This window comes from Mycobacterium pinniadriaticum (assembly GCF_026242045.1).
GTDB classification, from domain to species: Bacteria; Actinomycetota; Actinomycetes; order Mycobacteriales; family Mycobacteriaceae; genus Mycobacterium; species Mycobacterium pinniadriaticum.
In genome coordinates, this window is the sequence record NZ_JAPJDO010000008.1 from 115,060 (window position 1) to 228,302 (window position 113,243).

General features: G+C 67.5%; 108 protein-coding genes, 1 tRNA gene and 2 pseudogenes (1 of these 111 running past the window's edge). 44 read left to right on the forward strand and 67 right to left on the reverse strand.

Annotation, left to right across the window (positions count from 1 at the left end):
- A protein-coding gene (locus ORI27_RS11820) for an APC family permease (RefSeq protein WP_265997032.1) crosses the window boundary here: on the forward strand, positions 1 to 928 show its 3' portion. Its footprint begins 293 nt before the window's first position; only the last 928 of its 1,221 coding nucleotides appear in the window; the start codon falls outside the window, past its left edge; its stop codon occupies positions 926 to 928.
- 29 nt (positions 929 to 957) lie between these two features.
- On the opposite strand, the gene ORI27_RS11825 is transcribed toward ORI27_RS11820, so the two are convergent.
- Positions 958 to 1,033 (reverse strand) — tRNA-Asn (locus ORI27_RS11825).
- Between the two features lie 152 nt (positions 1,034 to 1,185).
- Between ORI27_RS11825 and ORI27_RS11830 the strand changes: the two genes are divergently transcribed.
- Positions 1,186 to 1,434, forward strand: a complete 249-nt coding sequence (locus ORI27_RS11830) for a hypothetical protein (protein ID WP_265997033.1) — start codon at positions 1,186 to 1,188, stop codon at positions 1,432 to 1,434.
- Positions 1,435 to 1,442: 8 nt separating this feature from the next.
- On the opposite strand, the gene ORI27_RS11835 is transcribed toward ORI27_RS11830, so the two are convergent.
- From ORI27_RS11835 to ORI27_RS11845, 3 genes are read right to left on the reverse strand one after another with little or no spacing between them, the layout of a single operon-like run.
- A complete protein-coding gene (locus tag ORI27_RS11835) occupies positions 1,443 to 1,757 on the reverse strand; it encodes a DUF7155 family protein (RefSeq protein WP_265997034.1) in 315 nt (104 codons plus the stop codon).
- A 55-nt stretch (positions 1,758 to 1,812) separates the two neighbouring features.
- Positions 1,813 to 3,747 (reverse strand): DNA primase, encoded by a 1,935-nt coding sequence (gene dnaG / locus ORI27_RS11840; protein WP_265997035.1) that lies wholly within the window; start codon positions 3,745 to 3,747, stop codon positions 1,813 to 1,815.
- Positions 3,748 to 3,756: 9 nt separating this feature from the next.
- Complete coding sequence (locus ORI27_RS11845) at positions 3,757 to 5,052, reverse strand: deoxyguanosinetriphosphate triphosphohydrolase (protein WP_407666286.1); 1,296 nt, start codon at positions 5,050 to 5,052, stop codon at positions 3,757 to 3,759.
- Between the two features lie 22 nt (positions 5,053 to 5,074).
- Between ORI27_RS11845 and ORI27_RS11850 the strand changes: the two genes are divergently transcribed.
- Entirely contained in the window at positions 5,075 to 7,081 is a 2,007-nt protein-coding gene (locus ORI27_RS11850) for a TPM domain-containing protein (protein WP_265997037.1), read from the forward strand.
- Between the two features lie 85 nt (positions 7,082 to 7,166).
- Here ORI27_RS11850 and ORI27_RS11855 read toward each other — a convergent pair whose 3' ends face one another.
- On the reverse strand, positions 7,167 to 8,591 hold the full coding sequence (locus ORI27_RS11855; protein ID WP_407666287.1) for a glycine--tRNA ligase: 1,425 nt from the start codon (positions 8,589 to 8,591) through the stop codon (positions 7,167 to 7,169).
- A 102-nt stretch (positions 8,592 to 8,693) separates the two neighbouring features.
- On the opposite strand from ORI27_RS11855, the gene ORI27_RS11860 reads away from it, so the two are divergent.
- Together ORI27_RS11860 and ORI27_RS11865 are read left to right on the forward strand one after the other, a co-directional pair.
- Positions 8,694 to 9,026, forward strand: coding sequence for an ArsR/SmtB family transcription factor (locus ORI27_RS11860; protein WP_265997039.1), 333 nt, complete (start codon positions 8,694 to 8,696; stop codon positions 9,024 to 9,026).
- An 11-nt stretch (positions 9,027 to 9,037) separates the two neighbouring features.
- A complete protein-coding gene (locus ORI27_RS11865; RefSeq protein WP_265997145.1) occupies positions 9,038 to 9,451 on the forward strand; it encodes a Fur family transcriptional regulator in 414 nt (137 codons plus the stop codon).
- Between the two features lie 86 nt (positions 9,452 to 9,537).
- On the opposite strand, the gene ORI27_RS11870 is transcribed toward ORI27_RS11865, so the two are convergent.
- Genes ORI27_RS11870 through recO form a run of 3 tightly spaced genes read right to left on the reverse strand, consistent with a single transcriptional unit; the run spans position 9,538 to position 11,625 of the window.
- Positions 9,538 to 9,924, reverse strand: coding sequence for a hypothetical protein (locus ORI27_RS11870; protein ID WP_265997146.1), 387 nt, complete (start codon positions 9,922 to 9,924; stop codon positions 9,538 to 9,540).
- A gap of 5 nt (positions 9,925 to 9,929) precedes the next feature.
- Positions 9,930 to 10,844: a decaprenyl diphosphate synthase gene (locus tag ORI27_RS11875; RefSeq protein ID WP_323055599.1), complete on the reverse strand. Its 915-nt coding sequence runs from the start codon at positions 10,842 to 10,844 to the stop codon at positions 9,930 to 9,932.
- Entirely contained in the window at positions 10,804 to 11,625 is an 822-nt protein-coding gene (recO, locus tag ORI27_RS11880; protein ID WP_265997040.1) for a DNA repair protein RecO, read from the reverse strand. The genes ORI27_RS11875 and recO overlap by 41 nt, the downstream gene beginning before the upstream one ends.
- A 64-nt stretch (positions 11,626 to 11,689) precedes the next feature.
- On the opposite strand from recO, the gene ORI27_RS11885 reads away from it, so the two are divergent.
- Positions 11,690 to 13,144 carry an amidase gene (locus ORI27_RS11885; RefSeq protein ID WP_265997041.1) on the forward strand — a complete coding sequence of 485 codons (1,455 nt, stop codon included), beginning with the start codon at positions 11,690 to 11,692 and terminating at the stop codon, positions 13,142 to 13,144.
- Here ORI27_RS11885 and era read toward each other — a convergent pair.
- The 7 genes from era to ORI27_RS11920 all read right to left on the reverse strand — a co-directional run bounded on the left by era (position 13,141) and on the right by ORI27_RS11920 (position 18,949).
- Entirely contained in the window at positions 13,141 to 14,052 is a 912-nt protein-coding gene (gene era, locus ORI27_RS11890; RefSeq protein ID WP_265997042.1) for a GTPase Era, read from the reverse strand. The genes ORI27_RS11885 and era overlap by 4 nt on opposite strands.
- Positions 14,049 to 14,369: a cytidine deaminase gene (locus ORI27_RS11895; protein ID WP_265997043.1), complete on the reverse strand. Its 321-nt coding sequence runs from the start codon at positions 14,367 to 14,369 to the stop codon at positions 14,049 to 14,051. The genes era and ORI27_RS11895 overlap by 4 nt, the downstream gene beginning before the upstream one ends.
- Positions 14,362 to 15,654, reverse strand: coding sequence for a hemolysin family protein (locus tag ORI27_RS11900; RefSeq protein WP_265997044.1), 1,293 nt, complete (start codon positions 15,652 to 15,654; stop codon positions 14,362 to 14,364). The genes ORI27_RS11895 and ORI27_RS11900 overlap by 8 nt, the downstream gene beginning before the upstream one ends.
- Entirely contained in the window at positions 15,651 to 16,187 is a 537-nt protein-coding gene (gene ybeY / locus ORI27_RS11905; protein ID WP_265997045.1) for an rRNA maturation RNase YbeY, read from the reverse strand. Before ybeY ends, ORI27_RS11900 begins: the two co-directional genes overlap by 4 nt.
- A 12-nt stretch (positions 16,188 to 16,199) precedes the next feature.
- A complete protein-coding gene (locus ORI27_RS11910) occupies positions 16,200 to 17,216 on the reverse strand; it encodes a PhoH family protein (RefSeq protein ID WP_407666288.1) in 1,017 nt (338 codons plus the stop codon).
- Positions 17,217 to 17,297: 81 nt separating this feature from the next.
- Positions 17,298 to 17,714 (reverse strand): nuclear transport factor 2 family protein, encoded by a 417-nt coding sequence (locus ORI27_RS11915; RefSeq protein ID WP_265997047.1) that lies wholly within the window; start codon positions 17,712 to 17,714, stop codon positions 17,298 to 17,300.
- On the reverse strand, positions 17,711 to 18,949 hold the full coding sequence (locus ORI27_RS11920) for a cytochrome P450 (protein WP_265997048.1): 1,239 nt from the start codon (positions 18,947 to 18,949) through the stop codon (positions 17,711 to 17,713). The genes ORI27_RS11915 and ORI27_RS11920 overlap by 4 nt, the downstream gene beginning before the upstream one ends.
- A gap of 114 nt (positions 18,950 to 19,063) precedes the next feature.
- On the opposite strand from ORI27_RS11920, the gene ORI27_RS11925 reads away from it, so the two are divergent.
- Complete coding sequence (locus ORI27_RS11925) at positions 19,064 to 20,251, forward strand: LuxR C-terminal-related transcriptional regulator (RefSeq protein ID WP_265997049.1); 1,188 nt, start codon at positions 19,064 to 19,066, stop codon at positions 20,249 to 20,251.
- Between the two features lie 9 nt (positions 20,252 to 20,260).
- On the opposite strand, the gene ORI27_RS11930 is transcribed toward ORI27_RS11925, so the two are convergent.
- The 3 genes from ORI27_RS11930 to hrcA are packed head-to-tail and all read right to left on the reverse strand — an operon-like array spanning position 20,261 to position 23,213.
- Complete coding sequence (locus ORI27_RS11930; protein WP_265997050.1) at positions 20,261 to 21,013, reverse strand: 16S rRNA (uracil(1498)-N(3))-methyltransferase; 753 nt, start codon at positions 21,011 to 21,013, stop codon at positions 20,261 to 20,263.
- 3 nt (positions 21,014 to 21,016) lie between these two features.
- On the reverse strand, positions 21,017 to 22,150 hold the full coding sequence (gene dnaJ, locus ORI27_RS11935) for a molecular chaperone DnaJ (RefSeq protein WP_265997052.1): 1,134 nt from the start codon (positions 22,148 to 22,150) through the stop codon (positions 21,017 to 21,019).
- Between the two features lie 25 nt (positions 22,151 to 22,175).
- Positions 22,176 to 23,213 (reverse strand): heat-inducible transcriptional repressor HrcA, encoded by a 1,038-nt coding sequence (gene hrcA / locus ORI27_RS11940; RefSeq protein ID WP_265997053.1) that lies wholly within the window; start codon positions 23,211 to 23,213, stop codon positions 22,176 to 22,178.
- 189 nt (positions 23,214 to 23,402) lie between these two features.
- Here hrcA and ORI27_RS11945 point away from each other — a divergent pair, with 189 nt between their 5' ends.
- From ORI27_RS11945 to ORI27_RS11965, 5 genes are all read left to right on the forward strand, one after another.
- The gene (locus tag ORI27_RS11945) at positions 23,403 to 23,702 is read left to right on the forward strand and encodes a type II toxin-antitoxin system VapB family antitoxin (protein WP_265997054.1); all 300 of its coding nucleotides are present in this window, start codon (positions 23,403 to 23,405) and stop codon (positions 23,700 to 23,702) included.
- A gap of 157 nt (positions 23,703 to 23,859) precedes the next feature.
- Complete coding sequence (locus ORI27_RS11950; RefSeq protein ID WP_265997055.1) at positions 23,860 to 24,588, forward strand: flavodoxin family protein; 729 nt, start codon at positions 23,860 to 23,862, stop codon at positions 24,586 to 24,588.
- A gap of 23 nt (positions 24,589 to 24,611) precedes the next feature.
- Entirely contained in the window at positions 24,612 to 25,466 is an 855-nt protein-coding gene (locus ORI27_RS11955) for a hypothetical protein (RefSeq protein ID WP_265997056.1), read from the forward strand.
- A gap of 17 nt (positions 25,467 to 25,483) precedes the next feature.
- Entirely contained in the window at positions 25,484 to 26,143 is a 660-nt protein-coding gene (locus ORI27_RS11960; RefSeq protein ID WP_265997057.1) for an RraA family protein, read from the forward strand.
- Positions 26,140 to 27,798 carry an acetolactate synthase large subunit gene (locus ORI27_RS11965; RefSeq protein WP_265997058.1) on the forward strand — a complete coding sequence of 553 codons (1,659 nt, stop codon included), beginning with the start codon at positions 26,140 to 26,142 and terminating at the stop codon, positions 27,796 to 27,798. Before ORI27_RS11960 ends, ORI27_RS11965 begins: the two co-directional genes overlap by 4 nt.
- On the opposite strand, the gene hemW is transcribed toward ORI27_RS11965, so the two are convergent.
- The gene (hemW, locus tag ORI27_RS11970) at positions 27,795 to 28,967 is read right to left on the reverse strand and encodes a radical SAM family heme chaperone HemW (protein ID WP_265997059.1); all 1,173 of its coding nucleotides are present in this window, start codon (positions 28,965 to 28,967) and stop codon (positions 27,795 to 27,797) included. The genes ORI27_RS11965 and hemW overlap by 4 nt on opposite strands.
- A 92-nt stretch (positions 28,968 to 29,059) precedes the next feature.
- On the opposite strand from hemW, the gene ORI27_RS33110 reads away from it, so the two are divergent.
- The 4 genes from ORI27_RS33110 to ORI27_RS11985 all read left to right on the forward strand — a co-directional run bounded on the left by ORI27_RS33110 (position 29,060) and on the right by ORI27_RS11985 (position 32,357).
- Positions 29,060 to 29,152 carry an Ms4527A family Cys-rich leader peptide gene (locus tag ORI27_RS33110; RefSeq protein WP_407666289.1) on the forward strand — a complete coding sequence of 31 codons (93 nt, stop codon included), beginning with the start codon at positions 29,060 to 29,062 and terminating at the stop codon, positions 29,150 to 29,152.
- Positions 29,153 to 29,269: 117 nt separating this feature from the next.
- Positions 29,270 to 30,943 (forward strand): nitrite/sulfite reductase, encoded by a 1,674-nt coding sequence (locus ORI27_RS11975; RefSeq protein WP_265997060.1) that lies wholly within the window; start codon positions 29,270 to 29,272, stop codon positions 30,941 to 30,943.
- Positions 30,940 to 31,653 carry a phosphoadenylyl-sulfate reductase gene (locus tag ORI27_RS11980; RefSeq protein WP_265997061.1) on the forward strand — a complete coding sequence of 238 codons (714 nt, stop codon included), beginning with the start codon at positions 30,940 to 30,942 and terminating at the stop codon, positions 31,651 to 31,653. Before ORI27_RS11975 ends, ORI27_RS11980 begins: the two co-directional genes overlap by 4 nt.
- A complete protein-coding gene (locus tag ORI27_RS11985; RefSeq protein WP_265997062.1) occupies positions 31,650 to 32,357 on the forward strand; it encodes a sirohydrochlorin chelatase in 708 nt (235 codons plus the stop codon). Before ORI27_RS11980 ends, ORI27_RS11985 begins: the two co-directional genes overlap by 4 nt.
- Positions 32,358 to 32,437: 80 nt before the next feature.
- Here ORI27_RS11985 and ORI27_RS11990 read toward each other — a convergent pair whose 3' ends face one another.
- The 6 genes from ORI27_RS11990 to ORI27_RS12010 all read right to left on the reverse strand — a co-directional run bounded on the left by ORI27_RS11990 (position 32,438) and on the right by ORI27_RS12010 (position 36,738).
- Positions 32,438 to 33,460: a sulfate/molybdate ABC transporter ATP-binding protein gene (locus ORI27_RS11990; protein ID WP_265997063.1), complete on the reverse strand. Its 1,023-nt coding sequence runs from the start codon at positions 33,458 to 33,460 to the stop codon at positions 32,438 to 32,440.
- Positions 33,461 to 33,478: 18 nt separating this feature from the next.
- On the reverse strand, positions 33,479 to 34,294 hold the full coding sequence (gene cysW, locus ORI27_RS11995) for a sulfate ABC transporter permease subunit CysW (RefSeq protein ID WP_265997064.1): 816 nt from the start codon (positions 34,292 to 34,294) through the stop codon (positions 33,479 to 33,481).
- On the reverse strand, positions 34,291 to 35,172 hold the full coding sequence (gene cysT, locus ORI27_RS12000) for a sulfate ABC transporter permease subunit CysT (protein ID WP_265997065.1): 882 nt from the start codon (positions 35,170 to 35,172) through the stop codon (positions 34,291 to 34,293). Before cysT ends, cysW begins: the two co-directional genes overlap by 4 nt.
- Complete coding sequence (locus tag ORI27_RS12005; RefSeq protein WP_265997066.1) at positions 35,169 to 36,206, reverse strand: sulfate ABC transporter substrate-binding protein; 1,038 nt, start codon at positions 36,204 to 36,206, stop codon at positions 35,169 to 35,171. The genes cysT and ORI27_RS12005 overlap by 4 nt, the downstream gene beginning before the upstream one ends.
- Positions 36,207 to 36,323: 117 nt before the next feature.
- Positions 36,324 to 36,416, reverse strand: coding sequence for an Ms4533A family Cys-rich leader peptide (locus tag ORI27_RS33115; RefSeq protein WP_407666292.1), 93 nt, complete (start codon positions 36,414 to 36,416; stop codon positions 36,324 to 36,326).
- Between the two features lie 127 nt (positions 36,417 to 36,543).
- On the reverse strand, positions 36,544 to 36,738 hold the full coding sequence (locus ORI27_RS12010) for a hypothetical protein (RefSeq protein ID WP_265997067.1): 195 nt from the start codon (positions 36,736 to 36,738) through the stop codon (positions 36,544 to 36,546).
- Positions 36,739 to 36,848: 110 nt separating this feature from the next.
- Here ORI27_RS12010 and ORI27_RS12015 point away from each other — a divergent pair, with 110 nt between their 5' ends.
- Positions 36,849 to 38,864 (forward strand): glycoside hydrolase family 15 protein, encoded by a 2,016-nt coding sequence (locus ORI27_RS12015; protein ID WP_265997068.1) that lies wholly within the window; start codon positions 36,849 to 36,851, stop codon positions 38,862 to 38,864.
- A gap of 10 nt (positions 38,865 to 38,874) precedes the next feature.
- Here the strand turns inward: ORI27_RS12015 and ORI27_RS12020 are convergent, their stop codons facing one another.
- Positions 38,875 to 39,303 (reverse strand): MarR family winged helix-turn-helix transcriptional regulator, encoded by a 429-nt coding sequence (locus ORI27_RS12020; protein ID WP_265997069.1) that lies wholly within the window; start codon positions 39,301 to 39,303, stop codon positions 38,875 to 38,877.
- Positions 39,304 to 39,371: 68 nt separating this feature from the next.
- Here ORI27_RS12020 and ORI27_RS12025 point away from each other — a divergent pair, with 68 nt between their 5' ends.
- On the forward strand, positions 39,372 to 40,601 hold the full coding sequence (locus ORI27_RS12025; protein WP_265997070.1) for a multidrug effflux MFS transporter: 1,230 nt from the start codon (positions 39,372 to 39,374) through the stop codon (positions 40,599 to 40,601).
- 10 nt (positions 40,602 to 40,611) lie between these two features.
- Here ORI27_RS12025 and ORI27_RS12030 read toward each other — a convergent pair whose 3' ends face one another.
- From ORI27_RS12030 to lepA, 3 genes and pseudogenes are all read right to left on the reverse strand, one after another.
- Positions 40,612 to 41,316 (reverse strand): sensor domain-containing protein, encoded by a 705-nt coding sequence (locus ORI27_RS12030; RefSeq protein WP_265997071.1) that lies wholly within the window; start codon positions 41,314 to 41,316, stop codon positions 40,612 to 40,614.
- A 45-nt stretch (positions 41,317 to 41,361) separates the two neighbouring features.
- Positions 41,362 to 42,072 (reverse strand): sensor domain-containing protein, encoded by a 711-nt coding sequence (locus ORI27_RS12035; protein ID WP_265997073.1) that lies wholly within the window; start codon positions 42,070 to 42,072, stop codon positions 41,362 to 41,364.
- Positions 42,073 to 42,128: 56 nt separating this feature from the next.
- Positions 42,129 to 44,130 (reverse strand): annotated as a pseudogene (gene lepA / locus ORI27_RS12040) (translation elongation factor 4).
- Between lepA and ORI27_RS12045 the strand changes: the two are divergent.
- Positions 44,119 to 44,715 carry a type II toxin-antitoxin system PemK/MazF family toxin gene (locus ORI27_RS12045; protein ID WP_265997075.1) on the forward strand — a complete coding sequence of 199 codons (597 nt, stop codon included), beginning with the start codon at positions 44,119 to 44,121 and terminating at the stop codon, positions 44,713 to 44,715. The pseudogene lepA and the gene ORI27_RS12045 sit on opposite strands and share 12 nt — an antisense overlap.
- Before the next feature lie 77 nt (positions 44,716 to 44,792).
- Here ORI27_RS12045 and ORI27_RS12050 read toward each other — a convergent pair whose 3' ends face one another.
- A complete protein-coding gene (locus ORI27_RS12050; protein WP_265997076.1) occupies positions 44,793 to 45,224 on the reverse strand; it encodes a CBS domain-containing protein in 432 nt (143 codons plus the stop codon).
- A gap of 112 nt (positions 45,225 to 45,336) precedes the next feature.
- On the opposite strand from ORI27_RS12050, the gene ORI27_RS12055 reads away from it, so the two are divergent.
- The 3 genes from ORI27_RS12055 to ORI27_RS12065 are packed head-to-tail and all read left to right on the forward strand — an operon-like array spanning position 45,337 to position 48,801.
- Positions 45,337 to 46,341: an aldo/keto reductase gene (locus tag ORI27_RS12055; protein WP_265997077.1), complete on the forward strand. Its 1,005-nt coding sequence runs from the start codon at positions 45,337 to 45,339 to the stop codon at positions 46,339 to 46,341.
- 33 nt (positions 46,342 to 46,374) lie between these two features.
- Positions 46,375 to 47,205, forward strand: a complete 831-nt coding sequence (locus ORI27_RS12060) for a ribonuclease Z (RefSeq protein WP_265997078.1) — start codon at positions 46,375 to 46,377, stop codon at positions 47,203 to 47,205.
- A 27-nt stretch (positions 47,206 to 47,232) separates the two neighbouring features.
- On the forward strand, positions 47,233 to 48,801 hold the full coding sequence (locus tag ORI27_RS12065) for a PepSY-associated TM helix domain-containing protein (protein WP_265997079.1): 1,569 nt from the start codon (positions 47,233 to 47,235) through the stop codon (positions 48,799 to 48,801).
- Here the strand turns inward: ORI27_RS12065 and ORI27_RS12070 are convergent.
- From ORI27_RS12070 to ORI27_RS12080, 3 genes are read right to left on the reverse strand one after another with little or no spacing between them, the layout of a single operon-like run.
- Positions 48,785 to 49,624, reverse strand: a complete 840-nt coding sequence (locus ORI27_RS12070; protein WP_265997080.1) for a transglutaminase family protein — start codon at positions 49,622 to 49,624, stop codon at positions 48,785 to 48,787. The genes ORI27_RS12065 and ORI27_RS12070 overlap by 17 nt on opposite strands.
- A gap of 31 nt (positions 49,625 to 49,655) precedes the next feature.
- Positions 49,656 to 50,633 carry an alpha-E domain-containing protein gene (locus ORI27_RS12075; RefSeq protein WP_265997081.1) on the reverse strand — a complete coding sequence of 326 codons (978 nt, stop codon included), beginning with the start codon at positions 50,631 to 50,633 and terminating at the stop codon, positions 49,656 to 49,658.
- The gene (locus tag ORI27_RS12080) at positions 50,633 to 52,180 is read right to left on the reverse strand and encodes a circularly permuted type 2 ATP-grasp protein (RefSeq protein ID WP_265997149.1); all 1,548 of its coding nucleotides are present in this window, start codon (positions 52,178 to 52,180) and stop codon (positions 50,633 to 50,635) included. The genes ORI27_RS12075 and ORI27_RS12080 overlap by 1 nt, the downstream gene beginning before the upstream one ends.
- A gap of 287 nt (positions 52,181 to 52,467) precedes the next feature.
- Between ORI27_RS12080 and rpsT the strand changes: the two genes are divergently transcribed.
- A complete protein-coding gene (rpsT, locus tag ORI27_RS12085; RefSeq protein WP_265997082.1) occupies positions 52,468 to 52,728 on the forward strand; it encodes a 30S ribosomal protein S20 in 261 nt (86 codons plus the stop codon).
- Here rpsT and holA read toward each other — a convergent pair whose 3' ends face one another.
- From holA to ORI27_RS12100, 3 genes are read right to left on the reverse strand one after another with little or no spacing between them, the layout of a single operon-like run.
- The gene (holA, locus tag ORI27_RS12090; RefSeq protein WP_265997150.1) at positions 52,729 to 53,682 is read right to left on the reverse strand and encodes a DNA polymerase III subunit delta; all 954 of its coding nucleotides are present in this window, start codon (positions 53,680 to 53,682) and stop codon (positions 52,729 to 52,731) included.
- Positions 53,663 to 55,198 carry a ComEC/Rec2 family competence protein gene (locus tag ORI27_RS12095; RefSeq protein WP_265997083.1) on the reverse strand — a complete coding sequence of 512 codons (1,536 nt, stop codon included), beginning with the start codon at positions 55,196 to 55,198 and terminating at the stop codon, positions 53,663 to 53,665. Before ORI27_RS12095 ends, holA begins: the two co-directional genes overlap by 20 nt.
- The gene (locus ORI27_RS12100) at positions 55,195 to 55,992 is read right to left on the reverse strand and encodes a ComEA family DNA-binding protein (protein ID WP_265997084.1); all 798 of its coding nucleotides are present in this window, start codon (positions 55,990 to 55,992) and stop codon (positions 55,195 to 55,197) included. Before ORI27_RS12100 ends, ORI27_RS12095 begins: the two co-directional genes overlap by 4 nt.
- A 158-nt stretch (positions 55,993 to 56,150) precedes the next feature.
- On the opposite strand from ORI27_RS12100, the gene ORI27_RS12105 reads away from it, so the two are divergent.
- A complete protein-coding gene (locus ORI27_RS12105) occupies positions 56,151 to 57,218 on the forward strand; it encodes an NAD(P)H-dependent amine dehydrogenase family protein (protein ID WP_265997085.1) in 1,068 nt (355 codons plus the stop codon).
- A 162-nt stretch (positions 57,219 to 57,380) separates the two neighbouring features.
- Entirely contained in the window at positions 57,381 to 57,932 is a 552-nt protein-coding gene (locus ORI27_RS12110; RefSeq protein WP_265997086.1) for a YceI family protein, read from the forward strand.
- 121 nt (positions 57,933 to 58,053) lie between these two features.
- Here ORI27_RS12110 and ORI27_RS12115 read toward each other — a convergent pair whose 3' ends face one another.
- The 3 genes from ORI27_RS12115 to ORI27_RS12125 all read right to left on the reverse strand — a co-directional run bounded on the left by ORI27_RS12115 (position 58,054) and on the right by ORI27_RS12125 (position 61,128).
- Positions 58,054 to 58,779, reverse strand: coding sequence for an MIP/aquaporin family protein (locus ORI27_RS12115; protein WP_265997087.1), 726 nt, complete (start codon positions 58,777 to 58,779; stop codon positions 58,054 to 58,056).
- Positions 58,780 to 58,969: 190 nt separating this feature from the next.
- Positions 58,970 to 60,433 carry a sensor histidine kinase gene (locus tag ORI27_RS12120; protein ID WP_265997088.1) on the reverse strand — a complete coding sequence of 488 codons (1,464 nt, stop codon included), beginning with the start codon at positions 60,431 to 60,433 and terminating at the stop codon, positions 58,970 to 58,972.
- Entirely contained in the window at positions 60,430 to 61,128 is a 699-nt protein-coding gene (locus ORI27_RS12125) for a response regulator transcription factor (protein ID WP_265997089.1), read from the reverse strand. The genes ORI27_RS12120 and ORI27_RS12125 overlap by 4 nt, the downstream gene beginning before the upstream one ends.
- A gap of 181 nt (positions 61,129 to 61,309) precedes the next feature.
- On the opposite strand from ORI27_RS12125, the gene ORI27_RS12130 reads away from it, so the two are divergent.
- Positions 61,310 to 61,546, forward strand: coding sequence for a hypothetical protein (locus ORI27_RS12130; protein WP_265997090.1), 237 nt, complete (start codon positions 61,310 to 61,312; stop codon positions 61,544 to 61,546).
- 91 nt (positions 61,547 to 61,637) lie between these two features.
- On the opposite strand, the gene ORI27_RS12135 is transcribed toward ORI27_RS12130, so the two are convergent.
- Positions 61,638 to 63,128, reverse strand: coding sequence for a DUF3500 domain-containing protein (locus ORI27_RS12135; protein WP_265997091.1), 1,491 nt, complete (start codon positions 63,126 to 63,128; stop codon positions 61,638 to 61,640).
- 188 nt (positions 63,129 to 63,316) lie between these two features.
- On the opposite strand from ORI27_RS12135, the gene ORI27_RS12140 reads away from it, so the two are divergent.
- The gene (locus ORI27_RS12140) at positions 63,317 to 64,147 is read left to right on the forward strand and encodes a class I SAM-dependent methyltransferase (protein WP_265997092.1); all 831 of its coding nucleotides are present in this window, start codon (positions 63,317 to 63,319) and stop codon (positions 64,145 to 64,147) included.
- 168 nt (positions 64,148 to 64,315) lie between these two features.
- Positions 64,316 to 64,582, forward strand: a complete 267-nt coding sequence (locus ORI27_RS12145) for a hypothetical protein (protein ID WP_265997093.1) — start codon at positions 64,316 to 64,318, stop codon at positions 64,580 to 64,582.
- 64 nt (positions 64,583 to 64,646) lie between these two features.
- Here the strand turns inward: ORI27_RS12145 and ORI27_RS12150 are convergent, their stop codons facing one another.
- From ORI27_RS12150 to nadD, 5 genes are read right to left on the reverse strand one after another with little or no spacing between them, the layout of a single operon-like run.
- Positions 64,647 to 65,501, reverse strand: coding sequence for a DegV family protein (locus tag ORI27_RS12150; protein ID WP_265997094.1), 855 nt, complete (start codon positions 65,499 to 65,501; stop codon positions 64,647 to 64,649).
- A 3-nt stretch (positions 65,502 to 65,504) separates the two neighbouring features.
- Entirely contained in the window at positions 65,505 to 66,245 is a 741-nt protein-coding gene (octT, locus tag ORI27_RS12155) for a diglucosylglycerate octanoyltransferase (protein ID WP_265997095.1), read from the reverse strand.
- Positions 66,235 to 66,903 carry a glucosyl-3-phosphoglycerate phosphatase gene (gene gpgP, locus ORI27_RS12160; protein WP_265997096.1) on the reverse strand — a complete coding sequence of 223 codons (669 nt, stop codon included), beginning with the start codon at positions 66,901 to 66,903 and terminating at the stop codon, positions 66,235 to 66,237. The genes octT and gpgP overlap by 11 nt, the downstream gene beginning before the upstream one ends.
- Complete coding sequence (rsfS, locus tag ORI27_RS12165; protein ID WP_265997097.1) at positions 66,900 to 67,277, reverse strand: ribosome silencing factor; 378 nt, start codon at positions 67,275 to 67,277, stop codon at positions 66,900 to 66,902. The genes gpgP and rsfS overlap by 4 nt, the downstream gene beginning before the upstream one ends.
- Positions 67,274 to 67,939: a nicotinate-nucleotide adenylyltransferase gene (gene nadD, locus ORI27_RS12170; RefSeq protein ID WP_265997098.1), complete on the reverse strand. Its 666-nt coding sequence runs from the start codon at positions 67,937 to 67,939 to the stop codon at positions 67,274 to 67,276. The genes rsfS and nadD overlap by 4 nt, the downstream gene beginning before the upstream one ends.
- 150 nt (positions 67,940 to 68,089) lie before the next feature.
- On the opposite strand from nadD, the gene ORI27_RS12175 reads away from it, so the two are divergent.
- A complete protein-coding gene (locus ORI27_RS12175) occupies positions 68,090 to 69,271 on the forward strand; it encodes a PE-PPE domain-containing protein (protein ID WP_266073947.1) in 1,182 nt (393 codons plus the stop codon).
- An 86-nt stretch (positions 69,272 to 69,357) separates the two neighbouring features.
- Here ORI27_RS12175 and ORI27_RS12180 read toward each other — a convergent pair whose 3' ends face one another.
- The 3 genes from ORI27_RS12180 to ORI27_RS12190 are packed head-to-tail and all read right to left on the reverse strand — an operon-like array spanning position 69,358 to position 72,965.
- The gene (locus ORI27_RS12180) at positions 69,358 to 70,803 is read right to left on the reverse strand and encodes a vWA domain-containing protein (RefSeq protein ID WP_265997100.1); all 1,446 of its coding nucleotides are present in this window, start codon (positions 70,801 to 70,803) and stop codon (positions 69,358 to 69,360) included.
- Between the two features lie 10 nt (positions 70,804 to 70,813).
- Positions 70,814 to 71,692 (reverse strand): AAA family ATPase, encoded by an 879-nt coding sequence (locus ORI27_RS12185; RefSeq protein WP_265997101.1) that lies wholly within the window; start codon positions 71,690 to 71,692, stop codon positions 70,814 to 70,816.
- 19 nt (positions 71,693 to 71,711) lie between these two features.
- Positions 71,712 to 72,965, reverse strand: coding sequence for a glutamate-5-semialdehyde dehydrogenase (locus tag ORI27_RS12190; RefSeq protein ID WP_265997102.1), 1,254 nt, complete (start codon positions 72,963 to 72,965; stop codon positions 71,712 to 71,714).
- A 67-nt stretch (positions 72,966 to 73,032) separates the two neighbouring features.
- On the opposite strand from ORI27_RS12190, the gene ORI27_RS12195 reads away from it, so the two are divergent.
- From ORI27_RS12195 to ORI27_RS12215, 5 genes are read left to right on the forward strand one after another with little or no spacing between them, the layout of a single operon-like run.
- Positions 73,033 to 73,887, forward strand: coding sequence for a ribokinase (locus ORI27_RS12195; RefSeq protein ID WP_265997103.1), 855 nt, complete (start codon positions 73,033 to 73,035; stop codon positions 73,885 to 73,887).
- Between the two features lie 33 nt (positions 73,888 to 73,920).
- Positions 73,921 to 74,742, forward strand: a complete 822-nt coding sequence (locus tag ORI27_RS12200) for an enoyl-CoA hydratase/isomerase family protein (protein WP_265997104.1) — start codon at positions 73,921 to 73,923, stop codon at positions 74,740 to 74,742.
- 44 nt (positions 74,743 to 74,786) lie between these two features.
- Positions 74,787 to 75,116 carry an ArsR/SmtB family transcription factor gene (locus ORI27_RS12205; RefSeq protein ID WP_265997105.1) on the forward strand — a complete coding sequence of 110 codons (330 nt, stop codon included), beginning with the start codon at positions 74,787 to 74,789 and terminating at the stop codon, positions 75,114 to 75,116.
- Entirely contained in the window at positions 75,116 to 75,781 is a 666-nt protein-coding gene (locus tag ORI27_RS12210; protein WP_265997106.1) for a cation transporter, read from the forward strand. Before ORI27_RS12205 ends, ORI27_RS12210 begins: the two co-directional genes overlap by 1 nt.
- Positions 75,763 to 76,368, forward strand: coding sequence for a methyltransferase family protein (locus ORI27_RS12215; RefSeq protein ID WP_265997107.1), 606 nt, complete (start codon positions 75,763 to 75,765; stop codon positions 76,366 to 76,368). The genes ORI27_RS12210 and ORI27_RS12215 overlap by 19 nt, the downstream gene beginning before the upstream one ends.
- On the opposite strand, the gene ORI27_RS12220 is transcribed toward ORI27_RS12215, so the two are convergent.
- Complete coding sequence (locus ORI27_RS12220) at positions 76,369 to 78,411, reverse strand: NAD(+) synthase (RefSeq protein ID WP_265997108.1); 2,043 nt, start codon at positions 78,409 to 78,411, stop codon at positions 76,369 to 76,371. It abuts the gene before it with no gap.
- 264 nt (positions 78,412 to 78,675) lie between these two features.
- Here ORI27_RS12220 and ORI27_RS12225 point away from each other — a divergent pair, with 264 nt between their 5' ends.
- The 3 genes from ORI27_RS12225 to ORI27_RS12235 all read left to right on the forward strand — a co-directional run bounded on the left by ORI27_RS12225 (position 78,676) and on the right by ORI27_RS12235 (position 80,464).
- Positions 78,676 to 78,942: a hypothetical protein gene (locus ORI27_RS12225; RefSeq protein WP_265997109.1), complete on the forward strand. Its 267-nt coding sequence runs from the start codon at positions 78,676 to 78,678 to the stop codon at positions 78,940 to 78,942.
- 75 nt (positions 78,943 to 79,017) lie between these two features.
- Complete coding sequence (locus ORI27_RS12230) at positions 79,018 to 79,602, forward strand: YdcF family protein (RefSeq protein WP_265997110.1); 585 nt, start codon at positions 79,018 to 79,020, stop codon at positions 79,600 to 79,602.
- 25 nt (positions 79,603 to 79,627) lie between these two features.
- On the forward strand, positions 79,628 to 80,464 hold the full coding sequence (locus ORI27_RS12235) for an NAD-dependent protein deacetylase (protein ID WP_265997111.1): 837 nt from the start codon (positions 79,628 to 79,630) through the stop codon (positions 80,462 to 80,464).
- On the opposite strand, the gene proB is transcribed toward ORI27_RS12235, so the two are convergent.
- The 11 genes from proB to ORI27_RS12290 all read right to left on the reverse strand — a co-directional run bounded on the left by proB (position 80,461) and on the right by ORI27_RS12290 (position 95,638).
- A complete protein-coding gene (proB, locus tag ORI27_RS12240; RefSeq protein WP_265997112.1) occupies positions 80,461 to 81,561 on the reverse strand; it encodes a glutamate 5-kinase in 1,101 nt (366 codons plus the stop codon). The two genes, ORI27_RS12235 and proB, sit on opposite strands and share 4 nt — an antisense overlap.
- 126 nt (positions 81,562 to 81,687) lie before the next feature.
- Positions 81,688 to 83,136 carry a GTPase ObgE gene (gene obgE, locus ORI27_RS12245; protein ID WP_265997113.1) on the reverse strand — a complete coding sequence of 483 codons (1,449 nt, stop codon included), beginning with the start codon at positions 83,134 to 83,136 and terminating at the stop codon, positions 81,688 to 81,690.
- Between the two features lie 86 nt (positions 83,137 to 83,222).
- Positions 83,223 to 83,486 carry a 50S ribosomal protein L27 gene (gene rpmA / locus ORI27_RS12250; protein ID WP_265997115.1) on the reverse strand — a complete coding sequence of 88 codons (264 nt, stop codon included), beginning with the start codon at positions 83,484 to 83,486 and terminating at the stop codon, positions 83,223 to 83,225.
- An 18-nt stretch (positions 83,487 to 83,504) separates the two neighbouring features.
- On the reverse strand, positions 83,505 to 83,816 hold the full coding sequence (gene rplU, locus ORI27_RS12255; RefSeq protein WP_108053820.1) for a 50S ribosomal protein L21: 312 nt from the start codon (positions 83,814 to 83,816) through the stop codon (positions 83,505 to 83,507).
- A gap of 156 nt (positions 83,817 to 83,972) precedes the next feature.
- Positions 83,973 to 86,825: an Rne/Rng family ribonuclease gene (locus ORI27_RS12260; RefSeq protein WP_265997116.1), complete on the reverse strand. Its 2,853-nt coding sequence runs from the start codon at positions 86,823 to 86,825 to the stop codon at positions 83,973 to 83,975.
- A gap of 286 nt (positions 86,826 to 87,111) precedes the next feature.
- A complete protein-coding gene (gene ndk / locus ORI27_RS12265) occupies positions 87,112 to 87,522 on the reverse strand; it encodes a nucleoside-diphosphate kinase (protein WP_265997117.1) in 411 nt (136 codons plus the stop codon).
- 71 nt (positions 87,523 to 87,593) lie between these two features.
- Complete coding sequence (locus ORI27_RS12270; RefSeq protein ID WP_265997118.1) at positions 87,594 to 87,974, reverse strand: DUF4233 domain-containing protein; 381 nt, start codon at positions 87,972 to 87,974, stop codon at positions 87,594 to 87,596.
- The gene (gene folC / locus ORI27_RS12275) at positions 87,971 to 89,380 is read right to left on the reverse strand and encodes a bifunctional tetrahydrofolate synthase/dihydrofolate synthase (RefSeq protein WP_265997119.1); all 1,410 of its coding nucleotides are present in this window, start codon (positions 89,378 to 89,380) and stop codon (positions 87,971 to 87,973) included. Before folC ends, ORI27_RS12270 begins: the two co-directional genes overlap by 4 nt.
- Complete coding sequence (locus ORI27_RS12280; protein WP_265997120.1) at positions 89,377 to 92,058, reverse strand: valine--tRNA ligase; 2,682 nt, start codon at positions 92,056 to 92,058, stop codon at positions 89,377 to 89,379. The genes folC and ORI27_RS12280 overlap by 4 nt, the downstream gene beginning before the upstream one ends.
- Before the next feature lie 311 nt (positions 92,059 to 92,369).
- A complete protein-coding gene (locus ORI27_RS12285; protein ID WP_265997121.1) occupies positions 92,370 to 93,629 on the reverse strand; it encodes a saccharopine dehydrogenase family protein in 1,260 nt (419 codons plus the stop codon).
- A 23-nt stretch (positions 93,630 to 93,652) separates the two neighbouring features.
- On the reverse strand, positions 93,653 to 95,638 hold the full coding sequence (locus tag ORI27_RS12290) for a S9 family peptidase (protein ID WP_265997122.1): 1,986 nt from the start codon (positions 95,636 to 95,638) through the stop codon (positions 93,653 to 93,655).
- Positions 95,639 to 95,660: 22 nt separating this feature from the next.
- On the opposite strand from ORI27_RS12290, the gene ORI27_RS12295 reads away from it, so the two are divergent.
- Positions 95,661 to 96,827: an FAD-dependent oxidoreductase gene (locus tag ORI27_RS12295; protein WP_265997123.1), complete on the forward strand. Its 1,167-nt coding sequence runs from the start codon at positions 95,661 to 95,663 to the stop codon at positions 96,825 to 96,827.
- Between the two features lie 21 nt (positions 96,828 to 96,848).
- Here ORI27_RS12295 and ORI27_RS12300 read toward each other — a convergent pair whose 3' ends face one another.
- The 6 genes and pseudogenes from ORI27_RS12300 to ORI27_RS12325 all read right to left on the reverse strand — a co-directional run bounded on the left by ORI27_RS12300 (position 96,849) and on the right by ORI27_RS12325 (position 103,540).
- Entirely contained in the window at positions 96,849 to 97,337 is a 489-nt protein-coding gene (locus ORI27_RS12300) for a transglycosylase family protein (protein ID WP_265997124.1), read from the reverse strand.
- Between the two features lie 181 nt (positions 97,338 to 97,518).
- A pseudogene (locus tag ORI27_RS12305) lies at positions 97,519 to 97,752 on the reverse strand (transglycosylase family protein); the annotation flags it as partial.
- Positions 97,753 to 98,792: 1,040 nt separating this feature from the next.
- Positions 98,793 to 99,371: a molybdenum cofactor guanylyltransferase gene (gene mobA, locus ORI27_RS12310; protein ID WP_265997125.1), complete on the reverse strand. Its 579-nt coding sequence runs from the start codon at positions 99,369 to 99,371 to the stop codon at positions 98,793 to 98,795.
- Positions 99,372 to 99,389: 18 nt separating this feature from the next.
- Positions 99,390 to 100,466: a 2-oxoacid:ferredoxin oxidoreductase subunit beta gene (locus ORI27_RS12315; RefSeq protein ID WP_265997126.1), complete on the reverse strand. Its 1,077-nt coding sequence runs from the start codon at positions 100,464 to 100,466 to the stop codon at positions 99,390 to 99,392.
- Positions 100,463 to 102,409, reverse strand: a complete 1,947-nt coding sequence (locus tag ORI27_RS12320) for a 2-oxoacid:acceptor oxidoreductase subunit alpha (RefSeq protein WP_265997127.1) — start codon at positions 102,407 to 102,409, stop codon at positions 100,463 to 100,465. Before ORI27_RS12320 ends, ORI27_RS12315 begins: the two co-directional genes overlap by 4 nt.
- A 285-nt stretch (positions 102,410 to 102,694) precedes the next feature.
- A complete protein-coding gene (locus tag ORI27_RS12325) occupies positions 102,695 to 103,540 on the reverse strand; it encodes a carbohydrate kinase family protein (RefSeq protein ID WP_407666294.1) in 846 nt (281 codons plus the stop codon).
- A 150-nt stretch (positions 103,541 to 103,690) separates the two neighbouring features.
- On the opposite strand from ORI27_RS12325, the gene ORI27_RS12330 reads away from it, so the two are divergent.
- Positions 103,691 to 104,389 carry a dienelactone hydrolase family protein gene (locus tag ORI27_RS12330; protein ID WP_265997128.1) on the forward strand — a complete coding sequence of 233 codons (699 nt, stop codon included), beginning with the start codon at positions 103,691 to 103,693 and terminating at the stop codon, positions 104,387 to 104,389.
- Positions 104,390 to 104,434: 45 nt separating this feature from the next.
- On the opposite strand, the gene ORI27_RS12335 is transcribed toward ORI27_RS12330, so the two are convergent.
- Positions 104,435 to 106,609, reverse strand: coding sequence for a glutamine synthetase III family protein (locus ORI27_RS12335; protein WP_265997129.1), 2,175 nt, complete (start codon positions 106,607 to 106,609; stop codon positions 104,435 to 104,437).
- Between the two features lie 441 nt (positions 106,610 to 107,050).
- Here ORI27_RS12335 and ORI27_RS12340 point away from each other — a divergent pair, with 441 nt between their 5' ends.
- The 5 genes from ORI27_RS12340 to ORI27_RS12360 all read left to right on the forward strand — a co-directional run bounded on the left by ORI27_RS12340 (position 107,051) and on the right by ORI27_RS12360 (position 112,953).
- Positions 107,051 to 107,860, forward strand: coding sequence for a hypothetical protein (locus tag ORI27_RS12340; RefSeq protein WP_265997130.1), 810 nt, complete (start codon positions 107,051 to 107,053; stop codon positions 107,858 to 107,860).
- A gap of 36 nt (positions 107,861 to 107,896) precedes the next feature.
- On the forward strand, positions 107,897 to 110,227 hold the full coding sequence (locus ORI27_RS12345) for an FdhF/YdeP family oxidoreductase (RefSeq protein ID WP_265997131.1): 2,331 nt from the start codon (positions 107,897 to 107,899) through the stop codon (positions 110,225 to 110,227).
- Complete coding sequence (gene fdhD / locus ORI27_RS12350; RefSeq protein ID WP_265997132.1) at positions 110,215 to 111,042, forward strand: formate dehydrogenase accessory sulfurtransferase FdhD; 828 nt, start codon at positions 110,215 to 110,217, stop codon at positions 111,040 to 111,042. The genes ORI27_RS12345 and fdhD overlap by 13 nt, the downstream gene beginning before the upstream one ends.
- Positions 111,043 to 111,150: 108 nt before the next feature.
- Complete coding sequence (locus tag ORI27_RS12355; protein WP_265997133.1) at positions 111,151 to 112,488, forward strand: nucleotide disphospho-sugar-binding domain-containing protein; 1,338 nt, start codon at positions 111,151 to 111,153, stop codon at positions 112,486 to 112,488.
- A gap of 93 nt (positions 112,489 to 112,581) precedes the next feature.
- A complete protein-coding gene (locus tag ORI27_RS12360) occupies positions 112,582 to 112,953 on the forward strand; it encodes a SpoIIAA family protein (RefSeq protein ID WP_265997134.1) in 372 nt (123 codons plus the stop codon).
- The last annotated feature ends 290 nt before the right edge of the window (positions 112,954 to 113,243 follow it).

Consider the following 113,243-nt stretch of genomic DNA (forward strand, 5'->3'; position numbering starts at 1 on the left):
GACGATGGTCGGTGGCGGAGTGGCTTCCGCAGCGGCGCTGGCCCAGGGCTTCGCCGGTTATCTGAACTCCTTCATCTCCGTGCCGACCGTTGTGGGCAGCGTGGGCCTTCTGGTGGCGCTCGGGGCAATCGCGGTCAAAGGGATCGGCGAATCGGTGACGATGGCTGCATTACTCACCGGCGTCGAGGTGGCGGGCTTGGTGCTGGTCATCTGGTTTGGACGGAAGGCATTCGTCCATATCGACGCCGGCCGCTTGCTCGCGATCGACCCGGCAGTCGGCCTCGGCGGGGTCGTTGCCGGGGCCTTCCTCGCTTTCTACGCCTTCATCGGGTTCGAAGATATGGTCAACGTCGCCGAGGAAGCCAAGACGCCGAGCAAGACTATCCCCCTGGCCATCCTGTTCGCGCTGCTGGCCTCGACTGTCCTGTATCTACTGGTCGTCTTGGTGTCGACGACCCTGGTGTCCCCGGCCGAACTCGCCGGCAGTGAAGCTCCACTCACGCTGGTTTTCGAGCGAAGCGGAGCCAGCCATGGCATATTCCTCAGCCTCTTCGGTGTGATCGCCGCGATGAACGGTGTCATCGTGCAGATCATCATGGGCTCGCGGATTCTTTACGGGCTGGCCAAGGAGGGCTGGATCTCCAGCAGGTTCGCCCATGTGCACGGTTCATACCAGACGCCGGTGATGGCCACATTGGTCGTTGTGTCAGCCATGATCGCCGCCACCGCGGTGCTGGAACTGGTGTCGCTGGCACGGCTCACGAGCCTGCTGGTGCTCATCATTTTCACCCTGGTGAATGCCTCACTGATCGTCATCAAGCGACGCCACCGCGAGCATCAGGGCTACATCAACGTTCCAGCGGCAATCCCGTATCTCGGCGTTGCGTTGTGTCTGGGAACGCTGGTCTTCCAGGCTTTCAACTGGTGAAGACCACCTGAGAAGAACGTATTCGGACCTGGCTCCCCCGGATGGACTCGAACCATCAACCGTCCGATTAACAGTCGGAAGCTCTGCCAATTGAGCTACAGGGGACTATCTGCTTCCCGCCGTCGTGCGCTTGCGCCGAGGCGGGCCGGAGAGTGACTCTAGCTTACCGAGGACCCTCGACGCCAAACCGGTGGGTAAGCGCCAACTCAGCGGCGTCAGGCAGGATGGAAGGGGCGAGGGCTTACGAAGGGAGCGCCGTGATCCGGTATCTAGCCGTGCTGGGAGTGGGCTATGTGTTGGGCACCAAGGCCGGCCGTAAGCGTTATGAGCAGATCGTCGGCACCTACCGCGCACTGACCGACAATCCCGCCACCAAAACCGTGATCGACGCCAGCCGCCGCAAGATCGCCGACCGGGTGTCACCGGACCCGGATCCCAAGATGGTCACGCTGACCGAAATCGACGCCGAAACCACCGTGGTGGAACCACAGCGGTCGGACCAGTAGAACGGGAGCTACCCCAGCGGAATGCTGATGGTTTGCCCCGGCAGCAGCGGGCCGGTGGTCACACCGATACCGCCGCCGGGCATCGCGCCGGCATCCGGGCCGAAGACGCCGAACTGCGGCGTGCCGACGCTGACGTTGTTGTTGGAATACGACAGGCACTGACCGTCGCCACGGGACCCGAACCAGGCCAGGCAGGTGCCGGTGGCCGTGCTGGTCGAGGTGGAGGAATCGGTCAGCGCAGCCAGGGCCGGCACCGCGGCCGCAGCCACGACAAGGCCGCCGAGGGCGGCGATACGCCGGGCACGAGTGTTCGCGGTAGTCATATCTGACCTTTCGCTCCAGACAGGCGGTGCGTTAACCATAGCGTGCTCACAGCCATCACGCAGTCAGGTCGTCGCCGCTGGCCTGCTCCAGCAGGCTGCGCCGATACGCCTCCAGCGCCACCAGGTCGCCGAACAGGGCGTGATATTCGTCTCCCTGTTCCACCGGGGACATCCGCTGCAGCTTGGACTTGACCTCGGCGACCTGGCGGCCCACCCAGACCTCCTGCAGCCGGGCCAGCACCCCGCCGATGTAGCGCGGCAGTTTCTCCTCGTCGTCGACCCGAATGGTCTCCACCCCGAGCTCGGTGATCAGGCCTTGCGTTGCGGCCGCGCTGGTCTGTTCCCGCACCCTGTCGATCCACTGGGCCCCGGTGACGCCGGACGATGTCCCGCCGGCGGTCTCGATCGCGGTGCGCACCGCGGCGTAGCCGGGATGGGTGAAGCTCTCCACCGTCAGCGAGTCGAACACCGGCCCGGCCAGCGCCGGGTACTGCAGGGCGGCCTTCAGCGCTTCCCGCTGCGGCCACAGGGTCGGATCGCGGGGGTCGGGCCGGCGGGCCCCGGCGTCGGCGGGTGCTTTGGGCCGGGCGGGCGCACCGCGCCGGTTGTCGCCGCGACCCGCTGGCTTGTGGCCGGCTTCCTCGCGCACCCGCCCGACCACCTGCGCGACGTCCTCCCAGCCGACCCAGCCGGCGAGCTGGCGAGCGTATTCGTCGCGCAGTGTCGGGTCCTTGATCTGGGCGACCATCGGCACGCAGCGGCGCAACCCCGCGACCCGGCCCTCGGCCAGATCCAGATCGTGCTCGGCCAGCGCGGTGCGGATGGCGAATTCGAACAGCGGTGTGCGCCGGGCCACCAGATCACGCAGCGCCCCGTCCCCGTGCGCGAGCCGCAGATCGCACGGGTCCATGCCGTCAGCGGCGACGGCCACGAAGCTCTGGCCCGCGAGATTCTGCTCGCCGGCGAATGCCTTCAGGGCGGCCGCCCGCCCGGCTGCATCCCCGTCGAACACGTAGATCAGTTCGCCGCGAAAGAACTTGTCGTCCATCATCAGCCGCCGCAGCATCGACAGGTGTTCGTCGCCGAACGCCGTGCCGCAGGAGGCCACCGCGGTGGTCACGCCGGCCAGGTGCATGGCCATCACGTCGGTGTAGCCCTCGACGACGACGGCTTGGTGTCCCTTGGCGATGTCCCGCTTGGCCAGGTCGATGCCGAACAAGACGTTGGACTTCTTGTACAGCACGGTCTCGGGGGTGTTGACGTACTTGGCTTCCATCTGGTCGTCAGCGAAGATGCGGCGGGCGCCGAATCCGACGGTCTCGCCGCTGGCGCTGCGGATGGGCCACAGCAGCCTGCGGTGGAACCGGTCCATCGGGCCACGCCTGCCCTCCCGGGACAGCCCGGCGGCTTCGAGTTCCTTGAACTCGAAGCCCTTTCGGATCAGATGCTTGGTCAGCGAATCCCAGCCCGACGGCGCGAAGCCGCAGCCGAACCGGCGGGCCGCGCCGGCGTCGAAATTCCGCTCGGTAAGGTACTGCCTGGCCTGCGCGGCCTCCTCGGAATCCAGTGCGGCGGAATAGAACTCCTGCGCGGCGGCGTTGGCGGCGATCAACCGGCTGCGGCTGCCGCGGTCGCGCTGCACGCTGGTGCCGCCGCCGCTGTAGGTGACCGTGTAGCCGATGCGGTCGGCCAACATCTCCACGGCTTCGACGAAGCTGACGTGTTCGATCTTCTGGACGAAGGCGTAGACGTCGCCACCCTCCCCGCAGCCGAAGCAGTGGAAGTGGCCGTGGTTGGGCCGCACGTGGAACGACGGTGACTTCTCGTCGTGGAACGGGCAGAGCCCCTTGAGCGAATCGGCGCCGGCCCGGCGCAGCTGCACGTAGTCGCCGACGACGTCCTCGATGCGGACCTGGTCGCGGATGGCGGCGATGTCGCGCTCGGCGATCCGGCCCTTTCGGTCGCCGCCCCCGCTCACCGCTGTCGCCATCGGCACAGTCTAGGACTCACGAGAACCCACACCACCGGCGTTGATGCGCTCCAGGCGGCCCTCGGTGAACGACGCGATCTGATCGACGACCACCCGCATCCGGGCCGCGTCGTCGTCGGCGGCGTTGAACTCGGGAGCGAACACCGGGTCGAGTGTCGCGGGTGCGCCGTCCAGCAGCCAGTGCGCCACCTGGTGGATACGTTCCCGTTGGCGGGCCTGCAGTTCGAGGTGCCGCGGATCGGACATGATGAACTGCAGCGCCAGCGTCTTGAGCACCGCGACCTCGGCTCGGACCGTCGGCGGCACGTGCAGATCCGCCTGATAGCGCACCAGGGGTTGCGGCCCGGCCAGCTCGTGGGTGAGGCTGACCGCCGCCGAGGCGAACCGGCCCACCAGTTCACTGGTCAGCCGCTTGAGCGCCACCGACGCCGCCAGGGTCCCGTCGTACTTGCCGACGCCGGCCACCACCGGCAGCTGGGACAGCCGCCGGGCCGCGGCCTCCAGATCGTCGGAGCTCAGGCTGCTCGACTCGGACTCCCCCAGCCGGGCCAGCGCTGCCGCGGCGTCGTCGTCGGCCAGGACCCGCAGATCGATCCGGCCCGACACCACCCCGTCCTCGACATCGTGCACCGAATAGGCCACGTCGTCGGCCCAGTCCATCACCTGGGACTCCAGGCAGGGGTGCTGCGACGGCGCCGAGGCGCGTACCCACTCGGCGAGCGCGCGGTCGTCGGAGTAGAACCCGAACTTGCGTCCCCGCGCCCCGCGGAACCACGGGTACTTGGTGACCGCGTCCAGGCCCGCCCGGGTCAGGTTCAATCCGACACTACGGCCTTGTCCGTCAAGCACTTTAGGTTCGATGCGGGTCAGGATCCGGAAGTTCTGGGCGTTGCCCTCGAATCCTCCGCAGGAGGCCGCGAACTCGTCGAGTGCGCGTTCCCCGTTGTGACCGTAGGGCGGATGGCCGATGTCGTGGGCCAGCCCGGCCATGTCCACCAGGTCGGGATCGCAGCCCAACGGCACGGCCATCCCCCGCCCGATCTGCGCGACCTCCAGCGAATGAGTCAACCGGGTGCGCGGGTTCTCACTCTCGCGCGGCCCGACCACCTGGGTCTTGTCTGCCAGCCGACGGAGAGCAGCACAGTGCAGAACCCGGGCACGGTCGCGAGCGAAGTCGGTGCGGTGCTCGGTCGACGTACCGGGCAGCCCGGCGGTCTTCGGAGTTTCCCGCACCACCCGCTCGCGGTCGGCCTGGTCGTAGTGGCCGTGCTCATTCGTCGTCACCGAAGCACAGTCTGCCAGCATTGCGCTACTACATTTGACACTCATGCGCCTCACTCGTGTGGTCAGCCTGCTGGCGGCCATCCTGACCGCCGTCACCCTGATGGCGCCGGTCGCGGCGGCCGAGCCACCGTTCCGGCTGCCGGATTACGTCACCGATAACGCCGGCGTCCTGAGCCAAGGTCAGCTGGCCAAGGTGCAGCACGCGGTCGACACGCTCTACCGCGACCGCCATGTCCGGCTCTGGGTGGTCTACGTCGACTCGTTCGCGCCCGAGACGGCCGTGGAATGGGCCGAGCAGACCCGGGTCGCCAGCGATCTGAGCAGCCAGGACGCGATTCTCGCGGTCGCAACGCAGCAACGCTCGTACGCCTTCCTGGTGCCGTCGGGCGCGACCGGCGTGAGCCCGGCCCGGGTCGACGATCTGCGTCGCGACCAGATCGAACCCGCGCTGCACACCGACGACTGGGCGGACGCGGCCATCGCGGCCGCCAACGGGCTGGCGACGATGGGCGGCGGCGGTTCCGGTGGGCTGTCCCTGGTGCCGGCACTCATCACCGTGGCGATCATCGTGCTCGCGATCGGGCTGCTGGTGCTGTGGAGCCGCCGGCGCCGGCGCAAGAGGCACGAAGCCGAAGTCGCGGCCGCCAAGCGGGTAGACCCGACCGACCCCAATGCCCTGGCCGCAGTCTCCCTCGACGCCCTCGATGAACTGTCCCGATCAATCGTCGTCGACGTCGACAACGCCATGCGTACCAGCTCCAACGAATTGGTACTGGCCACCGAGGAGTTCGGCGAGCAACGGACCGAGCCCTTCACCAAGGCCGTCGAGAACGCCAAGATCACGCTGCAGCAGGCGTTCAACGTCCGCCAGCAACTCGACGATGCGATCCCCGAGACTCCGGCCCAGCGCCGCGACCTGCTCACCCGGGTGGTCGTCGCGGCCGCGCGGGCCAACCGCGAACTGGACACCCAGACCCAGTCGTTTCACCAGCTGCGTGATCTGGTCATCAACGCCCCCGACCGGCTCGACGTGCTCACCCGGAAATTGGTCGACGTCAGCGCGCGGATCGATCCCGCTCAGTCGACGCTGACCCAACTGCACAACGAATTCGCCGAGAGCGCACTGGCTTCGGTGGCCCGCAACGTCAACGCCGCCAGGGAGCGGGTCGACTTCGCCGACCATTCGATCAGCCGCGCCCGCGAACTGGTGGCCAAGCCGATCGCCGGTGAACAGAGCGAACTGGTGGACTGTGTGCGCGCCGCGGAGGCGGCTCTGCAGCAGACCACGTCAATGCTCGACGCGGTGGACAGCGCGGCGAGCGATATCAGGCGCGCGGTCACCGCGCTGCCGTCGGCGATCGCCGACACCCAGCAGGGCATCAACCAGGCCGTGGCGCAACTGAGCCAGGGTGGGCTGTCCAACACCGCCGAGCTGACGGCGGCGCGCGACGCCGCGGTCAAGGCGGTGAGCGCCGCGCAGACCGCCGGGACCGCCGACCCGTTAGGCACCTTCACCCAGTTGACCCAGGCCGACGCCGATCTCGACCGGCTCCTGGCCGGCGCCGCCGAGGAGCGCGAGACCGCCGAGCGCCTCGGCCGGTCCTACGATCAGGCGCTGTTCACCGCGCAGTCACGGGTGCGATCGGTGTCGGACTATATCGACACCCGCCGCGGCAGTGTGGGGCCCGAGGCGCGGACCCGGCTCAACGAGGCCGTCCGCCAACTCGAGGCCGCCCAGGCCAAGCGGAAATCCAACGTCACCGAAGCGATCGCGCACGCCAACGGTGCGTCGATGCTCGCCGCTCAGGCCCAGCAGCTGGCCAACAACGACGTCCAGTCCGCCCAGCGCTCGTACATGAGTCACTACGGCGGAGTCGGCGGCTCGTCGAATATGGGAGCGGTCATCGGCGGCATCATCCTCGGCAACATCCTGTCCGGCGGTATGCGCGGCGGCTTCGGCGGTGGCGGGGGTTGGACGTCGAGCACCTACGGCGGATCGCAGGGATCCTCCGGCGGCGGTGGGATGTTCGGCGGCGGCGGGCGGTTCTAGGCGCGCCGCCCACCGCGACCGTGCGCGAAGTGCCACTTCCGACGGCGTGTCGCTGCGCCGACACGCACGCTCGCGGCAGTGATACCTATCCCTTGAGACGGGTGGCCAGGTAGTCCACCACCGAATCGATGCCGATACGCTCCTGGGTCATCTCGTCACGCTCGCGCACGGTGACCGCCTGATCGTCGAGCGTGTCGAAATCGACCGTCACGCAGTACGGCGTGCCGATCTCGTCCTGGCGCCGATAGCGCCGGCCGATCGCACCGGCGTCGTCGAATTCGATGTTCCAGTACTTGCGCAGCTCCGCGGCCAGATCCTTGGCCTTCGGGCTGAGATCGGCGTGCCGCGACAGCGGCAGCACCGCGGCCTTGACCGGCGCCAACCGGGGATCCAGCCGCAGCACCGTGCGCTTGTCCACCCCACCCTTGGCGTTGGGCGCCTCGTCCTCCGCGTAGGCGTCGACGAGGAAGGCCATGAACGAGCGGGTAAGTCCCGCTGCGGGTTCGATGACGTACGGGATGTAGCGGGTGTCGGCGGCCTGGTCGTAGAACGACAGGTCGGTGCCGGAATGCTCCGAGTGGGTCTTGAGGTCGAAGTCGGTGCGGTTGGCGATACCTTCGAGCTCGCCCCACGGGTTGCCGCCGAAACCGAACTTGTACTCGATGTCGGTGGTGCCGGCCGAGTAGTGCGACAGCTTTTCCTTGGGATGCTCGTAGAGCCTCAGGTTGTCGCGGTTGATGCCGAGGTCGACGTACCACTGCAGCCGGGTGTCGATCCAGTACTGGTGCCACTGCGGCGCGGTGTCGGGTTCGACGAAGAACTCCATCTCCATCTGCTCGAACTCGCGGGTGCGGAAGATGAAGTTGCCCGGCGTGATCTCGTTGCGGAAGCTCTTGCCGATCTGGCCGATACCGAACGGCGGCTTCTTGCGCGACGTCGTCACCACGTTGGCGAAGTTGACGAAGATACCCTGCGCGGTCTCCGGGCGCAGGTAGTGCAGGCCTTCCTCGGACTCGATCGGCCCGAGGTAGGTCTTGAGCATCATGTTGAATTCGCGGGGCTCGGTCCACTGGCCCTTGGTGCCGCAGTCCGGGCAGACGATCTCGGTCATCGGGACCGACTCGGGGTCCGCGATCCCCTTTTTCTCGGCGTACGCCTCTTGCAGATGGTCCTGGCGATGGCGCTTGTGGCAGTTGAGGCATTCGACGAGCGGGTCGTGGAACACCTCGACGTGGCCGGAAGCGACCCACACCTCGCGCGGCAGGATGATCGAGCTGTCCAGCCCGACGACGTCGTCGCGGCCGGTCACCACCGAACGCCACCACTGCCGTTTGATGTTCTCCTTGAGCTCGACGCCCAGCGGCCCGTAATCCCAGGCCGACTTGGTGCCGCCGTAGATCTCGCCGGCTGGGTAGACCAAGCCGCGCCGCTTGGCCAGATTGACGACGGAATCGATCACGGACGCCACGATGGGTGCCACTCCTTGGTTGTGTGTGCGGGCAACAGCCATACAGCCTAACGACCTGCCGAACCGACCTTTGACATGCGTGATCGTGCATGGAAAAGTGGACGTCAAGTGGAAATCGTTTCCAATAGCGCGGGAGGCGCCGACATGACCGCACCCGCCCACGGCCGGGTCGACAACCTGTCGTCGCCGCGGGCCGAAATCCTGGACCGCGCCGGCGAGTTGTTACGCGCCCTGGCGGCTCCGGTACGCATCGCGATCGTGCTGCAACTGCGCGAGTCCCAACGCTGCGTGCACGAGCTCGTCGATGCCCTCGACGTTCCGCAGCCGCTGGTGAGCCAGCATCTGCGGATCCTGAAGGCCACCGGGGTGGTGGCCGGCGAACGCTCGGGACGCGAGGTGTTGTATCGGCTGGTGGACGATCACCTGGCCGAGATCATCGTCGCCGCGATCAGCCACGCCAGCGAGGACCATCCGTGACCGGGGCCGACATCCGTCCCCCGCGCGCCGCGGCGGCAGGCGTGCGCGCCACCCGCCAGCGGGCGGCGATCATCGCGCTGCTCGACACCATCGACGGGTTTCGCTCGGCCCAGGAGTTGCACGACGAATTGCGGCGCCGCGGCGAGAACATCGGGCTCACCACCGTGTACCGGACGCTGCAGTCGCTGTCGGCCGCCGATGTGGTGGACATGGTGCGCACCGACACCGGGGAGTCGGTGTACCGGCGCTGCTCGGAGCCCGAGCATCACCACCACCTGGTGTGCCGCAGTTGCGGTGCGGCCGTGGAGGTCAGCGGTCGCGAAGTCGAGGCCTGGGCCGCCGAAGTGGCTCAGCAGCACGGCTTTTCCGACGTGAGCCACACCATCGAGCTTTTCGGCACGTGCGTCGCCTGTCGGCGCGCATGAGTCCGGGCCACACCGAGATCGACGATTCTGCGCTTCGCACTCGAACTTTGGCTGCGAAATGTCGGTTTCGGCGAAAGGTGCGGCACCTAGTCCACGAGCGCGCGGCGGGCATCGGCCCCGCCGGCCAGCACCATCAGCACCAGGGTCTGCAGGGCCCGATCGGTGAGCCCTTCGCCGGGAAAGTTGTAGCGCAACATCACATCCCCGCGCTTGCCGGCTTGCTCGACGAGCGTCACGGTACCCAACATCGTCGAGGATGCTTGAGCGGCAACACGTTTACGCAGATCGGCGTTCAGCGGCAGATCCCAGGCCAACACCTGCGTCACCGACACCATCTCGATGTCCTCGGCGATGGTGACCGTCCGCAGCGAGGCGAACGTTCCCTCGTAGCGCACCGTCAGCGCACCGTCGGATTCCACCTCGACGGGTACCACCGCGGCAAGCGCCCCGGCCAGCCTGGCCCCCAGCTCCACCTGACTCACGCGCGGCCGAAGCGCCGGTTTCGCTCGGCGTACTCCTCGCACGCCGCCCACAGATCGCGCCGGTCGTAGTCGGGCCAGAGCTTGTCCTGGAACACGTATTCGGCGTACGCGGCCTGCCACAACATGAAGTTGCTCGACCGCTGCTCCCCCGACGTCCGGATGAACAGGTCGACATCGGGAATGTCGGGCCGGTGCAGGTAGTCGCCGAGCATCGCCTCGTTCACCCGTTCCGGATCGACCCGGCCGGCCACCGCGTCGCGGGCGATCTGCCGTGCCGCCTCGGCGATTTCGGCCCGACCACCGTAGTTCACGCAATAGTTGACGGTGATCACGTCGTTGCCCACTGTCATGTTCTCGGCGATCTCGAACTCCTTGATGACACTGCGCCACATCCGCGCCCGCGACCCGACCCAGCGCATGTTGACGCCCATCGCGTCGAGGTTCTCCCGTCGGCGGCGCACCACCTCGCGGTTGAAGCCCATCAGGAAACGCACCTCTTCGGCACTGCGCCGCCAGTTCTCGGTGGAGAACGCATAGACGGTCAGGTGCTGGATGCCGATCTCGATGGCTCCGCAGGTGATGTCGATCAGGACCGCCTCACCCATCTTGTGGCCCTCGGTGCGGCTCAGCCCGCGCTGGGTGGCCCACCGCCCGTTGCCGTCCATCACCACGGCGACGTGCTTGGGCATCTGGTCGGCCGGGATCGCCGGCGGCACGGCCTTGGAGGTGTGCTGGGGTGGGCGGCGCGGCCCCCCGCCGGGCGCCGGGGGCAGTTCGGGGAACACCACGGGCCAGACCGAGGTGTCGGGGAACACCGGGTAGTCGTCGGGCGCCGCGGGCAGCTGCGGAAAGTGATCCCTCCGCTTGCGCTCAGCCCCCCGCCACGAGCTGGTCACCCGATTCATCGCCATGGGCCTCATCCTGCCTGAACATCTCCTTACCGTGGTTAGCGGGCTGCCGGTAGACACGCTCCACCAACGGCAGCGTGCGTAGTTGGCGTTCCAGGTGCCACTGCAGGTGCGCGGCCACCAAACCGCTGGCGTGGCTGCGGTGCGACGGCGATGACGCCTCCGCAGCCGCCCAGTCGCCGTCGTGCAGCGCCGACATCAGGTCGAGCACCGCCTGCGGCGGAGTCGTCGAACCTGACGGACGGCAATGCATGCACACACTGCCACCTGCGGCGATGTGGAAGGCCCGATGCGGGCCCGGCGCCGCGCAGCGGGCACACTCGATCAGCGAGGGCGCCCAGCCGGCGATGCCCATGGCCCGCAGCAAGTAGGCGTCCAGGACCAGTTCACGGGGGCGGGTACCGTCGGCCACCGCGCGCAGCGCCCCGACCGTGAGCCGGTGCAGCGCCGGCGCCGGGGCGCGCTCCTCGCCGGCCAGCCGCTCGGCGGTCTCCAGGACCGCACAGGCGCTGGTGTAGCGGCCGTAGTCGCTGACGATGTCGGTGGCGAAGGCGTCGATGGAGACCACCTGGGTGACGACGTCGAGATTGCGGCCGGGGTGCAGCTGGACATCGATGTGCGCGAACGGCTCCAGCCGGGAGCCGAATTTACTGCGGGTCCGGCGCACCCCCTTGGCGACCGCGCGGACCAAACCGTGGTCGCGGGTCAGCAGGGTGACGATGCGGTCCGCTTCGCCGAGCTTGTGCTGGCGCAGCACAACCGCCCGATCCCGATACAACCGCATCGGACAAGTTTCCCACCGCAATGCGACATAAGTGCGGACCCGCGCCGTTAGTCTCGACGTCGCCATGACAACTCGTGCGGGTTTGGGCGGGTCGCCGCGGTTTCCCACCATCGGCGAGCAGCTCTATCAGTTGGCCAGCGGGACGGTGACCTCCGCCGAACTGGTCCGCCGGTCGCTGCGCGCGATCTCGGCCAGTCAGTCCACCCTCAACGCCTTCCGGGTCGTGCTCACCGAGTCGGCGCTGGCCGAGGCCGCCGAGGCCGATCGCCGCCGCGCCGCCGGTGAACAGGCACCGCTGCTCGGCATCCCCATCGCCGTCAAGGACGACGTCGATGTCGCCGGAGTGCCGACCTCGTTCGGTACCGCCGGGCCCGTCCGGCCGGCCACCGAGGACTCCGAGGTGGTGCGGCGACTGCGCGAGGCCGGGGCGGTGATCGTCGGGAAGACGAACTGCTGCGAACTCGGTCAGTGGCCGTTCACCAGCGGACCGGCGTTCGGCCACACGCGAAATCCCTGGTCGCGCAAGCACACTCCGGGCGGCTCGTCGGGCGGCAGCGCCGCCGCGGTCGCGGCCGGCCTAGTGGCCGCCGCCATCGGATCCGACGGCGCGGGCAGTGTCCGAGTGCCCGCTGCCTGGACCCACCTCGTCGGCATCAAACCGCAACGCGGACGCATCTCGACCTGGCCGCTGACCGACCCATTCCACGGCATCACGGTCAACGGGGTGCTGGCGCGCACGGTGGCCGACGCCGCGCTGGTCCTCGATGCCGCATCGGGCAATGTCGACGACGATGTACACAAGCCGCCGCCGGTCCGGATGTCCGATTCCGTCGGCTCCGGGCCGGGGCCGTTGAAGATCGCGCTGTCGACCCGGTTTCCCTTCACCTTCTTCGGCGCCAAGCTGCATCCGGAGATCCGGGGCGCACTCACCGCGGTCGCCGAACAACTCGGCATGCTGGGCCACACCGTGATGGAGGGAAATCCCAACTACGGGCTGCGGCTGCCGCTGACGTTTCTCCCCCGGTCCACCGCGGGGCTTCTGGAGTGGGCCGACCGGCTCGGCGACGATGTCACGTTCGACGCCAGGACCGAGGCCAACATGCGGATGGGCCGGCTGCTGTCTCGGTCCATGTTGCGCCGGGCCAAGGCCAGCGAGCCGATGCTGCACCACCGCGTCGGGCAGATCTTCCGTTCCGTCGATGTCGTCCTGGCACCGACGACCGCGCAACCGCCACCGCCGGCCCGCACGTTCGACGACCTCGGCCCCACCGCCACCGACCGCGCGATGATCGCGGCCTGCCCGGTCACCTTCCCGTGGAATGTGTTGGGCTGGCCGTCGATCAACATCCCGGCCGGCTTCACCTCCGATGGCCTGCCCATCGGCGTCCAGCTGATGGGACCGGCCAACAGCGAGCCGCTGCTGATCTCGCTGGCGGCCGAGCTGGAGGCGATCAACGGCTGGGCCAACAAGCAGCCCGAGATCTGGTGGAACACCCCGCTGGCTGGCGACTCCGGCTAGAACCCAAGCCGGCCAAGCTGTTTGGGGTCACGCTGCCAGTTCTTGGCGATCTTGACCCGCAGGTCCAGGTACACCTTGGTGCCCAGCAGCTTCTCGATCTGGGTACGGGCCGCCGTCCCGACCTCCTTGAGGCGGGCCCCACCCTTGCCGATGACGATGCCCTTCTGGCTGTCCCGCTCGACGTAGAGCACGGCGTGCACGTCGATCAAGGGATCATCGGACGCGCGCCCCGACCGTTCTTCGATCTCCTCGATCACCACGGCCAGCGAGTGCGGCAGCTCGTCGCGCACCCCTTCCAGCGCGGCCTCCCGGATCAGTTCGGCCATCAACACTTCTTCCGGCTCGTCGGTGAGCTCACCGTCGGGATAGAACGCCGGTCCTTCCGGCAGCTGCCCGGCCAGCACGTCGATGAGGACGTCGACCTGGTCGCCCCGGGTCGCCGAGACCGGCACGATCTCGGCGGCGGTGTCGCCGACCAGCTCGTGGACGGCCATCAGCTGTTCGGCCACCCGGTCCTTGGCCACCTTGTCGATCTTGGTGACGATCACGACGAGCGTGGTCCTCGGGGCCACCTCGCGGATCTGTTCGTAGATCCACCGGTCGCCCGGCCCGATCGCCTCGTCGGCCGGTATGCACAACCCGATGACGTCGACCTCGGAATAGGTGTCGCGCACCAGGTCGTTGAGCCGCTTGCCCAGCAGGGTGCGCGGCCGGTGCAAGCCGGGCGTGTCCACCAGGACGATCTGGAAGTCGGGGCGATGGACGATGCCGCGGATGGTGTGCCGGGTGGTCTGCGGCCGGTTGGAGGTGATCGCCACCTTGGTGCCGACCAGCGCGTTGGTCAGGGTCGACTTGCCGGTGTTGGGCCGCCCGACCAGGCAGACGAAGCCGGAGCGGAACTCGCTCACCGCAGCGCCCCGGACCGGTCGGTCACGATGATCGTCGCCGCCGGTGACAGTTCCCGGACCGCCGCGACACCGTCGTCGTCGACCGAACCGCCGACCAATACCGCGGACTCGAAACCCGTTGCACCACTGGACACCGCGGCGGCGACGGCCGCCTGCAGGCCGGTCAGCCGGAGTGCGGCCAGGCCGACCGGCGCGCCGGAATAGGTACGCCCGTCGAGATCGCGGACCGCGGCGCCCTCGGGGGTCTCGGCGCGCGCCATCGCCCCACGGGCGAGCACCACCAGCTTGGCGTCCTCGTCCTCCAACGGCTCACTCATCCTCGTCGCCTCTCTCCAGCTCGGTCCGGCTGACCAGCACCGTGCCGATGCGCACCCGCCCGCGATGATCCGGCCCGCCCTCGGCGCGCAGCCGCAGCCCGTGGGATACCACCTCGGCACCGGGCAGCGGAACCCGGCCGAGCTCGAGGGCCAGCAATCCACCCACGGTGTCCACGTCCAGGTCCTCCTCGAACTCGACATCGTAGAGCTCGCCGACGTCCTCGATCGGCAGCCGGGCCGACACCCGGAACTTGTTGTCGCCCAACTCCTCCACCGGCGCGACCTCGTCGGTGTCGTACTCGTCGGCGATCTCGCCGACGATTTCCTCCAGGACGTCCTCGATGGTGACCAGCCCCGCGATGGCGCCGTACTCGTCGACCAGCAGGGCCATGTGGTTGCGGTCGCGCTGCATCTCCCGCAGCAGGGCGTCGAGCGGTTTGGAGTCGGGAACGAAGACCGGCGGGCGCATGATGTCTCTCACCGTGGTGCCACGGCCGCTGTCGGACGAGTAGTAGGTGCGTTGCACGAGGTCCTTGAGGTAGACGACGCCGACGACATCGTCGACGTTCTCCCCGATCACCGGGATCCGGGAGTGGCCGCTGCGCACCGCCAGCGACGTGGCCTGGCTCGCGGTCTTGTCGCTTTCGATCCACACCATCTCGGTGCGTGGGACCATCACCTCGCGGGCGGCGGTGTCGCCGAGTTCGAACACCGACTGAATCATCCGCCGCTCGTCATCGGCCACAACGCCGCGCTGCTGGGCCAGATCCACCACCTCGCGCAGCTCGATCTCGGAGGCGAACGGCCCGTTGCGGAAACCGCGGCCGGGGGTCACCGCGTTGCCGAGCACGACGAGCAGCCGGCTGATCGGCGCCAGCAGAACCGAGATCGCCTGCAGCGGAACCGCCGAGGCCAGCGCGATGGTGTAGGCGTTCTGCCTGCCGATGGTCCGCGGCCCGACCCCCATAGCCACGAAGCTGGCGACCGTCATGATCGCGGCCGCCGCGACCAGGCCCCAGGTCAGCCCGAGGTCGTCCCACAGGAAGGCCACCAACAGCACCGTCGCCGCCGCTTCGCAGGCAATACGCAGCAGCACAACAAGATTGATGTAGCGCGGCCGCTCGGCCATGATCCGGGCCAAGCGCAGGGCGCCCGGCCGCTCGTCACGCACCAGTTCCTCGACCCGCGCGACCGACACGGTGCCGATCGCGGCGTCGATCGCGGCGAACAGACCACCCAACGCGACGAGCGCGATCGCTCCGACCAGCGCACCCCAACCTGTCACGGGTGGTCGAAATACCGTGACTTGTCGAGCAGCCGACGGTCCTTCTCGGTCTGCCGATCCTGGTGGTAGGCCTCGACCTGCTCGCCGACCCACTCCTCGAGCAGCCGGCGCTGCAGGTCGAACATCTCTTTTTCCTCGTCGGGTTCGGCGTGGTCGTAGCCCAAAAGGTGCAGCACCCCGTGCACGGTGAGCAGGGCCAGCTCCTGGCCGAGACTGTGTCCCGCCGCGGTGGCCTGGTCGGCGGCGAATTGCGGGCACAGCACGATGTCGCCGAGCATCGAGGGCCCCGGCTCGGGAGCATCCGGGCGACCGCCGGGCTCGAGCTCGTCCATCGGGAAGCTCATCACATCGGTGGGACCGGGCAGGTCCATCCAGCGCATGTGCAGGTCCGCCATGGCGTTGGCGTCCAGCAGGACCATGGACAACTCGGCGGCGGGGTTGACGTCCATCCGGCGGATCACGAAGCGCGCGACGCTGATCAGTTCGTCTTCGGAAACGTCGAGGCCGGATTCGTTGGATACCTCGATAGTCATGTCGGTGCGCTCCTATCGCCGCGTCGAGCGGCGTTGGGAGCGGTTCATCAGAGCGGGCTGCTCGGCCTTGGCGTAGGCGTCGACGATCTCCGAGACCAGCCGGTGGCGCACCACGTCGGCGCTGGTGAGCTCGGCGAAGTGGATGTCGTCGATACCGTCGAGGATGTCCATCGCCGCGCGCAGACCGGATTTGGCGCCGCCGGGCAGGTCGACCTGGGTGGCGTCGCCGGTGACGACGATCTTGGAGCCGAAACCCAGCCGGGTGAGGAACATCTTCATCTGCTCGGCGGTGGTGTTCTGGGCTTCGTCGAGGATGATGAACGCGTCGTTGAGCGAGCGGCCGCGCATGAAGGCCAGTGGCGCAACCTCGATCACGCCGGAGCTCAGCAGGTTCGGGATCGCGGCGGGATCCATCATGTCGTGCAGGGCGTCGTACAGCGGACGCAGATACGGGTCGATCTTCTCGGTCAGCGTCCCGGGCAGAAACCCAAGGCGCTCACCGGCTTCCACCGCGGGGCGGGTCAGGATGATCCGGGTGACCTGTTTGGTCTGCAGTGCGTTGACGGCCTTGGCCATGGCCAGGTACGTCTTGCCGGTGCCCGCCGGGCCGATACCGAACACGATGGTGTGGGCATCGATGGCGTCGACATAGCGCTTCTGGTTGAGCGTCTTGGGCCGGATCGTCTTGCCGCGCCGGGACAGGATGTCCAGGGTCAGCACCTCGGCCGGCGACTCGTTGTCGGCGCCGGCGATCATCCCGATGCTGTGCCGCACCGCGTCCGGGGACAGCGTCTGACCGCCGGCCACGATCGCGATCAACTCGGAGATCACCCGCTCGGCCATCGCGACGTCGGCCGCGTCACCGGACAGGGTGACGGTGTTTCCTCGAACGTGCAGATCGGCCGACAGGCTGCGCTCGAGCGCGCGCAAGTTCTCGTCGGCGGAACCCAGCAGGCCCACGACGAGGTCGGGCGGAACAGTCATGCTGCTGCGCACTTGCGAGGCAGCGGTCGTCTCGCGGGGCGTCACGTGGTCTTCGAAGCCTGCTTCCTGGGTTTTCGGTCTATGCGAGCTCCCAGTTTACCGCCAGAAAGGGACACCTCCCACCGGTTAATCCACACTCCGGGTGAATGCGTCGTGCGTCAACGCCGAGTTCATGAAGTCCCGGAAGTACAGCCACTTGCCATCCCGCAACGTGATGATGTGGGCGAATTCCGACTCCCAGGTGTGCCCGGTGGCCAGCCGCAGGAACTTCTGGTGGCCCCACACCGCCAGGTTGTCGCCGTCGCCGATGAACAGCCACGGCTCCATCGCCACGATCTGGATGTGGCTGCCCACGGTGGAAAAGAACTCGACCGCCTCGGCGATGCCATGGTAGTCCCCGGCGTACGGGATGGCGTCACTGCCGTAATAGGTGATCCGGACCTCCGGATCCATGTGGCTCAGCGCGGTTTCGAGGTCTCCGGCCGGTACGGCGGCATAGATCGCCCTGGTCGCCGCGATATTGGCACTCTCGACCGCGGTCATCGGGCCAGCTGCATCGGCAGGCGGACGAAGCCGTTGGTGAGCAGGCTCGCGGTCTGCCGCACGCCCGGTTCCTCGGACAGCCCGATCACCGAATAGCGATCCAGGACCGCGTTGACGACCGCGACCACCTCGAGGCGGGCCAGCGGAGCACCGAGGCAGAAATGCAGGCCATGACCGAAGGCCAGATGCTGGCGGATGTTGGGCCGGTCGAGGTCCAGGCGCTCGGGATCTTCGAAGACCGCCGGATCATGGTTGGCCGAGCCGAAGAACAGCGCCACCCAATCGCCCTTCTGAATCTTGGCCCCGTCGATCTCGACGTCGCGGGTCGCGATCCGGAACAGCCGTTGCGGACCGGTGAGCCGGGCGACCTCCTCGATGAACGTGCTCACCAGCGACCGGTCAGCCCGTAGCCGGGCGGTCACCGCAGGTTCGCGCGCCATGGCGTGCAGCACGCTACCGATCAGATAGGTCGTCGTCTCGCTACCGGCCACCACCAGCGTCACGCAGAATCGGACCACCTGCTCCGGGGTGAGCCGCTCGCCATCGAGTTCGGCGCGCAGCAGCGCCGAGATCAGATCCTCGGCTTCCTCGACATCCTGCGAATTGTCCACCTGCGCCAGCTTTTCGGTGACCCGCTCGGTGAACGCGGTGACCATCTCGAAGTTACTGGCCATCCGTTCCTCGGGAGTCATCGACGACGAGAGCATGAACGCGTTGGCCCAGTTCTTGAACCGGACATGATCACCCTCGGGCAGGCCCAGCAGCCGCACCATCGCCCGGGTGGGCACTTCGGCCGCGAACTCCATGACATCGGGATCGCCGTCGCCGGCCGCAGCGTCGAACTCGGCGAGCAGCCTCGGCACCAGTTCGGCAAGCCAGTCCTCGAGCCTGCGGATGCGCCGCGGCGAGAACGCCTGGCTGACCAGTTTGCGTTCACCGGTGTGTGCGGGCGGGTCGGTGTTGACCAGCATCAGACTCGGGGCCGACGACGCCTCCTGGATCGGGTCGCGCGAGGAGAACGTCTCGCTGTCGCGGGCCGCCGCGAACACCTGGTCATAGCGGAACAGCGCCCAGGCCGTGACCGGCTCGTCGGCGCCGGGCACGGTGCCCGGAGGCCAGTCCCGATAGCCCGCCACCGGCGAGGAGTCCCGCAGTTGCTCGAAGAGCGGATACGGGTTGGCGATCCCCTCCGCGGTGGTCAGAGTTTGGAGCGCAGAAGCGATAGTCGAGGTCATGTGAACAGCCTCATTGCTGGTGGGGGACCCGGTCGATATCCCGTTGGAGGTCAGTTACGCCCCCGACCGGGCGGTTTTGCCACTACCACCCCCGTTGCGGTGGGACGATCGGGTGTGACCAGCGCCACTGAATCTCTCGACGCCCTGCCCGTGACCGCGCTCATCGACGGCAACCATCCCGGCTGGGCGTCCAAGCAGCCACCAACCAGCGCGGTGAGCCGCCGCTACGACGAGGCCTGCCGGCTGGGCATCGTCGAACACGCCGACGACCCGATCCGGGCCGTCGCCGACACCGTCGACGCCCATGCGTCCCGGGTGCGCGAGGCACTGGAGACGCTCGGCGACGAGGCGGCGTTGGCTGCGCTGGAATCGGTGCTCGACCTGTCCCTGCTGGAGCGCCAGCTGATCGAGGACAGCGCACGGCGCCGGACGCTGGCGTTGTTGCGAGTGCAGGAAGGGCTGTCCAAACTGCGCGGCATCGACGAGGTCGCCAAGATCGTCGACCGCGCCCCGCGTGAACTCGTCGAGTCGTGCGGCTTCGACCGCGCGGTGCTGTTCCGGGTGCACGAGGGCCGAATGTGGATGGAGGCGGCCTATTTCGGCGACGACGTCGAGGGCGCCGAGAAGATGGTCGCCTTCGCCCAGTCCGTCGCCCCGCCGCTCGACCACATGCTGCTCGAGACGCAGATGATTCGCAGGCACGCGCCGGAAATCGTGCGCGACGCCCAAAACGACCCGCGGGTCAACCGCCCGATCATCGACTTCTCGCTGACCCATTCCTACGTCGCGGCCCCGGTCATGCCGACCGGACGGGTGATCGGGTTCCTGCACGCCGACCGGCTCTATTCCGGACGCACCGTCGACGAGATCGACCGCGACACGGTGTGGGCGTTCGCCGAGGGGTTCGGGTACGCCTTCGAGCGCACCGTGCTGATGGAGCGGATGCGCCGCCAGCACGCCGAGGTGCGCAGTGCCCTGGCCACCGCCGAGCAGGCCGCCCAGGCGCTCCAGGACGCCGACCTCGAGTTACGCAAGGTCGAGCCCGCCGAGCGCAGCCCGGCCAGCCGCCGACTGGCCGAGGTCGAGTCGCGGGTGCACGAGATGCTGACCCGCCGCGAAGCCGAGGTGTTGCGGCTGATGGCCGATGGGCGGACCAACCAGCAGATCGCCGACGAGTTGGTGATCACGCCGGGCACAGTGAAGTCCCATGTGAAGCGGGTGCTGCGGAAACTGCACGCCAGCAACCGCGCCGAGGCGGCGTCGATCTACGCGCGCCTGGCGGCGCGGCCCGATCCGGCCTGACAAGCCCGCTCAGCCGATAGACCAGCGCCCGGTCAGTACCCCCAGGGCGCCCAGGGCGACCGCCGCGGCCGTCGTCGTCCGCAGCACCGTGGGGCCGAGCCGGACCGCGATGGCGCCGGCGGCCACTAGCCCGGCGAGCTCGCCGTCACCGATCCCGCCCTCGGGACCGACGATCAGCATGAGCGAATCCGCCTGCGCCACAGCAAGTTCAGCGAGCGGACGGTCGGCTGACTCATGCAGTGCGAGGACCAGCCCGCCGGCACCCACCCGCTCGGCGGTCAGCGCCGCCAGCGCCGCCGTCGTGACCGGCCCGCCGATCTCCGGGATGTACGCCCGCCGCGACTGCCGGGCCGCCGACCGGGCCACCGCGCGCCAGCGCCGCAGTCCCTTCTCGGCACGCTCACCGTCCCAGCGCGCGACGCACCGGTCGGCCTGCCAGGCGAGGAAATCGTCGGCACCGGCCTCGGTGGCGAGCTCGACCGCCAACTCTGAGCGCTCCGACTTCGGGATACCTTGCGCGACAGTCACCGTCGGGGTGGGACGCGGTACCGTCCAGCGTTCGAGCACGCGGGCGGCGAGCCCCCGCTTGCCGGTCTCCTCGACCTCGCACCGCGCCAGCACCCCGGCCCCGTCGGAGAGCACCAGGGTCTCGCCCGGACGAATCCGTCGCACGGTGGCGGCGTGGAAACCTTCGTCACCCTCCACGACGGCGCGCTGCCCGACCGCCGGAATGGCGTCGGCGTAGAACAGGGTGTCGGCCAACGGCTAGCGGCCGCTGAACGTTTCGCGCAGCCGGTTGAACAGCCCACCGGAGTTGGCGGCCGCGGCGTGCGTGGACTTGACCTCAGGCTCGGCGTGGCTGCGCTCCTTGAGCTCGGTGAGTAGTTCCTTGGCCCGCGCGTCGAGCTTGCCGGGGACCGTCACCTCGATGTGTGCGTGTAGATTCCCGCGAACCCCCGAGCGCAGGTGCGGCATGCCATGCCCGCGCAGCGTGGTCACCGAACCCGGCTGGGTGCCGGGCGCGACGGTGATCTCGGTGAGCCCGTCGAGGATCCCGTCGACGGTCACCGTGGTGCCCAGCGCGGCGTCGACCATCGGCACCGAGACGGTGCAGTGCAGGTCGTCGCCGTCGCGGACGAAGATGTCGTGCTGCTGTTCGTGGACCTCGACGTAGAGATCACCCGCCGGACCACCACCGGGTCCGACCTCGCCCTGAGCTGCCAGCCGGACCCGCATGCCGTCGCCGACACCGGCCGGGATCTTCACGCTGATATCCCGGCGGGAGCGCACCCGGCCGTCGCCGGCGCACCGGTGGCAGGGATCGGGGATGACCTCGCCGACCCCGCGGCACGTCGGGCAGGGGCGGGCGGTCATGACCTGACCGAGCAGGGAGCGCTGAACGCTCTGGACCTCACCGCGTCCCCCGCAGGTGTCGCAGGTGACAGACGTGGAATCGCCGTGGGTTCCCTTGCCCTGGCACACGTCGCACAGCACGGCGGTGTCGACGGTGACCTGCTTGGTCACCCCGGTCGCGCACTCGGACAGATCCAGTCGCATCCGCAGCAGCGAGTCCGAGCCGGGACGCACCCGGCCGATAGGCCCGCGCGCCGCCCCGCCACCACCGAAAAACGCCTCGAACACATCGCCGAGCCCGCCGAACCCGCTGAACCCGTTGGCCGAGGCGGCGTTCTCCAGCGGGTCCCCGCCCAGGTCGACGATGCGGCGCTTCTCCGGATCGGACAGCACCTCGTAGGCGGCGCTGATCTCCTTGAACCGCTCACCCTCGTCGGGGTTGATGTCGGGGTGCAACTCGCGGGCGAGCTTTCGGTAGGCGCGCTTGATCTCCTGATCACTGGCGCCCTTGCTCACTCCGAGCAGCCCGTAATAGTCCCGTGCCACGCTTGACCTTTCGAATCCTCGCCGGCTATCCGGCCCGGTGTCCTAGGACATCGCCGATGTACATCGCAACCGCCGCGACGTTGGCAATAGTTCCCGGATAGTCCATTCTGGTGGGTCCCAAAACACCCATGCCGCCGTAGACGGTGCCCGAGCTGCCATAGGTCGTGGTCACCACCGATGTGCCGACCATCTGCTCGGCCTCGGTCTCATGGCCGATGCGCACCGTGACCTTACCCGTTTCTTGCTGTGCGGCCAGCAGCCGAAGCACCACCACCTGTTCCTCGAGGGCTTCGAGGATCGAGCGCAGCGAGCCACCGAAGTCGGCGGTGTTGCGGGTCAGGTTGGCGGTTCCGCCCATCAGCAGGCGTTCCTCGTTGTGCTCGACCAGTGACTCGAGCAGCACGGTGGCCGATCGGCCGACCGCGTCGCCCAGCCCGCCGGAGCCGTCGAGCCGCGCCGCCAGGTCTGCCACCGCGGCCGAGGCCGCCGCGAGCCGCTTGTCCTCGAGCGCCTGCCCGAGCAGTTCGCGCAACTGGGACAATTGATGGTCGTCGATGGTGTCACCCAGCTCGACGATGCGCTGGTCGACACGGCCGGAGTCGGTGATGACCACCATCAGCAGGCGGGCCGGCGTGATGGCCACAATCTCCAGGTGGCGCACCGTCGAGGTGGACAACGTCGGGTACTGGACGATCGCGACCTGGCGGGTGAGCTGGGCCAGCAGTTTCACCGCCCGGCGCAGCACGTCGTCGAGGTCGACTCCGGACTCCAGAAACTCGAGGATCGCGCGGCGCTCCGGTGCCGACAGCGGCTTGACGTCGTCGATCCGGTCGACGAACTCCCGGTAACCCTTCTCGGTGGGCACCCGCCCGGAGCTGGTGTGAGGCTGTGTGATGTATCCCTCGGCCTCCAGCACGGCCATGTCGTTGCGCACGGTTGCGCTGGATACGCCGAGGTTGTGGCGGTCGACGAGCGCCTTGGAACCGATCGGCTCCTTGGTCGCGACGAAGTCGGCGACGATGGCGCGCAGCACCTGAAAGCGGCGGTCGTCGGCACTTCCCATCTGATACACCTCCAAGTCGCCTCCATTTTACGGACAGCAACTGCACAATTAGCACCCACGCGCACTGAGTGCCACTTTCGTGGCGGATCCGATCCAAGCCCGCCCACCGCTGGCGTTCCGGCCACCAGCGACTAGCCTTGCTGAAATGGTGATGCGGGGTCGGGGGGCTGCGCGCAGGACAACGGTCCGATGATCTTCAAGGGCGTGCGGGACGGCAAGCCGTATCCCGAGCATGGCCTGACCTACCGCGACTGGTCGCAAATCCCCCCGCGACAGATCCGCCTCGACGAATTGGTCACCACGACGACGGTGCTGGCGCTGGATCGGTTGCTGTCCGAGGACTCCACGTTCTACGGCGACTTGTTCCCGCACGCGGTGAGATGGCGCGGCGTGGTCTACCTGGAGGACGGCCTGCACCGCGCGGTGCGCGCCGCACTGCGCAATCGCACCGTATTGCACGCCCGGGTATTCGACATGGACGAATTCTGAGCCGCTCACGCCGCGACGGGCCCGCGCAAAACACCAGGACATTCACCCAGAAGTTGTCCAACTCCCCAATTTGCGCGGGTCCGCGCCGGTAAGGCTCCGCTTCCTCGGACCATTTCGACAAACGCGGGGGCAGAGAATGGTATCGATTTTCCACGAGATGAAAAAAGAAGGACCGCTCTATGCGCTCTTTCTCAATTGCACCCTCAAAGCCGCACCCGAAGTCTCCAACACCGAAGCGCTGTGCAACCTGCTCATCGACCGGCTCAAAGCCCATGAGCCCGATATCGAAACCGAGATCGTCCGCGTGGTCGACTATGACGTCAAGCCCGGTGTCAGCAACGATGAGGGTGACGGCGACGAGTGGCCGGCGATCCTGGAGAAAGTCAAACGCTGCAACATCTTCGTGCCGGCGATGCCGATCTGGATGGGTGTTCGCTCGTCGGTGATGCAGCGCGTGATCGAACGGCTGGACGGCTCGACGAAGACCGTGATGTGCGAGAAGACCGGCCAGTTCCCGCTTTACGGCGCGGTCGCCGGATGCGTGGTGACCGGCAATGAGGACGGGAGCCACGACTGTGTGGCCAACACCTTCGCCAACCTCCTGCATTTCGGCGTGACCGTGCCGCCCAACACCGACGTCTACTGGGTCGGGGACGCCGGGCCGGGCGCGTCCTATATCGAGGCCGGCGGCGAGCTGTCACCGTATGTGCGACGAAACGCCGAGCTGACGGCGATCAACCTGCTTTTTGCCGCAAAGTTGCTGCGCGACAACCCCTATCCGGTGAACATCGCCGAGCACAACGCGACGATGATGCAGCGCAACCAGGTCAAGTCGGAAGCGATGAACCTGGCCATCAACTACATGCGCGAGAACATGCCCGACTGATCGGCACTCGATCGAGGATGCACATGAAGTCTTCTTCAGATCCGGTCCCCAGCGTCGCCGAGGCTGATGCCACCGGCGAGATCGCCGAGTTGTACGACGATATCCGCACCATGCTGGGCATGTCGTTCGTCAACCTGATCTGGCGCAACGTGGCCTCGATACCAGACGGGTTGCGGTGGACGTGGGAGACGATGAAGCCGCTGTACGTCAACGGCGCGGTATACACGCACGCCGAGGCGTTGCGCGATGCGCAGGACCTGCCACCGGTACCCCGGCTTCCCGCGGCAACTTTGCGTGCGGTCGGCATCAGCGCCGACGACGAGACCGCTATCCGCGCAGCGCTTCTCGGCTACGACCGGGGAAACCCACTGAACATCGTCTCGTTCTCCGCCGTGCTGTCCCGGCTCAGCGGGCTGCCGCCGCCGCCCGCCCCGCCACCCCAGGCACCGCCATCCCACCCCGTCGCACACGCGCCCACGATGTTGAATCTGGACCAGATGGCACCGGACATCGCCGAGATGGTGCGCGCCGTGAACCTGATCGGTGCGCGCGGTAAGGCCCGCGAGATCCAAGTCAGCCTGCCGCGAAACCTGGCCCACTGGCCGGGATTTCTCGCCCTGTACTACACCGCGCTGCAGCCCCTGCACGACGACGGCACACTGCTCACCGCGATCGACGCTGTTCTCGCCGACGGCGAACGGCGCGGACGCGCGGTCAGCGGCGCGCTCGGCGCCACCGAACCACCCGCTCCGGAAACCGCCGCCGCCGTCACGGCGTCATTGCAGAACCTCGTCCCCAACGCGATGGGACGAATGATTCCGGTGGTCAGTCTCCTGCTCCGGCTGATGCCCACCACAGACAGCACACGGACCGGCTGACCGAACGGATGAAACTGATGGCATTGCACACACTGATCGAGGATCTCGGTGTCGCCGACGTGGTCGATGCCATGGCGATGACGCATCCGCACCGGGCGCACATCATCGAACTGGCCAGTCCGGATCCGGGCCGGGTACTTCTCGGCCCGGCATTGACGGTGTCGTTCCTGCCGGTGCGCAAGGACCTGATGGATCCGCGCAAGCACAGCCTCGGCCCGGCGATCTACCGCGCGATCGCCGATCGCGACCCGGCCGGGGCGGTGCTGGTGATGGCCGCCAACGGCTACCACCGAACCTCCCTGGGGGGCGGTACCAAACTCAGCCGGGTCGAAAACCTGGGGATGGCAGGCATCCTCGCCGACGGCATGCTGCGCGATTTCGATGAGCTGAACACCTACAACTTCGCCACCTACTGCCACGGCGAGACGGTGCGGCCCGGCGGCGACGAGATCCAGCCGTATCTGGCCGATGTTCCGGTCGCCGTCGGCGGTGTCACGGTAGTGCCGGGCGACGTCATCTTCGCCAAAGGCTCCACCGCCGTGGTGCTTCCCGGCGCCGAGGCCGAGGCGATCCTGAAGAAGGCACACGTGGTCATGGCGAAGATGGACCAGGCCAAGGAAAGCCTCAAGGGTGAGGATCCGAAAACGGTGCTCGCCCAGGGAAGCGGGGAGCTGTGACCGCGCCGGCGACGGTCAGCGACCAGATCGTCGCGGCGCTTGCCGACGAGGGCGTCGAGTACGTCTTCGGCATTCCCGGTGACGAGAACCTGCACTTCATGGAGGCGCTCCGGAAAGACGGGCGGATCACGTTCATCCTGTTCCGCCATGAGCAGGCCGCCGGTTTCGCGGCCGCCGCCTACGGGCGGTTGACCGGCAGGCTCGCGGTGGCCATGTCCACGCTCGGGGCGGGGAACCTCACCACGCCGGTGGCCCACGCGTACCTGGCGGCCATGCCGATGCTCGTCCTCACCGGGCAGAAGGCGGTGCGCGACAACCCGATGGGGCAATACCAACTCGTGGACGTCGTCGACGTGATGCGCCCCATCACCAAATTCGCCGCCACGATTCCCTCGGGACGGATGGCCGGAGCGGTGGTGCGCCAGGCGATGATCTCAGCGCTCGACGGGCGACAGGGACCATCCCACCTGGAGCTGCCCGAGGACGTCGCGCGCGACACCGACCTGAGTCCCTTCGTCCCCTGCAGCTATGGCGACGTACCGCTGGCGACGCAGGACAGCATCGACGAAGCCGCGACGTTGATCCGCAACGCGACCAGGCCGTTGATCATGGTCGGCGGCGGCACTCGCGCCAACCGCCCCGACGTCGCCGTGCGGGCCCTGATCGACAAGACCGGAATCCCGTTCGTCTCGACGATGATGGGCAAGGGCGTGGCCGACGAGGACGACGCGCGCTACCTCGGCTGCTCGATCATGCCGGGCGACTATCCCAACTGCGCGGTCGCGGCCGCCGACGTGATCCTCAACATCGGGCACGACGTGATGGAAAAGCCCACCTTCTTCATGACCCCGCAGGATGGACGCACGGTCATCCATCTCAACCCGTTCGCCGCCCGCGGCGACAGCGCCTACTTCCCCCAGACACAGGTGGTGGGCGAGATGGCCGATTCGCTGCGACGGCTTCACGACCGGCTCGAACCCAACTCCGCCTGGGACCATCGGGGCTTCCTCGACGTGGCTCGAGCGATGCGGGACAGTATCGGACGCGCCTCGACGGACACATCGTTTCCGGCCAAGCAGGGCCACCTGGTCGCCACCCTGCGCGACTTCATGGCCGACGACGACATTCTGTCGCTGGACAACGGAATTCACATGATGTGGGCGACCCGCAATTTCAACGCCCGCAGACCCAACACCATGCTGATCGACCACGCCCTCGGCTCGATGGGCATCAGCCTGCCCGCAGCCATCGCGGCCAAACTCGTCCACCCCGAGCGCCGCGTCGTCGTGCTGACCGGTGACGGTGGATTCGCGATGAACAGCCAGGACATCGAGACGGCGGTGCGGCTCGGCCTCGATCTGATCGTCGTGGTCTTCAACGACAACGGTCTGGGCATGATCGCGATGAAGCAGAAGGCCGACGGCTTCGCCAACTACGGGGTGGCCTTTGGCAATCCCGATTTCGTCGAATTCGCCCGCAGCTACGGCGCCACCGGCCACCGGCTCGACGATCCGGCGCGGTTCCGGCAGCTGCTCGATCAGGCCGCACAGGCTGGCGGGATGCACATCATCGACGCCCCGGTGGATCCGCACCAGAACATGGCCCTCATGCAGGAGATGCGCTCGGTCGACTGCGGTCAACTGCTGGCCACCTAGTCGAGGATGTCGCGGACCACGGCGTCGGCCAGCAGCCGGCCGCCGTCGGTGAGGACCAACCGGTCATCGGAGCACAGCAGCAGGCCTGTTCCCACCGCATCGGCGGCGCGCTGCCGTTCGGACTCGGTCAGCACCGCCAGCGGCAGACCGGTGCGCAACCGGATGCCCAGCAGCACGTTTTCGACGTGCCGGGCGTGGGCGTCGAGGCGTTCGAAGTCGACGACCGGAACCTGACCGTCGGTGAGCCGTTGAGCGTAAGCGTTGGGGTGCTTGACGTTCCACCACCGGATGTCGCCGACAAACCCGTGGGCGCCGGGACCCGCACCCCACCACTGCCCACCGTTCCAGTAACCGACGTTGTGCCGGCACTCTCCGCCGGGACGACTCCAGTTGGACACCTCGTACCAGGTCAGCCCGGCCGATGCGATCCGCTGGTCGAGCACTTCGTAGCGATGGGCGAGAACGTCGTCGTCGGGTGGGTCGATCTCGCCGCGGCGCACCCGCCGCGCCAGCGCGGTGCCGTCCTCGACGACCAGCGCGTAGGCCGACAGGTGGTCGACGCCGGCGGCCAGCGCCGCATCGACCGAGCACAGCAGATCGTCGTCGGACTCTCCCGGTGTGCCGTAGATCAGATCGATGTTGAGGTGCTCGAAGCCGGCCGCGGTCGCCTCGGCGGCGGCCTGCAGCGCGCGCCCCGGCGAATGGGTCCGGTCCAAGACCGCCAGCACGCGCGGCGCCACCGACTGCATGCCCAGCGACACCCTGGTGTAGCCGGCAGCGCGGATCTGAGCGAAAAACGGCGCCGACGTCGACTCCGGATTGGCTTCGGTGGTCACCTCCGCCCCGGCGGCCAGCGCGAAGTTGTCCCGGACGGCATCGAGTACGGCGGCCAGCCCGGCGGCGCCCAGCAGTGACGGCGTCCCGCCCCCGACGAAGACCGTGTCGACTCCCACGGCACCCAGTCGGCCGGCGGCCAGTTCGAGTTCGACGCGCAGTGCGCTCAGCCAGCCCTGCGGGGAGGCGCCGCCCAATTCGGCGGCGGTGTAGGTGTTGAAGTCGCAGTAGCCGCAGCGGGTGGCGCAGAACGGCACATGGATGTAGATGCCGAACGCCGTGCCGGGGGTGAGCACGAGTTCCGGTAGGGCGGCCGGCGCGGGATGGACCGACATCCGTCCAGTGTCCCAGAGCCGATCTCTGCTCATTGCGAGCCAAAATTCGGCCCGGTTAGAGCTATCGGCGGGTTCGTGGCAGAATGACCGGCATGACTGCCCCCCAGACCGCGCGCCGTGTGGCGCTGGTGGCTCGGCGGCATGTCGATTTCAAGCGCGTTTGTACGTGTTGTTGTCTGGCTTGATGCCGTAGACCCGCCCACCTGTACTTCAGCTGGCCGACGGATCTGCGCCGCCGGAACAGCTCGCCGGTGGAATCGCGCGATTCGAACGCCAGCTCCTTGACATGAGGAGCACATTTCATGCCCCAGCCGACAACGGCCGCGCGCAAGGGCCGCAGTGAGGGCCAATGGGCCTTGGGCGAGCACGAGCCGCTCAACCCCAACGAGCAGACCAAGAAGGACGACAACCCGCTCAACGTGCGGGCACGCATCGAGGACGTCTACGCCAAACAGGGCTTCGACAGCATCGATAAAACCGACCTTCGGGGCCGTTTCCGCTGGTGGGGTCTCTACACCCAGCGCAAGCCCGGTTATGACGGCACCTGGACGGGTGACGAGAACACCGACATGCTCGAGGACGAGTACTTCATGCTGCGGGTGCGCAGCGACGGCGGCGTTCTGACCACCGCGGCACTGCGCACGCTCGGCGGAATTTCGACCGAGTTCGCCCGCGACACCGCCGACATCAGCGATCGCGAAAATGTGCAGTACCACTGGATCCGGGTCGAGGACATGCCCGAGATCTGGCGCCGCCTCGACGAGGTCGGCCTGCAGACCACCGAAGCGTGCGGCGACTGCCCGCGTGTGGTGCTGGGCTCCCCGCTGGCGGGCGAGTCGCTGGACGAGGTGATCGACGCCACCCCCGCGATCGACGAGATCGTCCGCCGCTACATCGGCAAGACGGAGTACTCGAACCTGCCGCGCAAGTTCAAGACCGCCATCAGCGGTCTGCAGGACGTGGTGCACGAGGTCAACGACGTCGCGTTCATCGGGGTCAACCATCCCGAGCACGGCCCCGGTTTCGACCTGTGGGTCGGCGGCGGACTGTCCACCAACCCGATGCTCGGCCAGCGAGTCGGCGCCTGGGTGCCACTCGACGAGGTCCCGGACGTGTGGGAGGCCGTCGTCTGTGTGTTCCGTGACTACGGTTACCGGCGGTTGCGCGCGAAGGCCCGGCTGAAGTTCCTGATCAAGGACTGGGGCATCCCGAAGTTCCGTGAGGTGCTCGAGAACGAGTACCTGAAGCGGCCGCTGCTCGACGGTCCGGCACCCGAGCCGGTCATCCGGCCCATCGACCACGTGGGTGTGCAGCGGCTCAAGAACGGCCTCAACGCCGTCGGGGTTGCCCCGATCGCCGGGCGGGTTTCGGGCACGATCCTGACGAAGGTCGCCGAACTGGCCGAGGCCGCCGGGTCCAACCGGGTCCGGTTCACGCCGTATCAGAAGCTGATCATCCTGGACGTCCCCGACGACCGATTGGACGAACTCCGCAGCGGGCTCGACGCCCTCGGCCTGCCGTCGACGCCGTCGCACTGGCGGCGGAACCTGATGGCCTGCACCGGAATCGAGTTCTGCAAGCTGAGTTTCGCCGAGACCCGGGTGCGCGCCCAGACCCTGGTGCCCGACCTCGAGAAGCGCTTGGAAGACCTCAACGCCGAGTTGGACGTACCGGTAACCGTCAATATCAACGGCTGCCCGAACTCGTGCGCCCGCATCCAGATCGCCGACATCGGGTTCAAGGGCCAGATGATCGACAACGGCGACGGCAATTCCGTCGAGGGCTTCCAGGTTCACCTGGGCGGCAGCCTCGGCGTAGACAGTGCCTTCGGCCGGAAACTGCGCCAGCACAAGATCACCAGCGTCGAGCTCGGCGACTACATCGAGCGAATCGTTCGCAACTTCGTGAAACAAAGGGAAGAGGGCGAGCGTTTCGCCCAGTGGGCTGTACGAGCCGAGGAGGACGATCTGCGATGACTGTCGAGGTGGATGGATTGACCGAGGCTGACCTACGAGCGATCGCCGAGCGTGGCGCCGCCGAATTGGACGGTGCGAGTGCGCTCGAGCTGCTGGCGTGGACCGACCACCATTTCGGCTCCGACTACGTGGTGGCCTCCAACATGCAGGACGCGGTGCTGATCGACCTGGCCGCCAAGGTGCGTCCCGGGGTGGATGTGCTGTTCCTGGACACCGGCTACCACTTCGCCGAGACCATCGGCACCCGCGATGCGGTCGAGGCGGTCTATGACATCACTGTGGTGAACGTCACCGCCGAGCAGAGCGTGGCCGAGCAGGATCAGCTGCTGGGCAAGGACCTGTTCGCCAGCAACCCGACCGAGTGCTGCCGGCTGCGCAAGGTGACGCCACTGCGCAAAGCGCTGCAAGGGTATTCGGCATGGGTCACCGGGATACGCCGGGTCGAAGCGCCCACCCGCGCCAACGCTCCGCTGATCAGCTTCGACGAGGCGTTCAAGCTGGTGAAGATCAATCCCCTGGCCGCGTGGACCGACGACGAGGTGGACGCTTACATCCAGGCCAATGGGGTGCTGGTGAATCCGCTTGTCGACGAGGGCTATCCGTCGATCGGCTGCGCCCCGTGCACCGCGAAGCCGCTGGCGGGCGCCGACCCGCGCAGCGGGCGCTGGCAAGGCCTGGCGAAAACCGAATGCGGGCTGCACGCTTCGTGAGGCTGATCCTCACCGCGCATGGCAGCGCCGATCCGCGTTCAGCGGAAACCACGCACGCGGTGGCCGAGCGGGTGCGTGCGCTTAGGCCCGGATTGGATGTGCGAGTAGCGTTCTGCGAGCAGAACTCGCCAAATCTACGTGACGCCCTGCACATGCTGGACGGCCCCGCCGTCGTCACGCCGCTGCTGCTTGCCAGTGCCTACCACGCCCGCATCGACATCCCGGCGATGATCGCCGACGCCGGTGCCGACGTGATCCAGGCCGACACCCTGGGTGAGGATCCGCGCCTGATCGCGGCCATGCGGGAACGCCTGGCCGAGAACCAGATTCACCGGTACGAGCGTGGGCTCGGCGTCCTGGTGGTAGCAGTCGGCTCCTCACACGCCGCCGCCAACGCCCGGACGTCGGCCATCGCCGACACATTGGCGCGCGGGACCAGGTGGTCCGGGGTGCAGGTGGCATACGCGACCGGACCTCACCCGTCGGTGCTGGACGGAATCGACCGTCTGCGTCACCGCGGAGCGCGGCGGATCGTCATGGCGCCGTGGTTCATCGCGCCGGGGCGCATCACCGATCGGGTGGCCGCAATCGCGGACGCCGCCGATATTTCGATGGTCGCGCCACTGGGGGCGCATCCATTGGTGGCCGAGACGGTACTCGACCGGTTCGATGCCGCGACGGCCGACAGTGCCGCAGCGGCCTGATCCGCGAGCAGACACAGACTCGCACGGTTACGACCGAATTCGTGCGAGTCTGTGTCTGCTCGCGGGAAACGGCCTAGCGGCTAGCTCGCGGCGACCTGTACTTCACCGGCGATCGGCGGCACCCGGGTGGCCCGCACGTAGACGGTGTCCCCCTCCTTCAATGCCAGCGCTTCGGCGTCGCCGCGGGTGATCTGAGCGGTGAACGGCGCCCCGTTGGTGGCGCTGGTCAATTCGACGCGCACCTCGAAACCGAGGTGGACGACCCGGTCGATAGTGGCACGGGTGACACCCGTCGACTCGGCGGTGCCGTCGCCGGCGGCGATCGCCATCTCCGGATTGCGTCCGACCCGGATATCGTGCGGGCGCACCAGAATTCCGTTGAGGGCCGACACCGTGCCCAGGAAGGACATCACGAACGCGTTGGCCGGACTGTCGTAGACATCGGTCGGCGAGCCGATCTGCTCGATGCGGCCCTTGTTCAGCACGGCGATCCGATCGGCGACGTCGAGCGCCTCGGCCTGGTCATGGGTGACCAACACCGTGGTGACGTGCACTTCGTCGTGCAACCGGCGTAGCCACGCCCGCAGGTCGTCGCGGACCTTGGCGTCCAGTGCGCCGAACGGCTCGTCGAGCAGCAGCACCTCCGGGTCGACGGCCAGCGCGCGGGCCAGCGCCATCCGTTGCCGCTGACCGCCGGAAAGCTGGTTGGGATAGCGGGTCTGGAATCCGGCCAGGCCGACGACCTCGAGCAGATCGTCGACCTTCGCCTTGATCTCGCCCTTGGACTTCTTCCGAATCCTGAGGCCGAACGCGACGTTCTCCCGCACCGACAGATGTTTGAAAGCCGCATAGTGCTGGAACACGAAGCCGATGCCGCGCCGTTGCGGCGGCACGTTGGTGACGTCGCGTCCGTTGATCGTGATGGTGCCGGTGTCGGGCTGGTCCAGTCCGGCGATGGCGCGCAACAGCGTGGACTTGCCCGATCCGCTGGGCCCCAGCAGGGCGGTCAGCGACCCGGCGGGTACCACGAAGTCGACGTCGTCGAGAGCCGCGAACTCGCCGTAGCGCTTGTTGGCGCCGGTCACGGTGATGGCGTTGGTCATGAATGTCGTTCTCCTGGTCTATTGCTCGCCCGCTTTGGCCCGCCGGGCATCTAGCACCACCTGGACGACCAACACCAGCACCGCGACCGCCATCAACAGCGTCGAGATGGCGTAGGCACCGTACTCGGCGCCGCGGCTGTAGCGGTCGGACACCAGCAGGGTCAACGTCTGAGACCTGCCGGGCAGATTGGACGACACCATGAGCACCGCGCCGTACTCGCCGAGGGTGCGCGCGACGGTGAGCACGATGCCATAGGTCAGACCCCATCGGATGGACGGGAGGGTGATCCGCCAGAACGTCTGCCACCAGCTGGAGCCCAGTGTGGCCGCCGCCTCCTCCTGGTCGATGCCGAGTTCGTGCAGTACCGGCTCGACCTCGCGGATCACGAAGGGCACGGTGACGAAGATGCTGGCCAGCACGATGCCGGGAAACCCGAAGATGATCTTGAGTCCGAGGTTGTGTTCGACGAAGCCGAACACGCCCGCGGTGCCCCACAGCAGGATCAGCGCCACACCCACGATCACCGGTGACACCGCGAACGGCAGGTCGATGACCGCCTGTAGCGCCGCCTTGCCCCGGAACTTGTTGCGGGCCAACACCAGTGCGGTGGGAACCCCGAAGAGGACGTTGAGTGGGACCACGATCGCCACGACCAACAATGACACGTGCAGGGCCGAGATCGCCGCCGGCGTGCTGATCGATGCGAAGAACTCGCCAAGCCCGGGTGCGAAGGTGCGCCAGAGGATCAGCCCGACCGGCACCAGAACGAGCAGCAGGATGTACGCGAGTGCGATGTAGCGGGTGAGATAACGCACCAGCGGTGAGAGGATCACGCCGCCAGTTCCTCCCGCTTGGCCGCGCGCGATCCGATGGTCCGCAGGGCCAGCAGCACGATGAACGAGATCACCAGCAGCACAATGGAAATCGCCGCGGCCCCGGCGGGGTCGTCATTTTCGATCAGCGTCCGGATCCACTGCGAGGACACCTCGGTCTCCCCCGGCACCGCGCCGCCGATCAGGACCACCGAGCCGAACTCGCCGATGGCGCGCGAGAACGCCAGGCCCGCCCCGGACAGCAGCGAAGGCAGCAAGGCGGGCAGCACGACCCGGGTGAAGATAACCAGGTTGGTCGCCCCCAATGAGGCGGCGGCCTCCTCGACCTCCCGGTCGAGTTCGAGCAGCACCGGCTGCACGGAGCGCACCACGAACGGCAGGGTGACGAACAGCAGGGCGACGCCGACACCCCATTTGGTGTGTTGCAGATGCAGGTCGACCGGGCTGTTCGGTCCATAGAGCGCCAGCATGACCAGGCTCGCCACGATGGTGGGCAACGCGAACGGCAGGTCGATCACCGTGTCGACCAACCGCTTGCCCGGGAAGTCGTCTCGGGCCAACACCCAGGCAACCAACAGCCCGAACACGGCGTTCACCACCGTCACGCCGATCGAGATCGACAGCGTCACCCGAAACGACTCCAGCGCGGCGGCGGAGCTGATCGCCAGCCAGAAGGCGGTCCAGCCGCCCTTGGCCGATTGCCAGACGATCGCCGCCAGTGGCAACAGGACGATGACGCTCAACCAGATCGACGCCGCGCCCACCCGCAACGAAGTGGTACCGCGACGGCGAGCCGGCAAACCGGACGGCGCGCCCGGCTCACCACCGGCGACCTCAGGCCGGACCGCCCGCGGATTCGGCCCGATCGCCGTTGTCATCCAGTGGCCTGTTTGTAGATCTTTGTGATCGAACCATTGTCTTTGTCGAACAGCGACGGATCCACCGTGCTCCAGCCACCGAGATCGGCGATCGTCCACAACCTCTGCGGTGTCGGGAAATCGGTGGCGAAGTCGGCTGCCACCGACGGATCGACCGGACGGAATCCGGCCTGGGCCCAGATCTTCTGCCCCTCGGGGGTGTACAGAAAATTCTTCAACGCCGTCGCCTTGTCGAGGTGGGCGCTGGTGGTCACCACGGCCACCGGGTTCTCGATCTTGAAGGTCTGCGGCGGGTTGATGTGCTCGACCGGCTTGCCCTGACGCTCGGTGTTGATGGCCTCGTTCTCGTAGCTGATCAGTACGTCACCGGTGCCCTGCAGGAAGACGTCGGTGGCCTCCCGGCCGGAACTGGGGCGGGTCTTGACGTGCTCGGTGACCAGCTTGGTGAGGTAATCCAGGCCCGCCGCGGGGTCCTGACCACCGTTGCTCTTGACGGCGTAGGGCGCCAGCAGATTCCACTTGGCCGATCCGGAACTCAGCGGGCTCGGGGTCACGACCTCGATGCCGGGCGCCAGCAGGTCGTCCCAGTCCTTGATGTTCTTCGGGTTGCCGTCGCGGACGACCAGGGTCACCACCGAGCCGAACGGGATTCCCCCGGTGACGTCCTTGTCCCAGTCGGCGGCAACCTTGTTCGCTTTGACCAGGCGGGCGATGTCCGGCTCCACCGAGAAGTTCACGATGTCGGCGGGCTTGCCGTCGACCACCGCGCGGGACTGGTCCCCGGAGGCTCCGTAGGAAGCCGTCACCCCAACCCCCTTGCCTTCCGGGGTGGCCGCGAACGCGGGGATGATCTTGCTCCAGCCGGGCTCGGGCACCGCGTAAGCGACCAGGGTCAGGGTGGTGTCGGCCTTCGGCTGGTCACCGCCGCCGACGACATCGCTGGAGCCGCCGCCGCACGCGGCGAGCACCGTTGCAGTCGTTACCAGAGCAACCGCGCTGCTCCACCGGCGAACGGGGATGTGAATCTTGGACATGGGGGCCTTTCTCGTTGCGGTTATGGACGGATCGAGCCCCGTCGCAACGGAATGGCGATGTTGGACAATCGAATGCCACGACAAACACCGACACCAGGCCGCGGAGGGGCGGGGGCGTCAGCAACAACAAGCAACATCAGCAACGGCCAATGCACCGACGGCAATGAGCGCCAAAATGTGGCCCTCGCCGTAACCGGTCGCCGATTGCATGGCGCGAAGCTTAACAGACACGCGACCGGCCAACGGCGCAGTTGTCAGCGGTTGATCAGCCACACCACGATGACGAGGATCAGCAGCAACACCAGGGCCAGCGTCACCCGTGATCGCGGCATCCCGCTCATTTCAGCCGCCGATCAGCACGGCGCAGTCGGCGCAACACTCGGATGCCGTACCCCAGCATCGCGTCGATGACCAGCGCGATGAGGTAGGCGATCAACAGGACGACGGGCATCACGATGATCGTCTGGAGGACGAAACCGAGGCCGGACAACCACAGCTCGACGCCGTCCCACCAACTCAGCAGGCCTTGCACGCAACCAGCGTATGCCGCGCCCGTCACCGCGTCGTCGGCGGCGGTAACAGCAAAGCCACGGATCAGCACATAAGTGGACGCCGAGCGGCCCGGCGGTCGATGATGTCTCAATGGTTTTGCAAGCCCAGCCCGCCGGCGGGGACACTGAGGACGTGGCCCTCGATTCCGTCCCGCCGCCGTTGTCGGTTACCGCCCCGGTGCCGTACGCCTCGAGTGCTGCGCTGCGCAACCCGTTCCCGCCGATCGCCGATTACGCGTTCCTGTCCGACTGTGAGAACACCTGCCTGATCTCATCGGCCGGGGCGGTGGAGTGGCTGTGCGTGCCGCGGCCCGACTCGCCCAGCGTTTTCGGAGCGATCCTGGACCGTGGCGCGGGGCACTTCCGGCTCGGCCCCTACGGGGTGTCGGTGCCGGCCGCCCGCCGCTATCTTCCGGGCAGCCTCATCCTGGAGACCACCTGGCAGACCCACACCGGCTGGGTGATCGTGCGGGACGCCCTGGTCATGGGCCCGTGGCACGACATCGAGACGCGGTCGCGGACCCACCGTCGTACCCCGATGGACTGGGACGCCGAGCACATCCTGCTGCGCACGGTGAAATGTGTGAGCGGGACGGTCGAGTTGGTGATGAACTGCGAGCCGTCCTTCGACTACGCCCGGGTCAATGCCGCCTGGGAGTACTCGGCCAATGCCTACGGTGAGGCGATCGCCCGGGCCCGCAAGGATCCCGACGCCCATCCCACGATGCGGCTGACCACGAACCTCCGGATCGGCCTGGAGGGCCGCGAGGCCCGTGCCCGCACCCGGCTCAAGGAGGGCGACAACGTCTTCGTGGCGTTGTCGTGGTCCAAGCATCCGTCGCCGCAGACCTACGAAGAGGCCGCCGACAAGATGTGGCAGACCAGCGAGGCCTGGCGGCAATGGATCAACATCGGCGACTTCCCCGACCATCCGTGGCGCTCCTACCTGCAGCGCAGCGCGTTGACCCTCAAGGGACTCACCTACTCCCCGACCGGCGCGCTGCTGGCCGCCAGCACCACGTCATTGCCGGAGACCCCACAGGGCGAACGCAACTGGGACTACCGCTACGCCTGGGTCCGCGACTCGACATTCGCGTTGTGGGGCCTCTACACCCTCGGCCTGGACCGCGAGGCCGACGACTTCTTCTCGTTCATCGCCGACGTGTCCGGCGCCAACAACGGTGAACGGCATCCGCTTCAGGTGATGTATGCCGTCGGCGGCGAGCGTGAACTGGTCGAGGAAGAGCTCAGCCACCTGTCCGGCTACGACAACGCCCGGCCGGTGCGCATCGGCAACGGTGCCTACAACCAGCGCCAGCACGACATCTGGGGCACCATGCTGGACTCGGTGTACCTGCACGCCAAGTCGCGCGAACAGATCTCCGATCAGCTCTGGCCGGTGCTCAAGGAGCAGGTCGAAGAGGCGATCAAACACTGGAAGGAACCCGACCGCGGCATTTGGGAGGTGCGCGGCGAACCGCAGCATTTCACCTCGTCGAAGGTGATGTGTTGGGTGGCCCTGGACCGTGGTTCCAAGCTGGCCGAGCTCGTCGGTGAAAAGAGCTACGCCCAGCAGTGGCGGGCGATCGCCGAGGAGATCAAGGCCGACATCCTGGCCCACGGGGTGGACAAGCGCGGGGTGCTCACCCAGCGCTATGGCGACGACGCGCTGGATGCGTCGCTGCTGCTGGTCCCGCTGGTGCGGTTCCTGCCGTCGGACGATCCGCGAGTGCGGGCGACGGTACTGGCGATCGCCGACGAGCTCACCGAGGACGGCCTGGTGTTGCGCTATCGGGTCGAGGAGACCGACGACGGCCTGTCCGGCGAGGAGGGCACGTTCACCATCTGCTCGTTCTGGTTGGTGTCGGCGCTGGTTGAGATCGGCGAGGTCAGCCGCGCCCGGCATCTGTGTGAGCGGCTACTGTCCTTCGCCAGCCCGCTGCACCTCTACGCCGAGGAGATCGAAGCGCGCACCGGCCGGCATCTGGGCAACTTCCCCCAGGCGTTCACCCACCTGGCCTTGATCAACGCCGTGGTGCACGTCATCCGCGCCGAAGAGGAAGCCGACAGCACCGGGGTGTTCCAGCCCGCCAACGCGCCGATGTAGGCGGATGTGATCAGCCGAGGCGGTCGGCCGCCAGCCCCGCTTCGATCCGCTTGAGCAGGGCCGTGGCGGCCGCCGCGTCCCGCAGATCCCCGCCCAGCGCCCTCGCCATCTGACTGGCCCACTGCCGCCGCAGGCGGGTGAGATTGTCGGCGGCGCGCTCGGTCGGATACAGGTTGACCCCCCGGGCGTCCCGCGGATCGATGCGGCGCTCGACGAAACCGCGGCGCTCCAGTGCCCGCAACGCGGTCGACAGATTGCTGCGCTGCAGGCCGGTCGCCCGGGCGACGTCGCTCGGCGTTACGCCGGGATGGTGATCGATATGCCGCATGACGTGGGCCTCCTGCGCGGTCAACTGCACGACGTCGGTCGAGATCCGCATCCGAAGTTCTCGCCCCACGCCGAGGATCGCCTCGGCGAGATCGGCCAGCTCACTGTCCATGGACAAATCCTACCCTGGTAGTTATTATTTGATAGTTATTTATTCATAACTACTTGCCGAGGATTCTCATGCCCACCGCCACCCGGGCCGTCGCGCGGCCGCAGACCCACGACGCCGCCATCTCGCCATGGCTGCTCCTGGTGCTCGCCCTGCTCAGCGCGGTGGCACCGGTGTCCACCGATCTCTACTTGCCCGCATTCCCGGAGATGACCGCGGAGCTGCAGGCCAGCGCCACCGCCGTCCAACTGACGCTGACCGCCTTTCTTCTCGGGCTGACGTTCGGACAGTTGATGTTCGGCCCGCTGTCCGACCGGCTCGGCCGGCGTCGCCCACTGATCGTCGGCGCCCTGCTGTGCGTGGTCGCGAGCGTCGTCGCCGCGACGGCGCCGAGCATCGGGATTCTCATCGCGGCGCGATTCGCCCAGGGTTTCACCGGTGCGGCCGGCATGGTCATCGGCCGTGCGGTGATCTCCGACCTGACCGGCGGTGAAGCCGCCGGACGGGCGTTCAGCCTGATGATGATCGTCAGCGGTGTGGCGCCGGTGCTCGCACCGTTCGCCGGCGGACTACTGGTCGATCCGCTTGGCTGGCGGGGCATCCTCTGGGTGGTGTGTGCCATCGCGGTGGTCATGCTGATCTCAACTGTGGCCGTGGTGCGCGAATCACACCCCGAAGAGCGCAGGGCCGAGCTGAAAGCCCATGCTGCGCAGGGTGTCTCGCCACTGTCGGCGCTGCGGTCACGGGCCTACCTGGCCAACACACTGGCGTTCGGCTTCGGCTTCTCGGTGATGATGGCCTACATTTCCGCCTCCCCGTTCGTCTACCAGGTGATGGTGGGCCTCACGCCGATGCAATACGGCATCGCCTTCGGCCTCAACGCCGCGGGCATGATCACCGTCAGTGCGGTGTCCGCTCGGCTCAGCCAGAGAATCGCCGGAGCCACACTGCTCGGAGTCGGCCTGGGACTGACGGTGACGGCGACACTCGTTCTGCTGGCCCTGGTCCTGACCGGCGCGCCGGCGTGGCTGCTCCCCATCCCGATCTTCGTGGCGGTCGCTTCCCAGGGCCTGATTCTGGGCAATGCCACCGCACTGGCACTGGCTGCGGTGCCGCGTGCCGCCGGCTCCGGGTCAGCCGGACTCGGCGCCCTGCAGTTCGGGCTGGGTGCGGCCGTGTCGCCGCTGGTCGGCCTCGGCGGTGAGCACACCGCGTTGCCCCTGGCCGTGGTGATGGTGACGCTGTCGACGCTGGCGCTGGCGGCGTTCGGCGCCGGACGCCGCGAAAGAGTCGCCGGGTGAGCGGCCAGCGCTACTTCTCGGCCGCGTTCTCGAGCATCTGAGCGGCGATGCTCTTGGCTTCGTCGCTGATCGAATTGCTGCACGCCCACGCCTCGACAACCAGGTTGGAGGCCGACGTCAGCGCATGCTGGCAGCCCCATCCGCCGGTGTTGCGCTGGGTGGACTCCTGGGTCAGGATGTCGCCGGCCACGTCGGCCTGGCCGATCTGCCAGGTGGAGTGCACGTCGTAATTGTCGATGTCGATCGACGCGCCACCGCACTTCTCCCACGTCGCCCGGGAACTCTCGACGAACTGCCGGGCCTTTACCGCCGACGGGAAGAGCACCGCGATCTGCTCGACCCAGTGGTCGTTGTCGCTCGTGGGCTCCTGCAGTACCTCGTCGCGCACGGCGGTCCAGTCGCTGCCGTCGTAGACCAGTTCTTCGGCACCGTAGATCGCACCAAGGCAGTCGATGTCGGAAACCCCGTCGGAGTTGTCGCTCATGCTCTGCGAGGACGCGGTCACCCGGATGCCGGTGGCGTCCATGATGCCGTTGACCTCCCCGGCGCTGAGAAACACCTGGTCCAGGTCGGATTCCTCGAGTTTCGGGACGTGCACCGGGGCCGGGTCGCCGCCTTCGGCGCGTAGCGCCGTGCCGGCGACCGTGACAGCGCACCCGGACAGCAGCGCCCCGACCAAGGCGGCGGTGCACACGACGGAAGCCCAGCGGTTCACGAACGATATTGTCCCCCGGCTGGCAGTTTCCTGTGCGCCAACGGCCTAGCGTGCCCCGGCGACCTTGGCCCTCATCGTCGCGACCAGCTTGACCGCGCGGCCCGAGGCGCTTTGCTGCGCCGGTGTTCCGGCGGTGACCGCCACGTCCACGTCGACGACACAGTCGTCCGCCAGGCCGACGGCCCGTTCGGTGGGAAATGTCGCGTCACCCTGGTTGTCTGAGTTGACGACCGTCGCCGACAGCACCGCGCCGTCCACCGTCACGTCGGTGATCTTCTGGTACAGCTCGAGGCCGGCCGAGTTGTGCAACGCCGTGGTGACGGTCGTGCCTTCGCAGGCCTTCCACCGGGTCACGAAAGCACCGAACATGCGTTGGGCCTCGGCGTCGGAATCGAATTCGACGACTCCGGCATCCACGCTCGAGACCGTCTGCCCGCCACCATAATTGGAGAATTCCTGCCAGCCGGCGCCGCGAACATCGCCGCCCTCGTAGACCACACGCATGAACGGCGACACCGGTCCCAGGCATTCGATGGGGGTGGCGCCGGTGTCGTCGCGAATTCCGTCGGGCAGGACGTCGATCCCGCCGATCACCGCGGCTCCACTGTCCGCCAACGGGTTTCCCGCCGCCTGGCTGACCTCCGCGCCGCTCGGCAGGATCGCGGCGAGGTCTCGCGGCGCACCGGAGGGCATTGGGCGCACCGCGGTGCCGCCGACCGTGTCAGAACAACCGGCCAGCACGGCGATGCCGAGCACGGCACCAACTATCGATCGCCCCCGAACGACACGTAGGTCGCGTGTAATCGGGCCCCCTATTTCTTCGCCTTGTCGCCGGCCTTGTCGCCGCCGGCGTCGGTGGACAGAGCGGCGACGAAGGCTTCCTGCGGCACGTCGACGCGCCCGATCGTCTTCATCCGCTTCTTGCCCTCTTTCTGCTTCTCCAGCAGCTTGCGCTTGCGAGTGATGTCACCGCCGTAGCATTTGGCGAGCACGTCCTTGCGGATCGCCCGGATATTCTCGCGGGCAATGATTTTCGACCCGATGGCGGCCTGCACCGGCACCTCGAACTGCTGGCGCGGGATGAGTTCCTTGAGCTTGGTGGTCATCTTGTTGCCATAGGCCTGGGCCGAATCCTTGTGCACGATCGCGCTGAACGCGTCGACGGCCTCGCCCTGCAGCAGGATGTCCACCTTGACAAGCGCGGCCTCCTGCTCGCCGGCCTCTTCGTAGTCCAGGCTGGCGTAGCCGCGGGTGCGTGATTTCAGCGAGTCGAAGAAGTCGAAGATGATCTCCCCTAACGGCATCGTGTAGCGCAGTTCGACCCGCTCCGGCGAGAGGTAGTCCATGCCGCCGAGTTCTCCGCGCCGGGACTGGCAGAGCTCCATGATGGTGCCGATGAAATCACTGGGCGCGATGATCGTGGTTTTGACGACGGGCTCGTAGACCTCGCGGATCTTGCCCTCGGGCCAGTCCGAGGGGTTGGTCACGATGAGCCCGGAATCATCGGGCGCCATCCCCTCAGTGATGACGCGGTAGACGACGTTGGGCGACGTGGAGATCAAGTCCAGGTCGAATTCGCGTTCCAGCCGTTCGCGGGTGATCTCCATGTGCAGCAGGCCGAGGAAGCCGCACCGGAATCCGAATCCCAGCGCCACGGAGGTTTCCGGCTCGTAGGTCAGCGCGGCGTCGTTGAGCTGCAGCTTGTCCAGCGCGTCGCGCAGATTCGGATAGTCGGACCCGTCCACCGGATACAGACCCGAGTACACCATCGGCTTGGGCTCGCGATAGCCGGTCAAGGCTTCGGCGGCCCCGTGCCGTGCGGTGGTCACCGTATCGCCGACCTTCGACTGGCGAACGTCCTTCACGCCGGTGATGAGGTAACCGACCTCCCCCACACCCAGGCCGCCGGTCGGTTTGGGTTCGGGCGAGACGATGCCCACCTCGAGCAGTTCGTGGGTGGCCCCCGTCGACATCATCTTGATCCGCTCGCGCGGCGCGATCTTGCCGTCGACCACGCGGACGTAGGTCACCACGCCGCGGTAGATGTCGTAGACCGAGTCGAAAATCATCGCCCGGGTGGGCGCGTCCGCGTCACCGGTGGGCGCGGGCACCTGGCGCACCACTTCGTCGAGCAGCTCGGCGACCCCCTCACCGGTCTTGCCGGAGACGCGCAGCACGTCGTCGGGTTCACAGCCGATGATGTGCGCGATCTCGGCGGCGTAGCGCTCCGGATCCGCGGCCGGCAGGTCGATCTTGTTGAGCACCGGGATGATCGTCAGGTCCCGGTCCAGCGCGAGGTAGAGATTGGCCAGCGTCTGCGCCTCGATGCCCTGGGCGGCGTCCACCAGCAGCACCGCGCCCTCGCATGCCTCCAGCGCGCGCGACACCTCGTAGGTGAAGTCGACGTGGCCGGGGGTGTCGATCAGGTGCAGGACGTAATCGGTGTCCCCGACTTTCCACGGCAGCCGCACGTTCTGCGCCTTGATCGTGATTCCGCGTTCCCGCTCGATGTCCATCCGGTCCAGGTATTGAGCGCGCATCGACCGCTCATCGACGACGCCGGTGAGCTGCAGCATCCGGTCGGCCAGCGTCGACTTCCCATGATCGATGTGGGCGATGATGCAGAAGTTCCGAATCTGCGCCGGCGCGGTGAAGGTCTGGTCGGCGAAACTGCTGATTGTGTTTCTCCTGGTCGGGTGGTGATTCGAGGGGGCCCTCGGACCTCTCCAGCGTATCGACTACGGCCCGGGGGGACACAATCGCGCGCAACCGAACCCTGCGAAGCCGCCTATGCTGTCGAGAATGGCGTCGCAGTGGAGGACGTTCCAGAAGTTCGCAGAGCACCTCGTGTTCAACGAGGCGCCCAAGTTCATCCGGCAGTTGCCGATTCCAGCCGCCGTGCCGCGGACCATCCAGCAGGGACTCAAGCTGGGCATCGACGTGCTGGTGGCCAGCTCGGTCGCCTCCGAGCAGCCCGCCGCGATCACCGCGGGCCGTCCGGTGACCAGCAGCAGCGTCCCGACCGCGCACCGCGCCCGCCGCCTGGTCTATGCGCCGGATCTGGACGGCCGGGCCGACCCGGGCGAGATCGTCTGGACCTGGGTGGTCTACGAGGACGATCCGACGCAGGGCAAGGACCGGCCGGTGCTGGTGGTGGGGCGGGACCGGCGAACCCTGCTGGGCTTGATGCTGTCCAGCCAGGCTCAGCACGCCGAGGACGACAACTGGATCGGCATCGGCTCGGGCGGGTGGGATTACGACGGCCGGCCGAGCTGGGTGCGGCTGGACCGGGTTCTCGATGTGCCCGAGGAAGGCATCCGCCGCGAAGGCGCGGTCCTGGAGCAGGCGACGTTCGAACTGGTCGCCGCCCGGCTGCGGGCCGAGTACTCCTGGAGCTGACCACCTCTCCGCCCAAACCGACGTTTCGCCGCGAACGCCCGAGAAGACAGCGTCTTTTCGTCGATCTCGGCGCGAGATTAACCGCCTTGGGTGATGTAGGCCTGCAGTTGCTCCTGCTCGGCCTGCAGCTGCTCCATCCGGTTCTTCACGACGTCGCCGATGCTGACGATGCCGACCAACCGACCGTCTTGCATCACCGGGACGTGGCGAACCCGGTTGTTGGTCATCACCGCGCTGAGGTCGTCCACGAGGTCGTCGGGGGTGCAGGTCACCAGGATCTTGCTCATGATGTCGGCGACCGCGCTGCGCAGCAGATCAGGGCCGTGATCGTGCAGTTTGCGCACCACGTCGCGCTCGGAGACGATGCCCACCACACCGTCGGGCCCGACCACGACCATCGCGCCGATGTTGTGAATGACCAGTTCGGCGAGCAGACCGGTCACTGTGGTGGTTTCGGTGACCGTGGCCACCGCCGCGCCCTTGGTGCGCAAGATGTCTGCGATGCGCATCGCCACTCCCTTGTGGTGGATGTCACACCAGGTTAAGGCTTATCGCAGCGTCGGGGAAGCAAACCGCGGCGGTTGCGTTGAGACAGAACGGGCGAACCGAAGGAGATCTGCAATGGGCACACTGCCGACGACGGAGTTGGGTGACGGCCTGACCGTCAGCGCGATCGGTTTCGGCGGGATGGCACTGACCCCGGTCTACGGTGCGGTCGACGATGCCGAGTCGCTGGCGACCCTGCACCATTGCCTCGACGTGGGGATGACATTCATCGACACCGCCAACGTGTACGGCGGGGGCGCCAATGAATGGCTGATCGGCCAGGTCCTGGCCGATCGCCGTGACGAGGTCATCCTGGCGACGAAGTTCGGTATCGACGGCGATCCGACCACCGGCAGGCTCAAGGCCCGCGGTGACGCCGCCTACGTGCGCCAGTGCCTCGATGAGAGCCTGGACCGGCTGGGAACCGACGTCGTCGATCTGTACTACATGCACCGGCGCGACGTGTCGTTGCCGATCGAAGAGACCGTCGGAGCGATGTCCGAGTTGGTCACCGCCGGCAAGGTGCGCCATCTGGGTCTGTCCGAGGTGACCGCCGACGAGTTGCGCGCCGCGGTGGCCGTGCACCCGATCGCGGCGGTGCAGAGCGAATGGTCGATCTGGAGCCGCGACGTCGAACGCAACGTGGTGCCGGCGGCCGCCGAGCTCGGCGTCGGGTTCGTGCCGTACTCGCCGCTGGGCCGCGGCTTCCTGGCCGGCGCGGTCCGCTCCGCCGCCGACCTTTCCTCACCATCGGACTTCCGCAGCCGCATCCCGCGCTTCGCGGCCGATGTGCTCGACGCGAATCTGGCTGTGGTGCAGGTGATCACCTCGATCGCCGAACAGGTCGGCGCGACACCGGCGCAGGTGGCACTGGCCTGGCTGCGACAGCGGGCCGAGGCGCTGGGCGTGGCGTCGGTGCCGATCCCGGGCACCCGCCGGGCAGCGCGGGTCGACGAGAACGCCGCCTCGCTGTCGGTACAGCTGGACCCCGACCAACTCGAGGCGCTCGAGACCGCCGGTGCGGGTGTGTCCGGCCATCGTTCCGTCGACCCGAATTGGGTGTCGTCCGCGCGCGAATAGTCCCCGCGCGCCCACATCGCGCACAATGTGCCAATGATCGACATCACCCTGCTGGGCACTGGAAGCCCGATGATCGACCCGAATCGAGCCGGACCCTCCACCCTGGTGAAAGCCGGAGATGCGGTGTTCCTGGTGGACTGCGGGCGGGGGGTGCTGATGCGCGCGGCCGCCGCCGGTGTGGGCGCGGCCAACATCACCGCGCTGCTGCTGACCCATCTGCACAGCGACCACATCACCGACCTCTCCGATGTGATCACCACCCGCTGGGTCACGACGTTCGTGCCCACCCCGCTGCCGATCATCGGCCCGCCCGGCACCAAGGCCGTCGTGGACGCGACGCTGGCGGCGCTGGCCCCCGACATCTCCTACCGCATCGGCCACCACCCCGACATCACCGAGCCGCCCTCGATTCAGGTGCATGAATACAGCGCGGGTCAGGTGTGGGATGACGCCGGTGTCCGGATCACCGCGGCGCCCACCGACCACCGGCCGGTCGAACCCACACTGGGTTTCCGCGTCGAACACGACGGGGCCGCGGTGGTCCTGGCCGGTGACACCGTGCCGTGCTCGACGCTGGATGAACTCGCCTCGGGGGCCGACGCTCTGGTGCACACGGTGATCCGGGCGGACCTCGTCCAGCAGATGCCGGTTCAGCGGATCCGGGACATTCTCGACTACCACTCGTCGGTCGAGCAGGCCGCGGCCACCGCGGCCCGCGCCGGGGTCGGCACGCTGGTACTCACCCATTACGTACCGCCGCTGGTGCCCGGGCAGGAGGACCAATGGCGCGCCCTGGCCGCCACCGAGTTCAGCGGCCCCGTCGAAATCGGCAACGACCTGCATCAGGTGTCCGTCGGGAACTAACTCACCTGCGCGCGCGACCAATGGGCCGTGACGACGGTGGACATTTCCAAGCGACGTGCCGACTCCGCTGTGCTGCGCCGAATCTGGCGGCTGCACTTCTGGGTGGGGCTGTTCGCGGCCCCGGTTCTGGTGGTCCTGGCCTGCACCGGGTTGGTGATCCTCTACAGCCAGCCGCTGGACGCCGTCCTGAACCGGCATCTCTTCGTCGTCGAGCAGTTGCCGACCACGGTCCCGCTGGACACTCAGGTCACCGTCGCCAAACAGCACGTGGGCGCCGACGACACCCTCGAAGCGGTCACCCCACCCGACAGCCCGGACGGTTCGACCCGGGTGGACTTCCTCGCCCCGGACGCCAAGAGCTACCCGCAGGCCGAGTCCAACATGATCCAGGTGTTCGTCGATCCCTACACCGGCGCATACCTGGGCCAGCGCAGTCAGCTCTCCGGATTGGTGGGATGGGCCAATCAGCTCCACCGCATGTTCGGCAACGACGGGCCGCATGTGCAGTTGCCCTCCCTGGGCCATCTGATCGATCCGTCGGCCTACCCCGATGCCACGATTCCGGTCGGGCTGGGCAACCTCTGGATCGAACTGACCGCAACGTGGATCCTCGTGCTGCTGGCCAGCGGCATCTACCTGTGGTGGCCCCGAGCCGTCGAGGCCGCGAAACCACTGCTGAAAGTCCGGTGGGGCGCAGGCGGCCGGATCCGGTGGCGCGACCTGCACGCGCTCACCGGCGTGGTGATCGCCGTCATCCTCATCGGCTACATCGTCTCGGGGATGACATGGACGCGGTACTGGGGCGAGAACTGGCGCGCGGTCGCCGCCACGGTGACACCGTCGGCGCAGATCGATGCGCCCTCCACGCCGGCGAAGCTGGGCGACTACGACCGGCTCGGCCGTCGTATCGCATGGGCCGCCACCGACGACCCGATCTACGCCTCCCCACCCGGTGATTCCGCCGCACCCCGGATGTCGTACGCCGACGTCGACCACATCGCCAAGGACGAGCACATGGTGCCCGGCTACTCGATCTTCCCGCCGTCCGACAGCACCGCCGAAGACGGCACGCCGGTCTACGGCAGCTACACGGTGGTGAACCGTTGGCCGCAAAGGCTTTCCGAGCAGCGGACGCTCTATCTGAATCAGTTCACCGGCGCCACCATCGCCAACGCCACCGCGGATCAGGACGGCGCGCTCTCCCGGTTGACCAGTTTCGGAATCGCCATGCACATGGGAAATCAGCTCGGATGGCTGACCCGCATCTCCGCCACCGTCGCCTGCCTGGGTGTCCTGGCCAGCGTCGTGACCGGGTTTCTCATGTGGTGGAAGCGCCGCCCCCGGGAAGGTACCGGCCTGCCCGGCCCCACCAGCGAGGCCACCCGCGCGAACACTCCCAAGGGCGCGATGATCACCGTCGCGGTCGTCGCGGTGGCGCTGGGGCTGCTCTACCCGGTCTTCGGGGTATCGCTGCTCGTCGTGTTGGTAGCCGAGGGAATCATCTCGGCCCGGCGGACGGCCGGTCGCCAAACCACGCTTCCCGCAGATGAAGACGGCGACGAGGTCCCTGTCGGCGCGCTCACGCCAGGCGGGTGATCTCCACCACCACGTCGAGGTCGGTGGAGCCCTCGCCGGAGTAGATGCCCTTCAGCGGGGTCACGTCGGCGTAGTCGCGGCCGACGCCCACGCTGATGTACTGCTCGTTGATCTCGGTGTCGTTGGTCGGGTCGTAATTCCACCAGCCGCCGGTCCACGCCTGGACCCAGGCGTGGCTCTGCCCGTCGATGGTGTCACCGACCACGGCGTGCCGCTTAGGATGCAGATACCCCGAAACGTAGCGGGCCGGAATACCCATGCCGCGCAACAGGATCAGTGTCAGGTGGGCGAAGTCCTGGCATACGCCCTTTCCTTCGCGCAGCGCGTCGAGACCCGACGAATGCACACCGGTGGTACCGGGGACGTATTTCAACTCGCTGTGCGCCCACCGCGCGGCGGCCACGACCGCGTCCTGGGGATCGTTTTCCTTGGCGATGCGCCGGCCCACCCGGTGGATCCGCCGGCTGGCAGGCGTGTAGTGCGTGGGGCTGAGCACCTCGTCGAAGCGGTCCCGTACGGTCTCGGAATCCAGTTCCTCCCAGGTGACTTCCTCCGGCGGCCCCTCCGGCCTCTCGGTTTCCACCACCGAGGACGACGTCACCTCCAACTCGGTGTGCGGCGCGTGCAGGTCGAAAGCCGTTACCGCCGTGCCCCAGTAGTCGACATACCGGTAGGACCGGGTCGCCGGGATGGTTTCGACGCGGTTGAGGATGACGTTCTGCCGGGAATCCGAACGCGGCGTGAGCCGGGCTTCGTTGTAGGAGGCGGTGACGGGAGACTTGTAGGCGTACCCCGTCGCGTGCACGACCCGCATGCGCCACATCAGCTGATTCTCTTCGCGCAGGCGCTCATCGTTAGATCTCCCCTTCTTCAATGACCAGCGCACCGTGCTGGCCCGCGTCCGACCAGGCGACCCACGGTGCGGAGTGGAAGTATTGCAGCGCTACCGCTTCCCCGACGTCCCGGCACATCTCCTGCAGCCCGGCCAGCCGCTCTTCGAGCGACTCCAACAGCACGCCTGGCCGGATGAACTCGAGCTCGCTTCTGGCCCGGCCGAGCAGACGCTGCGCCTCGGCGGTGGACCCGACCCGGTTGTGCTGGCGATGCATCAGTTCGTCGAGGCTGTGCTCGGCCAGCTTCAGCGAGTAGTAGACCGACCGCGGAAAAAGCCGGTCCAGCAACATGAATTCGACGACCCGGCTGGCGTCGAGTACGCCGCGGTAGGTCCGCAGATAGGTGTCGTGCCCACCGGCGGAGCGCAACACCGTCACCCAGGCCGGCGAGGACGCGCTGTCTCCTACCCGGGACAGCAGCAGCCGCACCGTCATGTCGACCCGCTCGATTGCTCGGCCCAGCACCAGAAAGCGGTAGCCGTCGTCGCGGGACAGGGTCGAGTCGGCCAGCCCGGCGAACATGGCTGCTCGACCCTCGATGAAGCTGAAGAACTCGTGCGGGCCGAGCCGACGCGCCGCGCGTTCGCGTTCGGCGAGCGCGTTGTAGGTCGTGTTGAGACACTCCCACATGTCCGAGGACGTGACTTCCCTTGCCGAGCGGGCATTTTCGCGCGCGGCAGAGATGGCATCGACGATCGAGCAGCCGCCCTCCAGCTCCCGGCTGAACGCCACCAAGTCGGTCAGTGACCACAGGTCGAGCTGGTGTTTGGGCGGCTCGATGCCCAACACCTGCAGCAGCACCCGGGAGGTCTGGTCGGGGTCGACGCTGGAGTCTTCGAGCAGCTGGTGGACGGTGATGTCGAGAATCCGGGCGGTGTCATCGGCACGCTCGACATAGCGGCCGATCCAGTACAGCGCCTCGGCGTTGCGGGCGAGCATCAGCGCATCACCTGCTGTTGCTGCTGCTGGCTCTGCTGCTGCTGGCCCTGCTGGTGCAGGCTGAAGGACTGCTCGGAGCCCTTCTCGGCGGGCTGCGCCTTGGACGGCTTGGGAATCTTGCGAACGATCTCAGCGGCGCCGAGTTCACGGGCGGCCACCGACGAGCGCGATGCCAGCACCCAGGTGTCCTTGGACCCACCGCCCTGGCTGGAGTTGACCACCAGCGACCCTTCGGTAAGGGCGACCCGGGTCAGCCCGCCGGGCAGCACCCACACCTCTTCCCCGTCATTGACGGCGAACGGGCGCAGATCGACGTGCCGCGGCGCCAGGGCGTCCCCGACCTTGGTGGGCACCGTCGACAGCTGCACCACCGGCTGGGCGATCCAGCCGCGTGGATCGCCGATGACCTTCTTGCGGATGGTGGCCAGTTCCTTCTCGGAGGCGTCTGGACCGAACACGATCCCGTAGCCGCCGGAGCCCTCGACCGGTTTGATCACCAACTCGTCGAGACGGTCGAGCACCTCTTCGCGTTCCTCCTCAAGCCAGCAGCGCAGCGTGTCGACGTTGGCCAGCGACGGCTTCTCACCGAGGTAGTACTCGATGATGGTCGGCACATAGGTGTAGACGAGTTTGTCGTCGCCCACGCCGTTGCCGACCGCACTGGAGATCACGACGTTGCCGGCGCGGGCCGCGTTGAGCAGGCCCGCCACCCCCAGCACCGAGTCGGGACGGAATTGCATCGGGTCCAGGAAGTCGTCGTCGATGCGGCGATAGATCACGTCGACCTGGCGCTCCCCCTCGGTGGTGCGCATGTAGACCACGTTGTCTCGGCAGAACAGGTCGCGGCCCTCGACCAGCTCCACCCCCATCTGCCGGGCCAGCAGGGAGTGCTCGAAATAGGCCGAGTTGAACGGGCCGGGGGTGAGGACGACGACGGTGGGGTCGGCCTCGTTGGTGGCCGCGGCGTTGCGCAGCGCCCGGAGCAGATGAGACGAGTAGTCGCCGACCGCGCGCACCCGATGGGTCGCGAACAGGTTCGGGAAGACCCGGGCCATGGTGCGCCGGTTCTCCATCACGTACGAAACACCCGACGGGGATCGCAGGTTGTCCTCCAGCACGCGGAAGGTGCCCTGCGCGTCACGGATCAGGTCGATACCGGCGACGTGGATGCGCACACCGTTGGGCGGGTTGATCCCGGCGGCCTGCCGGTGGAAGTGCTCGCAGGAGGTGATCAACCGGCGCGGGATCACACCGTCACGCAGGATCTCCTGATCGCCGTAGATGTCGTCGAGATACATCTCCAGCGCCTTGACCCGCTGGGTGATGCCCCGTTCGAGCCGGGACCACTCGGCCGCGGAGATGACCCGCGGCACCAGGTCCAGCGGAAAGGGCCGCTCCTGGCCGGACAGCGAGAACGTGATGCCCTGGTCGATGAAGGCGCGGCCCAGCGCCTCTGCCCTGGCTTCCAGGTCATCGGCGTCCGATGGGGCGAGTTCGGCGTGGATGCCCTTGTAGGGACCGCGGACGTTGCCCTGGTTGTCGAACATCTCGTCGAACGCCTTGGCGTAGGAGCCCAGGTCGTTGTAGCCGCCGAAGATGTGGTCATGACTGCGCGCCTGTTTCGAACCATTGCGCGACGACCGACTGGTTTCCGGGGGCAAGGTACGAAGGCTCACCTGTCACATGCTGCACCACGATCGCCGTTTCGGCAGGCCAGTGAGCTCGACTTTGGGAGATTCACACCCAGACTGGTACCCTGAGCAGTCGCTGCCCGAGGGCCCGACGGCCCCGGCAAGACAGAGACCCCAAAGCAAGAAAATCGAGGAACTAACGCGTGGCCAACATCAAGTCGCAGGAAAAGCGCATCCGCACCAACGAGCGGCGCCGGGTGCGCAACAAGTCGGTGAAGAGTTCGCTTCACACCGCGATCCGCGGATTCCGCGAGGCCGCTGCCGAGGGCGACAAGGATAAGGCCGCCGAGCTGCTCGCGTCGACCAGCCGCAAGCTGGACAAGGCCGCAAGCAAGGGCGTCATTCACAAGAACCAGGCGGCGAACAAGAAGTCCGCGCTGGCTCAGGCCCTCAACAAGCTCTGATCACTCCCGGCCGCCCCCGGCGGCCAATTGCGCCACTTTGCGCACCGCATCCTCCAGGACGTAGTCGGCGTCGGCTGCTGCGCCCTTGACGTCGGCATTCAGCGCCGCCACCAGCCGGATCGCCGTCGCCACCTTCTCCCGCGACCAGCGCCGCGACTGTTTCTGAGCCTTCTGGATGCGCCACGGCGGCATCCCCAGCTCACCGGCCAGCCGGTATGGGTCGCCCGAGATCGGGCCGACCCTCGCGATCGCGTGCACCGCCTCGGCCAGCGCGTCGGCCAGGACGACGTGCGGCACGCCGCGCATCATCGCCCACCGCAGCGCCTCGGCCGACCCGGCGACATCACCGACGACGGCCTTGTCCGCGATATCGAACCCGGACACCTCCGCCTTACCGCTGTGGTAGCGCTGGACCGCGACCGCGTCGATGCGGCCGGCGGTGTCGGCGACCAGCTGCGAGCAGGCCGAGGCGAGCTCCCGGATATCGGAGCCGACGGCATCGAGCAGCGCGGTGACGGTGTCGTCGTCGACCTTGACCTTCAACGTGCGGAACTCGGCGCGGACGAAGTCGGCCCGCTCGGTGGCCTTGGCGATCTTGGCGCAGGCGTGGACCTGGGCGCCGAGTTTCTTGAGCTGGTCGGCCAGTGCCTTGGCCCGCCCGCCGCCGGAGTGCACGACGGCCAGCACGGTGCCGGGCGGGAGGTCGGCGGCCGCCGTGGCGATCAGTTCGACGGCGTCCTTACCGGCTTCGGCGGCCGATTCGAGCACCACCACCCGCTCGTCGGCGAACAGCGACGGGCTGAGCAGTTCGGCGAGCTCGTTGACCGACACCTCGCCGGCGCGCAGGCGATCCACCGGGACATCGGGGCTGCCCGCCGCCGCGCGGGCGACGCGCAGCACCTCGGAGATCGCGCGATCGACGAGTAATTCCTCGTCACCCAGGATCAAATGCAGGCCGGCCACCGTCGCGCTCACGACACGATCGTTTCACGACCGGCTGACACCGGCGGACACCGGCCGAGACCCGTCGACACACCAGCACGGCGGCCAGGGTGACTGTGCCGACCGTCACCACCCCGGCGAGCCCCGACGGCACCGGCACCGCGGCACCGGGAACCTTCGCGGCGGTCGACGCGACATGTAGCAGCCACCAGAGCTCGGGGCCGGTGAAACGGATCAACAGCCCACCGGCGGGCGCCCACACCCAGCACACCGCCGCCGCCGCGGTCCCCAGCACAGTGATCGGTGGAATCACCGCCGCCACAGCCACATTGGCCAACACGCCGACCACGCTCAGGCGACCGGAGATCGCCGCCACCAACGGTGCGGTGACCAGTTGAGCGGCCATCGCGATGCAGACCGCGTCGGCCAACGGCTTGGGCCAGCCACGCGCGACCAACCGCGCTGACCAGCCCGGGGCCAACAGGACAAGCGCAGCGGTCGCCGACACCGACAGCGCGAAGCCGGCGTCGACCGCCAATTGTGGTGCCACGGTGAGCAATCCGAGCACGGTCGCCGCCAATGTCGGAATCGCCTGGCCTCGGCGGGCGGACAGAACCGCGACGAGCGCGATACCGCCCATCACCGCGGCCCGCAGCACGCTCGCGGTCGGTTGCACCAGGACGACGAACGCCACCAGCGCGACGGCGGCCAGGCCGACGGCGATCCGCGGGCCAACGAGGCTCACCGACAGCAGCACCGCTGCGCACACGATCGTGACGTTGGCTCCCGATACCGCGGTCAGATGGGTGAGCCCGGCGATGCGGAACTGCGCTGTGGTGGCCGCAGATACCGCGGAGGTGTCACCAAGCACGAGCCCGGGCAATATCGCGGCCTGGTCCCCTGGCAGCACATCGCGGGCCACGGCGGCGAACCGCGCGCGAACCGCCCGGGCCGCCCGCTGTATCGGGGATGCCCGGCCGAGGGCCGGTTCACCGCTGGCGTTGAGTACCGCCACGGTGAGATCGTGGCGGCTCGGGCGGGTGACTCGGGCCGTGAACCGGGCAGGCTGGCCCGGCATCAACTCGCCGAAGCCAAGCACCGGAGCGAAAACCACTACGGCACCCGATATTTCACCACCGTCCAATTCGACCAGCGCGCCACGGAACATCAACCGCCCGTTACCCAGCGGCCTGGGCTCCTCCCGCGGTTTCACCGTGACCGTGGCTACGGTGCCGAACCGGTGCCCGACCGGATGGTCCCGAACCGCGTCACTGCGCACCGCCGCCGCGAGCGCGAAAGCCGCCCCAAGCATGGCCGGGCCGATCACTGCGACGGCGGCGGCCCTCAGGGCGGGCCGGGTCTCGCCGCACCATCGGGCCAGCGCGGCCCAGCCGAGCCCGATGACCGTGCACACCACGGCCAGCGCCGGGCCGACCGTCCAGGTGATCCCCACAGCCGTGGCCACCCAGGCGGTCGCCGCGGCCGGCACCAAGCGCAGATCCAGGCGGGTAGTGGCGGCATCGGTCACACCCGGACCAATGCCCGCAATTTGTCCAGCCGCGCTGGACCGATGCCGTCGACGTCGCCGAGCTGGTCGACGCTGGTGAACTTCCCGTTGGCGTCGCGCCAGGCCACGATGGCGGCGGCGGTCACCGGCCCGAGGCCGGGCAGTGCGTCGAGCTGCTCGACGGTGGCGGTGTTCAGGTCGACCGGTTCGGCCGATGGTCGGTTGCCCGGCGCCGCAGAAGCGGCGGGCGGCGACCCGCCGCTGACCGAGCTGCCCAATGAGGTGGGCTGGCCCGTCGGTGTTGCGATGCCGACGACGATCTGTTCGCCGTCACTGAGGTGACGGGCGAGGTTGAGTCCGAGCGTGTCGGCCCCGTCGATCGCGCCGCCGGCGGCCGATACCGCGTCGGCGATGCGGGCATCCGGGGCCAGCGTCACCAGGCCTGGTTTGGCGACCAATCCGACGACGCTGACCACGACCGGCTGGTTGGGGTCGGGGCCCGGCGGGCGGGCAGCAGCGGAGGACACCATTTCCACCGGGGGGAGCTTGGCCGACACCACCGGCGGTGGATCGTCACGCATCAGCGTGAACACCGTGACGAGCAGGGCGATGACGGCGATCACCGCCAGCGCGATACCGCCGGTGCGGCCCGGGTCGGCCCGCACCGCGGCCAGCCAGCCCGCACCGCGGTCGGCCTGCCCGGCGGGGATCCAGCTCGCTACCGGAATGTCCTCGCCGGCCTCGTCGTCGGCGTCAGCTGCGTCACCGGGACGCAGCCTACGGTGCAGGCTTGCCAGCGGCTGCTCGGTTCGCATGCCGCGACCGTAAGCCGCGCCGCGAACGCGACTCGGCCGCCAGGGGCGTCCGACGGACTCCCCTGTGGACGAAACCGAGACTGGGGACTGCGCCTGGCACTTCGCCTGAGGTAAAACCCTCAGGAGTGTCACGTGCCGCCAGTCGAGGAGGACTCCCCATGACCGCCACCGCCGGCCGACCCATCCGGGTGATCCAGTGGACCACCGGCAACATCGGCCGCCGGTCGTTGCACGCGATCATCAACAGGCCGGACCTCGAGCTGGTCGGGGTGTACGCCCACGGCGCCGACAAGCTGGGAGTCGATGCCGCCGAACTGTCCGGCTGGCCCGAACCGACCGGCATCACCGCGACCAACGACATCGACGCGCTGCTGGCGGCCAAGCCGGACGCCTGCTGCTACAACCCGTTGTGGCCCAGTGTCGACGAGCTGGTGCGGTTACTGGAGGCCGGGGTCAACGTATGTTCGTCGGCGGCCTGGATCACCGGCGGCAAGCAGACCCCCGACGACCTGACCAGGATCCGAAAGGCCTGTGAAAAAGGCAATTCCACGATCTTCGGCAGCGGCGCGCACCCCGGGATGACGAATATGGTCGGCATGGTGCTATCAGGCGCCTGCGAGAGTGTCGAGGAGATCCGCATCACCGAGTCGGTGGATTGTTCGACGTATGAGTCGGCGGGCACCCAGTCCGCGATGGGCTTCGGTTGCGATCCGAACACCCCCGGACTGGAAGACAGCGTGCGCCGCGAGAGTGAGGTGTTCGCCGAGTCGGCGGCGATGATGGCCGATGCGATCGGCGCGCATCTGGACCGGATGACCTTCGACGTCACGTTCACCACCGCGACCGGTGACAGCGACCTCGGATTCATGATGATCCCGAAGGGCACCGTCGGCGGCGTCTACGGCTACCACCGGGGCTGGGTGGGTGAGCGCAACGTCGTCAGCGTCGGCTTCAACTGGATCATGGGCAGCCACGTGGTCCCACCGAAGCCACTCGAACACGGTCACGTCATCCAGGTGTTCGGTGTGCCCAACATGCGCACGGTGCTGCACTGCCTGCCGCCGAAGAACTGGGCCGAACCCGGCTTCATGGGGCTGGGCATGATCTACACCGCGATGCCGGTGACCAACGCCGTGCCCGCGGTGGTGGCGGCCGAACCGGGCATCGTGACGCTGGCCGACCTGCCGCCGGTCACCGGGCGGTTCAGCGAGGCTGGCCGGAGGTGACGCGGGCGTCGCTGGAGGCCAGGCGAGGCTGGAACCGGCCCCACGCGGTGGGCGGTTCGCGGGCTAAACCTGGGCGGGAATGGATCCGGACCGCGGTCCGTTTACTCCTTGGTGTAGCGCCGGGCACCGGGTCCGGCAGCACCGGATCAAGGAGAAACCCCGATGGCCGCACCGGCTCAGACCACCGAACTCAGCGCAGGAACCTGGGCGATCGACCCCGTCCACTCGTCGATCAGCTTCTCGGCACGTCACCTTGTCGTCAGTAAGGTCCGTGGGACCTTCGGCACCTTCAGCGGTGCGGTGACCGTGGCCGCCGACGGCAGCCCGTCGGTATCCGCCGAAATCGACGTCGCCGCGGTCAACACCGGCAACGAACAGCGCGATGCGCATCTGCGATCGGCCGATTTCTTCGATGTCGAGAAGCACCCGACCGCCACATTCACCTCGACCTCGGTGACCCCCGACGGTGAGGACTACACCCTCGAGGGTGATTTCACCCTCAAGGGGGTGACCCGGCGGATCACCATGCCGCTGCAGTTCAACGGCGTCAATCCAGGCATGGGACATGGCGCGGTCGCCGGATTTGAGGCGTCAGTGGTGTTGAACCGCAAGGACTTCGGCATCGATATCGACATGCCGCTGGAAACCGGCGGAGCCGTCGTCGGTGACAAGGTGACCGTCACGTTGGAGATCGAGGCGCTCCGGCAGGCGTGACGGGTCACCGCGGCGCGGTGATCCTGGCCGGCCTCCCCCGGCTGACCGGACCAAAGCGTTCCCCCTCCCGCCGATGGCCGGTCGGGAGGGGGAACGCTTGAGACGGACGGTGTGCAGATGTCTACTTGTCGTCGGGGTTCAGCGTCCGGAACACCAGCCCCGCGGCGACACCGGCGATGACCTGAACGGTGACGTACACCGGCAACATCGTCGCACTGAACAAGCCGCTCACAACTCCACCGAGGACCACGGCCGGGTTGAACGCGGCACCGGAGACGCCGCCGACGGCGACAGCGCCCGCGACCACGGTGAAGCCGATCGCCAGCCCGTAGAACGAGTTGTCGGGGTGGTCTTTGCTGGTGGCCACGTTCAGCACGACGTAGCACAGGGCGAAGGTGAACAGCAGTTCGGCGACCAACGCCGCTACCATCGCATGTCCCGACACGTCGATCGGTGTACTTTGCCCGGTCTCGACAACCGCGAGCACGGCGCCGGCGCCGAGCAGGCCGCCGACGAGCTGAGCCACCCAGTATCCGGCCGCATCGCGCAGTTTGATGCGTCCGCGCACCAGGGCCGCCACGGTCACTGCCGGGTTGAAGTGGCCACCGGAGATGTGGCCACCGGCGTAGATCATCGCCATCAAAACCCCGCCGATGGCCAGCGGCGCCAAGGCGCTGCCACCCCGGACGCTGGCCCCGACCGTGAAGACCAGGAACAACGTTCCGATCCCTTCGACGAGATACCGCGCCACGGTGCTGGACGGCGACCAAAAGCGGGTGGCGCGTCGCTCGGCGCGGTCCGGAGTCGGCGCGTCGATGGTCAGTGTGGCTGTGTCGGAAGCAGTCATGTTCGAAGAACTCCTTTCTTCGGCGACCGCTCGGGTTGAGATGCAGGCATCGGATCCTCCTGCGGGCGCCCTTGGCTGTGTACCTTCTTCACGCTGGCGGGTCCGACTGAAGCGGACCTGAAGGCGAGCGCATCAGCCCGGTTTTCTTCAGCCTCGCTTCAGGATGGCCACGTCGCCGTGCGGTCGGTGGTCATTGCTGTGCCGGCTCAGGTCGCAGCGCTTGACTGAGCGGCAGCGACAGGCGGAATACGGCACCACCGTCGTTGGGCAGGCAGACCAATGCTGCGCCGTGAGCCTCGGCGAGGCCGCGGGCGATCGCCAACCCGAGCCCGGCACCCCCGGAATCCCGGTCTCGGGCGTCATCGAGGCGGACCAGCCGGTCGAATATCCTCTCTCGATCGTCGTCGGGAACGCCTGGCCCGGTATCGCTCACGGTGACTTGCGCTGTGCCGTCTGCTCTTTCGACGTTCACGGTGATATGCCCGGACGGCGGGGTGTGCCGACGGGCGTTGTCGAGGAGGTTCGACAGGATCTGGGCCAATCTGTTCGGGTCCGCGTCGACGTAGAGCTGTCGTTCGCCGGTGCGCCGCACGCTCAGCCCGGGCGCCAGCATCGCGGCCCGGTCCACTTCATCGTCCACGATGCGCCCGAGGTCGGTGCGCTCGGGACGAAGGCTGACGCCGGCGTCGATGCGGGCGATGTCGAGCAGGTCGTTGAGCAGGCGGGCGGCTCGGCGGGTCTCACTGCACAACAGCTCGGCGTGCCGACGCGTCCGGGTTCCCGGGACGCCGGCGCCGCTCGGTTCATCGGGACGGGTTCCGGTGCTGGCCATGAGCTGGTCGGCGATGACCTGGATCCCGGCAAGCGGAGTTCGCAGCTCGTGAGCCGCATCGGAGAGGAATTGTTTGCTCTGCGCCTCGGCCCGGCGAGCCACTGCGGCGGCGTCCTTGGCCGCCAGTTCGGCTGATTCCATCGCGTCGAGCATGCGGTCGAAGGCCTCCGCGGCCTTGCCGAGTTCTGTCGACCGGCGATCCGGGTGGATACGGCGCCCCCGGGCGCCACGCGTGATGCCGTCGGCCGTGGCGATGAGACGCTGCAGCGGCGACAGCGCTCGGCCCGCCACCCACCGCACCGCCAGCGTCGCCACCGCAAGCGTGCCGAGCGATCCGAACAGCATGTACCACCGCATGGCGTTGCGCGTGCGGGTGATCCCGCTGGTGTCGGCCTGCATGGTCAGCAGCGAGCCATCCGGCAGGTCACCGCTTATCTTGAGGCTGGGCAGGTCCCCCCAGGGCAGCGGGGTCGACGGCCGTATATCGGCCGGAACCGGCTTGGGCAGTGGGTGTGCATGCCGTTCGGCGGGGACTACCTGAGGGTCGCCGTAGACCGTGCCATCCGCACCGACCACCTGCACCCGGAATTCGGGTGACTTGAGGACGTTGACCAGGTCTCGCGAACTCAGTCCCCCCTCGACCAGGGCCGGGGCATCGTAGAACAGGTCGACCATTTCATCGTCGAGATCATCGGTGAGGCGTGCCCCGAATACCAGGTCGAACACGATACCCACGATCACCAACAGCATCGCGATGAGGCCGACGACAGCAAGGGTGACGCGTCGCCGCAGGGAGGGTGTCGGCGTGAGGTTCTGGCTCACGGTGCACTCGCCGCCAATCGATAGCCGATTCCGCGTACGGTGTGCAATATCCGTGGCCCGTGGGCCTCCAGTTTGCGGCGCAACGCGCTGATGTGCACCTCGACAAGATTGGGGTCATAGGCGTCGTATCCCCACACCGCGGCGAGGATCTGATCCTTGCTGACCACGCGACCGCGCTGGTCGGCCAGATAGGACAACAACCGCAATTCCGTTGCGGTCAAGTCCATCACCGCACCGGCGCGGCTGACAGTGCCGGCTTCGACGTCAAGCACGAGGTCGCCGACTTGGATGGCTGACGAGACCCGGCCCCTGCGTCGCAACACCGCTGCCACCCGCGATAGCAACTCGGCGATCTCGAACGGCTTGACCACATAGTCGTCGGCTCCGCTGTCGAGCCCGCGAAGCCTGTCCTCCAAGCCGTCTCGCGCAGTGAGCAACACGACGCCGGCGTCGCCGTAGCCGCGCACCACGTCGATGAGGGCGAACCCGTCGCGACCCGGCAACATGACATCAAGCACCACTACGTCGGGCCGAAACGCTGCCAACACGTCTTCGAGGCCGCCACCGTGCACGCGGCCAGCGCTGACATAGCCGGCGTCGGCGAGCGCCTCGACAACCATCTCCCGAATCGCAACCGAGTCTTCGACGACGAGTACCCGCGGCGGGTTGGGATCAGCGCTCTGTTTGGCGGACATATCAGACATTCTCACCGCTGCGTCAAAACCCTGTCACCGCAATCGCCCTGAAGTGTGCCTGAAGAAATCGGCATGTTGCCACTGACCTCAGGTTCGCTTCAGCCGGTGGCGCGAACGTGTGAATCGCAGGTACCGAACCGAGGCCGCTTGAGCGGTCAGAAACCCAAGGAGATGTCCGATCATGACCATCCGCACCTATATCGCCGCCATCGTGACAGCCGGACTGTGTGCACTGCCGATCGCGGCTGCCCCGATAGCCTCGGCCGCCCAGATCGGACCGACGTGTTCGACTGTGTCGCCTCAGGCGACGCTGTGTCAGACGAACGGCAGCGCCAGCTTGAGTGCCCAGCCGCAAGCCCGCAACTACCAGCTCTGGTATCCGTGGTTCATCGGGCAACCTGGTCGGCATCGCCGATGAACAGCGACCGTATGTCCGTTGTATAAGCCTTGTTGATCCCGGCGCCCTTGACGAGAGCGAGGCGCCGGGATCAATGGCATTGCCATCCATATCACTTCGGCGGCGTCGTGGTGTGATCGTGCTGCTGATGGCGCAGCATCGGGTCGTCCCAGTCGAAGCTCAAATCACGCAGCATCGAATGGAGGTGGTTGCCGGTGAATTCAGGGTCGTGCTGTACCGAATACTGGTTGCTCTGCAGGACTTCGAGCAGGAGATCGTCTACCACCGCGTAGGTGAAGTGGTGCGAGCCGATCTGGTCCAGTGGGCCACCCGCCCAGGAGAGCAGCATGGGCCGATCTTCTTCGACCGCGCGGTCGAACCGTGCCAGGTACCCCACGCCGACACTGGAATTCATGGCGCCGATGTAGAACACGAAGGCCTGCCGGAGGTTCCATCGCGCTTCGCCGCTCAACTCGCCGGGCCGTATTCTGATGTGCGGGTACGCGGTGATCACCTGCTGGTCCACGGTTGGCGCCACAGCGGCGACCAGCGACGACGGCGGCGTGTCGAGGACCAGTGGCGAGGCCTGCTTCAGCAGGTCGGTGCCGATGAACGCATCGCGGCGGGGCCCCTCGGGGACTCCCCGCCAGAACTCACGCAGGTGATGGACAACGCCGAGCATGAGGACTTGACCCTTGGTCCAATGCCATTGTTTGGCAGTGTCTTCGGGCGCGAAGGGGTCCTCGGGAATGACCATCGGGAACGAACCGTAGAAGAGCGGGGTCGAGTGCACCTCGAGGCCCCCGTCCGCTTTCGTGACGAACGTCAGTTGGAACGTGATGTGGTGGCCTTCAAATCGGATGGCCCACGAGTCGTCGCCCGGGTTTCCGAACACCGCGATTGTGTAGTCGCAGAATTGCTTGTAGCGCGCGGCAAGGCCGGGTGGCGGATCCCAGCTCCAGTCCACAGCCGTACCGGTACCGATGAATTCCTTGGCGCCGCCGACTACCGGATACCACGGCTTCGATGGATCCGGATTCGTCGCCACATCGAATATCGATTCCGCACCCTCTGCGGTTGGATTCTCCTGGAGCACCCTGCCGACGACCCCACCATCGCCGACATCCTCCATTTCACCGATAACGCGATTGCGGTTCATGACGGCGAGCAGCGCTTGGTAGCCCCCGGGGGACATGGCGCGGTTGAGGAGCGCGTGCAACGCGGTGCGCTGGGACATATCCATCGAACAGACCGTGATGCCCTGCCCCAGGGCACACCATTGAAGGACCGCGCAGAAGGCTTCGGTCTGGCTGGTATCGCGTCCGCGGGTGCGCGCCGGACTGTCGAAGGGCAACACGAGATCGGCCCGCTGCGCCTCCGGTGTGACGTCGATGAGCTTCTTGGCGGCTTGAGCGACATCGGCGGCGAAATACTCGGCCCCGTCCGCCGATTGCGGGGGCGTGCCATTCTGACGTTGGTCCGCCGGCGAACAGGCGGGCAGAAGCAGAGCCAGGATTGGTGCCGCGAGAATGGCCCTTCTGGGAACCGTGTTACGACCGGCCGGAGTCGGCTGCCGGAATTCGCTGTCTAACTCACTGGCCACGATCGCTCTCACCTCCGTGAGAAATCCCATCCGGGCGATGTCACGGACAAACCTAGCGAGTTCGGAGACGGTTTGTCGGGAATGTCGGCATCCACCATCGTCTGATCGGTGGATACCGGGCGTGCGACGGCTAGCGAAGACTGACTGATTACCGAAAGCCGATCCTCGATCCCACAGGCAGGCGAGCCATGAACCAACCGGACTACGTACTGGGCCACTCGGATCACGAATTGGGTCGCCTCCGGCGCCAAGCCGCGCTCCTGGAGTCGACCACCCGGGAGTATCTGGCGGCCGCGGGCCTGGCACCCGGCATGCGAGTCCTCGACGTCGGAAGCGGGGCTGGAGATGTCGCGATGCTCGCCGCCGAGTTGACCACGCCCGGCGGGCGGGTGATCGGCACCGACACCGCGGCGGCCGCGGTGAGCGCGGCATCAGCTGCCGCGTCGGCCGCAGGCCTTTCCGATATCGTCCATTTCCGCAACGGCGACCCCGCCGCATTGACCTTCGACGAGCCATTCGACGCGATCGTCGGCCGCTACGTGCTCGTTTTCCAGGCGGATCCAGCCGCGATGCTTCGTCGAGTTTCTCGGCACCTGGCACCTGGCGGGATCGTGGTCTTTCACGAACCGGACTGGTGTGCAGTCCGCTCGTCGCCGCCGGCACCCACCTATGACCGGTGCTGCCGATGGATCATCGAGACCGTGGACAGGGCTCGGACTTCCTGGAACATGGCCGATCGTCTGCACCGGACCTTCACCGACGCGGGTTTGCCGGCGCCGACCTTGAGCATGCGAACCTTCATCGGGGTCGGTATCGCCGCGGAGGTCTGGTTGCGAGCCGTTGCCGACATCGTCGAGACGCTTCTCCCGACCATGGAGGCACTGGGATCGGCCACGGCTGCCGAGGTCGGGCTCGAAACCCTGGCAGAACGCCTCATCGACGAGATCCGAGAAACCCCCACCACGCTCATCGGACGCTCAGAGGTCGCAGCGTGGTGCCGCGGCGGGGAGAGCTCGTAGTCCACTGCGCCGCGTAAGCCACACTCTGAAGCGAAGCTGAAGAAAACGCACCACTGCACCGGATTTCAGCTTCGCTTCAGCTCACTGGGCGATGGTCAATGTCAGAAGCCGCCTCAACAGGATGGCCTCAGCTATCAAAACACCACGCACACAGGAGGATTAAGAGCAATGAGCAACAACACCATCGCTTCACGTATCGGCCGCATCGTCGCGCTCCCGATCATCGCCGGCGGGATCGCGCTCGGGTTGGCAGCGACGGCCAACGCCGCCGACGCCGCCGTGGGCCCCGATGTCCGTTCAGGCATGGTCGCCGCTCCCGAGGTCACCTCACAACCGGCCCCCGAGGCAATACCGGGGAGCTGGTACCACCGCCACAAGGTGCACCTGTACCCGCAGTCCAACGCGGCCCAGTTCACCCCTCCGGCCAGCAAGTAGTCGGTGTCTGTTCAGACATCCGCCCAATCCGGCCCTGCCCGATACGTTCGGGCAGGGCCGGTCGCTATGCCCGAATCGAATCGGTGGGGTCGAGGGCGACGACGATCCCCACCGCGCCGGTGCCGACGTGCACGCCGAGCACCGGGCCCAGGTCGGTGACGACGGCGTCGCCGCACCCGGGCAACGCTGCGGCCAGGGTCGCCGAGATCTCAGCCGCCGCGGCCGGATTGTCGATGTGGTGGACCGCGAGCGCGGCCCGCCGCTCGCCCACCAGCTCGAGAACCTGCTCGACCATCGCCGCCTGCGCCTTGGATGCGGTGCGCACCCGCTGGGCCAGCACCAGTCGGCCCTGCTCGTCGATGCGCAGCAGCGGCTTGAGGGCCAGCGCGGTCCCCAGCCACGACGCTGTCGTGCCGATCCGTCCACTGCGACGCAGGTTGTCCAGCCGGTGGACCACGATATAGGCGTGAACCCGGGACACCGCCGATTGCGCCTCGGCGGCAACGGTTTCCAGGTCCGCTCCATTGAATGCCGCTCGGGCAGCCGCCAGGGCGACGAAGCCTGTGCCCATCGCCGTCGATTTCGAGTCGACCACCCGCACGGCTCCGCCGAATTCACGCGCGGCGTATTCGGCGGCGCCCAGCGTGCTGGACAGCTCTGCGGAGATGTGGACGGCCACCACGCCCTCCCCTCCGCTGTCACGCAGCGCGTCCCGGTAGGCCTCAGCCAGTTCGGTCGGGGTGGCACCGGCGGTACTCACGTGCCCCCGCTGGTACAGATCGGCCGGGACAGGGTCCACCCCGTCGCGAAGATCGCGGCCTTCGATCAGAATATGCAGCGGCACAACGCGGATACCGCAGGACCGGACATCATCGGCTGGCAGCCGAGCCGACGAGTCGGTGACCACGACGACGGCCATGGGTTAGTCGAGCGGCTTGTCGTGTGGAACACCCACTTCGGCAAGTGCCTTGAGCATCAGATCGGCGACACTCTGGTGTGCTTCGAAATTCCAATGGATACCGTCCGGATTGCCACGGCCGGCCAGGACCTCATCGGCCACCGCGGCCTTCAGGTCGACCACCGGAATGGCGTGCTCGGCAGCCCATTCGGTGATCGCGGCAACCGTACCCGGTCGCCCGCGATGAGACATGCCGTAGGTGGGCGCAATGTGAACCGATGGTACCGAGGCGACAATCGGAATGCCTGGCCGGTTGAAATCCAGTGCACCACGGGTCATCTCAAGGTATTCCACCGTCAGATTCGGGGGTAGCGCGGGCCGCGCCATCGGCGACAGCTTGGGCTGCGCCCAACCGTACCCATCCCGAATCCAGCGGCGCAGCCATGACGGGCGCACGTAGCGGATGAGCTCGCGCAGCGCCGTCGGCAGCGGCGAGGGCAACGAGTCCATGCCACTGGTCGCGAAGATCACCGCGCCCGCGCGCGGCAACGCGGCCCACGCCCGGGGGTCCTGGGTCGCCGCCCACCACACGTCGCGGCTGGTCCACCCGATCCGGCCGATCAACTCGATATCCCAATCGAGTTGTCGAGCAACGATATTGGGCCAAATCCGTGGATCGTCGGAGGGTAGACCGCCTTGCGGGCCGTAGTACGACAGCGAATCGCAGAAGATCAGCAGGGTCGGGCGGGCAGCCTCAGAGGACATCATTGGCCACCTGGGCGGAGGCGTTCCATACATCGAGACGCCAGCGGATCTCGTCGAAGGGGGCATCGTCGGCGCCGTGCCCGGACAGCTGCGCCCAGCTGGCGTTGCCCATTCCGCCCAGCACGGGCCAGCTGTCGACGGGCAGGGCGAGCAGCGCCGCGCACAGCGCCGCGATCAACCCGCCGTGGGCCACCAGCACCAGCGGCCGGTCGGGCTCCTCGAGGCCCCACTCCGGTTCCCCGGCAACCAATTCGGCGACCAGCGGCACACTACGGTCCGCGACGTCGATGCGACTTTCGCCCCCGTGCGGGGCCCAGGTGGCGTCGTCGCGCCAGGCCAGCCGTGCTCCCGGTGCGGCCGCGTCCACCTGGTGGTGTGTGAGCCCCTGCCAGTCGCCGAGGTGGGTCTCCCGCAGCCGGGTATCCACCTGGACCCGCAACCCGGTGCGCTCCCCCAGCGCCACCCCGGTGTCATACGCGCGGCGTAGGTCCGATGAGACGATCAACAGCGGCTGGCGCTTGGCCAGCACCTCGGCGGCGGCGACGGCCTGCGCCCGGCCCAGATCGGTCAACTCGGTGTCGAGCTGACCCTGCATGCGGCTGCCGGCGTTGTATTCCGTCTGTCCGTGCCGCAGCATGACCAGGCGCCGCACCCTCACGGGACCTCCTCGACATCATCAAGGTCGACGTCCACCAGCGGGCAGTCCCGCCACAACCGGTCCAGGGCGTAGAAGTTGCGCTCCTCCTGATGCTGGATGTGCACCACGATGTCGACGTAGTCCAGCAGCACCCACCGGCCTTCCCGGGTGCCCTCCCGCCGCGCCGGCTTGTGTCCGGCCAGTCGCATCTTCTCTTCGACCTCGTCGACGATCGCATTGACCTGTCGTTCGTTGGATGCCGAGGCGATCACGAAGCAATCGGTGATGACCAGCTGGCCGGACACGTCGATCACGACGACATCCTGCGCGAGTTTGGCCGCGGCGGCACGGGCGGCCACCGTGGCCATCTGGACGGCTTCGTCGGACGCGGTCACGTGGTGGTCTCCTCGATTCTGGTGACGGCTGGCCGGCCTGTCTTGCCCGCCGGACTGTAGAGACGGCGTTTGGACACGTATTGCACGACGCCGTCGGGCACCAGGTACCAGATCGGGCGGTTTCCGGCGGCGCGGGCGCGGCAGTCGGTGGATGAGATCGCCAGCGCGGGGACCTCGACCAGGCTCAGCGCCTCCTCGGGGAGCTGGTCGAAAGCGGCGACGATGTGCTGACCGTTGAGTTCGTAGCCGGGACGGCTGACGCCGACGAACTTGGCGAGCGCGAACAGCTCCTCCCAGTTCTGCCAGGACAGGATCGAGGCCAGCGCGTCTGCTCCGGTGATGAAGAACAGGTCGGCGTCGGGGTTGAGGGCACGCAGATCGCGCAGGGTGTCATTGGTGTAGGTGGGTCCGCCGCGGTCGATGTCGACCCGGCTGACCGAGAACCGCGGGTTGGACGCGGTGGCGATGACCGTCATCAGGTAGCGGTCCTCGGGCGGGGTCACCTCCCGGGACTTCTGCCAGGGCTGGCCGGTGGGTACGAACACCACCTCGTCGAGATCGAAGAGGTCGGCCACCTCGCTGGCGGCGACCAGGTGGCCGTGGTGGATGGGATCGAATGTCCCACCCATCACGCCGAGCCTGCGCCGAGCCGAGGAAACCACGATTGACCAGCTTACGGGAGGCGGCGCGACGGTTCGCGACGCTCACGAGCCGCCGCTCTGACTGTGCGCTGGCAAATATCTTCCCGGGGAATCGTCGCAATTCAGGTAGCATTTCGCCCCGAGTCGAGTTATCCGATCAAGGGGTCATTGATGATGAGTTTCGGTAGCCGACGCCTGGCACTGCCTGTGACGAGTGTGGCCGCTGTGGCCGCTGCACTGGCGGTGGGCCTGACCCCGACGGTGTCCACCGCCCCGGCGCTCACCGCGGCGACGGTGGATTATCTTCGCGGCACGAATATCGGCTGGACACCCACCGATCAGCAGTATCGCGACTTCGTCTCGCGGGTCCTGGACGGCACCGGCACCCCCGCCGATCCGCCCGCCCCGAGCGGTTTCGTCGACTACAACGCCGGCTTCTGGCCGGTCTCGAACAACGGGATCTTCGATCTCACGTGGAATGCGTCCGTCGCGCAGGGCGTAGCGCATCTGGAGGCCAAGGATCCCGAAAGCGACGTCGTGTTCGGACTGTCGCAGGGCGCGGTCGTGGTGTCCCGCTACAAGGCCGCGCACCCCGAGGGAACCGGCAACACCTTCGTCGTCGTGGAGAACCCGAGCCGGCCCAATGGCGGCGTGCTGGAAAGGTTCGCCGGGCTCTACATTCCGATTCTCAACATCACCTTCACCGGCGCCACCCCCGACAACGGAGATCTGACGATCGATGTCGCACGCCAATACGACGGCTGGGCCGACTTCCCCACCTACCCGCTGAACCTGCTGGCGACGGCCAACGCCATCATGGGCATGATCTACGTCCACGGGCAGACGCAGACCGAACTGACCGCCATCGACATCGAAGCCGCCAAGGCGGGCGGCAACGCGTACTACCAAGTGCACGGGGATACCACGTATTACCTCGTTCGCACCCCGTTGGTTCCGCTGTTGATCCCGCTCAAGGGCTACGTGCCCGACCCGGTTCTGAACGCCATCGATCCGGTGTTGCGGAAGTTCATCGAGATGGGTTACGACCGCACGGACTACAGCGCGCCGACCCGCGCGAAGTTGTTCCCCCCGATCAGCTTGCCCAGCCTGCCTTCGCCCACCGCGGCGCAGAACACCGTCACGCCCGCGGAGGCGACGAGCACCGTCACGCCGACCGCGAAAGCGGTCCGTTCAGCGGCGAGCGCGCCGAAGGCCAGCACCCCGAGGGCAAGCACCCCGAGAGCCACCGCAGCCAAGGCCGGTGCGCCGAAGAAGGCCGCGGGCACGGGCACCGGCAACCATCAGAAGGGCACCGGCGGCAGCGCCAGGCCCTCGAAGGCCTCCAGCGACTAGGACAGCCGTGACCTAACTGAGCTCGAGATCGACGAATTGGCGAGATTTACTCACACTTACCCTGCCAAATGTCGGTTTGGGCGAAATCAGACCGGCAGCAGCTGGTCGATCACCGCGGCAAGCTGCTTGGCCGAACGGCATTCGTGCATCGTGATGACGTCCTCGTACCGCGGCACCGCCGAATCGCCACTGCCCCACAGGTGCCGGGGTTCCGGATTCAGCCAGTGCGCATGCCGGCTGGCGCTGACCATGTGGGCCAGGATGTCGGTGGCGGGGTTGCGGTAGTTCGTGCGCGCGTCGCCGAGCACCAGCAGCGAGCTGCGCGGGGAGAGCACATTGTGAAAGTTCTCGGTGAACGAGACGAAAGCGTTGCCGTAGTCGGAGTGCCCGTCGCGGGTGTAGACCCCCGCTTCCCGGGTGATGCGCTGAATGGCGACGGCGAGGTCGGCGTCGGGGCCGAACAGGTGCGTCACTTCGTCGGTGGTGTCGATGAAGGCGAACACCCGCACCCGAGAGAACTGCTGCCGCAGAGCGTGTACCAGCTGCAGGGTGAAGTGGCTGAAGCCGGCCACCGAACCCGAGACATCGCACAGCACAACGAGTTCCGGCCGCGCCGGTCGCGGCTTGCGCAGCACGACATCGATCGGCACTCCGCCGGTCGACATCGACTTGCGCAGCGTCTTGCGCAAATCGATCGCCCCGGCTCGGTGACGCCGCCGTTTGGCCGCCAACCGAGTGGCCAGCATCCGGGCCAGAGGTTGGACCGTTTTGCGCATCTGGCGCAGTTGATCGCCGGAGGCCCGCAGGAATTCCACGTTCTCGGCCAACTGCGGAATGCCGTACATCTGGACGTGGTCGCGGCCGAGCTGTTCGGCGGTGCGCCGTTTGGTCTCGCTTTCCACCATCCGGCGCAACTGCGCGATCTTCTGCGCGGCAACCGCTTTGGCGATCTGCTCCTGGGTGGGGGTCGGCTCGTCGTCGTGCGGTGCCAGCAGGCCGGCCAGCAGCCGGCCTTCCAGTTCATCCAGGCCCATCGCCTTGAGCGCCTGATACGACGAGTACGACGGGCCTCGGCTGGAACTGTACCGGCCGTAGGCTTCGACGATCTGGGCGATCATCGCGACCAGTCGCTCGTCCATGTCGCCGATGTCGGGGTTGTCCTCCAGCAGATCCAGCAGCATTTGCCGCATCGCTTCGATGTCCTCGGGCGGCAGCCCCTGCTGGGGATCCTCATCGGCGTCCTCGTCGACCACGACGGCGCGGCCGCCGAGCGCCGCCGGCCACCACAGGTCGAACAGCGCGTCATAGGTCTGCCGGTGGTCGGCGCGGCGCAACACCGCGCAGGCCAGACCTTCACGCAGCGCCTCGCGCTCACCGAGGCCCAGCACGGTCAGCACCCGGCCCGCGTCGACCGTTTCGGATGGTCCGACCGAAATCCCCTGGGCACGTAAGGCTTCGACGAATCCGACAAGGTGGCCGGGCAGCCCGTGCGGAGCCAGCGGTTGTGGGGGGCGCACCCTGCGGACGGCCATCTGGTGTCTCCTAGTTCAGCCGCAGTTCGCCGGAGGCACGCTGCTGGTCGGACTGGTGTTTGAGCACGACACCGAGGGTCGCGGCGATGGTCGCGTCGTCAATGGTGTCGAGCCCCAGCGCCAGGATGGTTCGGCCCCAGTCGATGGTCTCGGCCACCGAGGGCACCTTCTTGAGCTGCATACCGCGCAGCACGCCGATGATGCGGACCAGTTCGATGGCCAGCGACTCGGGCAGTTCGGGCACCCGGGACAGCAGGATGCGCCGTTCGAGGTCCGGATCGGGGAAATCGATGTGCAGGAACAGGCAACGACGTTTGAGCGCCTCCGAGAGCTCCCGGGTGGCGTTGGAGGTCAGCACCACGAACGGGGTGCGTGACGCGGTGATGGTGCCCAGCTCTGGCACGGTGACCGCGAAATCGCTCAGTACCTCCAGCAGGAGGCCCTCGATCTCGATGTCGGCCTTGTCGGTTTCGTCGATGAGCAGGACGGTGGGCTCGGTGCGGCGGATAGCGGTCAGCAGCGGGCGGGACAGCAGGAATTCCTCGCTGAAGATGTCGGACTTGGCCTGGTCCCAATCGTTCGAGCCGGACTGCATCCGCAGGATCTGCTTGGCGTGGTTCCACTCGTAGAGGGCGCGCGCCTCGTCGACACCCTCGTAGCACTGCAGACGTACCAGCCCCGATCCGGTGGTCTGGGCGACCGCGCGGGCCAGCTCGGTCTTGCCGACACCGGCCGGACCCTCGACCAGGAGCGGCTTGCCCAGCCGGTCGGCGAGGAACACCGCGGTGGCGGTCGCGGTATCGGGCAGATAGCCGGTCTCGGCGAGCCGCTTGGCGACATCATCGATGTCGCTGAACAGCGGTGCCGGCCGGGCTGGGGTTTCCGTCACGGGTTCTCCTGTCGTCGCCTCAGGCAGGTCGAGTATGGCCGTCTCCCCAGACGATCCACTTGGTTGACGTCAATTCGGGCAGACCCATCGGGCCGCGGGCGTGCAGCTTCTGGGTGGAGATGCCGATCTCGGCTCCGAAGCCGAACTGTTCACCGTCGGTGAACGCCGTGGAGGCGTTGACCATGACCGCGGCGGCGTCGACGCGTTCGGTAAAAATCTGTGCTGCAGCGAGATTGGTGGTGACTATGGCCTCGGTGTGCCCGGTGCCGTAGGTGTTGATGTGGTCGATCGCGGCGTCGAGACCGTCGACCGTGGCTACCGCGATGTCCATCGACAAGAACTCTGCCCGCAGCTCGTCCTCGGTCGGGTCGTCGTGGACGGTGACACCGGCTTGTCGCAGTGCGCCCACCAGCCGCGGCAGGGCCGTACCGGCGATGGCCTTGTCGACCAGCAGCGTCTCGGCGGCGTTGCAGACGCTGGGCCGCCGCGTCTTGGCGTTGAGAATGATTCGCTCGGCCATGTCCAGGTCGGCGGCGGAGTGGACGTAGACGTGACAGTTGCCGACGCCGGTTTCGATGGTGGGCACCGTAGCGTCGCGCACGACGGCGTCGATCAGTCCGGCGCCACCGCGTGGGATCACCACGTCGACCAGGCCGCGGGCCTGGATGAGGTGAGTGACGCTCGAACGATCGGTGCTGGGCAGCAGTTGTACGGCGTCCTCGGGCAGCCCTTCGCCGGCCAGTGCGCCGCGCAGTGCGGTGACCAGTTCCGCGTTGGAGTGCGCGGCCGATGAGCTGCCGCGCAGCAGGACGGCGTTGCCGGACTTGAGGGTGAGGCCGAACGCGTCGACGGTCACGTTGGGCCGGCCCTCGTAGACGATCCCGATCACGCCGAGGGGAACCCGTTGTTGGCGCAGCCGCAGCCCGTTGGGCAGCGTGCGACCGCGCAGGACCTCGCCGATCGGGTCGGGCAGCCCGGCGACCTGGCGCAGGCCGGCGGCGATGCCGTCGATGCGCTGGGGATTGAGTGCCAGTCGGTCGAGCATGGCCTCGGCGGTGCCCGCGGCCCGGGCGGCGTCGAGGTCGGCGGCGTTGGCGGCCAGGATCTGGTGGGTGTGGGCCAGCACGGCATCCGCGGCGGCGTGCAGCGCCCGGTCTTTGACGGTGGTGGTCAGCGATGCGAGCGTGCGGGAGGCGACCCGCGACCGGCGGGCGGCCTCCAGCACCTCGTCGCGCAAGTCCACATCGTGGGCGACCGGCGCTTGGACACTCATTACCCCAGGGTATCGGTCTCCCCACCAACCGGCAGGTGGGGGCCGGCCCCGGACTAATCTCAGCCGGGTGGCACGGGTATGCGTAGTGGGCAGCGTAAACGTCGACCAGTTCTTCCGCGTCGCGGCTCTGCCGGGGGCCGGAGAGACGGTCTTGGCATCAGCGGTGACCGTCGCTCCGGGCGGCAAAGGCGGTAATCAAGCCGTCGCCGCCGCCCGCGCCGGTGCCAGGGTGCAGTTCGTCGGCGCGATCGGCGCCGATCCGGCCGGCATCCGGCTGCGGGCACATCTGAGCGCCAACGGCGTCGGCCTCGACGGTCTCGAAGAGCTGTCGGGGGCCAGCGGCAGTGCGGTGATCCTGGTGGACGATCGCGGCGAGAACATGATCGTGGTGGCCCCCGGCGCCAACGGGCATCTGACGTTGGCTTCGGCGGGGGCTCGCGCGGTCATCGCCGAATGCGAGGTGTTGCTGGTCCAGTTGGAGGTGCCGATCTCGACGGCGGTGGCCGCCGCGCGGGAAGCGCGCTCGGTGGGAGCGATCGTCATCGTCAACGCCTCCCCGGTCAGCGCCGATCCCGGCCTGAGCGAGCTGGCCACCGTCACCGACGTCGTGATCGTCAACGAATCCGAGGAACCGCACTGGACATGGCCGACCCCGCATCGGGTGGTCACCCGGGGCGCTCGCGGGGCGACCTACCGGGGCCCCGCCGGCGAGCTCCAGATGTCCAGTCCCGACGTGGAGGCGATCGATACCACCGGTGCGGGAGACGTCTTCGCCGGTGTGCTCGCCGCGGACTGGATGACCGGCCATCGGCGTGCCCTCGAGCGGGCCTGTGCGGCCGGGGCATTGGCGACCCTGGTCGCCGGCGCCGGTGACTGTGCACCGCTGCGCGAGGCGATCGAGGACGCCCTCACCCGGAACTGAACGCCCTACCGTTGTGGCGATAGTCTGCACGCGATGACACACAGCGACACACCGCGGCCACCTGAGGGTGACTGGCTGGGAACCCCGTTTTTGAAGTTCAGCCGGGAAGGCGCGTTCGGGGTGTGCACCCTGGACCGACCCGAAGCCCGCAACGCGATGACCCCGGCGATGTACTTCGGCATCAAGTACGCCGTCAACCACGTTGGATCGGATCCCGACCTGGCCGGCCTGCTCATCACCGGCACCGGCGACGTCTTCGCCCCGGGCGGCGATATGGGCGGCGGCGGGGTGGACAACTGGCTGACCTTCGGCGCGGCGCTGGGCATGGACGCCCTGCCGTTCGACACCCTGCGCCAATCCGCGAAGCCGGTGGTGGCGGCGGTCAACGGACTGTGCCAGGGCGGTGGACTGCAGATCGCGCTGTGCGCCGACATGGCGGTGGTCAGCGACCGCGCGACGTTCCGCGTTCCGGAGCTCTACCGCGGGATCGCCGACACGTACTACAGCCAGATGCTGGCGCGGCTGATCGGCCCGGTCCGCACCCGCGACCTGATGTTCACCGGCCGCACGCTGAACGCCGAGGAAGCCCTGGACTGGGGCATGGTCGCACGGGTGGTTCCGCACGAGGACCTGGCCGATGCGGCCCGCGAGGTGCTCGCTCAGTGTTGCCGCACCGCGCCGGACGCCCGGTCGGTGGTGAAGGCCAGCCTGGACAACTACCTGGGCCTCTACGACCGGATCGGGATGCAGCGCAGCCTCGGCTCACCGGAGTCGATCGAGGGTTTCATGGCGTTCAAGGAACGCCGCTCCCCCGACTGGGTGCATCCAGACTTGCGTATCGACGGCAGGCTATAAGGTTCAGCCTTTTCTGAATACAGACCTGGCTGTACTGTCGTGGGATGCAGACCGTCATCAACCGCGACGCGCTCGCTCGATTCGGCGGCGCTCTTTCCGATCCCACCCGCGCCGAAATCCTGCTCCTGCTGCGCGAAAGCCCGAGCTATCCGTCGGGCCTGGCCGACAAGATCGGTGTATCGCGCCAGATCCTGTCCAATCACCTGGCCTGCCTGCGCGGCTGCGGGCTGGTGGTCGCCGAACCCGAGGGCCGGCGCAGCCGCTATGAACTGGCCGACGCCCGGATCGCCAAGGCACTCGACGATCTGATCGGGCTGGTATTGACGGTCGACCCGGCGTGCTGCCCCGCCGCCGACACCGACGACTGCTGCTGATGGCGACCGTCTCGCCCACGGTTCGCGGCCGGCTGAAGAGACGGATCCGCCTGCTGGTGACGGCCACGATCGCCTACAACATCGTAGAGGCGGCGGTCGCTCTCACCGAGGGCGCACGGGTTTCCTCGGCGGCGCTGATCGGTTTTGGTCTGGACTCGCTGATCGAGGTGTCCTCCGCGGCCGCGATCGCCTGGCAGTTCGCGGCGAAAGACCCGGAGACGCGCGAGAAAGCAGCACTGCGGTTTGTCGCCTTCTCGTTTTTTGCGCTGGCAGTTTACGTAACCGTAGACGCGACCCTGGCGTTGATCGGACTGCAGGAACCTCGACATTCAGCGATTGGCATCGGACTCGCGGCCGTCAGCCTGGTGATCATGCCGATGCTGTCGCTGGCTCAGCGCCGCGCCGGCCGGGAACTCGGTTCAGTGTCGGCGGTGGCCGATTCCAAGCAGACCCTGCTGTGCACATACCTCTCGGCGGTTCTGCTGGCGGGGCTGTTGCTCAACACGCTGGCCGGGTGGTGGTGGGCCGACCCGATCGCCGCGCTGGCGATCGCCGGTGTGGCCGCACGGGAAGGTCTGCAAGCCTGGCGCGGCGACACCTGCTGCGCACCCGCCACCGTTGACGACTGCTGCCCGGGAGAGACACTGTGCCCACCATCGCACTGATACTGTTCGCCGTCTTCGCCGCACTCGGATTCGGCTGGCGCAGTTGGAAACAGCACCGCCGCACGGGGTCGACCGGATTTCGCGGTATCAGCGGGCACCTGGGCTCGGTGGAATGGTTGGCCGGCGTGGGGTTCGTGGTGGCGCTGATCTGCGCAGTGGCCGCACCCGCCCTGCAGCTCGCCGGTGCCATCACTCCCCTTGCCGTCCTGGTCGCGCCGTGGATTCAGTTGACAGGCATCGCATTCGCGGTGTTCGGTACCGTGATGATGGTGTGGGCGCAGCTCGACATGGGCGACTCGTGGCGCATTGGGGTCGACGACAACGAGACGACGACGCTGGTTCGCACCGGTTTGTTCGGCCGGGTGCGCAATCCGATCTTCAGCGCGATGCTGCTGTTTGGACTCGGCCTGGCGCTAACCACCCCGAACATCGTGGCTGTCATTGCCTTTGCACTGCTGGTCGGGTCGATCGAGGTGCAGGTCCGGCTGGTAGAAGAGCCGTACCTGCTGAGGGTGCACGGGCAGGCCTACCGGGACTACGTCGAAACGGTAGGTCGTTTCGTTCCCGGCGTCGGCGAGCGCTGCTGATCAATCCTCGGGGATCTCGCGCTCGATCTCGGCCAGCCAGATCCGCGCCGACATATCCGACGGCGCCCGCCAGTCGCCACGCGGCGACAACGAGCCGCCGTGGGACACCTTGGGTCCGTTCGGCAGTGCCGAACGCTTGAATTGGCTGAACGAGTAGTACCGCTGCGCGAAGACTTGCAGCCAGTGCCGGATCTCCTTGAGCGAGTATGCGGGTCGCTTACCTTCCGGGAATCCCGTTGGCCAGCTTCCGCTGTCGGGATCACTCCAGGCGTGCCAGGCCAGAAACGCGATCTTGGACGGCCGGAAGCCGTGCCGCAATACCTGGAACAGCGAGAAGTCCTGCAGCGAGTACGGACCCACCTTGGCTTCGCTGCTCTGGATCTCTTCGTCCTCGCCGGTGGGCACCAGCTCGGGCGTGATTTCGGTGTCGAGCACCGACTGCAGGATCTCGCCGACCTCATCCTCGAACTGCCCAGAGGAGATGACCCACCGAATCAGGTGCTGGATCAAGGTTTTCGGCACGCCCGCGTTGACATTGTAGTGTGACATCTGATCACCGACCCCGTAGGTGGACCAGCCCAGAGCGAGTTCGGACAGGTCACCCGTGCCGAGCACGATGCCGCCACGCTGATTGGCCAGCCGGAACAGATAGTCGGTGCGCAGACCCGCCTGCACGTTCTCGAACGTGACGTCGTAGACCTGTTCACCTCGGGAGAACGGATGACCGATCTCGGTCAGCATCAGTGCCGCGGTGTCCTTGATATCGATTTCGGCGAATGTGACGCCCAGAGCGCGTGACAGCTTGATCGCATTGTTCTTGGTGCGCTCGCCGGTGGCGAAACCCGGCAGCGTGAACGCGAGAATGTCGCTGCGCGGCCGGCCTTCCCGGTCCATGGCGTGCGCCGCCACGATCAGCGCGTGGGTGGAGTCCAGCCCACCGGAGACGCCGATCACGACCTTGGGGTAGTTCAGCGCGCGCAACCGCTGCTCGAGGCCGGCAACCTGGATGTTGTACCCCTCGTAGCAGTCCTGCTCCAGCCGAAGGGGATCGCTCGGCACGAACGGAAAGCGTTCCACCTCCCGCATCAGGCCGATGTCTCCGCTGGGGGCATCGAGCTGGAAACCGATGCGCCGGAACGACTTCAAACTGTCCCGATGGTGACGCCGGTTGTCGTCGAAGGTGCCCATCCGCAGCCGCTCGGCGCGCAGCAGGTCGAGATCGACGTCGGCGACCGAGCGGCGCTCCCCGATCGGGAAGCGTTCGGATTCGGCCAGCAGCCTGCCATTCTCGTAGATCATCGTCTGACCGTCCCAGGCCAGATCGGTGCTGGATTCGCCTTCCCCGGCGGCCGCGTAAAGATAGGCCGCCAGGCAGCGCGCCGAGGCCGAGCGGGCCAGCAGCTTGCGGTCTTCGGCCCGGCCTATGGTGATCGGGCTGCCGGAGAGGTTGGCCAGCACCGTCGCACCCGCCAGCGCGGCCTGCGCACTCGGCGGCACCGGCACGAACATGTCCTCGCAGATCTCGACGTGCAGCACCAGCCCGGACACGTCGTCGGCGGCGAACAGCAGATCCGGACCGAATGGCACCTCGGCTCCGCCGATGCGAATCATGCCGTGCACATCATCACCGGCGGCGACCTGACGCCGCTCGTAGAACTCGCGGTAGGTGGGCAGGTAGGACTTCGGCGCCACCCCGAGCACCGCGCCGCGGTGAATCACCACCGCGGTGTTGTAGATGCGGTGCAGGTAACGCAGCGGCGCACCCACCACCAGTACGGGGAACAGATCGGCCGACCTGGCGACGATGTCCAGCAGGGCGTCCTCGACGGCGTCGAGCAGCGAATCCTGCAACAGAATGTCCTCGAGGGAGTAACCCGACAGGGTGAGCTCGGGAAACACCGCCACCGCGACGCTGTCGTCGTGGCAGGCGCGCGCGATCCGCAGCACCGACTCGGCGTTGGCGGCGGGGTCCGCCAGCACCGTGCGGTGGGTGCAGGCGGCCAACCGCACGAAGCCGTGCCGGTAGGCGGAGTAGAAATCCATGCCCCATTGTTGCTCGCCGCCCCTGGTGCCGAAACGGGAACCCGCTCTTCAGGCATCTTCCTTGCCTGCGATCGACGTGGCGTGACCTGCATCACATCAGCGGGATCGAGTGGTGCGCGTTACCACTGTGGTTGTGGCTCAAGGCTTTTGCGTGTCGCATGGGCAGCTTCCGAGTAGGCTCTACGCGTTCCTTCACGTGGTCACGGTCGTAGGTTTCTGGCATGAGGCCGAACTTCGTCGGCCGACCAGATCGGGGGATCCACCATGACATCCGTACACGCACCCGTGCATCAATCGCCGTCCCGCGTCGTCGACACCCGTCCGACAGTGCTGATCACCGAGCACGAGGTGAAGCTGTTGACGGCAGCGGCCATCGCGGCACCGGTGCCGGACCAGCCCGGGCTGCTGTCGCGGTGGATCGCGAACCACCGGGCGGCACGCGACGCTCGACGGCGTCGCCAGCGGTACTCGCCGGCGCACTACGACTTCCTGGAGCACTCGGCGATGGCCCGGGCGATGGAGAGGCTGTGAACGCCGTAACGCGGTAACGACCACGCACGTCCGCGCGATTACGTCCACAGCAGTTCACAACGGGTCGGAGGTAACGTGCGACGTCGATGGAAGGCCGCCTGCGGCGCTCTGCTCCTGGCCGTCGCCACCATGTCGGGTGAACTCGTGCCCGCCGCCGCTCAAGCCGCCCCGGTACCAGCACCCGCCACCAAGGACTTCTCCAAACCGGCGATCGTCGTCCTGGGCTATGGCCTGCTGCCCGACGGCTCGATGCGGATGATCTTGCGCCGCCGCGTGCTGACCGGGTTGGCCGTCGCCCAGATGTTCCCGCACTCGCCGATCATCGTCACCGGCGGCAACCCGCGGAACGGCGTGACCGAGGCCGCGCAGATGCGCCGCATGCTGTTGCTCCTCGGCTTTCCCGACAGCCGGATCATCGTGGAGGACAAGGCCAACAGCACGGTGCAGAATGCGCAGTTCTCGGTGCCGCTGGCCCAACAGGCCGGCACCTCGGGCATCATCCTGGTGACGTCGACAACTCATCAGGGGCGCGCCGACGGCGATTTCGTCGATGCCGGCGCCAACCTGCTGGCCACCGTGAGCTACCCGGACGGCAATCCGACGGTCAACGTGACCCAGTTCGCCCACGACATTCTGAGCCCGTTCACCGACTTCGGCTGACGTTCGGCCCACTACTCTGGACGGTGTGGAGAGCCCCGAACTCGTCAGCCTGTTGGCGGGCCGGCGCGTTGTGGTACTCACCGGCGCCGGGATTTCCACCGACTCGGGCATTCCCGACTACCGCGGCCCGGACTCACCGCCGGCCAACCCCATGACAATCCGCCAGTTCACCTCGAGTCGCACATTTCGGCAGCGCTACTGGGCCCGCAACCACCTCGGCTGGCGGCATATGGCCCACACCCTGCCCAACGCCGGACATCGAGCGCTGGCCGACCTGGAACAGGCCGGCGTGGTCACCGGCGTCATCACCCAGAACGTCGATCTACTGCACACCAAGGCCGGCAGCCGACGTGTCATCAATCTGCACGGCACCTATGCGCAAGTGGTGTGCCTGGACTGCGGGTACACGATGTCGCGTGCGGCGCTGGCCGACGAATTCGAAGCGGCCAATCCCGGATTCGCCGAGCGCGCCGAGAGAATCGGCGGCATCGCCGTGGCGCCCGACGCCGACGCCGTCGTCACCGACACCGAATCCTTCCGATTCATCGACTGCCCGTCGTGCGCCGGGATGCTCAAACCCGACATCGTCTACTTTGGCGAGAGTGTCCGCAAAGACATTGTCGCGCAAGCGTATTCATTGGTCGATGAGGCAGACGCCCTGCTGGTGGCGGGCTCGTCGCTGACGGTGTTCTCCGGATATCGGTTCGTGCGGCACGCCTCCGCGACGGGTATGCCGATCGCGATCGTCAACCGCGGACCGACCCGCGGAGACGACCTCGCGACGGTCAAGGTGGACAGCGGGTGTTCACCGATGCTGGCGCTGCTGGCCGACGAACTGTCGGGTCTCACGCCGGCGAGTTAAACGGCCACCAGATCGTCGGCATGCACGGCGGGACGGCGCATCTCGGCAGGTAGCTCCGGGGTCGACCGGCCGATCATGCCCGTCAACTCGGCGGCGTCGTAGGCCACCACCCCGCGGGCGACCATTTCCCCGTCCACGTCGCGCAACTCGACGACGTCGCCGCCGAAGAACCGGCCCGTGACCGCGGTGATGCCGGCAGCCAGCAGCGAGCGCCGCTGCTTGACCACCGCGCGCACCGCGCCAGCGTCCAGTGTCAGGGCACCGGCGGCCTCGGCGGCGTAGCGCACCCAGAACCGGCGCGCCGACATCCGGTCGGGACGTGGCGCGAACACCGTACCCACCGATGCGTCGGTCAGCGCTGCACCGGCGTCGGCCGCCGCGGCCAGCAGCACCGGAACCCCGGCGTCGGCGGCCAGCAGTGCCGACGACAGCTTGGAACGCATCCCGCCGGTGCCCAGCCGGCTGCCCTGCCCGGCCACCACGCCGTCGAGGTCGTCCGGTCCGGCCACCTCTGGGATGAATCGGGCGTCCCCTTTGCGCGGGTCCGCGTCGTAGAGCCCGTCGATGTCGGAAAGCAGAATCAGCGCGTCCGCGCCGACCAGGTGGGCCACCAGCGCCGATAACCGGTCGTTGTCGCCGAACCGGATCTCGTTGGTGGCCACGGTGTCGTTCTCGTTGACGATCGCCACGGCATGCAGCGCGCGCAGTCGGTTCAGGGTGCGCTGGGCGTTGGTGTGCTGCACACGCATGGAGATGTCGTGCGCGGTCAACAGGACCTGACCGACGGTGCGGTCGTAGCGGGCGAACGCCGCGCTCCAGGCGTTGACCAAGGCCACCTGCCCGACGCTGGCCGCGGCCTGCTTGGTCGCCAGATCGGTCGGCCGCCGGTTGAGACCCAGTGGCTCGATGCCCGCCGCGATCGCACCCGAGGACACGATCACGACGTCGGCCCCCGCCTCCATCCGAGCCTCGATCGCGTCGACGAGCTGAGCCAGCCGGCCCGCGTCGAACAGGCCCGACTTCGTGGTGAGCGCGGTGGTGCCGATCTTCACGACGACACTGCGCGCGGTGCGGACGGCGTCGCGGTATTCGCTCACGCGACGCCCTCGCAGGCTCGGTGGTCGCGTGCCACCTGTTGGTTCGCTCCGCAAGCCTCGCTCACGCGACGCCCTCGCAGGCTCGGTGGTCGCGTGCCACCTGTTGGTTCGCTCCGCAAGCCTCACTCACGCGTCGTCCTCGTGCTCGCGGCGCAGGCGACGGGCTTCCTTGCGCTCGGCCGCGCCGATCCGGTCGTTCTGCTCCAACCGGGCATCGGTGCCACGTCCGGTCGGTGTCACGTCGACACCGGCCGGCGTCTGCGGCTCCCAGTCGAAGGTCATATCGCCGATGGTGACCGCGCAGCCGGGCTTGGCGCCCAGCCGCAGCAGTTGGTCCTCCACCCCGAGCCGGGCCAGCCGGTCACCGAGGTAGCCGACAGCCTCGTCGTTGTCGAAATTCGTCTGGGCGATCCAGCGTTCCGGCCGTACACCACGCACGACGAAGCCGCCGGGATGGTCGTGGTCGGGCTCGACGGTGAACCCGGTCTGGTCGACCGGAACAGGCCGGATCACCGGGCGGCGCGGCGCCACCTCCGGCTGGGCTGCCTGATATGCCGCCACCATGTCCCACAGCGCAAACGTCAGCTCCCGCAAGCCTTCCCGGCTCACGGTCGACACCTCGAAAACCGGCCAGCCGCGTGCCTCGATATCGGCACGCACAAAGTCAGCCAGCTCCCTGGCCTCGGGGACGTCGATCTTGTTCAGCACCACTGCACGCGGGCGGTCAGCCAGGTCACCTAACGTCGAATCACCTTGCAGCGTGGGACGATACGCGGCCAGCTCGGCCTCGAGCGCATCGATATCGGACACCGGGTCGCGGCCCGGTTCCAAGGTGGCGCAATCGACCACATGCACCAGCAGCGCGCAGCGTTCGATGTGGCGCAGGAAGTCCAGACCGAGCCCGCGACCTTCTGAGGCACCAGGGATCAACCCGGGCACGTCGGCGACGGTGAAGGTGTGATCCCCCGCCGAGACGACACCGAGATTGGGCACCAGCGTGGTGAACGGGTAGTCCGCGATCTTGGGTTTGGCCGCCGAGATCGTCGACACCAGAGAGGATTTGCCTGCCGACGGGAACCCGATCAGCCCGACATCGGCGACGGTCTTGAGTTCCAGGGTGAGCTCGCGCTCCGCCCCCTTCTCGCCGAGCAGTGCGAAACCAGGGGCCTTGCGGGCCCGGGACGCCAGCGCGGCATTGCCAAGCCCGCCGCGGCCACCCTCGGCGGCCACGAACCGGGTTCCGGCACCGACCAGATCTGCAAGCAGACGACCGTTCCCGTCGAGCACGACGGTGCCGTCGGGCACCTTCACCTCGAGATCGGCGCCGTTGGCCCCTTCGCGGTTGCTGCCCATCCCCTGCTTGCCGGACGGTGCGGCGACATGCGGGTGGAAGTGGAAGTCGAGCAGGGTGTGCACCTGAGGATCGACGACGAGGATGACGCTGCCCCCTCGCCCGCCGTTGCCACCGTCGGGCCCGCCGAGGGGCTTGAACTTCTCCCGGTGGACCGAGGCGCAACCGTTCCCACCGTTGCCCGCGCGGGTGTGAATGACCACGCGGTCGACGAAACGGGGCATCGGAGAGTCCTTTCAACCGCCGAGTGTGAAACTGGTGCGAGAAATCGGCCTCAACCTCGCAGTGGTTTCACACTCGCGAGAGAGACCTACTCCGGTCGCGCGACGCGAACGATGTTGACGGTCTTGCGGCCACGCTTGACACCGAACTCCACGGCGCCGGGCGCCTTGGCGAACAGGGTGTCGTCACCGCCGCGACCAACGTTCACGCCGGGGTGGAAGTGAGTGCCGCGCTGGCGGACGAGGATCTCGCCGGCCTTGACGATCTGGCCGCCGAACCGCTTGACGCCGAGACGCTGGGCGTTGGATTCGCGACCGTTGCGTGAGCTGGAAGCGCCCTTCTTATGTGCCATGTCAGTTCGCTCCCTCGACTACTTGATTCCGGTGACCTTGAGCACCGTCAGCGGCTGACGGTGACCCTGCCGCTTGTGGTAGCCGGTCTTGTTCTTGAACTTGTGGATGCGGATCTTCGGGCCCTTGGTGTGCTCGAGCACCTCACCGGTGACCGCGACCTTCTCCAGGGCCTTGGCGTCGCTGGTGACCTTGGCTCCGTCGACCACCAGGGCGACGGGCAGGGAAACGGAGCCGCCGGCCTCGACCTCGAGCTTCTCGACCTTGACTATGTCTCCAACGGCGACCTTGTACTGCTTGCCGCCGGTCTTGACGATTGCGTACGTCGCCATCGTTTCCTCTGCCTTGCTCTGCGGGCGCGCGCTAACCGAAGCTGCGTGCGCGGGTCTGGGGGTGCGGGATCTTGAGCCCGCTGCCACCGGCGTCGGACGCCTGGCGACAACTGCTCAAGGTTACGTGACCAGCACCGGGAGGGTCAAACCGCCACCCTAGGTGGATGGCGGCCCGGCTGGGCGTGCCGCCGCCCGGCGCCGGTGCCGGCCGGCCGGCACCGGCGGTGCCGGAGTCACGACCGGCTGGTCGACGTCGTATTCGTCGGCTTCGCTGTCATCGTCGTCGCTGTCGTCATCGAGATCGTCCTCATCGTCGGAGTCGACGTCGAGGGAGTCCTCATCATCGAGGTCCTCGTCGTCTTCGTCGAGGTCGACGTCGATCTCGTCGTCCTCGTCCTCGTCGGATTCGTCGTCGTCCTCGTCGTCGGATTCGTCGTCGTCGGACTCGTCGGCTTCGGCGAGATCGTCCTCGGTGACCTGTGCGGCGGTGTCGGCATCATCCTCGGAGAAAGTCTCCCGCTCGAGTTCGTCGGCCAGCTCCTCCTCGGCCTCCTCGTCGTCGTGCTTGCCGTTGGCCGCCGCCATCGCCTTGAACATCGGATGCTCGCCGGTGTGCTGCGGCACCTTGGCCACCGGCGCCTCGTCGGGACGCCCGCGTTTACCCCGCTTGCCACGCCGACCACCGCCACCGCCCGACTCCGACTTGCGCCCGGCAGCCTGCGTGGTGTCGACCGGATCGGCGTGCAGCACGATGCCCCGGCCGCTGCAATGCGTGCACGTGGTGGAGAACGCCTCCACCAGCCCGGTGCCCAGCCGCTTACGCGTCAGCTGCACCAGACCGAGTGACGTCACCTCCGACACCTGATGCCGGGTGCGGTCGCGGGCCAGCGCCTCGGTCAGCCGCCGCAACACCAGGTCGCGGTTGGACTCCAGCACCATGTCGATGAAGTCGATCACCACGATGCCGCCGATATCGCGCAGCCGCAGCTGGCGCACGATCTCCTCGGCCGCCTCGAGGTTGTTCTTGGTGACCGTCTGCTCCAGGTTGCCGCCCGCGCCGGTGAACTTGCCGGTGTTGACGTCGACCACGGTCATCGCCTCGGTGCGGTCGATCACCAGGGTGCCGCCCGACGGCAGCCACACCTTGCGGTCCAGCGCCTTGGCCAGCTGCTCGTCGATGCGATGCACGGCGAACACGTCCGGACCGTCCGCACCACCCGGAGGGTCGTACTTGGTCAGCTTCGAAACAAGTTCGGGCGCAACGGAATTGACGTAGTCAGTGATGGTCTCCCAGGCGTTGTCGCCGGACACGATCAGCCCGGAGAAATCCTCGTTGAACAGGTCGCGGATCACCTTGACCAGCACGTCGGGCTCTTCGTACAGCGCGACGGCGGCACCGGCTTTGTTGCCCTTGACCCGCTCGGCTTCCTCGGCGATCTTGGTCCAACGCGCCTGGAGGCGTTCGACGTCGCCGCGGATGTCTTCTTCCTTCACCCCTTCGGACGCGGTGCGGATGATCACACCGGCGTCGTCGGGAACCACGTCGCGCAGGATTTCCTTGAGCCGCTGGCGTTCGGTGTCGGGCAGCTTGCGGCTGATACCGGTCGACGACGCGCCCGGCACATAGACCAGGTAGCGCCCGGCCAGCGACACCTGGGTGGTCAGCCGCGCGCCCTTGTGGCCGACTGGGTCCTTGCTGACCTGGACGACAACGTAGTCGCCGGGTTTGAGGGCCTGCTCGATCTTGCGCTGCGCCCCGCCAAGTCCGGCGGCCTCCCAGTTGACCTCGCCGGCGTAGAGGACTCCGTTGCGACCGCGGCCGATGTCGACGAACGCGGCCTCCATCGACGGCAGCACGTTCTGGACGATGCCGAGGTAGATGTTGCCCACCAGCGATGCCGACGCCGCCGAGGTCACGAAGTGTTCGACGACGACACCGTCCTCCATGACGGCGATCTGGGTATAGCGGGCACCCTCGTGCGGCGGTTCGGTGCGGATCTTGTCGCGGACCACCATGACCCGGTCGACGGCCTCGCGGCGGGCCAGGAATTCGGCCTCGGACAGGATCGGCGGCCGGCGGCGGCCGGCGTCGCGGCCGTCGCGACGGCGCTGACGCTTGGCTTCCAGCCGGGTCGAGCCGCTGATGCCCTGAATGGCGTCGGGATCGCGATCCTTGTCGTTGCGCGGCGGGCGCTCGTGCACGACGGTGTTCGGCGGGTCGTCTGCCGATCCGTTGTCCGAGTCGTCGCCGGCACCGCTCTTGCGGCGACGCCGCCGCCGACGCCGCCGGGTCGCCCCCTCACCGGTGCTGGACTCGTCGTCACCGCTGTCGTCGTCGCCCTCGGACGCTTCGCCGGTCTCGGCAGTCTCGTCGCCGGCCTCGGCGTCGTCACGGTCCTCGCCATCGGGTCCGCCCTGCTCACCGCGGCCGCGGCCGCGGCCACGCCGGCCGCGGCGGCGCCGCCGGTTGGCGGGGCGTTCGGACTGGTCGCCGTCGGTCTCGGCGGAGGCGTCCTCCTCCTCGTCGTCCCCGTCGTCTTCGTCGTCCTCGTCGCGGGTGGCACGGCGGCGTTCCGCCTCGACCGGTTGGGGGGCGACGAACAGCGGCATATAGGCCGTCTGCTCGAACGTGGTGGTCTCCAGGATCAGCCGCGACTCCGGCTCGTCGGGTTCCTCGGGCGCCTGCGCGACCTCAGGCACCTGCGCCACCTCAGGCGCCGTGGATTCCTCGGCGGCGGGCTCGTCGGCGCCGTCCTCGGGGCTGGTCGCCAGAACGTCGCGGACGCGCACCGCGTCGGTGCGGTCGACGCTGGAGTGCGGGCTGCGCGTCCGCCCGTCGAGCTCGCTCAAGGCGTCGAGCACACGCCGGCTGGTGGTGCCGAGCACGCGTGCCAGCGAATGCACCCTCAGGCGGTCGGGTAGTTCATCACCCGCGGCCACTGCCGGGGGTCCCCACTGCGTCTGGGGTTCGCTTTCGGGTAGGTCCTGATAGAGGTCATCGTCGGCCACGTATTCTCCTCAAGCCCCCGGGCGCGTCATATCGACGCGGCCACGCGAGGGCTTCCGCTATTTGCCCGGGTGATTACCGCCCGGACTTGTTTATGGTCTCGCTCCGAACTGTCCGTAGCGAACGCGCTCGGTGCCTGGCTGAATGACGGCTGTGACGGTCGGCGCCTCACCAAGTGGTGGTCGCGCACGTCGTAAGTCTTCATCCGGACGCGCTTTGCGGGCACATCCGAAGTCAGTATCCCACACCGCGAGCCCCGTTCGGACGACAGTGGCGCGGGAAGTGCCCTCAGACTCCGGGAAACCACAGGCCGATCTCGAGTTCGGCCGACTCCGGGGAGTCCGAGCCGTGCACGAGATTGAACTGTGTCTCCAGGCCGAAATCGCCGCGGATCGTGCCTGGTGTGGCCTTCTCAACCGGGTCGGTTCCGCCCGCGAGCTGGCGAAACGCCGCAATCGCGCGGGGGCCGTCCAGGACCGCCGCGACCACCGGGCCCGAGGTGATGAACTCCAGCAGCGAATCGAAGAACGGCTTGCCCTCGTGCTCGGCGTAATGGGCGCGAGCCAGCTCGTCGCTGACCTGCTTCAGTTCCAGGGCAGCGATCGTCAGGCCTTTGCGTTCGATACGGCTGATGATCTCGCCGACCACCCGGCGTTCGACACCGTCGGGCTTGATCAGAACCAGGGTCCGTTCCGTCATCTGGCGCCGTTCCTCCTCATCGCTTCGCTCTGCATCGTCACCGGCGCAGGTCACGGCGCACAGCGTACCCGTCAGTCGGAAGGTTGCTGCTGGCCGGGCAACAGGCCGCGGCGCTGCCTGCGCAGGACCTCGGCACGTAGGTAGGCGATCACCGCCCACACCACCAGAAACAGCAGCCCGACGAACCCGATGGCGGGATAGACGAAAGCGCCCGCGATGAGGATGAGCTGCACACTCAGGTTCAGCCAGATGGCCCATGGCCTGCCCTGGATGCCGGCCATCAGCACCAGGAACACCGCGAAGCCGACCAGGTAGGCCGTCGACCACGCGGTGAGGCCGCCACCGACCATGCCGACGACCGGCAGCGCCAGCAGGACCACGATCGCCTCGAGGATGAGGGTGCCGGCCATGACACCGCGGAAGCTCTTCCACGGATCGGGCATGTCGCTCATTGCGGGTCCTTCCCGAACAGGGTGCGCGCCGCGCCGGCGGTCACCACGGATCCGGTGATGACGATCCCGGCCCCGGAGAACCCGTCGGACTCGGTCGCGGAATCCTCGACGAGCGCGGTGGCGGTTTCGATGGCGTCGGGCAGCGTATCGGCGCGCAGCACTCGATCCGGCCCGAAGATCTCCTCGGCCCGCAACGCCAGCGCATCGACCTCGAGTGCGCGGGGCGAACCGTTGTGCGTGACGACGATCTGGTCAAGCGCCGGCTCCAGCGCGGTCAGGATGCCGGCGACGTCCTTGTCCCCCATCACCGACAACACACCGACGAGGAAGCGGAAGTCGAATTCGGATTCCAGCGCGGCAGCCAGCGCGGCCGCCCCGGCGGGATTGTGGGCGGCGTCGACGAACACGGTCGGCGCGCTGCGCATCCGTTCCAACCGACCGGGGCTGGCCGCCGCGGCGAATCCGGCCCGCACCGTGTCGACGTCCAGTTGCCGGTCCGCACCCGCCCCGAAGAAGGCTTCCACCGCGGCAAGCGCCACGACGGCATTGTGGGCCTGATGTTCGCCGTGCAGCGGCAAGAAGATGTCGGAGTAGACCCCGCCGAGGCCCTGCAGCTGCACCACCTGGCCGCCGACGGCCACCTGCCGACCGAGCACGGCGAACTCCGAATCCTCACGGGCTACCGCGGCATCGGACTTCACGGCCTGCGCCAGAACGACTTCCATCGCTTCGGGCGACTGCCGGCCGATGATCGCCACGGTGTCGGTCTGGACCAGATCGCCACGCGGCGCACCGATGATGCCCGCCTTCTCCGCGGCGATCTCGGCGATGGTGTCGCCGAGATACTCGGCGTGGTCGACGCCGATCGGGGTGATCACCGCGACGGGCGCGTCGACGACATTGGTGGCATCCCATCGGCCACCCATCCCGACCTCGACCACGGCGATGTCGACGGGCGCGTCGGCGAAGGCGGCGAATGCCATGGCGGTGAGCACTTCGAACTTGCTCATCGCCGGGCCGCCGTTCCTCTCCGACTGGGCATCCACCATCTGCACGAACGGCTCGATCTCCCGGTAAACCTCGACGTAGCGGGCCGGGGTGATCGGCTGGTTGTCGATGGCGATGCGTTCAACCGCGGATTGCAGGTGCGGGCTGGTGGTCCGCCCGGTCCGGCGGCTGAACGCCGTCAGCAGCGCGTCGAGCAAGCGGGCCACCGAGGTCTTGCCGTTTGTGCCGGCGATATGGATGCACGGGTAGCTCAGCTGCGGCGAGCCGAGCATCTCCATCAGCGCCTCGATCCGCGCGGTGCTGGGCTCCAACTTGGTTTCCGGCCAGCGTTGGTCGAGCAGATGCTCCACCTGCAGCAGCGCGGCGATCTCGTCAGGTGTCGGCGATTCGGTCATCATGGCAGCGCAGCCAGCCGGGCGGTGATCCGCTCGACTTCCTCGCTGGCCAGCTGCTGGCGATCGCGGATCTTGGTGACGACGTCCTCGGGGGCTTTGGCCAAGAACGCCTCATTGCCGAGTTTGGCTGTGGTTCCGGCTAATTCCTTCTCTGCGGCGGCCAGGTCCTTCTCCAGGCGGCGTCGTTCGGCGGCCACGTCGACCGTACCCGAAGTGTCTACCTCGACGTCGACGGTGCCCGCCGAGAGCCGCACCTCGATGCGGGCCGTGGGAGTGAACTCCATACCCGAGCTGGTCAGCCAGGCCAGCGCGGTGACCGGGGCGACCTGACCGCCCAGGCCGGCTTGATCGATGCCCGAGAGCCGCGCGGGCACCTTCTGCCGGTCGGCGAGGCCCTGGTCGCTGCGGAACCGTCGGATCTCCGTCACCAGCTTCTGCACGTCGGCGATCCTTTCCGCGGCAACCGGATCCAGCGCAATGCCGGAGGCCGTCGGCCACGGCGCGATCACCAGCGACTGCACCTGTCCCGTCGCTTCGCTCGCCCCGGCCCCACCGGTCAGCGCCTTCCACAGCGTCTCGGTGACGAACGGCATCACCGGGTGCAGCAGCTTCAGCAGCGTGTCCAGGACCGCCGCGAGCACCGCGGTCGTATGTGGGAGTCCTTGGCTCAGCTGTACTTTCGCCAGCTCCAGGTACCAGTCACAGAATTCGTCCCAGGCGAAGTGGTATAGCGCCTCGCAGGCCCGGCTGAACTCGTAGCCGTCGAGGGTCGAATCCACCTCGGCGCGCACTTCTTCCAGGCGCCCCAGGATCCAACGGTCGGCGTCGGTGAGGTCGGCGATATCCGGCAGCGGCGCCGGCGCGGCGCCGTTCATCAGGGCGAACCGGGTGGCGTTGAACAGCTTGGTCGCGAAGTTACGCGAGGCCCGGGCATGGTCTTCGCCGATGGACAGATCACCGCCGGGACTGGCACCACGGGCCAGGGTGAACCGCAGCGCGTCGGCCCCGAACAGTTCCACCCAGTCCAGCGGGTCGATCCCGTTGCCGCGGGACTTGCTCATCTTGCGGCCGTGCTCGTCGCGGATCAACCCGTGCAGGAAGACGTTCTCGAACGGCACCTGCGGACCACGCGCGCCGTCCAGCGTGATCGTGGAGTCCCCCGAGACGAACGTCCCGAACATCACCATGCGCGCCACCCAGAAGAACAGGATGTCGTATCCGGTCACCAAAACGCTTGTCGGATAGAACTTCTCCAGTTCAGGCGTGCGGTCAGGCCAGCCCATCGTGGAGAACGGCCACAGCGCCGAGGAGAACCAGGTATCCAGCACGTCGGGGTCCTGCTGCCACCCTTCCGGCGGAGTTTCGTCCGGCCCGACACAGACCTTCTGCCCGTCGGGACCGTGCCAGATCGGAATGCGGTGCCCCCACCACAGCTGACGCGAGATGCACCAGTCGTGCATATCGTCGACCCAGGCGAACCAGCGCGGTTCCAAGCTCTTCGGGTGGATCACGATGTCACCGCCGCGCACCGCGTCACCGGCCGCCTTGGCCATCGAGGAGACCTTGACCCACCACTGCAGGCTCAGCCGCGGTTCGATGGGCTCGCCACTGCGTTCGGAGTGTCCCACGCTGTGCAGGTACGGACGCTTCTCGGCGACGATGCGGCCCTCGTCGGCCAGCGCCTTCCGCACCGCGAAACGCGCTTCGAATCGGTCGAGACCATCGAATTGTGTTCCCGTACCGGCGATCCGGCCCTTGGTGTCCATGATCGAGGGCATCGGCAGGTTGTGCCGCACCCCGATCTCGAAGTCGTTCGGATCGTGCGCGGGGGTGACTTTCACCGCACCGGTGCCGAATTCGGGGTCGACATGTTCGTCGGCGACGATGACGATGTCACGATTCAAGAACGGGTGCGGCAGGGTCTTGCCGACCAGTTGCCGGTAGCGTTCGTCGTCGGGGTGCACCGCGATCGCGGTGTCGCCGAGCATCGTCTCGATCCGGGTGGTGGCCACCACGATGTGCGGTTGCGAGTCCTCCATCGATCCGTAGCGGAATGACACCAACTCGCCCTCGACGTCCTCGTACTTGACCTCGAGGTCCGAGATCGCGGTCTCGAGCACGGGCGACCAGTTGACCAGCCGCTCGGCCTGATAGATGAGACCGGCGTCGTAGAGACGCTTGAAGATGGTGCGCACCGCTCTGGACAGACCTTCGTCCATGGTGAACCGGTCGCGGCTCCAGTCCACGCCATCGCCCAGCCGGCGCATCTGGCCGCCGATGGTGCCACCGGACTCGTGCTTCCAGTCCCACACCTTCTGCACGAACAGTTCGCGGCCGAAATCTTCCTTGGTCTTGCCGTCGACGGCGAGTTGCTTCTCGACCACGCTCTGGGTGGCGATACCGGCATGATCCATCCCGGGCAGCCACAGCACCTCGTAGCCCTGCATGCGCTTACGTCGGGTCAGCGCGTCCATCAGCGTGTGGTCCAGCGCGTGACCCATATGCAGGCTGCCGGTCACATTCGGCGGCGGCAGCACGATCGAATAGGCGGGCTTACCACTGGCAGCGTCGGCCTCGAAGTAGCCGGCATCGACCCAGCCCTGATAGATCTGCGTTTCTACCGCCCCCGGATCCCACGACTTGGGCAGGGCGTCGGCGCGGGAGTCGTCAGTGGTGGTCACTCGACAATTCTAGGAACGCGCGCGACCGCCCCGACGGGCGACCTGTGCGGTCGCTGGACGTGCTAGTTCTTCCCGCCCAGTAATCCACGGCCGATTCGAGCTCACCGGAGTCGATGTCGTCGGAGACGACGTTGTGCTGGATGCCGCCGAGCAAGGTGGGTACCAGGGTCTGGATGGCCTGGTTCGCCTCCCCTCAGGGGCGCCGAGCCTGCTGGCGATATCCGCCACCGGGATCTGGCTGTAGAGATCGTCGAGACCGGCTATGACGTCCACCTTCATCGGTGGATTGGATGCGGCTCTCGACGCTGACACTAGTCCTCGAGGCGGACGGTCTCCAGGAAAATCTCGGCGGCGGGAAACCGGTCCAGCAGCGCGTCCCCCATGGCGGCGGCAGGGGTCAGCACACCACGCAGATCGGACAGCTTGTCGCGGTCGAGCGCCAGCGCCAGACCGCATTCGCCGAGCATGACCGCCGTGGCCTTGTAGCCCGGATCGCCCTGCTGGGCGATGGTGGCCCGGTAGCGCGCTCCGGTCGTGGTGGTCGTGTAGGTCTCGGCGCGGTAGTAGCCGCGCTCGCGGGTCTGCTCGCTGGGGCCGGTGCCCGGCTTCGGTGCGACGCGCTCGACCAGCCGGCGTGGCAGGAAGCGGAAGAACCGGCTGCCCAGCGCGACAACGCCGTTGTTGGCCGCACTCGCCACGGCGGACGCCACCGGCGCGACGACCGAGGAACCGACGCTCATGTTCTCCGCATAGCGGAACCTGCGACCATAGGCGTAGTGCAGAAGCGCATTGCTGCGCCGCACGATTCGAGTGTTGTACATCGCCATGGCGAAGCCTGTGGTCCACACGCCGGCCAGTTCGGGTGCGATGTTGGCGCCCCGGCGCCAGGGCAGGTCGGGCTGCGGGCCGAGTTCGGGCTCGACGGCCCGGTCCTGGGTCAGCGTGTACGGGTCCTCCAGCATGCGCCGGGTGTTCGGGTCGTTCGACGAGGCGCGGAACACCTCGATCATCGATGCGACCGTGCCACCCGACACCCCGCCGGAGAAGCCACGCAGGACGAAATCGGTGTCGCCGAGTTCGCCAGCGCCGTCCCGCTGGGCCGCCCGGTAGAGCGCGAACACGCTCATATCCGAAGGGATGGAATCGAACCCGCACGCATGCACGATGCGCGCCCCGGTGTCGGCGGCCTGTTTGTGGTAGTCGTCGATGCTCTGCCGGACGAACATCGCCTCGCCGGTGAGGTCGGCGTAGTCGGTGCCGGCCGCCGCGCAGGCGACCACCAGTGGCAGGCCGTAGCGGCTGTAGGGGCCGACGGTGGTGATCACGACGCGGGTGCGCGCGGCCATGTCGTTCAGGGAAGACGGGGACGCGGCATCGGCGGTCAGAATCGGCCAGGACTGTGCCGATTCGCCGAGCGTCTCCCGCACCGCGAGCAGCTTGTCGGGTGATCGGCCAGCCAGGGCGACCCGCACATCACCGCCCTTGCGGGCCAGGTACTCGGCGGTGAGCTTGCCGACGAATCCGGTGGCCCCGTATACGACGATGTCGAATTCCCGCTGCGCTGCCGTCATGAGCGCCAACATACCGGGCGCGCTCAGCCCAGCGTTTCGGGCAACTGGCCCGCCTCCCCCAGCACGTGCTCGGCCAGAAACGCGGTGACCACCTGGTACCAGATCTTGGCGTGCTGCGGGGACAGCACCCAGTGGTTCTCGGACGGGAAGTACAGGAACCGGTGCGCCGAGGTGCCGTCGGCGGCGGCGGGCGACCCGGATTCGGTCAACAGCTCGTACCACAGTCGCAGCGCCTCACCGATGGGCACCCGATAGTCCTTGTCACCGTGGATCACCAGCATCGGAGTGGTGATCTGGTCGACGAAGCGGTGCGGCGAATTGGCTTGTGCCATGGCCGGTGTCATCTCGCGAGCCCAGTAGTAGGCACCGTCGGTGGTCGCGCCGAACTGGTCGAGTGCCCACAGGCTGGCGTGGGTGACGATCGCCGCGAAGCGGTCGGTGTGCCCGGCAACCCAGTTGGCCATGTAGCCGCCGAACGAACCACCCATCGCCGCGGTGCGTCCGGCGTCGATGCGGGGGTCGGCCACCGCGGCGTCGACGGCGGCCATCAGATCCTCATACGGCGGACCGCCCCAGGCGCCCCAGCCGCGCTGGATGAACCGCTGTCCGTAGCCGGTGGACAGTGCGGGGTCGGGCAGCAGTACCGCGTAACCACGGGCGGCCATCAACCAGGGGTTCCACCGCCACGACCACACGTTCCAGCTGCCCAGCGGCCCGCCGTGGATCCACAGCAGCAACGGGGCGGGTGATTGGGTGATGGGCGGAAGCACCAGCCAGGACCGCACCGCCGTGCCGTCGGCGGTGGTGGCGACGATCTCGGTGAGGTCGCCCGGCAGCTGTGGCAGTTCCACGCACGGCAGTGCGGTGAGCGTCCCCGATGGGTCGATGCGCACCGGGTGCGGCGGCGCCGCGTAGGAGGTCCGCAGCGCGTAGATGACGCCGCCGGGCGCGGCCACCACGTTGGTATAGCTGAAGTCGTCGACGGTGACCTGCCGGACGGGGCCGTCGAGAGCGATCTCGAAGACCGGGCAACGGCCGTTGTCGTCTGCGGTGACCAGAAGTGCCGCACCATCGTGGGCCCAGGTGACCGACGCTGGCCAGCGATCCCATCCGGTGGCCAGCTCTGTCCACTCCCCCGATGACAAATTCAAGTGGCACAGAGTGATTCGCGGCGCGTCCTGTGGTGTGGACACGGTTTCGCGGGTGAAGGCGACGCTCGTGCCGTCGGGCGAGATGGCGGGGTGTTCCAGATCGGCCGCGGGATCCTCGGCGATCACCGAGCGCACGCCGGTCCGCAGGTCGATGCGCATCAGGACCGACCGCAGCGCCGCCCGCGGGGCGGCCACCCGCCAGGCGGTGACGGCGAAGGTGCCATCGGGGCTCACCGCGAAATCCGGCTCGCCGAGCGCGGGCCCGGGCTCCCTGGTCAGGTCGGTGAGGCCCCCGTCGGCGGCGACGCCGAACAGGTGAATCTGGCCCGGACCGAGATCCTTGTCCCAGTGCCGCACTGGATATCCGGTGTGCAGGATCGCGCTGATCTTGTTGTCCTTGCGCAGTTTTCGCAGTCGTCGTTCGTCGTCGACGGTGCCGGCCGAGGGCAGCACCGAAGCCCCGATCACGATCGTGGACGCGGCACGCGCGGTCCGGACGGCAGAGATCCCGGCTGGCAGTTCCGCGAGCTTCGCGGCTTCCCCGCCCGCAGCCGGCAGCAACCACAGCGCGGCCGGCGGTGTGTCGTCGTCCTCGCCCGCCCGCACCGAGGTGAACAGCAGATCCCCGTCGGCGGTGAAGACCGGCGCGGCCTCGCCCTTGGCCCCTCGGGTCAGCCGGCGAGCCGGGCTTGCCCCGGTGGGGTCCAGTTCCCACACCGCGGTGACGTATTCGGTCTTGGCGGCGTTGAGTTCGGCGACGGTGGTGACGACCCGCGACCCGTCCGCCGCCACCGCCAGGCCGGCGACCCGGGGCAGGGCGATGTAGTCGTCGAGATCGTCGAAGGGACCGGTGGTCATGCGGACACGCTACGTTCAACCCATGACCGAGATCGCTGTCGTCGGCGCGGGGATCGCCGGGCTCGCGTCGGCCGTGGCGCTGGCGGGTCGGGGTCATTCCGTCACAGTGATCGAGGAGCGCACCGACACCGCGTCCGGCGCGGGCATCAGCATCTGGCCCAACGCGCTCGCGGCGCTCGACCGGCTCGGCCTCGGCGACCAGGTCCGGGCGGCCGGTGGCCGGGTGACCGCGGGTGCGGTGCGCTGGAAGGACGGCACCTGGCTGCGCCGGCCGGCCGGTGAGCGCATCGTCTCCGCGTTGGGCGAGCCGCTGGTCGTGCTGCAGCGGGTCGCGCTGCGCGACATCCTGGCCGGTGCACTGGCCCCCGGCACCGTTATCGACGGGGTCGCGGTCCGCGAGGTGACCGCCACCGCCACCGGGGTGCGGCTGCACCTGACCGATTCCTCGACGCGGGAGGTGGGCGCGGTGGTGGGCGCCGACGGCACCGGATCGGTGGTGGCCCGCCACCTCAACGGCCCGCTACCGCATCGCTACGCGGGGTACACCGCGTGGCGCGGGGTGTCCGCCCTGGCGATCGACGCCGATCTGGCCGGCGAGACCATGGGCGCCGGGGTCGAGGTCGGCCATGTCCCGATGGGCGCCGACCGGACGTACTGGTTCGCCACCGAACGCGCCGCCGAAGGCGCTACCGCACCGGATGGGGAGCTGGCGTATCTGCGCGCCAAGTTCGGCGCGTGGGCCGCGCCCATCCCGGCAATGCTGGCGGCCACCGATCCCGCCGAGGTGCTGCGTAACGACCTCTACGACCGTGGCATCGCGCAGCGCTGGGCTGCGGGACCGGTGGTGCTGGTCGGGGATGCGGCCCACCCGATGCGGCCGCACCTGGGTCAGGGTGGCTGCCAGGCACTTGAGGATGCCGCCGTGCTCGGTGCGTTCGTGGAGATGTCCGCCGACCTTCCGACGGCGTTCGCGGCCTTCGCATCCTTCCGTCGCCGCCGGGTGCGTGCCATCGTCGCCGAATCACGGGTGATCGGCCGGGCGGTCAACCTGCGCCCGCCCGCGCTCAGCGCGCTGGCCAGCAGGGCCACCGTGGCGCTGCCGGAGTTCCTGGTGACCCGCCACCTCGCCTCGATCGCCGCCGGGTCGGCGTTTCGGTTGCCCACACGCGACGACGCCCAGCCGGCGTGAACCGGCTGGGCGTCTCGTGTGTCAGCGGAGACCGAGAGCGTTCTTGATGGCCTGCCCCGGGTCGTGGAAGGCCTGGCACATCTTGTTGAAGTCGATGGACTTGAACGGGCCACTCAGGACGTTCGCGCAGGCGCCCTGAGCCGGGGCGGCGCCGCCGGAGACCGGGGTGGCGAACGCCGGGGTGCCGGCGGCCCGGCCGCAGGACGGCCATGCGCCCATGCCCTGCTTGCGGGCGACGTTCTCGGCCACCCGGATCTGCTCCTCGCGGGAGGCCTGGTGCGGGGCGCCGACGCCGCCGTTGGCGGCCCAGGTGGCCTGCTTGAACTGCAGACCGCCATAGAAGCCGTTGCCGGTGTTGGCCGCCCAGTTGCCCCCGGACTCGCACTGTGCGACGGCGTCCCAGTTCACTCCATTATCGGCGCTGGCGTTTCCGCAGCTCAGAACGAATCCGGCGAGAGCCAACGCTCCGGAGATGACTACCAGGGTGACGATCCTGCGCAAGGTGCTCATTGGTGTTTCCCTTCCCGACAAAGGGGGCACTGGCGTACCACTGTGATGTTGTTCGCAACTTGTGATGCAGGCGTTACAGGCGTGTCGATTGTTTTTCTTGAGATTTTTGATAGAGGAGTTTTCTCAGAGACAAGGGTGGCGCCGAGTCAGTCGACCCGGCGCCACCCTTGAGAGCGTTATCTCAGCCGCGACGGCCGCAGACCGGCCAGGCACCCCGGCCCTGAGTACGCAGGACGTTCTCCGCCACACGGATCTGCTCCTCACGTGAGGCCAGGTGCGGCGAGCCCGAACCACCGTTGGAACGCCACGTGCCCATGGCGAACTGCAGGCCGCCGTAGTAGCCGTTGCCGGTGTTGATCGCCCAGTTGCCGCCGGACTCGCACTGTGCGACCGCGTCCCAGTTCATGCCGTCAGCGGAGGCGGTACCGGTACCGACGAACATCGGCGCCACCACAGCGGCGCCACCGATCGCGGCCATCCCGAAGGACCGTGCGAGCGTCTTGCGGAGGTTGTACAACAGTTTTCCTTTCGCCGAGCACGCGCCGAGTGCAGTCCTGAGCCAGGGCTGCCGGAGTTCGGGTCGCGCCGTCTCGGTCGGGCACGACAGCGGCGACCGGCCGGCTCACCGTGGGGTTGCTCACCCGGTGACCCGAAGAAGGCCCTCGGACCTCCCCGGCCCCGCTCACACGCAGGGTTCGAATCTGTGGAGTTATTTGCTCCCATAGGGATCGGGTAGGACCGTACGGAGCCAATCGAGCGAAGTCACATCAACGACACGCCTATCTCGGTTTGATAACAGGACGATCACGGCCGGAACTTGTGAGTTATCTGTGCAGGTCAGCGCCACGTTTCATGACCAGGCAGTACGTTGACACGCCCGTCAATTTTGTGATTCAAATCACGCACTATTTGTGGCCTGGGCCACAGGTCTTTGATCACGCAATGCACCGAAAGCGTCGGGGTCGGCACATCCGGGCCAGGAGGCGCGCCTCGCGTGCCACGTCCAGCGCGCGCCGGCCAGGGATCACGTTAGCTGACCGCCCTCCCCGTTCGCCGTCAACCGGATGGACGAAAACCCTTGTCGATAATAATCTTTCACTCCAGTACGCCGCATTCGCAGCGCCGGGGTCCGACAACCGGCGACCGGCCGACCCTGACAGTTCGGGCTCAGAATGTATTGCCTACCAGGAGTGTTCGCGGGTCTCCTGCCGCACCCCTCGGCGCCGCACCCCGGCCCCGGACCGGTGACGCACCGAGCGGAATGCCCGCCGTTACCGACGAGGCGCGAGATCAGCGCGAAATGGCCCGGTTTCACTGACCTCTCGGCACGGAGACGGCTGAAATTCGTTCTGGCTCAGACGATCTTGAGGTCCACAGAATGTGGATAAATGACTGGTGCCAAATACCGGAGTGCAATTTCAATAATTCGCACCGAAATAGGGTGTCTTTCGAAAATTAGGTAGCGATTTGCTGTTGCAAATCAGCCGGAGAATTGACGTTGGCCAGCGCCGGACCCGCGGGCAGCACGACCCGCTGGGTCACGACGGTTTCGGCCAGCGCGCGCATGCTGCGCTCACCCGCGGCGACGAGGGCGTCGATATGGTCGGCGAGGTCGGTGCGGTAGATGCCGGCCAGGTAGTGGTCCCGGCTATCCCACGGCAGCACGATGTCGACACCGGAGTATTCGGCCAGTTCGTCGATCACGTCGACGGTCAGGAACGGCATGTCGACCGCGCTGACGAAGGCCCGCTCCAGTCCGGCCGCCGCGGCCGCCCGAAGCCCGCGCCCGGTGGCCAACAACGGTCCCACCCCGCGCACCTCGTCGCGCAGCACCTCGGCGTTCAGCGCCGGGAGGGCCTGGCCGGGGGCGGCGATCACGAACACCGGCGCACAACGCGACCTCAAGACTCCGACGGTGTACTCCACCATCGTGACGCCCCCATCGGGATGCGGCAGCGTGGCCTTGTCCCGGCCCATCCGGCGCGACGCACCACCAGCCAGCACCACGGCGGCCAACGGGGCGGGCGTGCTCACGGCTGCGTCTAGGGCCGGCTAGTCGACGGTCCAGGTGTCACGGCCGCGCAGCAACGATTGCAGCGCGTGCCGGTCATGGGGCGTGGCCTCTCGCGCAAGGCGGACCTGGTCACGGGCGGCGTCGTCATACGTCGGCCGGCTGACCTGGCGGAAGACGCCCATCACGGTGTGTTCGAGGTTCTGCTGGCTCAACCGTGACAGTGCGAAGGCGTAGGCGGAGTCGGCGATGGTGGCGTCGTGGACCACGATGTCACTGGCCGCGACGTCGGCGGTCTTGGCCACATCGAGCCCGAAACCGGTCTTGACCACGCAGTACTCGCCGTTGGCCCCGAACGTGACCGGCTCACCCTGGCGGACGTTGATGATCCGCTCCTCGGCCCCCTCCTTGCGGAGCAGGTCGAAGGAACCGTCGTTGAAGATCGGGCAGTCCTGCATGATCTCAACCAGCGCGGCACCGCGATGCTCGGCGGCCGCCTTCAGCACCTCCGACAGACCCTTGCGATCGGAGTCCAGCGCCCGGCCCACGAACGTCGCCTCGGCACCCAGCGCCAGCGACACCGGGTTGAACGGATGATCCAGCGAGCCCATCGGGGTGGACTTGGTGACCTTGCCGACCTCCGAGGTCGGCGAGTACTGGCCCTTGGTCAGACCGTAGATCCGGTTGTTGAACAGCAGGATCGTGATGTTGACGTTGCGGCGCAGCGCATGGATCAGGTGGTTGCCACCGATCGACAGGGCGTCACCGTCGCCGGTGACCACCCAGACCGACAGATCCGGGCGGGCCAGCGCCAGGCCGGTGGCGATGGTCGGCGCGCGCCCGTGGATCGAGTGGAAGCCGTACGTCTCCAGGTAGTACGGGAACCGGCTCGAGCAGCCGATACCGCTGACGAAAGCGATGTTCTCCCGGCGCAGCCCCAGATCCGGCAGGAAGTTGCGGATCGTGTTGAGGATGACGTAGTCACCGCAACCCGGGCACCAGCGAACCTCCTGGTCGCTGGTGAAGTCCTTGGCCTTCTGCGGCTCATCGGTGGTCGGCACCCACGCCGTCTTGGACACACCCGGTGCCAGCAGGTCCGAGCCGATCAGGTCAGTCATCCGTTCACTCCCGCGCCAACTCCTGTGCCAGTGCTCACGGTAGCCGCCTCGAGCCTGGCGAATTTCGCTTTATCGCTTTCCTTTTCAGCCAGCGTCCCATCCAGGGCGGCATCAATGATGCCCTCCACCTCGTCAGCCCGGAACGCCATGCCCGCCACCTTGGTGACCGGCTGCACGTCGACCAGATACCTGCCGCGCAGCAGCAGCCCCAACTGACCGAGGTTCATCTCCGGAACCACCACGTTCGGGTACTTGCGCAGCACCTGACCGAGGTTGGCCGGCATCGGGTTGAGGTGGCGCAGGTGCGCCTGGGCGACCTTGATTCCGCGGCGGCGCGCCCGACGGCACGCCTCGCCGATCGGCCCGAACGAACTCCCCCAGCCCAGGATCAGCAGCTCTGCGTCGCCGGTCGGATCGTCCACCTCGAGGTCGGGCACCGTGATGCCGTCGATCTTGGCTTGACGCAGCCGGACCATGAGGTCGTGGTTGGGCCCGTGATAGGAGATAGCACCGGAACCGTTGGCGGACTCCAAGCCGCCGATGCGGTGCTCCAGGCCGGGGGTGCCGGGAATCGCGAACTGGCGGGCCAGTGTCTCGGGGTCGCGCGCATAGGGCTGGAAGTCCTCGCCGGCCTTGGCGTGATCGGCATCGATCGGCTCGAACGAGTCCATGTCCGGGATCCGCCACGGCTCCGAGCCGTTGGCGATCGCACCGTCGGACAGCAGGACAACCGGCGTCCGGTACGTCAGCGCGATGCGTGCGGCCTCGATGGCCACCTCGAAGCAATCCGACGGCGTGCTGGCGGCCAGCACCGCGACCGGCGACTCGCCGTTGCGGCCGAACATCACCTGCAGCAGGTCGGCCTGCTCGGTCTTGGTCGGCAGGCCGGTGGACGGGCCACCGCGCTGCACGTCGATCACCAGCAGTGGCAGCTCGGCCATCATGGCCAGGCCGATGGCCTCGGACTTCAGCGAGATGCCGGGGCCCGAGGTGCTGGTGACACCGAGTGCGCCGCCGTAGGACGCGCCGATCGCCGCACCGACGCCGGCGATCTCGTCCTCGGCCTGGAAGGTCAGGACGTTGAAATTCTTGTGCTTGGACAGCTCGTGCAGGATGTCCGAGGCCGGCGTGATCGGGTAGGTGCCGAGCACCACCTGCGTGTCGGCCAGCTGCCCGGCGGCGATCACGCCGTAAGCCAGGGCGGTGTTGCCCGAGATCTGCCGGTACTCCCCCGGCGCCAGCTTGGCCGGCGCGATCTCGTAGGTGGTGCCGAAGGCCTCGGTGGTTTCGCCGTAGTTCCAGCCGGCCTTGAGCGCCAGGACATTGGCCTCGGCGATATCGGGCTTGCGGGCGAACTTCTCCCGGATGAACGTCTCGCTGGTCTCGATGGGCCGGCCGTACATCCACGACAACAGTCCGAGCGCGAACATGTTCTTGGCGCGCTGCCCGTCCTTCTTGGTCGCGCCGATCGCCTCGACCGCACCCAGGGTCAGCGTGGTCATCGCGACGGCCTGCACCACATAGTCGGACAGCTCGCCACTATCGAGCGGGTTGTTCTCGTAGCCGACCTTCGCGAGGTTGCGTTTGGTGAATTCGTCGGAATTGGCGATCACCAGACCGCCGCGCGGCAGGTCGCCGATATTGGCCTTCAGCGCGGCGGGGTTCATGGCGACCAGAACGTCGGGACGGTCGCCGGCGGTGAGGATGTCGTAATCGGCGATCTGGATCTGGAACGAGGAGACGCCGGGCAGCGTGCCCTGCGGGGCGCGGATCTCGGCGGGGTAATTCGGCTGTGTCGCAAGGTCGTTGCCCCACAGTGCCGCCTCGGAGGTGAACCGGTCACCGGTCAGCTGCATACCATCGCCGGAGTCACCGGCGAACCGGATGACGACCTTCTCCAGTTTCTCCCGGTCACCCGTAGCTCCGTTGCCGTTCGGACCCACGTGCCCGCCTTTCGTCCCGTCCCCGCCGGGTGTAGATCCCGCGTCGCTGTCAGATGGACGCGCCGACGGAATCGACAGCCCAGGAGTTGCTGTCACTCGCGGTACCGATTATTGCACTTTCTTAGGCAAGCCAGACCACGGCGGGACATTGACACGCCGCGCACCCTGCCTGAAAATCACAGCTCACGGACTTGATCCACACCCGGATGAGACAAAAGTGTGTCGTTCGTCACTTCCCGAGAACGGGATTCTCTAAGAGATCGGCTACTCGTGGGTAGCTCTCAGTTAGCGGCGCGCCGCCAGGCGTTTCTCGAGTTCGCCGGCGACAAGTTCACTGGCTTCTTTGGCCGCCGCGCGGGGATCGGCGCCCGCGGCTCGATTGGCGACATAGCAGGTGGTGAACATGTCGCCGGCCCCCGTGGTCTGCACGCCCTCCACCCGCCAGGCGGCGGGCACCCGCACGCACGAGTCCGGGGTGTAGATGTCGCATCCCTCGGATCCGTAGGTGACCAGGATCTCCGGGACGCCGAGGCGGGCCGCGGTCGCTTCATCGAACGGCCCGTCGGCGACGATGACGGCTTCATCTTCGGCCAGCTTCAAGATGCTGATGTGGGCCAACAGTTCGGGCGGGTAGTGCCGGTCCACGACGAGCGGTCCGAGCCGGTCGGCGCGGACCAGGCCCTGGCCGTCGTAGGCGACCCGATGACCCCGCCGCGCCAGCAGCGCGAGCGTCGGCGCGGGAAAGTCGGTGCGCAACAGCGGGGCGAGATGCACCCAGGTGGTGTCGGGCCCGGCGGCTTCGACCTGTGCGGGGCCCCACACCGGGCCGATGGCCTCCACCGACATCCGGCGGTGATCGGCGTCGGAGTAGTCCAGCCGAAACGAGCTCGTGCGATCCGCCGTCAGGATCTGCATCATCGAACCGAACCGCTCCAGCAGTGGATCGAACAACGGCCGGTCCTCGGCGGCGGCGAGCGCGACGATCCGGCCCGGTCCGCCGGCGGCCTCCATGGCCACACCGGAGAACGACGCGCACCCGCCGGGCGTCCTCGGCCCGCCGTTGATCACGTCGATGGCCAGATTGCCCAGCACGGTCACGCCGTCGACGAGCTCGGCGCGCGGTTCTGGCACTCGACTTCTCCTCATCAACGTCGGCGCATCCATCGTCGCCGTCGGCGCGAGATGGTAGTCGGGTTTTCCTCGAACCAACGACACAGGCGGATGGAGTCGAACTAGCTGATCTGACCGCCCCCGGGGTCTCGGGGGTGCCAAGATGCCACCATGCAGACCACCTACCCCGCACCGGGCCGCCCTCTCCCCGCGTATCAGGCCAGGCCGACCGGGGCGGGGCCGTGGCCCGGGGTGGTCATCGTCCACGACGCGGTGGGCATGACGCGCGACGTGCAGCGCATCACCGACCGGTTCGCCGACAACGGCTACCTCGCGATCACACCGGCGCTCTACCACCGCGGCAATCGGCTGCTGTGCGTGGTGCGGACCCTGCAGGCATTCCGCGACGGCAAGGGGACGGCCGTCGACGATCTGGTCGCCGCGCGCGATCACCTCGCTGCCGATCCCGACTGCACCGGAAAGGTCGGCATCGTCGGGTTCTGCATGGGCGGCGGATTCTGCCTGGTGCTCGGCCCCAGTGGACATTTCGACGCCTCGGCCCCCAACTACGGCGCGTGGCCCAAGGACATCTCCGCGATTCCGAACTCGTGCCCCACTGTCGCCAGCTACGGCGCCAAGGACCGGATGCTCAAGGGCGCAGCAGCCAAACTCGAAGAATTACTCGCCGAAGGCGGCGTGGCGCGCGACATCAAGGAATACCCGAACGTGGGGCATTCCTTCATGAACCAATTTCCCGCCCCGGGACCGCTGAAAGTCATCGAGCAGGTCGCCGGATTGGCTTACTCGGAGCCCGAGGCCGAGGACGCCTGGCAGCGCATCCTGGCGTTCTTCGGCGAACACCTGAAGTGATGCCGAGGCTGGCACTCGCCTGAGCGGGCCAGCCTCGGCGCTAACTCAGAGGATGTAGAGCATTTCCTGGTAGGTCGGCAGCGGCCAGAGGTCGTCGGCGACAACGCTTTCCAGCGTGTCGGCGGCTTCCCGCGCCGCAGCCATCGCCGGCAGGACCGCGTCCCGGTAGTGCAGCGCCTCCGCGGCGGCACCGTCGACGTGAGTTCCCATCGCGGCCTTGAGATCGGCGAGCGCCTTGGTCAGGTCGGTGATCGGAGCCGACACGGCCTCCAGCAGCGTGGTGTCGGGGTCCATACCCGCCTTCTTCAGCGCCGTGACGTTCTGCGCCAGTTCGGTCTGGTAACGGATCGCCGCCGGCAGGATCACTGTCGAACCCATCTCCAGGACCAGCTTGGCCTCCACCGCGATGGTCAGAACGTACTGCTCCAGCCGCACCTCGTAGCGGCTGTGCAGCTCGCGCTCGTTGAACACGCCGTACTTCTCGAACAGCGCGATGGCTTCCGGCTTGATCAACTCCGGGATGGCATCCGGGGTGGTCTTCAGGTTGGGCAGACCACGCTCGGCGGCCTCGATCTGCCAGTTCTCCGAATAGCCGTCACCGTTGAAGACCACCGCACCGTGTTCGGTGATGACATCGGTCAGTAGCTTCTGCACCGCGGAGTCGAACTCTTCGCCGTCGGCAACCGCCTTCTCCAGCACGGTGGCCATGTAGTCGAGCGAGTCGGCCATGATCGTGTTGAGGACGATCATCGGAACGTTGATGGTCTGCCCCGAACCCGGTGCGCGGAACTCGAACCGGTTGCCGGTGAAGGCGAACGGGCTGGTGCGGTTGCGGTCGCCGGGATCGGTCGGCAGCACCGGCAGCGTGTCGACGCCGATGATCATGCTGCCCTTGCCCTTCGACGATGTCGCCGCGCCCTTGGCGATCTGCTCGAACACGTCGGCCAGCTGCTCGCCGAGGAAGATCGAGATGATCGCGGGCGGGGCCTCGTTGGCGCCGAGCCGGTGGTCGTTGGTGGCCGAGGCCACCGACACCCGCAGCAGGCCGCCGAACTTGTGCACGGCCCGGATGACGGCCGCGCAGAACACCAGGAACTGTGCGTTCTCGTGCGGGGTGTCGCCGGGCACCAGCAGGCTGCCGAACTGGGAGTTGCCCATGGAGAAGTTGACGTGCTTGCCCGATCCGTTGACGCCGGCGAACGGCTTCTCGTGGAACAGGCACTCCATGCCATGCCGCTTGGCGACATTACGGAACGTGGTCATCAGCAGCTGCTGATGGTCGGCGGCGATATTGGCCCGCTCGAACATCGGAGCGATCTCGAACTGACCGGGCGCGACCTCGTTGTGCCGCGTCTTGGCCGGGATGCCCAGTTTGAACAGCTCACGCTCGGTGTCCATCATGAATGCCAGCACCCGGTCGGGCACCGCGCCGAAGTAGTGGTCGTCGAACTCCTGGCCCTTGGGCGGCTTGGCGCCGAACAGGGTGCGCCCGGCATTAATGAGGTCCGGACGGGCCAGGAAGAAGTGCCGATCGACCAGGAAGTACTCCTGCTCCGGGCCGCAGAACGACACGACATGCTCGAAGTCGGTGTGGCCGAACAGCTTCAGGATCCGTTCGGCGTGCGTGCCCATCGCCTGTTGGCTGCGCAGCAGCGGCGTCTTGTAGTCCAGGGCCTCGCCGGTCATCGACACGAACACCGTTGGGATGCACAGGGTGTTGCCGTTCGGGTTCTCCAGGATGTAGGCGGGGCTGGTCACGTCCCAGCCGGTGTACCCGCGGGCCTCGAAGGTGCTGCGCAAACCACCGGACGGGAAGCTCGACGCGTCGGGCTCACCCTGGATCAGGGTCTTGCCCGCGAACTCGGCCAAGGTCTGGCCGTCGGAGACGGGCTCGAGGAAACTGTCGTGCTTCTCGGCGGTCAGTCCGGTCATCGGGTAGAAGACGTGGGCGTAGTGGGTGGCGCCCTTCTCCAGGGCCCAGTCCTTCATCGCGACCGCAACCGTGTCCGCGACCGCGGGATCGAGCTTGGCGCCCTTCTCGATCGTCGCGATAACCGACTTATAGACCGACTTGGGCAGCCGGGCCTGCATCTCGGCCTTGGTGAACACGTTCGATCCGAAGATCTCACCCGGCTCCTCGCCGGGGACGAAGCTGACCGCCGGAGGCTCGTAGGCCTCGACATTGATGATCGCCTGGATGCGGGCCGCGTTTCCGCTCAACTGATGTTCCTCTTCCAACCAAGGTGCCCGCGTCTGGTTCGCGGGCATACGACCGGCCAACCGTAGGTCGCCTGCATGCCGATCTCGTTACGCCCGCGTCAACGTCAGAATGCGGCACTGATCGGGAACAAGTCCCCGCAAACTCATTTTGGGCAAACAAACACGGATTACAGACCGCATTACCGCACGTAAATATGTGAAAAAGCAAGATGAATTTATTGTGTCGTTCGAGCTCAGCAAGGTCCCCAAGGTCGTATAAGTGGAGTTATAGGGGTTTTGGATTCAACACTTATGGGGGCACTCATGTTTGGTTCAGCCGTCATCGCACCTCTCACCGTCTGCGCCGTTGTCGCCGCAGCATCACCCACCCTCAGTCCGGCGAATTCGCCGGACTATTACTCCTCAGGGGCCACCCTGTCGAGCGCATTCCAACTCACGAGCGTGACCAGCGGGTCAGTCGCCCCCGCTGCCGCGGCCGTCGTCGCCAGCTCGGTGCCTTTCGGCCTGCCACAGGTTTTGGCGGTCATGAACGCGCTGGCCGCGTTCAACCCGGACACTGCCGCAACGATGCAGTTCGTGACCACGTCATTGATTGACGAACTGAACAACGGTACGCCGCTCGGCGAGGCGATGGTCAACGTCAGCTTGCAGCTGTCCCCGTCGGTCGGCGGCGATATCGGCTCACCGCTCGGGACCGCTCTGACCCAGATCGGCCCGATGTTGGCGTTGGCGCCCGCGGTGATCAGCGGCGCGATGACGGTGCTCGCGGCCATTCCCGAAGCGGTGATACCGGTGGTGGGTGCGGTGGTGGTAGCCGTCATCAACACCGCCTCCGCCGTCGGTACGGACGGATTGTCCGCTGCCGTGCAGGCCGGCCTCTACGACGTGGTCGCCGCTGTCGGCAAGGGGATAGCCACGATGGTCAACGTGGTCAAGGCAGTGCTACAGGACATCGCGGGCACCCTGACCAGCGTATCCGCCGCGAGGACGGCGGCCCCGGCCGCGGCCGGGGGCCTGAGCGCACTGCCCGCCGTCCAGGTATCGGGCAACACGGCCAAAACCGACACGAGGACGAAACGCGCCACCGCCGCCGCGACACCGGCGAGAGGCACAGCCGGCCCGCGGCCGAGGCACTCAGCTTCCGCATCGGCCACGGCCAGCAGTAGCAGGTCCACCGGTTCGGCTCGAGCCGTCGGTAAGCGCCACGCCCGCCCGGCGGCCACGAACGGCACTGCCAAGTCAGCCCGTTGATGCCGACGTCGGGCCGCGCGGCCTAGATTTGAGGGCATGAGCAACGGCCGCGACGTCCCAGCCGACTACGACGAACGCGCGGTACGGGTGAGCGCGCCCAAGGATGAGGCGGCCGGCGTTCCCGCGGTTCTGGTGGCGCTGCGGCGCGGGCTGGCCGAGATGGGCGCGGTCCGTACGGTGGAGACCCTGGCCCGGCTCAATCAGCGCCACGGATTCGATTGCCCGGGCTGCGCCTGGCCCGAGGAGCACGGCGGCCGCAAGCTTGCCGAGTTCTGCGAGAACGGGGCCAAAGCGGTGGCCGAGGAGGCCACCAAACGGCGGGTCACCCCGGAGTTCTTCGCCCGCCATTCGGTGGCCGAACTCGCCGACAAGCCCGAGTACTGGCTGTCCCAGCAGGGCAGGCTGACCCACCCGATGGTGCTGCGCCCCGGCGAGCAGCACTACCGACCGATCGGCTGGAACGAGGCGTACCGGCTGATCGCCGAACATCTGAGTGCGCTGGGCTCGCCGCACGAGGCGGTCTTCTACACCTCGGGACGCACCAGCAACGAGGCAGCCTTTCTCTACCAATTGCTGGTGCGCAGCTTCGGCACCAACAATCTGCCGGACTGTTCCAACATGTGCCACGAGTCGTCGGGCACCGCACTGATCGATTCCATCGGTATCGGCAAGGGCTCGGTGACCGTCGACGACGTCGAACACGCCGACGTGATCGTCATCGCCGGCCAGAACCCCGGCACCAACCACCCGCGGATGCTGTCGGTGCTGGAGAAGGCGAAAGCCAACGGGGCGAAGATCATCGCCGTCAATCCGCTTCCCGAGGCAGGCCTGATCCGGTTCAAGGATCCGCAGAAGGTCCACGGAGTCGTCGGCCACGGGGTGCCGATCGCCGACGAGTTCGTCCAGATCCGCATCGGCGGAGACCTGGCCTTGTTCAAGGGCCTGGGCCGGCTGCTGGTGGAAGCCGACGACCGCGCCCCGGGCAGCGTGATCGACCGCGAGTTCATCGCCGCGCACTGCCACGGAGCCGACGAGTACCTCGCCGATGCCCGAACCGTCGACATGGACAGCGTCACCGAGGCCACGGGTATCACCCGCCCGCAACTGGATCGGGTCGCGGGCCTGCTCGCCGCATCGCAACGCACGATCGTGTGCTGGGCGATGGGCATCACTCAGCACACCCACGCCGTCGCCACGATCGCCGAGATGACCAATCTGCTGTTATTGCGCGGCATGATCGGAAAGCCCGGCGCCGGAGTGTGTCCGGTGCGTGGCCACTCCAACGTCCAGGGCGATCGCACGATGGGGATCTGGGAGAAGGTCCCCGAAACCTTCCTGGCCGCGCTGGATGACCGGTTCGGCATCATCAGTCCCCGCAAGCACGGTTACGACACGGTCGATGCCATCCGGGCCATGCGCGACGGCCGGGCGTCGGTATTCGTCGCGATGGGCGGAAACTTCGCCTCGGCCACCCCCGACACCGCGGTGACCGAGGCGGCGCTGAGCGCGTGCGCGCTGACCGTGCAGGTCTCCACCAAGCTCAACCGCAGCCATCTGGTGCACGGCCGCACCGCGCTGATCCTGCCCACCCTGGGACGGACCGACCGCGATCTGGTGTCCGGCCGTAAACAGGTTGTCTCCGTCGAGGATTCGATGTCGATGGTGCACCTGTCGCGAGGCAGTCTGACCCCACCCAGCGACGAGGTCCGCAGTGAAGTCGCGATCATCTGCCAGTTGGCCCGCGAGGTGCTCGGAGCCGAGCATCCCGTGCCGTGGGACAGCTTCGCTGCCGACTATGACACCATCCGCGACGCGATCGCCGCCGTCGTGCCGGGCTGCCAAGATTACAACGCCCGGGTCCGCCGGCCGGATGGCTTCCAATTGCCGCACCCGCCAAGGGATTCCCGCGAATTCCCCACCCTCACCGGCAAGGCCAACTTCACCGTCAGCCCGCTGCACTGGGTGCCGGTGCCGCCCGGGCGCCTGGTGCTGCAAACCTTACGCAGCCACGACCAGTACAACACCACGATCTACGGTCTCGATGACCGCTACCGCGGGGTCAAGGGTGGCCGCCGCGTGATCTTCGTCAATCCCACCGACATCGAGGCCCTCGGGCTGACCGCGGGCGACCGTGTCGACCTGATCTCGGAGTTCACCGACCGCCAGGGCGAATTGCAGGAGCGCCGCGCCAAGGATTTTCTGGTCGTGCCGTATTCCACCCCGGTCGGCAACGCCGCCGCCTACTACCCCGAAACCAATCCTCTGGTACCCCTGGATCACGTTGCCGCCAAGTCCAATACACCGGTATCGAAGGCGATCGTGATCCGGCTGGAGCGCGGCGAGCAGGAATCGTCATGGGGCGGGTGACCTCGCGGCGGCGGGCCAGTCACCTCATCGACGGCACCGTCACCGAGCGCCCCGAAACCCTGGTGGTGGAGGAGCCGCTGGAGATCCGGGTCAATGGGACACCGCTGAGCGTCACCATGCGCACCCCCGGCTCCGATGTCGAACTCGCGCAGGGCTTTCTGCTGACCGAAGGGGTAATCGCCCACCGCGACGACGTGCTGACCGTGCGCTACTGCCGGGGAGTCGAAGGGGAAGACGGAACCAACACCTACAACGTCCTCGACGTCACCCTGCGGCCTGGCGTACCCACGCCCGAGGTCGACGTCACCCGCAACTTCTACACCACCTCTTCGTGCGGCGTCTGCGGCAAGGCCTCGATCGACGCGGTCCGGCTGACCAGCCGGCACTCCCCCGGCGACGACCCGTCGACCGTCACCGCGGCGGCACTCACCGCGATGCCCACCCAACTGCGCTCGGCACAAAAAGTCTTCGCCAGCACCGGGGGGCTACATGGCGCGGCGCTGTTCGGTGTCGACGGCACGGCGCTCGCCGTCCGCGAGGACGTCGGCCGGCACAATGCCGTCGACAAGGTGATCGGCTGGGCGTTGGAGGCCAACCGGGTGCCGCTGGGCGGCACCGTCCTGCTGGTCAGCGGACGGGCGTCCTTCGAGCTGACTCAGAAGGCGGTGATGGCCGGCATCCCCGTGCTCGCCGCGGTGTCCGCGCCGTCCTCGCTGGCCGTCGACCTGGCCACCCAGTCCGGTCTGACGCTGGTGGCGTTCCTGCGCGGGGAATCGATGAACGTCTACAGCAGGGCCGACCGCATCCTGCGCTGAGTCGTCCACCGGCAATCTCCACCTAATCTCCATAGAACCTCCAAGCCGCCGTGGCGCGATACCGGCGACCATTCAATCCCGATCACCCACCGAACGATTGGGAGCACGATGGCCGAAATTCTGATTGCGGGTCTGTCCGCGGCCGGGCACATCACCCCGTTGCTGGCCATTGCCGGTGGGCTGGCCCATCGCGGTGACCAGGTCACCGTGCTGACGTCACCCAGACACGCGGCGAGCATCTACGCCTGCGGCGCCAAGCTGCACCCACTACCACCCGAAGCCGACCTGGTGGACGGCAAGGTCGACCAGTTTCCGGAACGGGCCCAGCTGACCGGGCTGCGGCGGCTCAACTTCGACATCGCCGAGATGTTCGTCGCACCCATGCCCCGGCAGGCGGCCATCCTCGCCGAACTGTTCACGTCGACCCGCTTCGACGCCGTGATCGTCGATTCGGCGTTCCTCGGGATCCTGCCGTTCCTGCTGGGTTCGCGGGCCTCTCTACCGCCGGTGCTGGCATTCACCCCGATGCCGTTGATGATTGCCAGCCGCGACACCGGCCCCGCCGGTCTCGGCATGCCGCCCACCACCGGCCCCCTGGGGCGGCTACGCAATCGGACCCTCACCGCACTGTCGCACAGTGTGCTGCTGGGACCCTCGCACCGCGCCGCCAATCGGCTTCTGGACGCCATGAACGCCCCGCGGCTACCGGTGTTCGTCTTGGACGCGGGGCTCCTGGCCGATCGCTACATCGTGCCCACCGTGCCGGCGTTCGACTATCCGCGCAGCGACCTGCCCGCCAATGTGCGCTACGTCGGCGCGGTGCACCCGCTGCCGGCCCGAGGATTCCGGCCGCCACCGTGGTGGAGCGTGCTCGACGACGGTCGGCCCGTCGTGCACGTCACCCAGGGCACCGTCGACAATGCCGAATTGGGCCGCCTGCTGGAACCGACCATCGAGGCCCTCGGCGGCGAGGACGTCGTCGTGGTCGCCACCACCGGGGGCCGTGCCATCACCGACGTCAAGGTCCCGTTGCCGTTGAATACCTTTGTCGCCGAATTTATCCCGCACGATGTCCTGCTGCCCAAAGTGGATGCCATGGTGAGCAACGGCGGCTACGGCGCCGTCCAGCGCGCTCTGTGCGCCGGCGTTCCGCTGGTGGTGGCCGGCGATACCGAGGACAAGCCGGAAGTGGCCGCCCGGGTCGGTTGGTCGGGCGCGGGGATCAACCTGAAGACCGGCACACCCACACCGCGAGCACTGCGCCATGCCGTCAGCGCGGTGCTGCACAATCCGCACTACCGGAACTGCGCCCGTAACCTGCAGACTGCGTTCGCCCAGCGTGACGGTGTCGCTGAGATCGCCGCATTGGTCGACGAGGTGATCGACCGACCCCCGAGCCGGGTGGCTCTGGACAGCGGCTCGTCGGGTCATCGTCAGCGGTCCTAGCCCGAGGTGACCTTCTGCCCTTCCTTCGCTGTCCCGCCGATGCACACCATGGGGAGACAGGACGCAGTTGGATCACCTGCTCGGAGGAACATCATGATCAAGGCCCTGTCCGGATTACCCGACAACGTCGCGGCATTCTCCTGCCACGGCCACGTCTCGAAATCGGACTACGAAACGGTGCTGATACCGGACGTCGAGACCCGTCTGGCCCGGCATGACAAGGTCCGCATCTACTACGAGATCGATCCCGACTTCGACGGTTTCGATCCCGGTGCCATGTGGGACGACACCAAGTTCGGGTTCAGCCACGTCCTGAGATGGGAACGGTTTGCCGTTGTCACCGACATCGAGTGGATCAAGCAGACGATGAAGTTCGTCGGCTTCCTGATGCCGGGTGAGATGCGCGCGTTCCCCATCGCGGATGCCGCGAAGGCGCGCGAATGGGTCAGCGAGTCGGCAAGCTGACTTGTCGCGGCGCCCGGGGCGGGCGCGCAGGACGTTGTCCTCCGTCCGGATGACACAAGGTGAGGACATAGGTCCTGGGATCAGTGGCTGTCGGCCGTTCCGGGCACCAGCGCCAGAAAAATAGAGTTCGACGTTGACGCACATTCATACGCCGGACTCATGACAGCCGAAGCAGGTGCCTAGACCGTATGGGGAGGCTGGGGCCTCGCCACATGTGATCGTGGGTTGCCGTCAGGAGTGGGTCCTGGCCGGTAGAGCCACAGATGTGGATGGAGGCCCCAGTGAAGGTT

What these genes read in the sequence shown, in the direction of transcription:
- ORI27_RS11835 (WP_265997034.1), bottom strand. Translation starts at nt 1,757, where the DNA reads ATGACTACCGCGAACACTCGTGCCCGGCGTATCGCCGCCCTCGGCGGC.
- dnaG (WP_265997035.1), bottom strand. Translation starts at nt 3,747, where the DNA reads ATGGCGACAGCGGTGAGCGGGGGCGGCGACCGAAAGGGCCGGATCGCC.
- ORI27_RS11845 (WP_407666286.1), bottom strand. Translation starts at nt 5,052, where the DNA reads ATGCTGGCAGACTGTGCTTCGGTGACGACGAATGAGCACGGCCACTAC.
- ORI27_RS11850 (WP_265997037.1), top strand. Translation starts at nt 5,075, where the DNA reads ATGCGCCTCACTCGTGTGGTCAGCCTGCTGGCGGCCATCCTGACCGCC.
- ORI27_RS11855 (WP_407666287.1), bottom strand. Translation starts at nt 8,591, where the DNA reads ATGGCTGTTGCCCGCACACACAACCAAGGAGTGGCACCCATCGTGGCG.
- ORI27_RS11860 (WP_265997039.1), top strand. Translation starts at nt 8,694, where the DNA reads ATGACCGCACCCGCCCACGGCCGGGTCGACAACCTGTCGTCGCCGCGG.
- ORI27_RS11875 (WP_323055599.1), bottom strand. Translation starts at nt 10,844, where the DNA reads ATGGCGATGAATCGGGTGACCAGCTCGTGGCGGGGGGCTGAGCGCAAG.
- recO (WP_265997040.1), bottom strand. Translation starts at nt 11,625, where the DNA reads ATGCGGTTGTATCGGGATCGGGCGGTTGTGCTGCGCCAGCACAAGCTC.
- ORI27_RS11885 (WP_265997041.1), top strand. Translation starts at nt 11,690, where the DNA reads ATGACAACTCGTGCGGGTTTGGGCGGGTCGCCGCGGTTTCCCACCATC.
- ORI27_RS11895 (WP_265997043.1), bottom strand. Translation starts at nt 14,369, where the DNA reads ATGAGTGAGCCGTTGGAGGACGAGGACGCCAAGCTGGTGGTGCTCGCC.
- ybeY (WP_265997045.1), bottom strand. Translation starts at nt 16,187, where the DNA reads ATGACTATCGAGGTATCCAACGAATCCGGCCTCGACGTTTCCGAAGAC.
- ORI27_RS11915 (WP_265997047.1), bottom strand. Translation starts at nt 17,714, where the DNA reads ATGACCGCGGTCGAGAGTGCCAATATCGCGGCGACCAGGGCGATCTAT.
- ORI27_RS11920 (WP_265997048.1), bottom strand. Translation starts at nt 18,949, where the DNA reads ATGACCTCGACTATCGCTTCTGCGCTCCAAACTCTGACCACCGCGGAG.
- hrcA (WP_265997053.1), bottom strand. Translation starts at nt 23,213, where the DNA reads ATGGGAAGTGCCGACGACCGCCGCTTTCAGGTGCTGCGCGCCATCGTC.
- ORI27_RS11945 (WP_265997054.1), top strand. Translation starts at nt 23,403, where the DNA reads ATGATCTTCAAGGGCGTGCGGGACGGCAAGCCGTATCCCGAGCATGGC.
- ORI27_RS11950 (WP_265997055.1), top strand. Translation starts at nt 23,860, where the DNA reads ATGAAAAAAGAAGGACCGCTCTATGCGCTCTTTCTCAATTGCACCCTC.
- ORI27_RS11955 (WP_265997056.1), top strand. Translation starts at nt 24,612, where the DNA reads ATGAAGTCTTCTTCAGATCCGGTCCCCAGCGTCGCCGAGGCTGATGCC.
- ORI27_RS11960 (WP_265997057.1), top strand. Translation starts at nt 25,484, where the DNA reads ATGGCATTGCACACACTGATCGAGGATCTCGGTGTCGCCGACGTGGTC.
- hemW (WP_265997059.1), bottom strand. Translation starts at nt 28,967, where the DNA reads ATGTCGGTCCATCCCGCGCCGGCCGCCCTACCGGAACTCGTGCTCACC.
- ORI27_RS33110 (WP_407666289.1), top strand. Translation starts at nt 29,060, where the DNA reads ATGACTGCCCCCCAGACCGCGCGCCGTGTGGCGCTGGTGGCTCGGCGG.
- ORI27_RS11975 (WP_265997060.1), top strand. Translation starts at nt 29,270, where the DNA reads ATGCCCCAGCCGACAACGGCCGCGCGCAAGGGCCGCAGTGAGGGCCAA.
- ORI27_RS11980 (WP_265997061.1), top strand. Translation starts at nt 30,940, where the DNA reads ATGACTGTCGAGGTGGATGGATTGACCGAGGCTGACCTACGAGCGATC.
- ORI27_RS11990 (WP_265997063.1), bottom strand. Translation starts at nt 33,460, where the DNA reads ATGACCAACGCCATCACCGTGACCGGCGCCAACAAGCGCTACGGCGAG.
- cysT (WP_265997065.1), bottom strand. Translation starts at nt 35,172, where the DNA reads ATGACAACGGCGATCGGGCCGAATCCGCGGGCGGTCCGGCCTGAGGTC.
- ORI27_RS12005 (WP_265997066.1), bottom strand. Translation starts at nt 36,206, where the DNA reads ATGTCCAAGATTCACATCCCCGTTCGCCGGTGGAGCAGCGCGGTTGCT.
- ORI27_RS33115 (WP_407666292.1), bottom strand. Translation starts at nt 36,416, where the DNA reads ATGCAATCGGCGACCGGTTACGGCGAGGGCCACATTTTGGCGCTCATT.
- ORI27_RS12015 (WP_265997068.1), top strand. Translation starts at nt 36,849, where the DNA reads ATGGTTTTGCAAGCCCAGCCCGCCGGCGGGGACACTGAGGACGTGGCC.
- ORI27_RS12020 (WP_265997069.1), bottom strand. Translation starts at nt 39,303, where the DNA reads ATGGACAGTGAGCTGGCCGATCTCGCCGAGGCGATCCTCGGCGTGGGG.
- ORI27_RS12025 (WP_265997070.1), top strand. Translation starts at nt 39,372, where the DNA reads ATGCCCACCGCCACCCGGGCCGTCGCGCGGCCGCAGACCCACGACGCC.
- ORI27_RS12045 (WP_265997075.1), top strand. Translation starts at nt 44,119, where the DNA reads ATGGCGTCGCAGTGGAGGACGTTCCAGAAGTTCGCAGAGCACCTCGTG.
- ORI27_RS12050 (WP_265997076.1), bottom strand. Translation starts at nt 45,224, where the DNA reads ATGCGCATCGCAGACATCTTGCGCACCAAGGGCGCGGCGGTGGCCACG.
- ORI27_RS12055 (WP_265997077.1), top strand. Translation starts at nt 45,337, where the DNA reads ATGGGCACACTGCCGACGACGGAGTTGGGTGACGGCCTGACCGTCAGC.
- ORI27_RS12060 (WP_265997078.1), top strand. Translation starts at nt 46,375, where the DNA reads ATGATCGACATCACCCTGCTGGGCACTGGAAGCCCGATGATCGACCCG.
- ORI27_RS12070 (WP_265997080.1), bottom strand. Translation starts at nt 49,624, where the DNA reads ATGTGGCGCATGCGGGTCGTGCACGCGACGGGGTACGCCTACAAGTCT.
- ORI27_RS12075 (WP_265997081.1), bottom strand. Translation starts at nt 50,633, where the DNA reads ATGCTCGCCCGCAACGCCGAGGCGCTGTACTGGATCGGCCGCTATGTC.
- ORI27_RS12080 (WP_265997149.1), bottom strand. Translation starts at nt 52,180, where the DNA reads ATGTTCGACAACCAGGGCAACGTCCGCGGTCCCTACAAGGGCATCCAC.
- ORI27_RS12100 (WP_265997084.1), bottom strand. Translation starts at nt 55,992, where the DNA reads ATGCGAACCGAGCAGCCGCTGGCAAGCCTGCACCGTAGGCTGCGTCCC.
- ORI27_RS12105 (WP_265997085.1), top strand. Translation starts at nt 56,151, where the DNA reads ATGACCGCCACCGCCGGCCGACCCATCCGGGTGATCCAGTGGACCACC.
- ORI27_RS12110 (WP_265997086.1), top strand. Translation starts at nt 57,381, where the DNA reads ATGGCCGCACCGGCTCAGACCACCGAACTCAGCGCAGGAACCTGGGCG.
- ORI27_RS12115 (WP_265997087.1), bottom strand. Translation starts at nt 58,779, where the DNA reads ATGACTGCTTCCGACACAGCCACACTGACCATCGACGCGCCGACTCCG.
- ORI27_RS12125 (WP_265997089.1), bottom strand. Translation starts at nt 61,128, where the DNA reads ATGTCCGCCAAACAGAGCGCTGATCCCAACCCGCCGCGGGTACTCGTC.
- ORI27_RS12130 (WP_265997090.1), top strand. Translation starts at nt 61,310, where the DNA reads ATGACCATCCGCACCTATATCGCCGCCATCGTGACAGCCGGACTGTGT.
- ORI27_RS12140 (WP_265997092.1), top strand. Translation starts at nt 63,317, where the DNA reads ATGAACCAACCGGACTACGTACTGGGCCACTCGGATCACGAATTGGGT.
- ORI27_RS12145 (WP_265997093.1), top strand. Translation starts at nt 64,316, where the DNA reads ATGAGCAACAACACCATCGCTTCACGTATCGGCCGCATCGTCGCGCTC.
- ORI27_RS12150 (WP_265997094.1), bottom strand. Translation starts at nt 65,501, where the DNA reads ATGGCCGTCGTCGTGGTCACCGACTCGTCGGCTCGGCTGCCAGCCGAT.
- octT (WP_265997095.1), bottom strand. Translation starts at nt 66,245, where the DNA reads ATGTCCTCTGAGGCTGCCCGCCCGACCCTGCTGATCTTCTGCGATTCG.
- ORI27_RS12175 (WP_266073947.1), top strand. Translation starts at nt 68,090, where the DNA reads ATGATGAGTTTCGGTAGCCGACGCCTGGCACTGCCTGTGACGAGTGTG.
- ORI27_RS12180 (WP_265997100.1), bottom strand. Translation starts at nt 70,803, where the DNA reads ATGGCCGTCCGCAGGGTGCGCCCCCCACAACCGCTGGCTCCGCACGGG.
- ORI27_RS12190 (WP_265997102.1), bottom strand. Translation starts at nt 72,965, where the DNA reads ATGAGTGTCCAAGCGCCGGTCGCCCACGATGTGGACTTGCGCGACGAG.
- ORI27_RS12200 (WP_265997104.1), top strand. Translation starts at nt 73,921, where the DNA reads ATGACACACAGCGACACACCGCGGCCACCTGAGGGTGACTGGCTGGGA.
- ORI27_RS12205 (WP_265997105.1), top strand. Translation starts at nt 74,787, where the DNA reads ATGCAGACCGTCATCAACCGCGACGCGCTCGCTCGATTCGGCGGCGCT.
- ORI27_RS12210 (WP_265997106.1), top strand. Translation starts at nt 75,116, where the DNA reads ATGGCGACCGTCTCGCCCACGGTTCGCGGCCGGCTGAAGAGACGGATC.
- ORI27_RS12220 (WP_265997108.1), bottom strand. Translation starts at nt 78,411, where the DNA reads ATGGATTTCTACTCCGCCTACCGGCACGGCTTCGTGCGGTTGGCCGCC.
- ORI27_RS12225 (WP_265997109.1), top strand. Translation starts at nt 78,676, where the DNA reads ATGACATCCGTACACGCACCCGTGCATCAATCGCCGTCCCGCGTCGTC.
- obgE (WP_265997113.1), bottom strand. Translation starts at nt 83,136, where the DNA reads ATGCCCCGTTTCGTCGACCGCGTGGTCATTCACACCCGCGCGGGCAAC.
- rpmA (WP_265997115.1), bottom strand. Translation starts at nt 83,486, where the DNA reads ATGGCACATAAGAAGGGCGCTTCCAGCTCACGCAACGGTCGCGAATCC.
- rplU (WP_108053820.1), bottom strand. Translation starts at nt 83,816, where the DNA reads ATGGCGACGTACGCAATCGTCAAGACCGGCGGCAAGCAGTACAAGGTC.
- ndk (WP_265997117.1), bottom strand. Translation starts at nt 87,522, where the DNA reads ATGACGGAACGGACCCTGGTTCTGATCAAGCCCGACGGTGTCGAACGC.
- ORI27_RS12270 (WP_265997118.1), bottom strand. Translation starts at nt 87,974, where the DNA reads ATGAGCGACATGCCCGATCCGTGGAAGAGCTTCCGCGGTGTCATGGCC.
- folC (WP_265997119.1), bottom strand. Translation starts at nt 89,380, where the DNA reads ATGATGACCGAATCGCCGACACCTGACGAGATCGCCGCGCTGCTGCAG.
- ORI27_RS12285 (WP_265997121.1), bottom strand. Translation starts at nt 93,629, where the DNA reads ATGACGGCAGCGCAGCGGGAATTCGACATCGTCGTATACGGGGCCACC.
- ORI27_RS12290 (WP_265997122.1), bottom strand. Translation starts at nt 95,638, where the DNA reads ATGACCACCGGTCCCTTCGACGATCTCGACGACTACATCGCCCTGCCC.
- ORI27_RS12295 (WP_265997123.1), top strand. Translation starts at nt 95,661, where the DNA reads ATGACCGAGATCGCTGTCGTCGGCGCGGGGATCGCCGGGCTCGCGTCG.
- ORI27_RS12300 (WP_265997124.1), bottom strand. Translation starts at nt 97,337, where the DNA reads ATGAGCACCTTGCGCAGGATCGTCACCCTGGTAGTCATCTCCGGAGCG.
- ORI27_RS12315 (WP_265997126.1), bottom strand. Translation starts at nt 100,466, where the DNA reads ATGACTGACCTGATCGGCTCGGACCTGCTGGCACCGGGTGTGTCCAAG.
- ORI27_RS12330 (WP_265997128.1), top strand. Translation starts at nt 103,691, where the DNA reads ATGCAGACCACCTACCCCGCACCGGGCCGCCCTCTCCCCGCGTATCAG.
- ORI27_RS12345 (WP_265997131.1), top strand. Translation starts at nt 107,897, where the DNA reads ATGAGCAACGGCCGCGACGTCCCAGCCGACTACGACGAACGCGCGGTA.
- fdhD (WP_265997132.1), top strand. Translation starts at nt 110,215, where the DNA reads ATGGGGCGGGTGACCTCGCGGCGGCGGGCCAGTCACCTCATCGACGGC.
- ORI27_RS12355 (WP_265997133.1), top strand. Translation starts at nt 111,151, where the DNA reads ATGGCCGAAATTCTGATTGCGGGTCTGTCCGCGGCCGGGCACATCACC.
- ORI27_RS12360 (WP_265997134.1), top strand. Translation starts at nt 112,582, where the DNA reads ATGATCAAGGCCCTGTCCGGATTACCCGACAACGTCGCGGCATTCTCC.